Source organism: Actinocrinis sp. (assembly GCF_035605935.1).
In the GTDB taxonomy this organism is placed as follows: Bacteria; Actinomycetota; Actinomycetes; order Streptomycetales; family Catenulisporaceae; genus Actinocrinis.
This window is the reverse complement of record NZ_DATNGK010000216.1, coordinates 1-89,537: the sequence shown is the minus strand read 5'-3', so window position 1 is coordinate 89,537 and position 89,537 is coordinate 1. Positions and strand designations below refer to the sequence as shown.

At 69.6% G+C, this 89,537-nt stretch carries 78 protein-coding genes and 1 pseudogene; 39 read left to right on the top strand and 40 right to left on the bottom strand.

The features are described 5' to 3' along the window. The coding region (locus VN779_RS17565; protein WP_325724644.1) for an RICIN domain-containing protein at positions 1–1,234 on the top strand (1,234 nt) is incomplete at its 5' end. A 181-nt stretch (positions 1,235–1,415) separates the two neighbouring features. Here VN779_RS17565 and VN779_RS17560 read toward each other — a convergent pair. The 5 genes from VN779_RS17560 to VN779_RS17540 form a co-directional block, all read right to left on the bottom strand. Further along, positions 1,416–3,890 carry a glycoside hydrolase family 2 TIM barrel-domain containing protein gene (locus VN779_RS17560; RefSeq protein ID WP_325724641.1) on the bottom strand — a complete coding sequence of 825 codons (2,475 nt, stop codon included), beginning with the start codon at positions 3,888–3,890 and terminating at the stop codon, positions 1,416–1,418. 33 nt (positions 3,891–3,923) lie between these two features. After that, a complete protein-coding gene (locus tag VN779_RS17555; RefSeq protein ID WP_414639698.1) occupies positions 3,924–4,823 on the bottom strand; it encodes a carbohydrate ABC transporter permease in 900 nt (299 codons plus the stop codon). Then, positions 4,820–5,773, bottom strand: a complete 954-nt coding sequence (locus VN779_RS17550) for a sugar ABC transporter permease (RefSeq protein ID WP_325724634.1) — start codon at positions 5,771–5,773, stop codon at positions 4,820–4,822. The genes VN779_RS17555 and VN779_RS17550 overlap by 4 nt, the downstream gene beginning before the upstream one ends. 43 nt (positions 5,774–5,816) lie before the next feature. Then, entirely contained in the window at positions 5,817–7,004 is a 1,188-nt protein-coding gene (locus tag VN779_RS17545) for an ABC transporter substrate-binding protein (RefSeq protein ID WP_325724632.1), read from the bottom strand. A gap of 523 nt (positions 7,005–7,527) precedes the next feature. Further along, the gene (locus VN779_RS17540) at positions 7,528–8,115 is read right to left on the bottom strand and encodes a TetR/AcrR family transcriptional regulator (protein WP_325724630.1); all 588 of its coding nucleotides are present in this window, start codon (positions 8,113–8,115) and stop codon (positions 7,528–7,530) included. Positions 8,116–8,381: 266 nt separating this feature from the next. Here VN779_RS17540 and VN779_RS17535 point away from each other — a divergent pair, with 266 nt between their 5' ends. From VN779_RS17535 to VN779_RS17490, 10 genes are all read left to right on the top strand, one after another. Then, the gene (locus VN779_RS17535) at positions 8,382–9,032 is read left to right on the top strand and encodes a hypothetical protein (protein WP_325724628.1); all 651 of its coding nucleotides are present in this window, start codon (positions 8,382–8,384) and stop codon (positions 9,030–9,032) included. 82 nt (positions 9,033–9,114) lie between these two features. Further along, positions 9,115–10,260, top strand: coding sequence for a pyridoxal phosphate-dependent aminotransferase (locus VN779_RS17530; RefSeq protein ID WP_325724626.1), 1,146 nt, complete (start codon positions 9,115–9,117; stop codon positions 10,258–10,260). A gap of 207 nt (positions 10,261–10,467) precedes the next feature. Next, the gene (locus tag VN779_RS17525; RefSeq protein WP_325724624.1) at positions 10,468–10,935 is read left to right on the top strand and encodes an ester cyclase; all 468 of its coding nucleotides are present in this window, start codon (positions 10,468–10,470) and stop codon (positions 10,933–10,935) included. An 86-nt stretch (positions 10,936–11,021) separates the two neighbouring features. After that, complete coding sequence (locus VN779_RS17520) at positions 11,022–11,309, top strand: putative quinol monooxygenase (protein ID WP_325724622.1); 288 nt, start codon at positions 11,022–11,024, stop codon at positions 11,307–11,309. A gap of 13 nt (positions 11,310–11,322) precedes the next feature. Further along, entirely contained in the window at positions 11,323–11,775 is a 453-nt protein-coding gene (locus tag VN779_RS17515) for a nuclear transport factor 2 family protein (RefSeq protein WP_325724618.1), read from the top strand. 17 nt (positions 11,776–11,792) lie between these two features. Continuing rightward, positions 11,793–12,200, top strand: coding sequence for a VOC family protein (locus tag VN779_RS17510; RefSeq protein WP_325724616.1), 408 nt, complete (start codon positions 11,793–11,795; stop codon positions 12,198–12,200). A 185-nt stretch (positions 12,201–12,385) separates the two neighbouring features. Continuing rightward, on the top strand, positions 12,386–13,849 hold the full coding sequence (locus tag VN779_RS17505; protein ID WP_325724614.1) for an MFS transporter: 1,464 nt from the start codon (positions 12,386–12,388) through the stop codon (positions 13,847–13,849). A gap of 75 nt (positions 13,850–13,924) precedes the next feature. Then, a complete protein-coding gene (locus tag VN779_RS17500; protein WP_325724612.1) occupies positions 13,925–15,469 on the top strand; it encodes a GMC family oxidoreductase in 1,545 nt (514 codons plus the stop codon). A 41-nt stretch (positions 15,470–15,510) separates the two neighbouring features. Then, a complete protein-coding gene (locus tag VN779_RS17495; protein ID WP_325724610.1) occupies positions 15,511–16,749 on the top strand; it encodes an acyltransferase in 1,239 nt (412 codons plus the stop codon). Between the two features lies 1 nt (position 16,750). After that, positions 16,751–17,947 carry a PP2C family protein-serine/threonine phosphatase gene (locus VN779_RS17490; RefSeq protein ID WP_325724608.1) on the top strand — a complete coding sequence of 399 codons (1,197 nt, stop codon included), beginning with the start codon at positions 16,751–16,753 and terminating at the stop codon, positions 17,945–17,947. Between the two features lie 109 nt (positions 17,948–18,056). Here the strand turns inward: VN779_RS17490 and VN779_RS17485 are convergent, their stop codons facing one another. Further along, the gene (locus VN779_RS17485; RefSeq protein WP_325724606.1) at positions 18,057–19,397 is read right to left on the bottom strand and encodes an IS701 family transposase; all 1,341 of its coding nucleotides are present in this window, start codon (positions 19,395–19,397) and stop codon (positions 18,057–18,059) included. Between the two features lie 11 nt (positions 19,398–19,408). After that, on the bottom strand, positions 19,409–20,464 hold the full coding sequence (locus VN779_RS17480) for a hypothetical protein (RefSeq protein ID WP_325724604.1): 1,056 nt from the start codon (positions 20,462–20,464) through the stop codon (positions 19,409–19,411). A gap of 171 nt (positions 20,465–20,635) precedes the next feature. On the opposite strand from VN779_RS17480, the gene VN779_RS17475 reads away from it, so the two are divergent. The 3 genes from VN779_RS17475 to VN779_RS17465 all read left to right on the top strand — a co-directional run bounded on the left by VN779_RS17475 (position 20,636) and on the right by VN779_RS17465 (position 25,674). Next, positions 20,636–21,325 (top strand): SDR family NAD(P)-dependent oxidoreductase, encoded by a 690-nt coding sequence (locus tag VN779_RS17475; RefSeq protein WP_325724601.1) that lies wholly within the window; start codon positions 20,636–20,638, stop codon positions 21,323–21,325. A 113-nt stretch (positions 21,326–21,438) separates the two neighbouring features. Then, positions 21,439–22,275: a helix-turn-helix transcriptional regulator gene (locus VN779_RS17470; RefSeq protein ID WP_325724599.1), complete on the top strand. Its 837-nt coding sequence runs from the start codon at positions 21,439–21,441 to the stop codon at positions 22,273–22,275. A gap of 225 nt (positions 22,276–22,500) precedes the next feature. After that, on the top strand, positions 22,501–25,674 hold the full coding sequence (locus tag VN779_RS17465) for a type I polyketide synthase (protein ID WP_325724597.1): 3,174 nt from the start codon (positions 22,501–22,503) through the stop codon (positions 25,672–25,674). Between the two features lie 80 nt (positions 25,675–25,754). Here VN779_RS17465 and VN779_RS17460 read toward each other — a convergent pair whose 3' ends face one another. From VN779_RS17460 to VN779_RS17425, 8 genes are read right to left on the bottom strand one after another with little or no spacing between them, the layout of a single operon-like run. Then, positions 25,755–26,201 (bottom strand): ATP-binding protein, encoded by a 447-nt coding sequence (locus VN779_RS17460; RefSeq protein ID WP_325724595.1) that lies wholly within the window; start codon positions 26,199–26,201, stop codon positions 25,755–25,757. Next, positions 26,198–26,518 carry an STAS domain-containing protein gene (locus VN779_RS17455; RefSeq protein ID WP_325724593.1) on the bottom strand — a complete coding sequence of 107 codons (321 nt, stop codon included), beginning with the start codon at positions 26,516–26,518 and terminating at the stop codon, positions 26,198–26,200. Before VN779_RS17455 ends, VN779_RS17460 begins: the two co-directional genes overlap by 4 nt. A gap of 18 nt (positions 26,519–26,536) precedes the next feature. Further along, entirely contained in the window at positions 26,537–28,669 is a 2,133-nt protein-coding gene (gene glgX / locus VN779_RS17450) for a glycogen debranching protein GlgX (RefSeq protein ID WP_325724591.1), read from the bottom strand. A 7-nt stretch (positions 28,670–28,676) separates the two neighbouring features. After that, positions 28,677–29,015, bottom strand: coding sequence for an STAS domain-containing protein (locus VN779_RS17445; protein ID WP_325724589.1), 339 nt, complete (start codon positions 29,013–29,015; stop codon positions 28,677–28,679). Beyond that, positions 29,012–30,892, bottom strand: a complete 1,881-nt coding sequence (locus VN779_RS17440) for an AGE family epimerase/isomerase (RefSeq protein ID WP_325724587.1) — start codon at positions 30,890–30,892, stop codon at positions 29,012–29,014. The genes VN779_RS17445 and VN779_RS17440 overlap by 4 nt, the downstream gene beginning before the upstream one ends. Next, the gene (locus tag VN779_RS17435; RefSeq protein WP_325724585.1) at positions 30,889–31,515 is read right to left on the bottom strand and encodes a DJ-1/PfpI family protein; all 627 of its coding nucleotides are present in this window, start codon (positions 31,513–31,515) and stop codon (positions 30,889–30,891) included. Before VN779_RS17435 ends, VN779_RS17440 begins: the two co-directional genes overlap by 4 nt. 16 nt (positions 31,516–31,531) lie before the next feature. Further along, positions 31,532–33,154: a thiamine pyrophosphate-binding protein gene (locus tag VN779_RS17430; protein WP_325724583.1), complete on the bottom strand. Its 1,623-nt coding sequence runs from the start codon at positions 33,152–33,154 to the stop codon at positions 31,532–31,534. Between the two features lie 5 nt (positions 33,155–33,159). Next, positions 33,160–33,987: a type 1 glutamine amidotransferase domain-containing protein gene (locus VN779_RS17425; RefSeq protein ID WP_325724581.1), complete on the bottom strand. Its 828-nt coding sequence runs from the start codon at positions 33,985–33,987 to the stop codon at positions 33,160–33,162. 289 nt (positions 33,988–34,276) lie between these two features. Between VN779_RS17425 and VN779_RS17420 the strand changes: the two genes are divergently transcribed. The 11 genes from VN779_RS17420 to VN779_RS17370 all read left to right on the top strand — a co-directional run bounded on the left by VN779_RS17420 (position 34,277) and on the right by VN779_RS17370 (position 45,488). Then, positions 34,277–35,086 (top strand): SDR family NAD(P)-dependent oxidoreductase, encoded by an 810-nt coding sequence (locus VN779_RS17420; RefSeq protein ID WP_325724579.1) that lies wholly within the window; start codon positions 34,277–34,279, stop codon positions 35,084–35,086. A 104-nt stretch (positions 35,087–35,190) separates the two neighbouring features. Next, positions 35,191–35,859, top strand: a complete 669-nt coding sequence (locus tag VN779_RS17415) for a hypothetical protein (protein WP_325724577.1) — start codon at positions 35,191–35,193, stop codon at positions 35,857–35,859. Next, positions 35,852–37,618 carry a GH3 family domain-containing protein gene (locus VN779_RS17410; RefSeq protein WP_325724575.1) on the top strand — a complete coding sequence of 589 codons (1,767 nt, stop codon included), beginning with the start codon at positions 35,852–35,854 and terminating at the stop codon, positions 37,616–37,618. Before VN779_RS17415 ends, VN779_RS17410 begins: the two co-directional genes overlap by 8 nt. Beyond that, complete coding sequence (locus VN779_RS17405; protein ID WP_325724573.1) at positions 37,615–38,499, top strand: SAM-dependent methyltransferase; 885 nt, start codon at positions 37,615–37,617, stop codon at positions 38,497–38,499. The genes VN779_RS17410 and VN779_RS17405 overlap by 4 nt, the downstream gene beginning before the upstream one ends. 1 nt (position 38,500) lies before the next feature. Further along, positions 38,501–39,904 (top strand): hypothetical protein, encoded by a 1,404-nt coding sequence (locus tag VN779_RS17400; RefSeq protein WP_325724571.1) that lies wholly within the window; start codon positions 38,501–38,503, stop codon positions 39,902–39,904. Continuing rightward, entirely contained in the window at positions 39,901–41,064 is a 1,164-nt protein-coding gene (locus VN779_RS17395) for a hypothetical protein (protein ID WP_325724570.1), read from the top strand. Before VN779_RS17400 ends, VN779_RS17395 begins: the two co-directional genes overlap by 4 nt. Further along, entirely contained in the window at positions 41,061–41,813 is a 753-nt protein-coding gene (locus tag VN779_RS17390; RefSeq protein ID WP_325724568.1) for a DUF6182 family protein, read from the top strand. Before VN779_RS17395 ends, VN779_RS17390 begins: the two co-directional genes overlap by 4 nt. Continuing rightward, a complete protein-coding gene (locus VN779_RS17385; RefSeq protein ID WP_325724566.1) occupies positions 41,806–42,441 on the top strand; it encodes a LysR family transcriptional regulator substrate-binding protein in 636 nt (211 codons plus the stop codon). Before VN779_RS17390 ends, VN779_RS17385 begins: the two co-directional genes overlap by 8 nt. Next, positions 42,431–43,201 carry an alpha/beta hydrolase gene (locus VN779_RS17380; protein WP_325724564.1) on the top strand — a complete coding sequence of 257 codons (771 nt, stop codon included), beginning with the start codon at positions 42,431–42,433 and terminating at the stop codon, positions 43,199–43,201. The genes VN779_RS17385 and VN779_RS17380 overlap by 11 nt, the downstream gene beginning before the upstream one ends. Continuing rightward, positions 43,198–44,055: a class I SAM-dependent methyltransferase gene (locus VN779_RS17375; protein ID WP_325724562.1), complete on the top strand. Its 858-nt coding sequence runs from the start codon at positions 43,198–43,200 to the stop codon at positions 44,053–44,055. The genes VN779_RS17380 and VN779_RS17375 overlap by 4 nt, the downstream gene beginning before the upstream one ends. Positions 44,056–44,081: 26 nt before the next feature. Then, the gene (locus VN779_RS17370; protein WP_325724560.1) at positions 44,082–45,488 is read left to right on the top strand and encodes a cytochrome P450; all 1,407 of its coding nucleotides are present in this window, start codon (positions 44,082–44,084) and stop codon (positions 45,486–45,488) included. Between the two features lie 105 nt (positions 45,489–45,593). On the opposite strand, the gene VN779_RS17365 is transcribed toward VN779_RS17370, so the two are convergent. Further along, positions 45,594–46,619, bottom strand: a complete 1,026-nt coding sequence (locus VN779_RS17365; protein WP_414639700.1) for a fatty acid desaturase family protein — start codon at positions 46,617–46,619, stop codon at positions 45,594–45,596. A 1,429-nt stretch (positions 46,620–48,048) separates the two neighbouring features. On the opposite strand from VN779_RS17365, the gene VN779_RS17360 reads away from it, so the two are divergent. From VN779_RS17360 to VN779_RS17350, 3 genes are all read left to right on the top strand, one after another. Then, the gene (locus tag VN779_RS17360) at positions 48,049–49,230 is read left to right on the top strand and encodes a sugar ABC transporter substrate-binding protein (protein ID WP_325724556.1); all 1,182 of its coding nucleotides are present in this window, start codon (positions 48,049–48,051) and stop codon (positions 49,228–49,230) included. 12 nt (positions 49,231–49,242) lie between these two features. After that, positions 49,243–50,925, top strand: a complete 1,683-nt coding sequence (locus tag VN779_RS17355; RefSeq protein WP_325724554.1) for a glycoside hydrolase family 13 protein — start codon at positions 49,243–49,245, stop codon at positions 50,923–50,925. Between the two features lie 145 nt (positions 50,926–51,070). Next, entirely contained in the window at positions 51,071–51,310 is a 240-nt protein-coding gene (locus VN779_RS17350; protein ID WP_325724552.1) for a hypothetical protein, read from the top strand. A gap of 44 nt (positions 51,311–51,354) precedes the next feature. Here the strand turns inward: VN779_RS17350 and VN779_RS17345 are convergent, their stop codons facing one another. Further along, a complete protein-coding gene (locus VN779_RS17345) occupies positions 51,355–51,936 on the bottom strand; it encodes an RICIN domain-containing protein (protein ID WP_325724550.1) in 582 nt (193 codons plus the stop codon). Between the two features lie 188 nt (positions 51,937–52,124). Between VN779_RS17345 and VN779_RS17340 the strand changes: the two genes are divergently transcribed. Further along, entirely contained in the window at positions 52,125–53,117 is a 993-nt protein-coding gene (locus VN779_RS17340; RefSeq protein ID WP_325724548.1) for a LysR family transcriptional regulator, read from the top strand. Between the two features lie 91 nt (positions 53,118–53,208). On the opposite strand, the gene VN779_RS17335 is transcribed toward VN779_RS17340, so the two are convergent. From VN779_RS17335 to VN779_RS17325, 3 genes are all read right to left on the bottom strand, one after another. Further along, on the bottom strand, positions 53,209–54,051 hold the full coding sequence (locus VN779_RS17335) for a class I SAM-dependent methyltransferase (RefSeq protein ID WP_325724547.1): 843 nt from the start codon (positions 54,049–54,051) through the stop codon (positions 53,209–53,211). Positions 54,052–54,152: 101 nt separating this feature from the next. After that, a complete protein-coding gene (locus tag VN779_RS17330) occupies positions 54,153–56,558 on the bottom strand; it encodes an ATP-binding protein (RefSeq protein ID WP_325724545.1) in 2,406 nt (801 codons plus the stop codon). Between the two features lie 67 nt (positions 56,559–56,625). Then, a complete protein-coding gene (locus VN779_RS17325) occupies positions 56,626–57,636 on the bottom strand; it encodes a helix-turn-helix transcriptional regulator (protein WP_325724543.1) in 1,011 nt (336 codons plus the stop codon). 511 nt (positions 57,637–58,147) lie between these two features. Here VN779_RS17325 and VN779_RS17320 point away from each other — a divergent pair. After that, positions 58,148–58,465 carry a hypothetical protein gene (locus tag VN779_RS17320; protein WP_325724541.1) on the top strand — a complete coding sequence of 106 codons (318 nt, stop codon included), beginning with the start codon at positions 58,148–58,150 and terminating at the stop codon, positions 58,463–58,465. A gap of 76 nt (positions 58,466–58,541) precedes the next feature. Continuing rightward, on the top strand, positions 58,542–59,591 hold the full coding sequence (locus VN779_RS17315; protein WP_325724539.1) for a ParB/RepB/Spo0J family partition protein: 1,050 nt from the start codon (positions 58,542–58,544) through the stop codon (positions 59,589–59,591). Positions 59,592–59,657: 66 nt separating this feature from the next. Here VN779_RS17315 and VN779_RS17310 read toward each other — a convergent pair whose 3' ends face one another. The 13 genes from VN779_RS17310 to VN779_RS17250 form a co-directional block, all read right to left on the bottom strand. Continuing rightward, entirely contained in the window at positions 59,658–61,367 is a 1,710-nt protein-coding gene (locus VN779_RS17310; protein WP_325724537.1) for a carbamoyltransferase N-terminal domain-containing protein, read from the bottom strand. Further along, entirely contained in the window at positions 61,349–62,161 is an 813-nt protein-coding gene (locus VN779_RS17305) for a thioesterase II family protein (protein WP_325724535.1), read from the bottom strand. Before VN779_RS17305 ends, VN779_RS17310 begins: the two co-directional genes overlap by 19 nt. Next, a complete protein-coding gene (locus tag VN779_RS17300) occupies positions 62,151–62,891 on the bottom strand; it encodes a tyrosine-protein phosphatase (RefSeq protein ID WP_325724646.1) in 741 nt (246 codons plus the stop codon). Before VN779_RS17300 ends, VN779_RS17305 begins: the two co-directional genes overlap by 11 nt. A gap of 16 nt (positions 62,892–62,907) precedes the next feature. Further along, positions 62,908–64,137 carry a hypothetical protein gene (locus VN779_RS17295; RefSeq protein WP_325724533.1) on the bottom strand — a complete coding sequence of 410 codons (1,230 nt, stop codon included), beginning with the start codon at positions 64,135–64,137 and terminating at the stop codon, positions 62,908–62,910. Beyond that, entirely contained in the window at positions 64,134–65,393 is a 1,260-nt protein-coding gene (locus VN779_RS17290) for an acyl-CoA dehydrogenase family protein (protein ID WP_325724531.1), read from the bottom strand. Before VN779_RS17290 ends, VN779_RS17295 begins: the two co-directional genes overlap by 4 nt. A 166-nt stretch (positions 65,394–65,559) precedes the next feature. Then, positions 65,560–66,924: a hypothetical protein gene (locus VN779_RS17285; RefSeq protein ID WP_325724529.1), complete on the bottom strand. Its 1,365-nt coding sequence runs from the start codon at positions 66,922–66,924 to the stop codon at positions 65,560–65,562. After that, on the bottom strand, positions 66,921–68,270 hold the full coding sequence (locus tag VN779_RS17280; RefSeq protein ID WP_325724527.1) for an aminotransferase class V-fold PLP-dependent enzyme: 1,350 nt from the start codon (positions 68,268–68,270) through the stop codon (positions 66,921–66,923). Before VN779_RS17280 ends, VN779_RS17285 begins: the two co-directional genes overlap by 4 nt. Beyond that, positions 68,267–69,253, bottom strand: coding sequence for a TauD/TfdA family dioxygenase (locus VN779_RS17275; protein WP_325724525.1), 987 nt, complete (start codon positions 69,251–69,253; stop codon positions 68,267–68,269). Before VN779_RS17275 ends, VN779_RS17280 begins: the two co-directional genes overlap by 4 nt. A gap of 10 nt (positions 69,254–69,263) precedes the next feature. Beyond that, the gene (locus tag VN779_RS17270) at positions 69,264–69,998 is read right to left on the bottom strand and encodes a tyrosine-protein phosphatase (protein ID WP_325724523.1); all 735 of its coding nucleotides are present in this window, start codon (positions 69,996–69,998) and stop codon (positions 69,264–69,266) included. Continuing rightward, on the bottom strand, positions 69,995–71,398 hold the full coding sequence (locus tag VN779_RS17265; RefSeq protein WP_325724521.1) for a B12-binding domain-containing radical SAM protein: 1,404 nt from the start codon (positions 71,396–71,398) through the stop codon (positions 69,995–69,997). Before VN779_RS17265 ends, VN779_RS17270 begins: the two co-directional genes overlap by 4 nt. Next, positions 71,398–72,039: a hypothetical protein gene (locus VN779_RS17260; RefSeq protein WP_325724518.1), complete on the bottom strand. Its 642-nt coding sequence runs from the start codon at positions 72,037–72,039 to the stop codon at positions 71,398–71,400. The genes VN779_RS17265 and VN779_RS17260 overlap by 1 nt, the downstream gene beginning before the upstream one ends. After that, the gene (locus VN779_RS17255) at positions 72,039–72,665 is read right to left on the bottom strand and encodes a 2OG-Fe(II) oxygenase family protein (RefSeq protein WP_325724516.1); all 627 of its coding nucleotides are present in this window, start codon (positions 72,663–72,665) and stop codon (positions 72,039–72,041) included. Before VN779_RS17255 ends, VN779_RS17260 begins: the two co-directional genes overlap by 1 nt. Continuing rightward, positions 72,656–73,729 carry an aminotransferase class I/II-fold pyridoxal phosphate-dependent enzyme gene (locus VN779_RS17250; protein WP_325724514.1) on the bottom strand — a complete coding sequence of 358 codons (1,074 nt, stop codon included), beginning with the start codon at positions 73,727–73,729 and terminating at the stop codon, positions 72,656–72,658. The genes VN779_RS17255 and VN779_RS17250 overlap by 10 nt, the downstream gene beginning before the upstream one ends. Before the next feature lie 288 nt (positions 73,730–74,017). Between VN779_RS17250 and VN779_RS17245 the strand changes: the two genes are divergently transcribed. The 8 genes from VN779_RS17245 to VN779_RS17210 are packed head-to-tail and all read left to right on the top strand — an operon-like array spanning position 74,018 to position 85,014. Beyond that, positions 74,018–75,406, top strand: coding sequence for a hypothetical protein (locus tag VN779_RS17245; RefSeq protein ID WP_325724512.1), 1,389 nt, complete (start codon positions 74,018–74,020; stop codon positions 75,404–75,406). 10 nt (positions 75,407–75,416) lie between these two features. Next, entirely contained in the window at positions 75,417–76,478 is a 1,062-nt protein-coding gene (gene truD, locus VN779_RS17240) for a tRNA pseudouridine(13) synthase TruD (protein WP_325724510.1), read from the top strand. After that, on the top strand, positions 76,478–77,899 hold the full coding sequence (locus VN779_RS17235; RefSeq protein ID WP_325724507.1) for an aminobutyraldehyde dehydrogenase: 1,422 nt from the start codon (positions 76,478–76,480) through the stop codon (positions 77,897–77,899). The genes truD and VN779_RS17235 overlap by 1 nt, the downstream gene beginning before the upstream one ends. 57 nt (positions 77,900–77,956) lie before the next feature. Continuing rightward, entirely contained in the window at positions 77,957–78,640 is a 684-nt protein-coding gene (locus VN779_RS17230; RefSeq protein WP_325724505.1) for a 2OG-Fe(II) oxygenase, read from the top strand. A 43-nt stretch (positions 78,641–78,683) separates the two neighbouring features. Beyond that, positions 78,684–79,937: an MFS transporter gene (locus VN779_RS17225; protein ID WP_325724503.1), complete on the top strand. Its 1,254-nt coding sequence runs from the start codon at positions 78,684–78,686 to the stop codon at positions 79,935–79,937. A gap of 35 nt (positions 79,938–79,972) precedes the next feature. Beyond that, the gene (locus VN779_RS17220) at positions 79,973–83,263 is read left to right on the top strand and encodes an amino acid adenylation domain-containing protein (RefSeq protein ID WP_325724499.1); all 3,291 of its coding nucleotides are present in this window, start codon (positions 79,973–79,975) and stop codon (positions 83,261–83,263) included. Between the two features lie 48 nt (positions 83,264–83,311). Further along, complete coding sequence (locus VN779_RS17215) at positions 83,312–84,403, top strand: MupA/Atu3671 family FMN-dependent luciferase-like monooxygenase (RefSeq protein ID WP_325724497.1); 1,092 nt, start codon at positions 83,312–83,314, stop codon at positions 84,401–84,403. Beyond that, complete coding sequence (locus VN779_RS17210; RefSeq protein WP_325724495.1) at positions 84,400–85,014, top strand: flavin reductase family protein; 615 nt, start codon at positions 84,400–84,402, stop codon at positions 85,012–85,014. Before VN779_RS17215 ends, VN779_RS17210 begins: the two co-directional genes overlap by 4 nt. A gap of 147 nt (positions 85,015–85,161) precedes the next feature. Here VN779_RS17210 and VN779_RS17205 read toward each other — a convergent pair whose 3' ends face one another. The 7 genes and pseudogenes from VN779_RS17205 to VN779_RS17175 form a co-directional block, all read right to left on the bottom strand. After that, positions 85,162–85,785 (bottom strand): 2OG-Fe(II) oxygenase, encoded by a 624-nt coding sequence (locus tag VN779_RS17205; RefSeq protein WP_325724493.1) that lies wholly within the window; start codon positions 85,783–85,785, stop codon positions 85,162–85,164. Positions 85,786–86,010: 225 nt separating this feature from the next. After that, positions 86,011–86,799 (bottom strand): arylamine N-acetyltransferase family protein, encoded by a 789-nt coding sequence (locus VN779_RS17200; RefSeq protein WP_325724491.1) that lies wholly within the window; start codon positions 86,797–86,799, stop codon positions 86,011–86,013. An 80-nt stretch (positions 86,800–86,879) separates the two neighbouring features. Further along, positions 86,880–87,866, bottom strand: a pseudogene (locus VN779_RS17195) (ABC transporter ATP-binding protein); the annotation flags it as partial. Positions 87,867–87,881: 15 nt separating this feature from the next. Beyond that, positions 87,882–88,310, bottom strand: a complete 429-nt coding sequence (locus VN779_RS17190; RefSeq protein ID WP_325724487.1) for a helix-turn-helix domain-containing protein — start codon at positions 88,308–88,310, stop codon at positions 87,882–87,884. Beyond that, a complete protein-coding gene (locus tag VN779_RS17185; RefSeq protein WP_325724485.1) occupies positions 88,307–88,636 on the bottom strand; it encodes a TfoX/Sxy family protein in 330 nt (109 codons plus the stop codon). Before VN779_RS17185 ends, VN779_RS17190 begins: the two co-directional genes overlap by 4 nt. A gap of 4 nt (positions 88,637–88,640) precedes the next feature. Beyond that, positions 88,641–89,084 (bottom strand): SRPBCC family protein, encoded by a 444-nt coding sequence (locus VN779_RS17180; RefSeq protein ID WP_325724483.1) that lies wholly within the window; start codon positions 89,082–89,084, stop codon positions 88,641–88,643. 163 nt (positions 89,085–89,247) lie between these two features. After that, on the bottom strand, positions 89,248–89,472 hold the full coding sequence (locus VN779_RS17175) for a hypothetical protein (RefSeq protein WP_325724481.1): 225 nt from the start codon (positions 89,470–89,472) through the stop codon (positions 89,248–89,250). Positions 89,473–89,537 lie beyond the last annotated feature (65 nt).

Here is an 89,537-nt window from a genome sequence, read left to right as displayed (position 1 = left end):
GTACGCGCCGTTCACCCACGTCACCATCCAGGGCAACTACATCACCCAACGCGGCACCGCCTACGGCACCAACGGCATGCTGCTGGACGACGTGCGCGACGGGGTCGTGCAGAACAACCTCGTCGACCGGGTCGGCACCTGCGGCATCGAACTGGACTACTCAGATGTCGCGACGGTGCAGCACAACGAGGTCACCGGCACCACGGTGAAGGGCGGCGGCAGCGACTCCAACGCCGTCGACCCGGACATGGGCACCACCAACATCGTCATCCAATACAACTACCTACACGACAACAATGTCGGGTTCCTGATCTATCAGATCAAATTCGGCGGCAGCAGCATCTGGCGCTACAACATCGTGGCCAACAGCTCACTGACTTCCATGCAGCTCGGCTCGGTCAGCGGCTCCACCGCGCAGATCTACAACAACACCTTCTACAACACCTCGTCTGCGATGGCGGACTTTTGGACCGCCAGTAATTACATTTTCACCAACAATATCTTCTACACCACGGCGGCAAAGCCGACCATGCCCTCCGGTACCGGCGTCGCCTATAACAACAACCTCTACGGCGGCAACTCACCGACCATCCCGTCCGGCGAGAAACACGCCATAATCGGCAATCCGCAATTCGCCAACCCCACCGCCGGCGGAACCGGAACTCAAGCCGGCGGACCGGACCTCGGCGCCGGCCTCAACTGGCTGATCCCGGCCAGCTCACCGGCCGCCAACGCCGGAGTCACCATCGCCAACAACGGAGGCCTCGACTACATCGGCACCACCGTCCCGACCGTCCCGGACGTCGGCGCACTCCAGCACAGCGGGGGGTCCAGCGGCGGTGGTGGTTCGTCGGGTGAGGTGCACGCGGTAGGTGCGGGCAAGTGCCTCGACGTTCCGGGCGGCACCCAGACCAACGGCACGCAGCTGGACATCTACGACTGCAACGGCGGCAGCGGCCAGATCTTCGCCTACACCTCCTCGCGCGAGCTGACCGTGTATGGCGGCGCGAAGTGCGTGGACGCCTACGGCAAGGGCACCGCGGCAGGCACCAAGGTCGACCTCTACGACTGCAACGGCGGCACCAACCAGCAGTGGAACCTCAACGCCAACGGCACCATCACCGGCGTGCAATCAGGACTCTGCCTGGATGTGACCGGCGGCTCCACCGCCAACGGCGCCCTGGTCGAACTGTGGACCTGCAACGGCGGAACCAACCAACACTGGACCTTCTAACTCCATCCCAATCAACGCCCTACACACCACACCTGCCCGCCGCCGGCCAACCACCGGCGGTGGGCAGTGGGCAGGGGACGGTAACGAAGTTGGCTCTGTCGCACATTCGGCTCTGTCGCACATTCGGGACGCCGTTGGTGATCTTCTGAGGTCGTTGCGACTTGGGAGTGCTGAATGCGTTCTAGCACACCGAGCGACGGCCGGTGACTGAGGACGTGCTGGACTGGACAGCGCCGATCTCGACCGATGTCGGTGGGAGACCCTGAGCTTTGGCTGTGACGGTGATTCGTCCGCTCTCCCCGGTGGCTCGGACGATCGCCAGGGCCCGCCCGTCGAACGAGGTGGTGTCGGCGTCAAGGAAGCTCTCCTCGGTCGATGGGGCTGCGCTGCCGAATCCCTGGAGTACTCCGGGACCGTCGACCTCGAGGGTGACCCTTGTGTCTCGGTTCGGGTTGACCACGCCCTCCTCGTCGATGAGAGAGATCTCGATATGGACCAACCGCTGAGGATCGGCGGGGACTTCGCTGCGGTCCGCGTCCAGCTTCAAGCACATGGGCTCGCCAGCGCTGCAGAGCCCCGAGCGTCCCGTCTCGACTCCGTCGCGGTATGCCACGACCTCCAGCACACCGGGCTTGTAGGGCACATCCGCTTCGGCAACGAAGTCCCGAGCGGTACCAACCGGCACGGTTGCGACGGTGACGCCGTTGAGCCGGAACTCGACCTCGTCCGCCGCTGCGTACGCCTCGACATGGAGCAGCGAGTCGAGGGGCAGGTCGAACGTCCAACTGGGTGAGACATCGGACCAGGTCCATGCTCTGGGCTTGATGACGTAGCCATCCTGTCGGGGGCGGCGCACCGCGAGGTAGGGCGTGGTGGTGAGACCGAACACGATCTCGCGGTAGTACGAGATCGGTTGGCGCTGTCCGATGATGTCGATGTCCCCGCACTCAGCTGTAAGCCAGGGATACGGTGCACGGTGCACTTGCTGGTCCTCGGGATAGACGTGTCGGCCGGTACCGACCTCGCCGAGGAAGTCCCATGCCGTCCAGGTGAAGTCGCCGATGACATGAGCGTTCTCGGTCACAAGCTTCCATAGCTGGTCGATCTTCGTTGGAAAGGTCTCCGAGCCCACGACCACGCGGTTAGGAAAGGCATCCTTGTCCAGAACGTACCGGCTCTCACCGTAGTTGAGGCCCACCACATCCAGGACGGAGGCGGGCTCTTCGAGCCGCTCACCGACGACTGGGGAGGCCATCAGGGCGTCGATCAGATGTGTCACTTGGCCCAGGTAGTCGTTCAGGCCTCGGATGGGAGTGGCATCCGGTTGCAGCTCGGCTTTCAGCGCGGGAATCTTGTCACGGGCGATGTACATGCCCTGGAGTGCGTGAGTGACCAGGCGGTGAGGGTCCTGTGCGCGTACCCGATCAGCCAGGCGCCGGCCCCAGCGGGCACCGTTTGTTGTTCCGGCTTCAATGATCTCGTTGCCGATCGAGTACATGACAACGCTGGGATGGTTGAAATCCTTCGCCACCATCGAATCGACGTCGCGTTCCCACCACTGTGGGAAACTGCGCGAATAGTCGTCACCCGATTTCGGGACTGTCCAGACGTCGAAGAGTTCGTCCATGACAAGCATGCCATGGCGATCGCAGGCCTCGAGCATGGCGACGCTCATCGGATTGTGTGCCGAGCGAAGGGCGTTGAAGCCCGCGGCTTTGAGCAGCCGCACCCGCCGGTCGGCGGCGTCGGTGAAGTCCGCCGCGCCGAGGACCCCGTTGTCGTGATGTACCGCCCCGCCGCGAAGTTTGACCGCCTCACCGTTGATCCGCAGGCCCCGCAACGGGTCGACGGTCACGGTGCGGATGCCGAAATGGGTGCAGGCTTCATCGGTCTGGCCGTCGGTATCGAGGAGGCGAACGGTCACGTGGTAGAGATGCGGTGAGTCGACACTCCACAGGGACGGTTGTCGCAGGTATACCCGCTGACGGGCAGCGATCGTCTCGCCGGGTACGAGCGTCACCGGGGAGTGGTCCGAGGCCACGACCTTCCCCGCAGCGTCAGCGATCTCAAGGCGTACCTCGACCGCACGGGTGCGGATGTCCTCGTTGGCGATCTCGGTGGATGCGACCACCGTGGCGAGGCCGTCGTCGATGTCCGGTGTCGTCAGCCTCACGCCGGTGGGAGTGATGTGGACGAGTCCTCCGACGAGCAGGCTGACGGGGCGGTAGATGCCGCCTCCCGAATACCAGCGGGAGTCTTGGCAAGCCGTCGCGTCCACCCGGACCGCATTGGTCTGGCCGTACTCCAAGTAATCGTCTGCTCTTACGTGGAAGCGAGAGTATCCGTTCGCCCACTGCCCGGCGAGGGCGCCGTTGATGTACACCATGGCATCGCGGTAAACCCCCTCGAACTCGAAGGCGATGCGCTTCTGTCTCCACGTCTCCGGAACGGGGAAACGCTTCTCGTAGGTCCACTTTCCATGGCGGAAGTAGGCTGTCGGAGGTCCGTCGGAGTCCTTGATGGAACGCCCGCCCATCAGCATGGCGTCATGGGGCAGGGAAACCTCTGTCGCCTCGGTGGTGGCAGGTGCGATCGCTTCGTGGACAGACACGAGAGGGCCGACGTGCCAGGCGTCGTTGAATGGAACGCGGATCATTGACAGTCCTTCCCGGAAGCCTGCGTCGGCTGCTTATTTCACGCTTCCCGCGGCAAGGCCGGCGCGCCAAAATCTCTGGAGGACCAGGAAGGCGATGATCAATGGAACGACCGACAAGAAGGCCCCAGTGATCGTGAGGTTGTATGGAATTCCCTGGTTGAACTCCTCCCGCCAGCTCGCCAAGCCGACCGTGACCGGCTGTAGCTTGTCGTTGTTGAGCATGAGCAGAGGCAGCAGGTAGTTGTTCCAGATGGTGACGAACTGGAAGAGGAAGACGGTGACGAGTGCGGGCGACATGATCGGGACGGCGATCCGCCAGAAGATGCGAGCCTCGCTCGCCCCATCGACGCGGCCTGCTTGGATCACGTCACCCGGGATCGAGGCAGCAGCGTAGATCCGCGACAGATAGACCCCGAAGGGGCTCACCACGCTGGGCAGGAGCACCGACCAGTAGGTGTTGACCAGGTGCACCTCGCTGAACAGCAGGTACAGGGGGAGGGCATACATGGTCGCCGGGATCAGCACGGCGCCGAGGATGATGTTGAATGCGAGGTCGCGGCCGCGGAACGAGTATTTCGCCAAGGCGTATCCGGCCATTGCAGACAGGACGGTACTCAGCGCTGCCCCGACGGCACTGTAGATGACGCTGTTCACGATCCAGTGCGCGAAGATGCCGTTCTGCTCGTTGAAGACTTCGCGGATGTTGGCCCACACGTCGACATGGGAAAACCAGAGTGAGCTCGTCGTGAACAGATTTCCCTCACTTTTAGTGGCGCTCACCAGCAGCCACCAGACCGGGACTAGGGTGTAGATGGCGAACAGCGCCATCACTACGAACACGCCTGTCCGACTTACCAGTGGAGCCCGAAGCGGTGACCGCGCAGCCCCGGCGCTCCTGCTCTCATTTGGTGCGGAGGACGTGACGGAACTCATTCGGAGTCTCCCTTCCGCTGAGCGAATTTCAGGAACCCGAAGGAGAGCACGAAGGTCAGCAGCGCAAGAATGACGGACTCGGTAGCGGCGTAGTTGTAGTCGTTAATATCCGCGGCCTGCTGCGCAGCCATGATCGGCGTGTAGGAGGGGGAGATCGTTGGAGCGACTTGTTGGAGGACCTGGGGTTCATTGAACAACTGCGCGGTACCGATGATGGAGAACACGGTCGTGAGGATGAGTGCCGGCCGTACAGCCGGAATCTTCATGTGCCACGCGACGCGCCAGGCACCACAGCCGTCCATCACCGCAGCCTCCGTGAGCTCGCCCGGGATCGCTTGGAGCGCAGAGTAGATGATCAGCATGTTGAAGCCGGTCCAGCCCCACGTGATCATGTTGCCGATCGACCCCAGCACCAAGTTTCCTGACAGGAAGTTCACGTTCAGCCCGAGATGCCGCAAGCCCGCGGTGAACGGGCTGACACTCGGTTCGTACAGGAAGGACCACATGATCGCCGCGATCACGCCCGGGAGCGCGTACGGCATGAAGTAAGTCAGGCGGAACGTCCTCTTGAAAGCGGCGCTGCGCGAGTCCAGAAGCAGTGCGAGAGCCAGGGCCAGGCCCAACATCACCGGCACCTGTACGACGCCGAGCATGAAGACGCGCAGGAGCGAGGACATGAACGCACTGTCGCGCACCGCTGTCACGTAATTCCCGAGGCCGGCGAAGACCTTTGCGGCAGGCTGAAGTCCTAGTCCGCTTCGCTGGACCTTGAAGAAGCTCTGGTACAGCGCGTAGCCCATCGGCAAGAGCATCATCGTCGTGAACAGAAGCCCGAACGGCATGAGGAACATCACCGCGGAACGGTCGTGTCGCCGGCTCAGGGCGCGTCCTCCTCCTTCGCTCGCCCGAGGACGGGCGAAGGAGGAGCCGCCGGGGTTCGTCATCGTCATGCCTTGCCCTCTTCCGCGGTGTTGACGGCTGCCCGGTACGGGGTCAGCCACCCGAGACACTCAGCCCCTGGCTCTTCATCGCCGTGACAGTGTCCGCCTGAACGGCTGTCACCGCCTGCGGGATCGTGCCCTGACCGGTGCCCGCCAGCTTCAGTCCGTGCTTCATCTCCGACTGGACCTGAACCATGGTCGGCCCCCATCCCCAGCTCGGGCTGATGTTCGCAGCCGCCGTCTTGAACACCTGGTAGATGTTCTGCCCGCCGAAGTACGCTGACGGCTGGTTCACGGCTGGCAGGTCCTGTCCACTCGTGGCGGCTGGATAGATGCCCGTGTTCTTGATGAGGTTCGTGACGCTGTCGGAGTTCGTGCTGAGCCAGTCGGCGAACTCCGTTGCTTGCTGCGGATACTTGCATCCCGTCAGCACCACGGTCGCGGAGCCCCCGCGGCTGCCGGTTGCAGCCTGCCCCGGCGTCCATTGGGGCATCGGCGCCACAGCCCATTTGCCGGAGAGCCCCGGCAAACCCTGCGCGATCAGCGGAGCCGCCCAAACCGCGCTGACCAGCGACAGCACCTTTCCGTTCTGCACGTCCTTGAACCAGGCGGTATCCAGCGTCGACTCGCTCGTCGCCAGGTGCTTGCCCAGAAGCCCCTGCCAGTAGTCGGCGACTTGCCGGGTCGTCGGACTGTCGATGGTCACCTGCCACTGGTTGTCGCCGGTGCCGAACCACTTGCCTCCGGCCTGCCAGGTCAGCGCGCCCAGATCGTAAGCGTCCTGGGGCGTGGTCGTGAGGTACGCCGCAGGGTTGGCGGCGTGGACCTTTTCCGCGTCGGCGGCGAACTCGCTCCATGTCTTCGGTGGCGTGATTCCGTACTGTTCGAACAGGTCGGCACGGTAGAACAGAGCTTCCGGGCCCGCATCGACCGGGATGCCGAACACCTTGCCGCCGAACCCTGTCATCTGCCAGGTCCATGGCGTGAACTGGCTCTTGTCCGCGTTGGCGTACTGTGAGATGTCCTGGGCGGCTCCCGTGACGACGAAGTCGGGCAGGGTGTCGTAGCCCACCTGGCCCAGGCAGGGGGCGTTGCCGGCCTTGACGGCGTTTTGCATCTTGGCGTACCCACCGGCACTGCCGGCAGCGATCTGCGCATAATTGATCTTGATGTCGGAGTGGGTCTGGTTCCACCGCGCGACGCTCTTGTCGTAGCCGATCGCCGAGCCCCAGAAATCCAAGGTGACGGTCTTACCGGCCGAGTTCGGGGCGCCGGAACTGCTGCACGCGGTGACCGTGGCCACGGCGGCGGCAGTCAGTGTCACCAGCGCGGTCTTCACCCATCTTGAAGCCATCGGGGAGTCCTTCCGTTGGCTGCCGTCTCGCGACAGTCATCGTCGACTGGGGATTATCTGGGACTCGAGTCTCGATTTGAGTGCGCAATGTCCAGTGTCAAGCTTGCCAGCGCCGAGCAGAAGTAGCCGTACCAGTGCATTCACTCTTCTGACGGCTGGAGACTGACCGATGATCGCCGCATATAACTACGACTCGGGTCTCACTTGTGTTGAACCGACTATGCGGCTGCCGGAGCCGACTGTCAACCCACTCGGCGCCAGATAATCGCCGCGGCAGCCTGGCGGGGTCCTACGACGCGAGTCGGCGATACCGGGAGGCGCACGCCTGTTGGCCGTGAGGAGGCACGTCGGTTTCGGCCTGAGCTCAGCGGCACGGTGAGCCGTCGTCCGCTGCTCGCGGAGTGTGGGACTAACGCTTTCCCTTCTTGGCTTGCGCCCAGCCTTGGACGGCGCCGTAGTAGGCAGAGGTCAGGCCGGCGACAGCGTCTTCCTCGGTAAATCCGGTGTTGATGAGATCGAGGATCTCGCGTGGATCGAACATGATGTTGAACAGGAACAGCGCGTGGTCGAAGTGTTCGTCGGAAACATCCAGGTGTCGCAAGACCGTACGGATCGGGCGTTCCCAGGTGTCACGGACCGGGGTGATCACTTCGTCGTTGTGTCGCAGTCGGGTGAGGAACCCTGTGTGCGACCGGATCTGGATCATGCCGGGACCGTAGTGGCGCAGCAGGCGGGCCCACTCCCGGACGACGTCCTCGAACAGCGCCGGCCCTGTCTTGGGGCAGTCGTGGCTGAAATTACGCAGTTGGACGACGACCCCGAGCAGATAGGCGTTCAGCAGCTCGTCCAGCGACGGAAAGTAGCGGTACGCAGTCGCCACCGAGAGCCCGGCTCGTTCCGCGATCGCAGGCATGACCGCCGCCCCGGATCCCTCCCTGAGAAGCTCTCCGGTCGCGTCCAAGAGTTTGCGTCGATTGCGGATCGCGTCGCGGCGCATGCCGCGAGCGGATGGTTGCTCCTCGCTCTTGGCGGTCAGTGGAACCTCCCGTGGATGCCCGAGTTTAGAGAGAGTTCTCTCTCACTCGCGGACAACGATAGCCAGCGATCGCTTGTGTACTCAAGCCCTGCCCATGCCGCATCCTGGTACGAAAATCCGGGGAGCCCCTGCGTGCCGAGGGCTTGACACGAAGCCCTATCACTGCCGATTCTAGCTTGAACTAAGACTATCCTCTCAGTTAATCGGCCGCCAGCGAGGGAGCTCCCGTGTTCATCGAGGCCGCATCCGACAACTGCCACGTCCTGGTGAGCAACTGGCCGCGCCCCGCTCCCGATGTGGTCGCCGCGTTCGAGCAGTTCCCGGCCGCCACCGTCGGGGATGGGATGGACCGCTTCGGCCTGATGAACCCGGCGATCCGCGCGCAGTGGCGGGGTGCGCGGTGTGTCGGTCCCGCCTTCACGATCCTCACGCGGGAAGGCGACAACCTGGCGATCCATCGCGGTCTCGATGACGTCACGCCAGGCGACGTGCTGGTGATCAACGGCCTTGGCGCCGACACGCGAGCGGTCTTCGGCGACCTGCTCGCCGAGATCTGCGTGCAGCGGGGAGTCGTGGGCGTCGTCGTCGACGGTGCGGTGCGTGACGCCGAAGCCATCGCGGAACTCGGCCTGCCGCTTTGGGCGAAGACCATCACCCCAGCCGGCCCCACCAAGAGCGGCCCCGGGGCCATCGGCGGCACCATCGCGTGTGGTGGCCTTGTGGTCGCCCCGGGGGATCTCGTGGTCGCCGATGGCGACGGTGTGGCCGTGGTGCCACAAGCGCAAGTTTCGTCCGTACTGCAGCGTCTTGCTGAGATCCGGCACTTCGAGGAGCAGTTGCGCACCCGCATCCGCGAAGTGCCCGCCGCACGGCACTAGAGCCTGAGCGGTGGCCGACCTCGGCTAGGCACGGCCGCACCGTCAGATTGTTCCGCGAACATCTTCGGCACAAGGACTGATCATGAGCTCCTTCATCCCGTCCTCCGCAGTGGCACGGGTCGAACGCCACTCGCTGCGGCCCGCGCTGGGCCCAGCCCCGGCCGGCGTGGTGTCCCTCGCAATGGGGGAACCCGATTTCGACACTCCCGGACCGGTTGTCGCCGCGGCTGCGGCCGCGCTGCGATCCGGGGCCACCCACTATGTGGACCAGCACGGTGATCCTCAGCTGCGTTCCGCACTTGCTGACGCTGTCTCGGCGCTCGCCGGCCACCGCTATCAGAGCCAGCAGATCCTGGTCACACATGGTGCCACCGCAGCGCTCGCCTCAGCCATCATCGCTGCCGTCGACCCCGGCGACAAAGTCGTCATTCCGGAACCTTGCTACTCCTTGTACGGCGATCTCGTCCAGCTCGCGGGCGCAGTTCCCGTGTGGGTGCCACCTGCTCCTGATCTCCATTGGGATCTCGACGCGCTACGCGAGGCGGTTCCCGGTGCGAAGCTCGTCATCTTCTCCAACCCGTGCAATCCGACAGGCGTCGTCCACACCAGGACTGAGCTCCAGGCGCTAGCCGAAGCACTGCACCGCACTGACACTTTGGTTTTGTCGGACGAGGCATACAGCGCGATCGTTTTCCAAGACGATATCTTCCACTCCGCCGTTTCCCTCGACGAACTGCGACCCCGCACCATCTACTGTCAGACTTTCTCCAAGACTTACGCCATGACTGGCTGGCGCCTCGGCTGGCTCGCCGGACCGACAGACCTGATCGCTGCTGCAGGACGGGTGCACCGTACGTTCAACGGTTCCCTTAACGCCGCAGTCCAACGTGCCGCTCTCGTGGCTCTGGACCGGGGTTCGGTCCTGGCCGCACCGATGGTTGCCGCCTACCGCGAGCGGCGGGACATGCTCTTCGAGAGGCTGGCCGGGATTCCAGAGCTCACCGCCCAACTTCCCGAAGGCACGTTCTACGCCTTTGCCCGCTACAGCCTTCCCATCCAATCCACTGAACTCGCCGCGCAGTTGCGCAGCGCAGGAGTGCTGATTCGCCCCGGAGCGGAGTACGGGCCAAGCGGCGAGGGTCATCTGCGCTTCTCCTTCGCAGCGGATGTTCCCATGCTGCAGCAGGGCCTGCAGAGAGTCGCCGAATATTTCGCCGACCAGCGGTAGGCGCCCTAGCGTGCCACTCGCTCAAAACAAGCGTCCGGCGACAGTGCGAAGGTCGCGGGAATGTGAAAGCGCGGGGGATCTGACCGGCTGTGCCGGAATTTCGCCGGGATGATCCTCCGGCGTGCTACGTCAACTTTCGCTTGTCGCCGGACGGCCGGGACCAGGACCATCGTTCCTGCAGAGGTACGCAGTCAGGAGCGATGAGATATGCAAACCAACGGCGTGACGGCCAATGCGGCCGCGATTCACGGTGGCAATTCGCTGTCGAGCGACCAGGCGAATGTCGAGCTCATTCACCGACTTAACGAAGTAGTGAACGAACGACGTTATGACGACATGGACGCACTGTTCGCGCCGTCCTTCGTCGACAACAATCCGGCCTGGAGCGTGCAGAATCTGGCGGAGTTGAAGGCGATCCTCGGCGCCGCGCACTCCGCGCTCGCCTTCACCTCCCACCACGACCTGATCTACCCCGCGGCGGACGGGAAGGTCGTCATCCACATCACGTTCACCGGGCGGCACGTCGAGCCGTTCCTGGGGCAGGAGCCGACCGGGCGCACCATCACCTGGACCAGCATCGAGGTCTACCGGATCGAGGACGGGCGCATCGTCGAGCGCTGGGTTCAGGCGGACACCGCCGGGCTGATGGCGCAGCTCGGCGTGCAGCTGCCCTGACGTGATGCCGGCGTCAGGCGCCGCAGCCGCCGGCGCGCCGACTGAGATCGGCGTTTTTCAGATTCAGCAAGACAAGGAGTCCCGCGATGCTCGCGTTCGCCCTGCACATCCGGATCAAGCCGGAGTACGAGCCGGAGGCGCTGCGCACCCTGTCGGACATCGAGCGCTCCTCGCGCGCGGATGCCGGCTGCCTCGGCTTCACCTGGTTCCGCGACCAGAACGAGCCGGACCGCTTCCTGCTGATCGAGCAGTGGGAGAGCCAGCAGCACCTTGACGCGCACCTGTCCAAGGTCCTGCCGGTGTGGGAGCCGTTCACCCCCGCGCTGGCCGAGGAGCCGCGCTCGGTGCCGCTTCGCCCCGTCGTCGAGAACTGAGAAGGAGACCGAGATGACCACAACCACGAGCACGGTCGACCGCGTCACCGACGGCCGCGTCCGCGCGCTGGTCAAGGAGTGGTACGAGGCCTTGGACCGGCACGACCCGCTGGAGTCGGTGCTGGAGTATCTCGCCCCGGAAGGGCTCGAGATGACCTTCCCCGAGGGGAAGCTGCGCGGCACCGCTGAGTTCGCCGACTGGTACCGGACGGTGACCCACCGGTTCTTCGACGAGGTGCACGAACTGGTCTCCGTCGACCCCGAACCGGCCGGCCCCGGACGCCACCGGGTGCGCGTCGTGGTCAACTGGCAGGCCCGGATCTGGGAGCCGCCCACGCCGAACAGCACGTGGCTCGGATTCGTCGCGACGCAGACCTGGACAGTCGTTGACAGCGTCGGTGGCGTCCGGATCGTCGAATACATCGTCGACGAGCTCGCGCCGATGCCCGGCTCCGGCTCGCTGTGACCCGCGGGGAAATTCCGATGCTGACATGGTCGCACGCCGCGCTCAACTGCGCCGAGCCCGAGGCCACCGCCGCGTTCTACGAGCGCTGGTTCGGTTTCGAGCGCTCCCGCGAGTTCAAGCTCGGCGACACCCGCATCCTGTTCCTGCGCCTCGGCGGCGCCTACCTGGAGTTGTTCGGGCCGACCGCGGGGGAGCAGCGCGAGGCCGCCGCGGACGGCCCGGCCCAGCGCGGCGCCGTGCGGCACCTGGCTTTCCAGACCGACGACGTCGACGCCTTCCTGTCCCGTATGGACGGACAGGCGGACATCACCCTCGGGCCGCTGGACTTCTCCGAGCACATCCACGGATGGCGCAGCGTCTGGCTGCGCGATCCGGACGGGGTGGTGGTCGAGGTCAGCCAGGGCTACCGCGACCTTGCGGGCTAAGAGCCCTGAAACAAGCACCCTGAAACGCCCCTCGCGGGGAACTCGCCGGGCCGCGGCACGACCCCTCCCCCCGGCGCCGCGGCCCGGCGCCCGACGTCCCCGCGCCCACGTTCGAACTGCGAACCCTGATTCCTAAACCGTCCGTCCCGACTACAGCTCCGCTGAGCAATTACCCGGAGATCCCCGTGAGCAGCATTGTGAACTCGCCGTCGCCCGTGCATGAGCCGACGGCGCCGGACCGGCCGAACGCGCGTCGTTGGCTGGCCCTGCCCGTCGTCCTTGCGGGCACCTTCATGACGATCCTCGATTTCTTCATCGTCAACGTCGCGATCCCGTCGGCGCAGGCCGACCTGCACGCGAACGCGGCCGAGGTCCAGTTCGTGGTGGCCGGCTACGGCCTGGCCTACGCCGCGGGACTGATCACCGGCGGGCGGTTGGGCGATCTGTACGGCAGGCGCCGGTTGTTCGCCGTCGGATTGGTCGCCTTCACCCTGGCCTCGGCCGCCTGCGGTCTCGCGCCCACCGCCGTCGCGCTCGTCGTCTTCCGCGCGATCCAGGGTGCCTCGGCCGCGCTGATGTTCCCGCAGGTGCTCTCGATCCTCAACGTCGCCTACACCGGCGAGGACCGGCCGCGCGCGTTTATGGGCCTGGGCATGACCATCGGTCTCGCCTCGGTCAGCGGGCAGGTCGTCGGCGGGCTGCTGATCGGCGCGAACGTGTTCGGGCTCAGCTGGCGGTCCTGCTTCCTGATCAACGTCCCGGTCGGGATCGCCGCGCTCGCGGCGCTGCGTCCGCTGGTGCCGGAGTCCCGCTCGGACTCGGCCCGCAGGCTGGACCTCGCGGGCGTGGCGATCGTCACCCCCGGGCTGCTGCTTCTGCTCGTCCCGCTGGTCGTGGGCCGGCAGACCGGCTGGCCGGTCTGGTCCTGGGCCTGCCTGGCCGCGAGCGCTGTGGTGCTCGCGCTGTTCGCCCGGCACCAGGTGTGGCTCTCCGGGCGCGGCGGCACCCCGCTGGTGGCTCCGGTGCTGTTCACCGAGCGGGCCTTCGTGACGGGCCTCGCGACGGTGCTCGTGGTGTACGCCGGGATGGCCTCGTTCTTCCTCGTCTTCGCGCTCTACCTCCAGGAAGGGCTGCACTACGCGGCGCTGACCTCGGGACTGATCTTCATGCCCTGCGGAGTCAGCTTCTTCCTGGTGTCCATGGCCGCGCCCAAGCTGACCCGCCGGATCGGGCGGCGCACGCTCACCGCGGGCGCGATCGTGCTGGGGGCCGCGGAGATCGCAATGGCTTTGCTGGCCGACGGCACGCCGGCACGGCCGAACGTGGCGCTGCTCAGTGGCCTGATGTTCGTCGCCGGGGCCGGGATGGGCGCGATGGGCGCACCGCTGCTCTCCCAGGTGTTGCTCGGCGTCGACCCCTCGCACGCGGGCTCGGCCTCCGGGGTGCTGTCCACGACGCAGCAACTGGCGGGCGCGCTCGGCGTCGCCTTCATCGGGATCATCTTCTACGGCGTGCTCGGCGGCTCCGGCCGGTACGGCCATTCCTTTGCCGCCAGCCTCAGCTACACCATCGCGCTGGCGGCGCTCACCGCGCTGGTCACCGCGCCGAACCGGCTGTGGAAGAAGCCGGCGCTCCCGTCCGGCGCCTGACGACCGGGCTTGCGTCCCGAATGCACGAGGCCTGATCGCGCAAGGCCGAAGAACACGTCTGAGAGGTGCTTCACCATGGCTCAGTATACTGATATAGTCGTCGGTTCCGGCTCCACCGGGGCGGTCATCGCGGCGCGGCTGTCCGAAGACCCCGCCCGCCGCGTGCTGCTGATCGAAGCCGGCCCGGACTACCCGGACACCGAGACGCTGCCCGAGGATCTGCGCAACGGACTGTACCCCTCCCTCGTCGCGCATGACTGGGGTTACGAAGCCGAGGCGGTGGCCGGCCGCTCCATCCCGCTGCCGCGCGGCAAGGTGGTCGGCGGCACCTCCGCGGTCAACTCCTGCCTCGCGGTGCGGCCGGATCCCGCCGACTTCGACGAGTGGGTGGCGCTGGGCAACGAGGGCTGGTCGTGGGAGGAGGTGCTGCCCTACTTCGTGCGTCTGGAGGACGACAAGGACTTCGGCCTCCCGCTGCACGGCAAGGGCGGTCCGATCCCGGTCTGGCGGTGGCGCGACGAGCAGCTGATCCCGTTGCAGCGGGCGCTGCTGGACGCGTGCAAGGACCTCGGCTTCCCGGAGGTGGCCGACCACAACGCCCCCGGGTCCGGCGGGGTCGGACCGCTGGCCCAGAATCTGATCGGCAGCCAGCGCGTCTCCACCGCGGTCGCCTACCTCGCGCCCGCGCGCAAGAATGAGGGCCTTGAGATCCGGCCCGACACGGTGGTGGACCGGGTGCTGTTCGAGAACGGCCGCGCGGCCGGGGTGCGCGTCATCACCGGCGCAGTGGCCGAGGAGATCACCGCCGACCGGGTCACCATCAGCGCCGGGGCGATCGGCACCCCCGGCATCCTGCTGCGCTCCGGTATCGGTCCGGCCGCGCAGCTGGACCGGCTCGGCGTGCCCGTCGTCGCGGACCTGCCGGGCGTGGGCCGCAACCTGCTCGACCACCCCACCTGCCTGGTCACCCTCGCCCCGCGCCCCGGCGTGTACGACGAGTCCCTGCCCGGAACCCAGATCGTGCTCCAGTACACCGCACCGGGCTCGGCCGAGGAGAACGATATGCAGGTCTACCTCTTCAGCCATGTGGACCTGAATGCGTACGCGAAGAACCTCAAGGACCAGATCGGCACCGACAAGGTGTTCATGATTTCGGCCGGGATCGAGCGGCCGTTCTCGGTCGGCGACGTCACCGTGGAATCGCTCGATCCCGAGGCGCCGCCGCGCATCCGGTTCAACTACCTCGACCACGAGGAGGACCGGCGCCGGCTGCGTGAAGGCATGCGCCTGGCTTACCGCATCGCGCAGACTCCGCAAATGCGCCTGTTCACCACCGGCCGCGTGGTGCCCAGCCCGGAAGTCATCGCCGACGACGACGCGCTCGACGCCTTCATGCTGTCCACCGTCGGCACCCACTTCCACCCGGTCGGCACCGCGAAGATGGGGCCCGCCGACGACCCGCAGGCCGTGGTGGACTCGCGCTGCCGCGTGCACGGCGTGCCCGGGCTGCGCGTGGCCGACGGCTCGGTAATGCCGAAGATCGTGCGCGCCAACACCAACCTGACCTGCATCATGATCGGCGAGCGCGTCGCCGACTGGATGCTGACCGACGCCGCCTGAGCGGCGCCCTCTCCTCCCTCGCGCAGACAAGGACTCACCTCATGCAGGACGAATCCCCCCTGCCCGAAAGCCCGAGGCCGGCCGGCGCCGGGACCGTAGCGTCCCGGCTGCCGTCGCTGACCGGGATGCGGATCATCGCGGCAGGCATGGTGTTCTTCTTCCACGCCGGCTACGAGGCGGTCTTCGCCGACCACACCACACAGAACGTCTACACCTGGATCTTCGGCCAGGGCGGCTGGACCGGCGTCGGCTTCTTCTTCATCCTCAGCGGCTTCGTGCTGACCTGGTCGGCCCGTCCGGCCGACACCGCGCGCCGGTTCTGGCGGCGCCGGTTCTTCAAGATCTATCCCAACCACTTCGTGACCTTCCTCGCCGCGCTGCTCCTGCTGACCCTGGCGGCGCAGCCGATCGGCACCGGCCGGGCCTTCCTCAATCTGTTCCTGTTGCAGGCCTGGTCGCCGAACCTGTCGGTGGAAGTCAGCGTCAACCCGGTGGCCTGGTCACTGTCCTGCGAAGCCCTGTTCTACCTGTCGTTCCCGCTGCTGCTGAGCCTGATCGGCCGCATCCGCGTCGACCGGCTGTGGTACTGGGCCGGCGGCATCACCGCGGTCGTCTGGTGCATACCGCTGATCTCGATGCTGCTTCCGTCCAGCGGCGCCAAGGTGCCGTTCGGGCCGATCACCCAGTGGCAGTTCTGGCTGGTCTACGTGGCGCCCCCGGTACGGCTGCTGGACTTCACCCTCGGCATCGTGCTGGCCCGCCTGGTCAAGGAGGGGCGCTGGATCAGGCTCGGCCTCGCCCCGGCCTTCGTCCTGCTGGCGGGCGGCTATTTCCTGCCGCACCTGCTGCCCTGGTCCTTCCGGCTCGTGGCCGCGCCATTCATCCCACTGGGCCTGGTCATCTGCGCCGGCGCCACGGCGGACGTTCGGGGCACCCGCTCGCCGCTGCGCAGCAAGGTGATGGTCTGGCTGGGCGACGTATCGTTCGCGCTCTACCTGTGGCACCGGCTGATCCTGCGCTACGGGCACCGGCTCTTCGGCGGCGCCACGAAGCAATGGGCTATCCCAGGAGCGATCGGTATGCTGCTCTTCGCGCTCGCCGTCACGCTGCTGCTGTCCTGGCTGCTGCACTCCCGCGTGGAGATGCCGATCATGCGCCGGTGGAGCAAGCCGCGCTCCAGGACGGCCCCGCTGCCGGTGACGGTTCCGTTGCCGCACCAGACGGTCCAGGCTGAACCCGCCGCCGCTACCGCCGTGGCAGTACCGGCGCCGGAGACCTGAGATGGATGAGCTGTCCGCGGTGATCGTCACCGCCGACGCGCAGCGCTCCCGCGCGGTCGCCGACCTCGCGGGAGCGCTGCGTGCCGACGGGATCCAATTCCGGCATGTGAGCGAGCACTCCGCCCTCGACCCGCTCACCGGGCCCGAGGCGCCCGACCTCGCGCTGCTGCCGGCCTCGCTCGGCGCCCAGCGGGTGCGGCGGCTGTGCGCTCTCGCCGCCCGAGCCTCGCGCCCGCCCGCGATCATGGTCTATCTGGACGGGACGCTCGCCGCGCTGGAGGAGTGCGTCGGCGCAGGGCTGCACTATCTCGTGCCGCCGTTCCGCGGTCCGCTGATCCGCGCGCAGCTGGTGTGTACGGCGGAGCGCCGGGCTATGGCGGCCACACTGGTGCGGATGGAGCACGACGCACAGTTGCGCGAGCTCGAACGGGAGCTGAGCATCGCCCGGGAGATCCAGGCCGGATTCCTGCCCGCGTCCCTGCCTGCGGCCGCGGGCTGGGATCTGGCGGTCAGGTTCCGTCCCGCTCGGCACGTGGCCGGCGATTTCTACGACGCCTTCTCCGCCGACCAGGGCCGCCGGGTCTTCCTGGCGATCGCAGACGTCTGCGACAAGGGCGTCGGTGCGGCGCTGTTCACCGCGCTGGTAAGAACCCTGTTACGGCACGTCTCACAGCCCGGGCTGCTCTGCGCGGTACCGGAGGATTCATCGACGATGGAGACGGTAAGCGATCCGGTGACGCACGCCATCGCGAGCACGAACGCTTACATGGCGCGTCACCACCGGCACCAGGGCTATTTCGCCACGGTGTTCTTCGGCATGCTCGAACTGGAGAGCGGAGAGCTGACGTACGTCAACGGCGGGCACAACCCACCGGTGCTGCGCCGTCGCGGGGGAGCGCTTGAGCACCTCAGCCTGACCGGCCCGGCGGTCGGGCTCGACCCGGACGGCAGCTACCGGCCGGCCACGGTCCGCCTGGAGCGCGGCGACTCGCTGCTGCTTTTCACCGACGGGGTCACCGAGGCGCGCGACGCGGCCGGACGCTTCTTCGGTGAGCGACGGCTGCTGGCACAACTGCTTCCACCGGTCACGGACAGCGCGGCGCTGCTCGACCGGATCGAGGCGCGCGTGCAAAAGCACACCGGCGTGGCCGACCAGTCCGACGACATAACCCTCTTTGCGGTGCGGCGAGAGGATTAGGACTTGGCTTCGAGCCCTTCGACCACCAGGGGCACATGTGAGCGGACCGGATCATTGCTCCGGTCCGCTCACGCGTGACAAGCACACGCCAGGGAGGTTTTCTGGCCGGCTATGCCGCCGGCAGGTACGGCTCGCCCGCCGCCCTTCGCGCCTCCAAGCGTTCGAGGCAGTGGAATCCGTACGCTGCCGAGACCAGCGTCACGTGGTGATGCCAGCCGCGGAACGAGCGGCCCTCGAAATCGGTCAGCCCGAACTCCTCGCGCATCCGGTTCAGGTCGTACTGTGGCCGCCAGCGCATTTTCGCCAGGCCGATCAGTTCGGGCAGCACCCGCCCGGACAGGTTCGTCAGCCAGCAGGCGCGCGGCCGCGGCCGGCCGGCCGGCCACTGCATGATCAGGCGGCGCGGCGCCGAGCTGAGGCGCCGGGCTGGATCATGCGCCGCGGGAAGCTGCACCACCAGGAACTGCGAGGACTGCAACCGGCCCTCGATGCCTTCCCGCCAGGCCATTGTCGCCCGACCCGTTTCTGTTCCCGCGCCGCGGACGGCCTCGGCCACCGTCAACCGGTGTAGCGGCACCGCGTCGGCCGGCCCGCCGGCCGATTGCCGAATCAGTTCACGCATACCGGCCGGTGCGGTCGGCCTCGGTGGCGCGGATGTCCCCGCGAAACCCGCGCCGACCAGAACCCCGCGATGCGCGCTGTGAGGTAGCGCGGACGGCGCGGCCGGCCGGAAGCGTGCCGCCACGGGCAGCTGGCTGTCCTCGCCGACCTCCACCAGATAGCCGAGACCGCGCTCCTCGAGGCCGCGGATCAGTGCCGGAAGGTCCCGCTCGTACCGGGCGTCCAGCAGCACCGGTGCCGGGCGCAGCCTCCAGTCGGTCACGAGTCCGTCGAGCGTGTCGAGCGTGAGCTGGACTTTCGACCGGTGCCGTTGCTCCGCGGGCAAGTGTGCACCGGCCCGCAGGGACGCGTCGTCATCCCACTGCCGTGGCAGCACCAGCCGCCAGTCCACCGGCACGCTCGCCGTGCCGTCGGTCAGGCTCACCGACAGGCCGAGCTGGCAGCTCTCCACCCGTCCTGTGGACGGCACGAACTGCCGCGCGACGCCGGCCGAGTAGCGGCCGTGCTTCGGGAAGACCACCTCCTCGACGGCCCAGGCCCGCGGCGCCATCCGCGCTGAGACCAGCCGGGCCAGCGCCTGGCGCACCCCGTCGTCCTCCCACGGGCTCTGGTTGACGAACTGCTGGAGCGACTGCACCGCGCTGTGCCCAAGTACGTATTCTGAAATGCGTCGCAGACTCTTGCGCCCCGCAAGCCCGAGCAGGCCTCTCAGGTAAACCGTCGCCCAGCGGCGCTGGTCGGACCGGGCGAGCGTGGCGAAAAGCTCGTCGCAGTAAGCGTTGACCGGGTCCGACCTCGCCGAGGCCGGCTCCGGATACCACTCGTGCATGGCACTCCCCTCTAGCGGACGGCGCCCGCCCCCGCGAGCGGCGCGGCGTGCGAGTACTGGCTGGTCGGCGCGATCGGCTTCTCGGAGCGCAGCTGTACCGCGAGCGCGGTCAGGTGCGGCCCGTAGCCCAGGCGCCACTGCTGGAAATCCCGGTAGACCGCGGCCAGGTCGGAGCGCACCGGCAGCCCGGAGCCGCGGATGATGGACACGGTCTGGTCGAAGGTGCGGCCCTCGCGGCCGTGCAGGCTGGCATCGACCGGCCGCACCGGTACGCCGAGGGTGCGCACGAGCGACTGCGCCGTCTCGCATCCGGCGCGCAGGATCGCGCGGGTGCGCGGCGGAGCCGTCGCGGGCAGCGCCGCGTCCAGCAGCGCGGCGACGTCCAACGCGATCGCCAGGGCCCGTATCCAGCACGGCGTGCGGCGGGAGATCGGCATGATCAGCAGCACCGGGTGGGTGGCGTGAGAGCGCATCAGGTCGGTCATCGCGCCGCCCCAGTCATCCAGCATCGGACCCAGCGAACCCGCGCCACCGGACCTGCCGTGCAGCGCGATCACCTCTTCGGCGTCCATGTCGCCGCGTGCCAGCGTGCCGACCCGGGCCGCCAGCCGCTCGCGGGAGCGGTGCGCGTCGGCTACCTGTGCCACCAGCGCCACCCACAGCGCGGCGGTGATTCCGTCCGCCAGCCAGGTCAGCGAGATCACCGTCCGCGCTGAGCCCACGGCCCCGTTGCCGGTGGCCAGTGCACGCAGCGGACCGTCGAGATCCGAAAGCCCGGCCGCCGCCTCGGCGACCAGCAGCCCGCCGGTGGAGAACGCGATCAGCCAGCACGTTAGCAACGCAGCGAGCACCGTCGGGCCCGCACCCCTGGACAGCCACACCGTGGGACGGCGGCCGAGCCGGGTCTCCGCCGCGCTGAGCGACCACACGGCCGCCCGCACCAGGCCCAGCTCCATGCGCCCGGGCCGCTCGTCTGACGACACCAGGCTTCGCAGTACACTCATACCTGTGGCCAGAACGAGGACGAGCCCCGTGAGCAGGGCCGCGAGCGCGGCGGTGACGTGCATGGCACTCTCCACTGGGTTAGTCGGCCGACTTCGCTTCGGCGACCGGCTCTTGGCGGGTCGCGTCCCATTCTTCGGCGGCCGCGCCGGGGTATACAGAGCGGATTTATGGTGGTAGCGGCAGTAACCGGTTCCGGATAACACCAGCCGGAGCACGCGGAACGGGGGAGTGTGATGGCGGTGACGGCCCTGGTGACCGGGGCGAACCGGGGCATCGGCCTGGAGGTGTGCGCACAGCTGGCGCGCGCCGGCCTCGACGTCGTGCTGACGGCGCGCGACCCTGAGCGCGCGGCGGCGGCGGTCGAGAGGCTGCGTGACGCCGGGCTGTCAGTGCGCGGCGAACAGCTGGACGTCGCCGACCCGGACAGCGTGTCCGCGTGTGCCGCCCGGCTGGAGCGAGCGGGCGTCGCGGTCGACGTGCTGGTGAACAACGCCGGGGTCTACCCGACCACGCCGCTGCTGCGGCTGTCCGAAGCCGAGTTCACCGAGTCGATCGAGGTCAACCTGCTCGGCGCCTTCCGCACGATTCAAAGGTTCGCCCCGGCGATGGCGCGCCGCGGCTACGGCCGGATCGTGAACGTCTCCTCCGGCGGCGGCGCGATGACCGACCACGTGCCCTCGCCCGCCGGGTACGGCATCGCGAAGGCCGCGCTCAATGCCCTGACACTCGTGGCCGCCGCGGCGCTGCCGCCCGCGGTAAAGGTGAACGCGGTGTGCCCGGGGTGGGTGCGTACCGAGATGGGCGGCGAGGCCGCGCCGCGCTCCGTGGCGGAAGGCGCGGACACCGTGGTCTGGCTGGCGACCCTGCCGGAGGACGGGCCGACCGCGGGATTCTTCCGGGACCGCGCCCGGATCCCCTGGTGATGGCTCAGTTCCTTTATTCGAGGAGTCGCGGTGAGCCGTGCGAGCTGCGCTCTTCGCGGACGGTGAGCGCCTGTGGCACCATCGGACCCATACACGCGGGCTGGGGGTGAGCCATGGTCAACGACAGCAGCCGGCGGGCGCTGGCCGATTTCCTGCGCCGGCGCCGCGAGTCGATCGACCCCGAGTCGCGCGGCCTGCCGGTGGGCCGGCGGCGCACCCCGGGACTGCGCCGCGAGGAGGTCGCGGTGCTGGCCGGACTCAGCCCCTCCTGGTACGCATACCTGGAGCAGGGGCGCGACATCCAGGTCTCCGCCCAGGTCGCCGACAGCCTGGCCAGAGTGCTCGGCCTCGACGAGGAGGAGCGCCGCTACCTGCACCTGCTCGCCATCGGCCGCACCGGACACCGCGAGCAGCTGCCCGGCGAACGCACCCGCCTGGTCCTGCAGGACCTGGTGGACGCCGTCGATCCGGTACCGGCCTACGCCGCGGACAAGCGCGGCGACATGTTCGTATGGAACAGCGCCGCCTGCACCTGGTTCACCGACTTCGACGCGCTGCCGCCCGGGCGCTGCAACATGCTGCTGTGGATCCTGTCCGACCCGGTCGCCAGGGAGCGGTTCGTGGACTGGGAGGACGAGGCCAGGGACCTGATCGCGCGGTTCCGGGCGACCAGCGCGGTCGGCTCGGACGACCCGCGCATCGCCGAACTCGTCGGCCAGATCCTGGCGCTGGGACCGCCGGTGCGCCGGTGGTGGGAGTCGCACGAGGTGCGTGGTCAGACCGCGCATATCAGGCGGCTGCGGCATCCGCAGCTCGGCGTGCACGACATGCACATCGTGGTCTCCTACCTGGCCGGCGCCGAGGACCTCGGGATCGTGATGCACGTTCCGGTCAGCGACCGGTCCAAGACGGTGCTCGACCTGGCCGACGGCCGGTACCGCTCCGCCTGAGCTTGGGCCGGCGGTTGCGGTGCCGCACGTCGCAGCCCTCGATTACGTCAGCTGTCCGTTGTTACCATCCGCACCGCGATGCCACACTCCTCTCATCTCGCGCCGTACCACCAGGCGTTCTTTCAACGGGTCCGCTAGCCGGACGCGAAGGCCCCGGCCGTGCCCGGGGTCAGCCGCAGACACGCGCCTGCGGCTTCGGGGAAACAAGAGGATGTCATGACACGGATGCGCACGATCGAATTCGACCACCCGCTCACCGCACGGCGACATCGTTCCGGTCGGCGGCCGCCTGCCGCGGACCGCGTCGCAGTGGTGGGCATCGGCTGCCGCTTTCCGGGCGCGAACGGCCCGGATGCGTTCTGGAAACTGCTGGCCCGCGCCCGCGACACCGTCGGCGAGGTGCCGCCGCAGCGCTTCGACATCGGGCTGTGGCACGACCCGCGTCCGGCAGTGCCCGGCCGGATCGCCACGCGCGCGGGCGGCTTCCTCGACCGGATCGACCTGTTCGACGCCGGCTTCTTCGGCATCTCGCCCTACGAGGCCGCGCGGATGGACCCGCAGCAGCGGCTGCTGCTCGAAGTGGCCTGGGAGGCGCTCGAGGACGCCGGCGCGCCGCCGCTCGGCCTGGCCGGAAGCGACACCGGAGTGTTCGTCGGCCAGACCACGGCGCACTACTGGGATGCGCTGCGCGACGCAGGGGTCTGGGACATCTACTCGATGATCGGAGCAGAGGGCGCCGGCTGCATCTCCTCGCGTGTCGCCTACGCCCTCGACCTGCGCGGCCCCGCGGTCACGCTCGACGCATCCTGCTCCTCGTCGCTGTCTGCGGTGAATCTCGCCTGCGGCGCACTGCGTTCCGGCGAGATCGATCTGGCCCTGGTCGGCGGGACGAACCTGGTCAACCACCCCGCGGACAGCGTCATCCTCTCCCAGTCCGGGGTGCTCTCGCCGCGCGGACGCTGCCACTTCGGCGACGCCAGCGCGGACGGCTACGTCCGCAGCGAGGGCGTCGGGGTCGTCGTGCTCAAGCCGCTCGCGCGGGCCGAAGCGGACGGAGACCGGATCTACGCGGTGATCCTGGGCGGGGCGACCACGCATGACGGGGCCTCCAACGGCCTCTTCCTCACGCCGAGCGTCGCAGGCCAGGAACACTTGCTGCTGCGGGCAACCGCGGGGGCCGGCCTGACCCCGGCCGACGTGGACTACGTTGAAGCGCACGGCACCGGCACTGCGGAGGGCGACGCGGCCGAGCTGACCGCGCTCGGCCGGGTCTTCGGCGACGCACGACCAGCGGACCGGCCGCTGCTGGTCGGTTCAGTCAAGAGCAACATCGGCCATACCGAGGCCGCGGCCGGGATCGCCGGTCTGATCAAGGCGGCGCTCAGCCTCTGGCACAAGCGGATTCCCGCCACGCTGCACGCCAGCGCGCCCAACCCGCGGGTGCCGTGGACCGGGATCGAGCTGGCCGGCACCGCTCGACCGTGGCCGCAGACCGGCGGCCGTCCGGCGGTGGCCGGGGTGAGCGCCTTCGGACTTGCCGGCCAGAACGCGCACGTGGTTCTCGGCGAGGCTCCCGCGCCCGCGTCATCCGGGAACGCGAGCCGGCGACACGGGCCGTACCTGCTGCCGCTTTCCGCGCGCGATCCGCGTGCGCTGCGTGAGCTGGCGGCTCGTTACGAGCAGCTGCTGGCCAAGGGAGCACCGCCGACCGTCGCAGACATCTGCTACAGCGCGGGCAGCCGGCGCTCGCACCTGAGCCATCGGCTGGCCCTGGTCGCCGACTCGGGCGCCGCCCTACTGCGGGAGCTGCGGTCCGCGGCCACGTCGCAGGCCCCGGTGCGGCCCGCGCGGACCGAGCCGAAGGTGGTGTTCGTCTTCCCCGGGGCCGGTTCCCAGCGGGCCGGCATGGCCAGGCGGTTGCTGCACGAGTCCCCGGTTTTCCGTACCGAGTTCGAGCGCTGCGATGCGGCGATCCGGGCGGAGGTGGGCTGGTCGGCGCTGGAGCTGCTGCGTTCGGCCCGGGTCTTCGAAACGGCGGACCAGGTGCACCCGGTGCTGTGGGCCGTGGAGGTCGCTCTCGCCGCGGTCTGGAAGTCCTGGGGCGTGCGGCCCGACGCCGTCATCGGGCACAGCGTCGGCGAAATCGCCGCCGCGACCGTCGCCGGCGCGCTGAGCCTGGAGGACGCGGCGGCCGTCGTCTGTCGTCGCGGTGCCCTGATGCGGCGATACAGCGGACAGGGCGCGATGGGTTTGGTGCAGCTCGGCATGGCGCAGGTGCGCCGACGGATCGCCGAGCGAGGCGCCGACCTCGAAGTAGCCGCGACCAACGCGCCGCGCGCCACCGTGCTCTCCGGCGACGCCGACGACTTGGATCGGCTGCTGACCGATCTGTCCCTCGAAGGGGTGCACGTGCGCACCGTCAGGTCGGACGTCGCCTCGCACAGCGCCCGGATGGACCCGATCCTGGACGAGTTGCGCGCGGCGCTGGTCGACATCCGGCCCCGTGCGGGCCGGGTGCCGATCCGCTCCGCGGTCCACACCCGCCGCACCGACGGCGCCGATCTGAACGCGGATTACTGGGCGGCGAACCTGCGCTCGCGGGTGGCCTTCCACGAGGCGGTCGCCGCGGAACTCGCCGAGGAGCGGCGGCCCGTGCTCTTCGTCGAGCTGAGCCCGCATCCGATCCTGTCCGCCGCGCTCGCCGACTGCGCCGAAGAAGCCGGCGCCGACGCCCGGATCGTCGGCTCGCTGCGCCAGGGCCGCCGGGATGCGGCGAGCTTGTTCAGCGCTCTCGGCGACGCGTTCGAGTTCGGCTGCGCGGTGGATTGGGCCGCGGTCCACGGCGAAGGCGCCTTCGTGCCGTTGCCCACCTATCCGTGGCAGCGCAAGCGTTACTGGATCGACGACGCGCTCGCGACCGAGGCAGCCGCCCCGGGCGCGCCGATCGACGGCGTGGCTCCCGCGGCGGCCGGAAACGCGACCGCGGCCGGCCGGCCCGCCCGCGCCGATGCCCTGGCCGCGGCCGAGCCCGGAGCGACAGGCCAGGAACCGCTCTTCGCGCGCTCCGCGCCGGTCCGGCTCGGCGCGCGCGAATCCGAACCCGGACACGCCGCCAGCGCCGGGGATCCGGCGCTCACCGTTCCCGCCGGAGCGGACCTGCTCGATCACGTCGTCGAGCTGGTGGCAGGCATTCTGCGGCTGCCGCCCGGCGAGGTCGACACCGACCTGCCGATGATCCGGCTCGGCCTCGACTCGCTGATGGCGGTGGACCTCAGCCGCCGCGCTGAGCGCGCGCTCGGCGTGCGGCTTTCGGTCGGTGAGGCGCTCTCCGACGGCGGCACCCTGCGCGAATTGGTCGCCTCGGCGAACAACGAGCCGGAGCCCGCGGTAGCCGCTTGACGGATAAGCACGGTGAGATCGGGGGCGCCCTGCGGGGCGCCCCCGATCTCGTATCCGTCGATTTCAGTTCCGGCGCGGGGTCAGTCTCGATAGACCGTCAGCGTGCACTGATTCGCACCGTCAATGTACTTATAATCGAACTCGTCGACGCTGCGCATGGCCAGGAAGATGCCGAAGCCGCCGACCGGATCGCCGTCCCGTGTGCCCGACGCGGCAGGCGCGAGCGGGCGCCCGACGTGTGCCCTCGGGTCGAACCGCCGGCCCTCGTCCCGGATCCGCAGCCACACCCGGTCGCCGTCGATGCCGCCGCACACCTGAATCGGCCGTTGCGCTCGGCCGTGGCAGACCGCGTTGGTCACCAGCTCGTCGGCGGCGAGCCGCAATCGGTAGGCGAGCGCCTCGCCCAGACCCGCCGCGTCGGCGAGCTTCGCGACGAAGCCGGCGAGCGGGCCGAGGCCCGCGAGGCCCGGCGGCAGCCGCAGCTCGTCCACGGCGCAGCCGGGCCCGGTCGGTCGGGCACCGCTCACGGCAGCACCGGCTGGTACATCACCACGCTCTTGTCGAAGCCGGTCATGGTGATCACCTCCGCCACCTCGGGCCGCGCGCCGACCAGCACGATGTCCACCGCGGGCCCGAGCTTCTGGTGCGCGAACACCAGGCAGCGCAGGCCCGCGGAGGAAAGGTAGGTCAGGTCGTGCAGCAACAGCACCAGCCGGCCGACCCCGGCCTGAGCCGCGTCGGCGATCAGCTCCTGGAACGTGGACGCGGACTGCGCGTCGAGCTCTCCGGTGAGCCGGATGCTCGCGACGGCGCCGTCGATGTGGATGGTCGCTTGGAATCGCACGGTACTCACTCCCGTTGGTCAGATCCGCCGTGCCGTGAGCACGACGGTGGAACGCGGCCCGACTCGCAGCCGTCCCTGGTCCGGGATCTCCGGTTCGGTGCCGGGTGCGAAGGCGTCCTCGGGCGGCGCCGCCGCGGTGTCGGCGAACCGGTGCCAGCGCAGCCTGGGCGGTTTGAGCTCGGGCAGCCGCAGATCCAGCGGCTCCCAGAACGTGTTCACGGCGAGGTACACACAGTCGTGCCCTCCGTCCGGCAATCGGTCGTAGAACATCGCGGCCAGCAGCCGGTTGTGGTGCGACCAGTCGGGGCGCCACGGTTCGACGCCGTGCCAGCTCATGTCCGGGAACAGGTCGCCGCGGGTGCCGTTGGCCTGACCGATCGGGTGCCCGGCCCGGCGTAGCGCCGGGTGCGCCCGGCGGAAGGCCACCGCCCGGCGCACGAACCGCAGCAGGTCCGTCTCCTGCTCCACCAGGTCCCAGTCGAACCAGCTCAGCTCGCTGTCGTGGCAGTAGGCGTTGTTGTTGCCGTGCTGGGTGCGTGCCACCTCGTCCCCGGCGAGCAGCATCGGCACTCCGTGCGCGGTGAGTAGCACCAGCAGGGCGTTGCGCATCTGCCGGCGGCGCAGCGCGGCGATCTGCGGGTCGCCACTTGGGCCTTCGGCGCCGCAGTTCCAGCTCAGGTTGCGGCTCTCCCCGTCCCTGCCGTCCTCGCCGTTGGCGGCGTTGCGCTTGTGCTCGTAGGAGACCAGGTCGTGCAGGGTGAAGCCGCCGTGCGCGGTGATGAAGTTGACCGAGGCGGTCGCGCCGCGCCCGCCGTAAAGGTCGGGCGAGCCGACAAGCCGGGTGGCCATCTCCCTGGCCAGGCCCGGCTCGCCGCGCAGGAAACGCCGAGCCGCGTCGCGGTAGCGGCCGTTCCACTCGGCCCAACGGCAGTAGTCCGGGAAGTTGCCGACCTGATACAGCCCGGCCGCGTCCCAGGCCTCTGCGATCAGTTTGCAGTCACGCAGCACCGGGTCGTGCGCGAGCGCTTCGAGCAGCGGCGGGTTCTCCAGCGGCCGCCCGTCCGGTCCTCGGCCGAGGACCGCGGCCAGGTCGAAGCGGAAGCCGTCCACGTGGCACTCGGCGGCCCAGTAGCGCAGGCAGTCCAGCACGAAGCCGCGCACAACCGGGTGATTGCAGTTCACCGTGTTCCCGGTGCCGCTGTAGTTCTGGTAGCGGCCGTCGCCGTTGAGCATGTAGTACGTGCGGTTGTCCAGGCCGCGGAAGGAGATCGTCGGGCCCAGGTCGTTGCCCTCGGCGGTGTGGTTGAACACCACGTCGAGCAGCACCGCGATCCCGGCCTTGTGCAGCTGCTTGACCAGGTTCTTGAACTCGTCGACCTGCATGCCGAACCGGCCGGTGGCCGCGTAGGACGCCTTGGGCGCGAAGAACCCGACGGTGTTGTAGCCCCAGTAGTCGTGCAGCGGCTGCCCGGTCGCGGGATCGCTGCGCGGATTGCCGCTTTCGTCGAACTCGAAGACGGGCATCAGCTCGACGCAGTTGACGCCGAGATCGCGCAGGTACGGGATCTTCTCGGCGAACCCGGCGAAGGTGCCGGGGTGCCGCACGCCGGAGTTCGGGTGCCGGGTGAAGCCGCGCACGTGCGCCTCGTAGATCACCAGGTCGGCGTCTCTGATCCGCAGCGGCCTGTCGCCCTCCCAGTCGAAGTCGTCCGGCGGGACCAGCGCCCGGAACCGGTTCTGTGCGGGCGCCCGCACGCCCCATTCCTCCGCTCCGGTGATCGCCCGCGCGTACGGGTCGCACAGCACGACCCGCTCGTCGAAGCGGTCGTGCGGATCAGGCTGCTCGGGCGCCGTGGCGCGGTACCCGTATTCGAGGTCTTCTAAATCGAGCCCGAACACGGTCACCGCGAACACCCCGCCGATCCGGAACGCGTCCGGCAGCGGCAGTTCGGCGAACGGCGCCGGTTTGCCGCGCTGGTACAGCACGAGCGTCATCGCGGCGGCGCGGTTCGAGTACACCGAGAAGTTGACGCCGCCGTCTACCGGCGTCGCGCCGAAGGGCAGCGGCCGGCCCGGACAGACGTCCAGCCCGGCGATGCGGTGGGTGGGGTGCGCGTCGATACGCGGCCCCGAGGGGATCGTCGCGGTCACCGCGCGCTCACCTGCCGTTCAGAGCCTTGATTCCAGCGTCGATGTCGTCGAAGAGCTCGAAGAAACCCAGGAAGCCGGTCGCGGCCATCACGTCCGCGGGCCGGTCGGGCACCGCGGCCAGCGCGAGACGGCGCCCGGCCGCTTGCGCCCAGCGGTGTGCCAGCAGCAGCGTGCGCAGCCCCGCACTGGAGAGGTAGGTCAGCCCGGCCAGGTCCAGCAGCACGTTGCGGCCAGCGGCGCACAGTTCGACCAGCTGCGACTGCACGGCGGGCGCCGCGCGTCCGTCCAGTTCTCCGGCCAGCCTCACCACCAGGACTTCTCCGGCGGTGCGCTGCGTGAGGTTCACCTGGCGCCGCCGGGAACGAGATGCGCCCGGACGGTCAGCCTCGTGCGCGAGTCGGGCAGCTTGACGGTCATGGCTACCGGGTCGAAGGCCGGGTACGGGTCGCCGTCCACCTCCACCCACTCCAGCCGGGCCCGGCCCGGCGGCAGCGCGTCCGGCGCGACCCGCAGCAGCCGCTCCGCGCCGAAGCCGTCCGGCAGCGGCCGGAACCACAGGGTCAGCGGCTGGTCGTGAATCAGCAGCCTGCCGTAGACGGTGGCCAGGAAACACAGCTCGGAGGCGTGGTACATGCTCATCGCGTGGCTGCCCTTGAGCCGCTCGTCGCCGAGCAGGTAGGGGATGCCGTTGGCCAGCACGTTGAAATAGACCGCGCCCTCGTCGTGGTCGAGGAAGAAGGCGTTGTAGAAGGATTGCGCCTCGCGAGCGAGCCGCAGGAACTCAGCCCCCTGCGCGCTGCCCCGCCGCGCGCCGTCAGCCCGGGAGCCGTCCGGCTGCGCGTGGCCGGCCAGCACTAGGTACGCCAGGATCGCCTGCTCCTGCTGCCACCATGCCTTGCGGTCGTGCCAGGCGAAACGGTGCCTGCCGCCGAGCCGCGGGTCCGCCGTGCGGTCGACGACGTCGTACCAGCCGCCGCGCCGGGTGTCGCTGCCCACCTCAGGCATCCGCATCACGATACGCCGGGCCAGCTCCGGATAGCGCGGATCGGCTTCCAGCGCGTTCATCCGGGTCAGGTTCCAGGCGATCTTCAGGTTGTGGCCGATCACCGCGTGCCCGCGCTGCCAGCCCCAGTCCGGGTCCGGGGTGAAGTCGCGGTGGAAGCGCTCGCGCACGAACGGGCCGCCGTCGGGATCCGGGAAGTGCCGGGTGATCAGCTCGAAGCTCTCCCGCAGCATGGCCATGTGCCGCGGCTCGCCGGTGGCCAGGGCCAGGTTGATCAGATAGGCCGGCGCGTGGTCGCCGATAGAGTTCCAGTTCTTGCGGGCGCGGTTCGGGCCGAGCGACTCGTGGTGCGGGCTGAGCGTGATCGGGTCCACGTGCGAGTACCAGCCGCCGTGTTCCGCGTCGTGGAAGAAGCGTTCGAACAGCCGCAGCGTGCCCTCGATGTCGGCGAGGATCGCCGGATCGCCGCTGGCCCGGTACGTCATGGTCGGGCCGACCAGCGCATAGATCTGCTCGTAGCAGGGAATCGCGTCGTAGTCGTCGCCGAACTCCGAGGTGAAGAGCTTTCGTTCGTATTCGCCTTCGACGTCGATGCCGTGGTACCAGTACACGACGTCGTTCTCCCGGTCGACGAAGCGCATGTGCTCGCGCAGGTACTCGGTTCCGCGCTCGGCCACGTCGAGGTAGTCCTCGTTGCCCGTGAGCATGAACGCCGCGGCCATGCCGTAGACCAGGCGCGAGATGGTGTCGGTTTCCTGCACGTGGTGGTCGGTCTTGTGCCCGCTCAGCCGCAGGATGGTGCGGTAGTCGCGGAAGTCGACCGGGCCGGTGCCGAACTGCGCGCCTCGGTAGAACGCCGCGATCGCGTCGAGCTGCCTGGTCCACCAGCCCTGCTGTTCGAACACGTACTCCCCGGGCCTGGTCCCGGTGAACACCAGGTTCTTGCCCTCGAATACGGCGCCGCCCTGCCGCGGGTAGTAGATCCCGTACACGAACAGGGCGGCTCCGGGCACGAGCAGCTCGTCGAGCCGGCCGGACAGGTCGACGCGCGGATCACCCAGGTTGCGCACCAGTTCGGCGGTGATGTCCCCGACCAGATGCACCCGCACCGGGACGTCGTCGGCGGTGCGCAGGTCGAGCACGCCGCGCTCGGGTTCGTACCCGGTGACGTAACCCGCCACCAGGTCGGACCACGGATGGGCGGGCGGCGTGTCGATCATCGGCGTTCTCCGGAAGGTGCGGCGCCCCGGTGCGACGCGATGGCGTCCAGCAGGCGGCGGGCGAACAGGTGGCAGAGGTCTGCGCTGCGGGCGGTCACCAGATCGCCGTCGGTGACGACGTCGGCGTCCACGTAATCCGCGCCCATGTTCCGGGCATCCGAGTACAGGTTGTTGTGGCAGGTCAGCTTGCGTCCGCGCACCGTCTGCGGCACCGGTGCCGCGAGCCAGAGCGCGTGACAGTTCAGGCCCTTGACGAGACGTGGCAGGGCGAAGGCGCGGCGCAGCAGTTCGGCGGCCGGGGCCAGCCGGCCGGGCTTCTCGCTGTAGCGCAGCCGGTCGGCCACCATGCCGCCCGGAACGATCAGCGCGTCGTACTTGGACAGCGCCGTGTAATCGAGGGCCTCCAGATCCCCCTCGACCGTGATCGGCGCCTGGTACTCGTGGCCGGTGAAGGTCAGCGCGCGCTGTCCCCACAGCCGCGTGGCCAGATCGACGGCCACGCCTTCCTCGGCGAACCGGTGCTGGTAGTAGGAGATCTCCGGCTCGACGTAGTCGCTCTCCATCAGGATCACGACCCGGGCGCCGGCCAGCGGCCCGTCCTCCCGCAGCGCGATGTCCGACATCCCAGCCTCGCCTTCCTCAACGCGTGAGCAGATGGATTAGATAAGGACCCTCATGCCCGAGCAGCCGGGAGACCGCCTCCGGCACCTGCCCGGGTTCCTCGACGCGCATCCCCGGCACGCCGAGCGCGGCGGCCAGCCCGACGAAGCCGATCGGCGGCTGCGCCAGATCGAAGGCCTCAGGGGCGGGCCGCGGCAGGATGCCCCGCTCGGAGCGGTAGCGGGCCAGGTTGTCGTCCAGCAGCCGGTACCGCCGGTTGTCGCAGACCACGAACTTCGCGTCGATCCCGTAGCGGGCCGCGGTCCACAGCGCCTGGAACGTGTACATGCTGCCGCCGTCCCCGGTGAAGCCGACCACCGTCGCCTCGGGCCTGGCCAGCTTGATCCCGATCGCGCCCGGAATGCCGACGCCGAGCGATCCGCCGCGGGTCTGGTGGTAGGAGCCGACGGTGCGCGGCGGCAGCGCGGCGGTGATCGCGCCGGACGCGGTCAGCGCCTCGTCGAAGAGCACCAGCGGTTGTGCGGCCTGCACGCCGAGCTCGCGGGCGAACGTGGTGGCCAGTGGCTCGCCGTCCTGGTGAGCCGCGGGCTCGCGGTACGCGTACTGCCCGCCTTCGCTCGCGTCCGAGGGCCGCAGCCGTTCCAGCGCCTTGGCCAGCTCGCGCAGCGTCGCGCCCGGCTCGGCCACAAGGCCGAGGGTCACCGGGTGGTTCTTGCCGATCTCGTAGGAGTCCAGGTCGATGTGCACGATCGTGGCGTCCGGCCGCAACGGCGAGTCGATCAGCGGGAAGACCTCGGGGAACAGGTACGTTCCGACGACCAGCACCGCGTCGGCCGAGGCGACTGCGGGTGCACTCGACGTGCCGAACATGTGCCCGAGCTGGCCGCGGTGCAGCGGATGCGCGGTGTCCATGTTCACCGTTGACGAGTTCGCCTCCCATACCGGGGCGCCGAGCAGTTCCGCGACCCGGGTGAGCGCCTGCTGCGCGCCCGCTTCCGCCACTCCGTCGCCGATGACGATGACCGGCTCGCGGGCCGCGCTCAGCAGCGCGGCCGCGCGCGCGATCTCGGCGTCCGACGGCACGGTCGCCGTCGAGGGCACGTGCGTCGGCAGCACCGGCTCGGACGTCGACTCGTCGAGCACGTCCATCGGCAGCGCGACGAACACCGGCCCGCGCGGCGGGGTTAGCGCGAGGCGCACGGCGCGGCGCAGCACGCGCAACAGCGAGCCGGGGTGGACGACCCGCGTCGCGAATTTGGTGACCGGACGGGCCATGGCGACCAGATCGGCCGCCATTTGCCCGTCCAGCGCGTCATAGGCGATCCCCGCCTCTCCGGCCAGCACGACCAGCGGGGTGTGCCCGCGCATCGCCTGGTAGAGCATTCCGACGCCGTTGCCGAGACCGACCCCGGAATGCAACTGCACCAGCGCCGCGCCGCCCGATGCCCGCGCGTATCCGTCGGCGATGCCGACCGCGACGGTCTCCTGCAGCGTCAGCACGTATCGCAGCCCGGGGACCGATTCCAGCTCGTCGAGGAACCCCTGTTCCACGGTGCCCGGATTGCCGAACATGTAGCGCAACCCGTCGGCCGCGAGCTGTTCCAGCAGCGCGGTCTTGCCCGGCCGGGGGGTGGAGGTCACCGCGTTCACCACCCGTACCGGCGCAGACCGTGCTCAAGCATCTCGACCAGCTTCTCGCCGCCGAGGAAGGAATCCGGCGTGGAGCGCGCGGTGACGAACGGGTAGTCGACGATCACCGAGGTCTCCTTGCCCACGTTGCCGTGGAACCGGCCGTCGGGGGCGGTGGCGTCGCGCAGGATGTACTCGAGCGGATAGGGCACGGCGCCGATGTTGAAGTCGGTGCCGAGGAAGCCCGTGCCGGCCTTGTAGTCGTACTCCTTCGGGTGCCCGGTGACGTGCTTGCCACGCAGGATGCTGTCGCGCTGCTCCCACTCACGGGCGAACGCGAGCGGGGTGACCCCGTAGCAGAGCCCGAGGATGGGGCGGTCGGCGCGGTGGAAGGCGAGGACGATCTCGTGCAGCCGCCCGTTGTTGGCCATGTCCACGATCGGCCCGCTTCCGCCGACCAGCACGAGCGCGTCGTAGCGCTCGAGTAGCGAGCGTTGCGCGGTGTCCAGCTCCCGGTGGTAGGCCTCGATCCGGCGCAGGAAGTCCGGCTCGCTGAAGTAGGGCCGGTCCGGTATCAGTTCCTCGATGCTCAGCGGGTTGTCCAGCCGGTCCGACTCGTCCAGCTTGCGGGTCGCCTCCGCGACCTCCGGCGTGGTCACCGAGCGGCCGAGCGGCGGGTCGACGTACTCGGGGTCCATGCTCGGCGGCAGCGCGTGCGCCCGGCCGCCGGTCGGCGTGGCGAAGGTGACCTCGTAGCCCCGGCGGTCGAAGGCCGCCAGCGGCCCGACGAGCTCCTCGCCCCAGTATCCGTACTCGGAGAGCACGGTGAGGATGGACTTTGACATGTCGTCGTCTCTTTCCTGCAGACGGTGTGGCGGACTGCCTTTGCTCCTCCCAGTGAAGGCAGGGCCGCGCGCGGCGGACAACGACTTGACCAGAATGCGGGGACACTGCGGCGAGTGGACGTCCTGTCAGTAGACGAATGCGTCGGACGTGACGCAGTGTGCGCTCTTCCCTTCCGCTTCAGCAGTTCGCAGTGTTCTGTCGCCTACGCTGAAGGTCCGACCACACAAGCCGGCCAGCGCAGGGACGCGGACCGGCGCTCAACCAGCCGGAACGCAGGAGGGTCCACAGATGACAGTCGCGCTCGTGACCGGAGCGAATCAGGGCGTCGGTTTCGCCGTGGCTCGGCAACTGGTGCAGGCGCTCGGCCCCTCCGCGACCGTTTATCTGACCGGGCGCGACCCCGAGCGGGTCGAGCGCGCGGCCGCCGAGGCTCCGGGCACCGTTCCAGCCGTGATGGACGTGCGGCAAGACGACGCCGTGGCGAAGCTGGCAGCTGAACTGGCCGATCGGCACGGCGCAGTGGACGTGGTGGTCTCCAACGCGGCGGCGCGGCGCGCTCCCGGGCGCGCTGACGCGGAGACGGTGCGGGCGTTCGTGGACACCAACAACCTCGGCACCACCCGGATGATCAGGTCGTTCGGGCCGATCCTGCGGCCCGGGGGCCGCTTCCTCGTCGTGGCCAGCGCGTTCGGCTCGCTGCGCAACCTCGATCCGAAGCTGCGGCCGCTGTTCGACACCGAGGCGCTCACCTTGGACGAGGTCGACCGGCGCATGCTCGAGTTCGCCGACCTGGTCGAGGCCGGCCGGCATCGGCAGGAGGGCTGGCCGGAGTCGATCAACATCCCGTCGAAGATCGGACAGGTCGCCGCCGCCCGGGTGTTCGCCCGCGAGCAGGCGCGCCGCGACGGTGTGCACATCCTGGCGGTGTGCCCCGGCCTGGTGGACACGGACGCCTCACGGCCCTGGTTCGCCGACATGTCCCAGGCGCAGAGCCCGGACGAGGCGGCGCGGGATCTGGTGCGCCTGGCCCGCGGCGACGTCGAGCCCGAGTTCTACGGCCGGCTCGTCCAGCACCGCCACATCATCCCCTGGACCTGAGTCTCCCGTGAGCAGGGTTCGCGGGGCGGTCATCGCCCGCCCGGCCGCGAACCCGTGGATCAGGAGGTTTCGAAGTGTCTCAGACCTCTGATATAGCATGTTCGGTGGCGCCGGTCTTCGGAGCCCCCGCGGCCCCGCCCTTCGCGGTGCTGCTCGGACCGGACTTCGCCGGAAAGTCCACCGCGCTGGCGCGGCTGCGCGCGGGCAACCCGGCCCGGCGGATCCTGTCCACCGACGAGGACTTCCTCGCGGCCGAGCACCGCCCGATCGCCCAGCTGCGCCGAGTGGCCGGCGAGGTGATCGGCGCCCTCGGCACCGACTTCAGCCCGGACTTCCTGGTCGGGCTGCTGCAAACCGCCGTCGTGCACCTGCGCGACGAGCTGCTGCGCGAGGAGCCTGTGCACGAAGGCCCCCGCCGCGGCCCGCTGCTGGTCGACTCCTACTACTACAAGATCCTGGCGAAATGCACGCTAGCCGGCGCCGGCGACAACCCGATGCTCGCCTGGTGGCGCTCGTTTCCGCAGCCGGTCCGGGTGGTCTACCTCGACGTCTCGCCCGCCGCCGCATGGCGCAGGTGCGGCCGCGGCCACGGGCTCAACCCGCTCGAACACTACGGGCGGCGCCCGGACTTCGAGCGGTTCGCGAGATACCAGGCCGACCTGTCCGCGCTGATGTTCGAGGAGATCCGGCACCTTCCGGTCACGGTCCTCGGCGAGCGCACGGACCCGGCGCAGACGGCCCGCGAGATCGAGGAGGCGCTGGCCGATGGCTGAGACGAAGAGTTCTGCGACCGGTAGGGAAGGCTCCGCCGCCGACACGTACGACGACTCGACCCGGATCTGGCACTCGCCCGGACATCTGGCGCGCTATCGCGAACGGGTGGCGGCTGAGCAAGCCCGGCTGCGCGCGGTCGCAGCCGACTGCGACGCCGCCCAACAGCGGACACTGACAGAGCTCGTGGAGGCGAACGCGCAGACCCTGTTCGGCCGCCAGCACGGCTTCGCCTCGATCCGCTCAGTGCGCGATCTGCGCGCCGCGGTACCGATCCGGGACTACGCCGGCCACGCGCCGTGGATCGAGCAGGCGGCCGCGGGCAGGACCGCGGTGCTGACCGCGGACGCCCCGCGCGTGTTCTTCACCAGCAGCGGAAGCACCGGAGCACGCAAGAAGGTCCCGGTGACCGCACGGTTCATGCACCGTTCCTTCTTCCCCTTCTACCTGGCCGCCTGGGCGCCGCTCGCCGAGCACTACCCGCAGGTGCTCGAACGGCCCGACGCGGCGCTCAACCTCAAGCACGATCCGCTGGCCGCACCCGACACGACGGCGTCGGGCCGTCCGTACGCCGGGGCGAGCCAAATCGACCTCGGGCGCATGTTCGGAGAACCGCTGTCCGCGGAACCGGGCAGCTCGGCGCCCTGGGCGACGCTGCCGGTGCCCGCGGCCCGTGACGATCACGAGCGGAAGATGTACCTGCGGCTGCGGATGGCGGTGGAGAGCGACGTCCGTCTCGTGATCGGCATCAATCCTGCGATGATCGCCGCGCTCCCCTATCAGCTCCGGGTGTGGTGGCCGCGCATCGTCAAGGACGTGCACGATGGCACGTTCGACGGCGCGGCCGGCGGCGAGCCCAACCCGGGGCGCGCCGCCGAGCTGGAACGGCTCGAAGCCCGCCACGGCACGGTGCTGCCGGCCCATGTCTGGCCGCGCATCTCGGCGCTGTTCTGCTGGACCACGGGCGCCGCTTCGCTTTACCTGCCGCGGCTGCGGGAAGAGTACGGCATCGGCGTCGCCGTGCTGCCCGCGCCGATCGCCGCCTCCGAAGGCCCCATCGCCGTGCCACTCGACCGGCACGCCACCGCGGGCAGCCTGATCGCGGACGCCGCAGTGTACGAATTCATCGACGCCGACGAGCCGATCGAGCCGGACAGCGCGACGCTCGCTGCCTACGAGCTCGAACCCGGACGCGACTATCACGTGGTGTTCAGCCACGTCGGAGGCTTCTACCGGTACTCGGGCGGCGACGTCGTGCGAGTCGTTGACCGGGTCGGCGGGGCTCCTCGGCTGGACTACGCGGGCCGGGCGACCGTGAGCGACGCGGCAGGGGAGCGGCTGCGCGATGCCCACGCGGTACGAGCCCTGATGGCGGCGTGCAGTTCCACCGGCCTGGGCCTGCGTTCGGCCGCGTGCCGGGTAGAGAAGGACCCTGTCAGCGACCTGCCTTACTACGAGTTCGCCGCAGCCGGCCGGCAGACGTGGAGCCCAGCCGAAATCACGGCGTTCGCCACCGCCCTCGACAGCGCCCTTGGCGCGCAGTCCTCCGGCTACCGCGCGGCCCGCACCGCCGGACGGCTTGGCGCCGCCGTCGTACAGACGACCGACCACGACGCGTTCCAGCGCGACTGGCTGGCCACCGTCGCCGCGGGCACCCGCCCCACCCAGGTCAAAGACCGCATCTTCCGGCAGCGGCCGGAGGACTGGCGGCGGCTGGCGCCCGGCGCGGCCGCCCGGCCCGAAGGAGGACTCGTCCCGTGAGCGAGACGCTTGCCGCACCCTCGCATGACACGCTCGACGCGGTCGAGCGCACCGCGCTGCTGACCGCCGCGTTGCGCGCCGCCGAATCCCGTCGGCCGGACCGGCTCTACGACGATCCGTTCGCGCAGCTGCTCAGCGGCGAGATCGGGCCCGAGCTACTGGCCGAGGTCCGGGCGGTCACGTTCCCCCGCGACGGCTCCCGCACGCTGCCGAGCACGCCGGATTACAACGCCATCCGCACCCGCTTCTTCGACGACTTCCTTCTCGACTCGACTCGTCCGCCCGGTCAGCACCAGGTCGTGCTGGCGCCCGCGGGCATGGATTCGCGTGCGTACCGTCTGCCGTGGGGCGACGGCGTACGGTATTTCGAGGTCGACCGGCCCGCGGTGCTCGCCTACAAGCGCGAGCGCCTCGCTGGCCGCAGCGCCCACACCGCGTACCACCGATTCGTCGCGGCGGATCTGGCGGCGGACGACTGGGAATCCCGCCTCACCGAAGCCGGCTACGACCCGGACTCGCCGTCCACCTGGCTGGTCGAAGGCCTGCTGTACTACATCGAAGAGAACCAGGCACACCGGATCCTGGAACGCATCGCCGCCATCGTCGCGCCGGGCAGCCGGATCGCCGCGGACATCGTCAACCGCGCCGCACTAACGCTGCCGAACATGCGCGGGCTGCTCGACGTGTTCGCCGGTTGGGGATGCCCGTGGCTATTCGGCCACGACGAGCCTGAGCGACTGTTCGCGCAATACGGATTCGACGTGCGCGCAGTGCAGCCTGGCGAACCCGAAGCAGACTACGGACGCTGGCCCGATCCGGTTCCGCCACGGGAGAAGACGGCGGTGCGTCGAGTGTTCTTCGTGCACGGCAGGCGGCGTTGACATGCGGCGGGCCCTGGTCGTCGGCGGAAGTGTGGCGGGCCTTGCGGCCGCGCTCGCCCTGAGCCGCGAGAGATACGAGGTACGGGTGCTCGACGCGGAGCCACCACCACCGCCGGGACCGCCGCGGCAGGCGGCGCCGAGGTGGGCGCGCCCTTCGGTGCCGCACGCGTTCCAGTCGCACACCATCACCTCGCTGGCGGTGCGCGAGCTTCGACGGCACGTCCCTGATCTGCTCGACTCGCTGCTGTCCGCCGGCGCGGTGCTGTTCGACCTCACTACCGCCATGCCTGCCGGACCGTTCGGCGCACAACGGGCACCGGGAGACGAAGACCTCGTGGCGCTGGGCTGCCGCCGTACAGTCTTCGAACTGATCCTTCGTCAGTACGCGCTGAGCCGCCCGAACATCGAGGTCAGCCACGCAGTCACCGTGCGCGCGCTGCGTCTCGGGCCGCGGCGCGAAGTGCGGGCCGTTGTCGCAGACGGTGCGGGCGAAGTCCCCGCGTCGCTCGTGGTCGATGCCACCGGCCGGCGCGCAGCATCGCGTGCGTGGCTGCGCGCCGCCGGTGTGCCCCTGCCCGCCGATGAGATCGCACCGTCTGGCCTCGCCGGCTACGCGCGGCACTATCGGCTGCGCGGCGGCGGCCTGCCTGGGCCGCTCAATCGCGGCCACGCCGCAGGTTACGTCGGCTCGCACTGCGCCGCCGTGCTGCATCCCGGTGACGGCGACGCCTTCGCCGTCGCGCTCGGCGTGCTGCCGGGCGACTGGTCACTGCGTGCGCTGCGCGATCCCGAATCCTTCACGTCGGCGGTGCGTACGTCGGCACTGCTGGCGCCGTGGCTCGAAACAGATGTCTGCGACGCCGTTTCGCCCGTCTACGCCATGACCGCCCCGCCGAACACCTTACGCATCAGCATCCTTCAATCAGGCGTGCGCGGGCTCTACCCCGTCGGCGATGCCGCATGCGTCACCAATCCGCTGTTCGGTCGCGGCATCGCCCTGGCACTGGCGCAGGCCTTCGCGCTCGGACCGCTGCTGTCCGGAAGCGGCGAAATGGAAGCGGGGCCCGCAGCAGCCGACCTCGCGCAGCAACTGTTGCGCCCATGGTTCGAGCATGCGGCCGAAGCCGACCGGGAACGCATCGGACGCTGGCGGGAAGCCCCAGACGTCCCGCTTCCTCCCGCGCCGATAGCTGCGGCCGCCGCCGCGGACCGGGACGTCTGGCGTGCATTGACCAGAATGCTGATGACGCTTCAGACGCCCGCGGAAGCCTTCGGTGCGCCGGGCTTCGCGCAGCGGGTCCGGCACGCCGCCGCGACAGGACTTCCGCCCGGCGACGCACCGCGGCGACCCGAGCTGCTCGAAGCGATCGCCGCGGCCCGCCGTCCGCAGGAGGTGCCGGCATGACCCGCACCGTCAGCGCCGCGCCCCGGCTCGTCTCGGAAACGCGCGAAAACCGTCCCCGGATCCTGCTCGCCCCGATCACGGTCACCCCGTCCAAACCGCTGACCCCGTCACATCTCAAAGGTCTGCTGTGGACGGACGTGATGTACCGCGCCTGCCTGCTGTTCGCCGATGTGGATTACCGGGCCGGCCACACCAGTTACCACCTGACCGAGCAGACGCTCGGCTTCTGGGAGTTCTTGGACCGCGAGGTCGGCGACGCCGAATACCAGCAACTCGACGAGCAGCAGATCGGCGCGCTCTACATGCGCTTTCGCGCGGCCAAGCGGCAGCCTTCGAGCGAGGCGGTGCGTCCCTACGCCGCCGCAGTCGAACAAGGCTGGGTGCACCCCGCGGCCACCCGGGTGCTCGATCTATGGCGCGGACACTACGCGAAGCTCGGCCTGCACGATCCAGGACTCGCGCAGCACCAGCCGCCCGGATACAGCCTGGCCGAAACGATCAACCGGCTGGCCTGGGCGGGCATCCTTCTCGATCACAGCGCGATCGGCGGCCCTATCTTCCTCGACCTGACCGCCGAAGGCCGGCCGCTGCGCCAAATCATCGGCGCGGACGGCCGGCCCAACCTGATGGCCTGCGCCCTGCGCGACCTGCTACCGCTGGCCTCCCACTACGACGAAGTAGTCCTGCTGCATGATCCGGAGCTGGCCGCGGATTACCGTTTGCTGGCGCGAGCCCTCGACCGATGCGGGGCAGTGACGCGCACCGTCGCGGTGGGACGCGTCCCGATCGAGGGACGGATCGCCGCCACCCGAGAGGGCGGTTGGCAGGACGTCACCGCAGACCGGCTGCTGCCGCGGCTGGCTGAGCGCTTCGACGGTCCGGCATTGCGCCTCGGCGCCCGGCTCTATTTCATAGCCACACTCGGTCCGGGCGATCGGCAGTCGTTCCGCGAAGACGTGCTCGTACATACCGTCGCCCGCGCGGCGCGCATCCTCGACGCGGCCGCCGAGCGCGGTCCGCACAGCCCGGCTGATCTGACCGTCCGCCACCGGCATCGCGGCGCGCATCACTTCACGGATCCCTATCGGCTGACCGCAGGACTTTTCACGCGACATGGACCGCGGCCGGCGATGGACCTATTGCGGGCGGTGTTCCTATGACGCTTACGCAGCAACAGTTGCGTGAACACGCGGCCCGACGATTGCGGCGCGCGCGACCTGATCTGGCCGACCGGCACGCGACCGATGATCCGGCCGCCTTACTCGGCCGACGCTCGACGCTGGTCGCCGAGTCCGCAGCAGCGGGCGGCGACGGCATATACGCCGTCGTAGTCCTGCGCGATCTGTTCATTCCGGCCTTCGTCCAGCACTCTTGGAGCTTCGCCGCCGCGCTCGATCCGCGGGTCGTGGCGGATTGGCGCACGGCCTTCACTCGCACGATCTTCCTCGCGGGCAATCCGCTCGCCCTGCGTGAGCGCTTCGCATTCGAGCACCTGGCCGCGGACGGAACGGCCGCTTGGTTCGGGCCCTGCGACGCCGGTCGCTGCCTACCGTTGCGGCGGCTGCTGAAACCCTTCGCCACGACGACACCCGCGGCCGCACTTCTGCCCGCCCGCCCTATCACGCTCGCTCTGCCGGGCGCGCCTGCCGACACCGGCTCGCACGCGGAACTGTATGTGGCCACGGCCGGCCTGACCGCGGCCCAGATGCTGATTCACCTCAACCACCTGATCGCAGAGGCCGCACTCGATGGACTGCTCGTGCCCGGTGACAGCGTGACGCTGCGTCAGGTCCCGCGTCTGGTCGGCTTCTGCGCGCGACCGGTCGCGCTGCGCGTCGACCTCGATCCCGCCGATCCCGCCCGCCTTCAGGCCTTTGCCGCGCTGACCAGGGAGGCTTCCGATGCCTGACTTGCTGCACACCGCGCCGTTTCGGCTCGGAACACATGGCGCCGCCGACCTGCCCCGCTCGATCGTGGAAGGAACCGGTCGCACCGGACGCGACGTTCGATGGGTCCGGTACGGCCTCGAAGATCCGTTCCGCGGCCTGCGCGACGGCGACATGGACTTGATGATCGCCAAGTACGAACTTCGCGAGCCTGATCTGCGCAGCAGCGGCCCGGTCGCCTGGGACGCAAGAGCCGTGGTTCTCGGCGAAGGCCACCCGCTCGCCGGGCGCGATCAGGTCGGGCTCGAAGAGCTCGCCGAGTTCGACGCGTTCTGCTGTCCGGAGGGTTTCCCTGCTTACGTGTGGGACCGCGTCGTGCCGCCGCGCACCCCGAAAGGGACGGCGATCCGCCGAGTGCACCGGATGAAGAGTGTGTCAGACATGGTCGAACTACTGCGCACGACGAACACCGTGCACCTGTCATTCGCCTCTCTGGCTTGCGCTGTGCCGTCTGATGTGCGCGTCGTACCCATCGCAGACCTGTCACCGGCACCGGTCGTGCTGTGCTGGAGCGCGAAGCGTGCCCTTCCTGAGGCAGCCGCGGCATTCGTCGTCGACGCCGAACTGGCGGTACTCGCTCATGCACGCTGATGGCCGCACACCATTCGTGCTGCTGCACGCATTGGCTCAGGACTCGACGATGTGGAAGGCCCAGCAGCAGGCGCTGACCGCCGCGGGCCACCGGGTGCTGGCTCCCGATCAGCGCGGCTTCGGGCGGACCCCGCTCGGGGACGATCCGCCGAGCCTGGACCTCGTCGCGGATGACGTGGCCCGGCTCATGGACCAGAACGGTATCGAGCGAGCTGCGATCGCCGGGGCGTCCATGGGCGGCTACGTAGCCATGGCCTTCGTGCGCCGCCACCCCTCCCGTGTCGCCGCGCTGGGTCTGTTCGCTGCACGCGCCGCGGCCGACACCCTCGATCAGCGAGCGCAGCGCGAGGCGTTCGCCACCGCGATCATCGATCCGGGCCGGCGGGCCGCGCTGATCGACGCTACCGCGCCGCAGCTGCTCGGTGCCGTCACGCGAGCCGGCAATCCGGAGTTGGTCCGCCGAGTACGCGCCAGCGCAGAAGCCTGCGACCCGCACGCGCTGGCTTGGGCGCAACGCGCGATCGCGCAGCGGCCGGATGCCCTTGAAGTTTTGCGCGAGGTGCGGGTCCCGGCTGTAGTCGTCGCGGGGGAGCAGGACGAACTCGTCTCGTTCCACGAAGCCGCGAACACCGCCGCGGCCCTGCCCGGCGCGCTCCTCGTCGTGCTCGCGCACTGCGGTCATCTCGCCCCGATCGAGGCCCCGGAAGCAGTGACGGCGTCGCTCTGCCGCCTGGTCGATCATGCGGCGGTGGCCCGATGAGCCCGCGAACGGCAACCAGCGGGGCGTGGGGGCTGGCCGCGTCCACCGGTCAGGACTTCACGCATCACAGCATCGTCGACGCCCACTTCGAGGCGTGCGTCGAGACCTACCGGAAAGCGCTCGATCTGGTCGGGTTGCGCCCTGGCTGGCGGGTGCTCGACGCGGGCTGCGGCCCCGGCGATTTCCTCCCCTGGATTTGCGATCTGGTCGGACCCGCCGGGGCGGTCAGCGCCATCGATCTGGCGCCGGAGAACGCGGATTTAGCGGCGCGGCGAGTGAGCGAATCAGTACCCGGAGTCGCGGCCGACGTGCGCACCGGCGATATCCGGGAACTGCCTTACCCTGACGACGCGTTCGACGCGGTCTGGTGCTCGAACACCGTCCAATACCTCGACGACGACTCGCTGCTGCGAGCGCTCGCGGAATTTCGCCGGGTCACCCGACCAGGCGGCCTCGTCGCGGTCAAGGACCTGGATGCGCGGCTGATCACCGTCCAGCCCGGCGACCCCGACCTGTTCGCGGACTTCTTCCGCGCCGCGGCCGCCAACCCCGGCTACGCCCGACAACTGCGCCGAAGCGGCGCGCTCTACCGCTATCTGCGCGCCGCCGGTCTCGAGTCGGTGCGTCAACGCACGCTTCTGGCCGAGCACTTCGCCCCCCTCACCGAGGCCGCCCAGGAGTTCTACAGCCGTGCATGCGCCCAACTGGCCGCGCAAATCCCACACGGCTCGCGCACCGACGCATGGCGGGTGCTCGCAGACCCGGATCACCCGGACCATCCGCTGCGGTCGGCCGACGGCTACGTCCGCGAGGGTGTGGTGCTGTGCGTCGGGACCGTGCCAGCGGCGCAATGAGACTTGAGACTAAGGAGCCGTATGTCATGAAGACCGAAGGCGGTAACTGCCCGGACGCTCCAGGTCGCAGGCTACTGCTTGGACACCTCCCGGCCGCGATGCTGGACCCGGTGGGCTTCTTCGAGTCCACCCGCACCGCCGATCCGCTGGTGCGCGTGCGACTCGGATCGCTCAACCTCTATCTCGCCAACGAGCCGGAAACCGTGCACCGCCTCCAAATCGACGGCGAGGCGTTCGAGCGAGGCCGCTTCTTCGACCAGCTCGCCGGGCACTTCGGCCGCCCGCCGATCGCGCTGGACGGCGCACCGCATGCTGCGCAACGCCGCATGCTCAAGCCCGCGTTCAACAAGGGAAGTGTGCTTTCGCATTCTGAGATGTTGCGCCGCAATGCCGCCGGGCTGGCCGAATCCTGGCGGGCGGGCCCGATGCCCGACGTCAAGCAGCAGGTGGCGGATTACACCGCCTCGTGCGTTCTGCACGGTCTTTTCGGTGGTGACCTGTCGCAGGGGGAGATCCATGACATCCAGCGCACGATTCACTTGGTCGCACTGCGGCTGCTGCCGGGCACGCTGCTGCCCGCCGCGCTCGGCGCGCTACCCGTCCCAGGCAAGCGGGAGCTCAACAGCGCACTGCTGCGATTCCGGAGCCTGGTCGCGCGAATGATCGCCGAGCGCGAACGCCAGCAGTCCGCTGCGGGTCACGACGTACTCGACGCGCTGCTGCGTGCGGGCGTCGGCGACGACGGCGCGAGGCTCAGCCCGGCTGAGATCCAGGGCGAGTTGCTGATCCTGTTGTTCGCGGCGCTGGAGACGACCAGCACAACGCTGAGTTGGGCGCTGGTGGAACTGGCCTCTCACCCGCGCACCGCGCACCCCCTCTACGCCGAGGCCGACAGACTCGCAACGCAGCGCGCCGCGCAGCCGTCTTATGCTCGCCGTGTGCTGCAGGAGACGATGCGCCTGCACTCGCCGATCCTCTTTACCCGGCGCGCCCGGCACGCCGTCGAGCTGGACGGTGTCCGCCTCCCTGCTGGAGCCGAGGTGGGCTACAGCCCGCGCGCGATGCACCGGAATGCGGCTTTCCATCCAGATCCCCTCAGCTTCGATCCGTATCGCCCCAGCCTCGATTCAGCTCACGGACCCCGAGGCGCCTTCATCCCCTTCGGCATCGGCCCGCATCGGTGTATCGCAGAACACTTCGCCATGGCCGTCATGGCCGCCGCCCTCACGGCCATCGCCTCGCGTTGGGAGCTCGCTCTGCCCGCGAATGCCGAGATCGTGGAGTCTCCCAGTTCTCTGCCGGAACCGAAGACGGTGCCGCTGCTGCTGACGCCCAGGCGCCGCGAATCGCTCGAGAATCAGCGCGCAGCACGTGGCCTTGCAGCACAGCCGGAAGATGCCCACCAACCGATCGGCGCGGCGTGGCGCGGCTGAATGCTTGCATATCGTGTGGAAGGTCCGGCTGTCTGGGAACTGGACAGCGCCGAGCAGGCGATCGTCGGTGAGCGCGCGCCAGCCCAGCCCGTCCGCGTCCGGCTTTCAAGACGCGTGGGCTTTTCGGCGCAGCGGTGCGCCGATGGCGTGCAGGTGGCGCAGCACTTGGGCGTATGAGCCGATGGCGCTGGTCTGGGTGTAGGGGATGGCACTGAGGTCGCAGAACTGTTGGACGAGCGGTTGGGCGTGGCGCAGGTTGGCCCGTGGCATGCTCGGGAACAGGTGGTGCTCGATCTGATAGTTCAGCCCGCCGAGGAGGAAGTCGACGATCCTGCCGCCGCGCACGTTGCGCGAGGTGAGGACCTGCTTGCGCAGATAGTCCAGCTTCTGGCCGGCCGACAGGGTGGCCATGCCCTTGTGGTTGGGCGCGAACGAGCATCCCATGTAAAGGCCCCACAGACCTTGGTGCACCGCGATGAACGCGATCGCCTGCAGCGGGGAGAGCACCCAGAACACGGCGGTGAGGTAGCCGGTTATGTGGATCGTCAGCAGGGCGGCCTCCAGCCCGGTGGCTTTGACCTCGCGCCGCCGAACGGCGTTGATGCCCGACATGTGCAGGCTCAGGCCCTCCAGTGCCAGCAGCGGGAAGAAGAACACTGCCTGGTGCTTGGCCACCCAGCGCGGCACGCCGCGTTTCGCGGCAGCCTGCATGCTGGTGAAGGCCAGCAACGGGATGGCGATGTCGGGGTCTTCGTCCTCGTGGTTGGGGTTGGCGTGGTGGCGGTTGTGTTTGCTGATCCACCAGTCGTAGCTCATGCCGACCAGGCCGGCATGCAGGTAGCCGACAACGTCGTTGGCGCGTTTGCCGGCGAAGATCTGCTTGTGGCCGGCGTCATGGCCGACGAACGCGAGTTGGGTGAAGACGACCGCGAGAAACGCGGCGGTGACCAGTTGCCACCAGGACGAGCCCAGCAGCGCGAATGCCATCCACCCGCCGGCCAGTAGCGCGGCGTTGATCGCGAACTTCAGGATGTAACTGCCTTGGCGGCGCTGGAGCAGCCCGTGTTGCTTGACCGTGCGGGACAGTTGCGCAAAGTCGCTGCCGCGTTGAGCGGTGTCGATGGACGTGATGAGTCTCCTGGATGTTCGTATGGCCACAGGCCTGGGCCGTCTGCGATGCGCAGCCTGTGCCCCCGCTGGCCCGCGGGTTCAAGACGGGCTCCTGCAGCTACTGCGAAGACAAGCAACACACCCGCACCACGATGAATCCGCGAAGCGCGGCAAACACGAAAAAAAGCGCGACCATATTGGCTAACGCCTCGGGAGCCCCGAATGTTCCGGAGCCAGTTCAACAGTCTCCTGTTTCCCACTGAACTGGCCGTTCAGAAGGATCCGGCCGAGGCCTTAGCTGGCGAACGGCCGCGATGATGCGGCGGTGACGATTTCGTTCCGCGCAGGGCTGCGTGTTTCGGGCGCGGCGCGCGGGGCACTGCGACCGGGTCCGGATCTGGTGGATCTGCTACTCGGGCGGGCCGTACGACACCACCACGATCACCTGACTGACTCGGCGCAGCGGCGAATCGAAAGAGATACACGGATCAATGGACAGTTCGAACCACGGGGACCCGCGATCGCGGGTCCCCCGCCCAGCGCAATTACTGGCGCGTTTCCCGGGCCCCGTCGCGATTGCCGCCGGGCCGGTGGAAGGCGCGGCGGCGGTCCTCGGTGCGGAGGAGATCGACGGACGGCCATGGGCCATCGAGGTCGGATACACGACTGCGGGGTGCCACCTGCTGACCGTCAGGACCGTGCGCTCTGCGGCCGGCCTTGATCCTCGCGGTCTCACCGTCGAGAGCCTGGCCAGCGCAGTTGTCAACTTCGTCGCGCGGGACGAGGCCGCCCGAACGCCCGCGGTCGACCGGCGGCATCGGCCTCAGAGCCAGGGAAATCAGGACACGCATCCAGCCCCGGCACTCTTCGCGGATAAACTTCCGACCACGGATCAACCAGTGGCCTTACACCGTCAAATGCTGTCATAGCAGGTGCTTTTCCGTCAATTCAGGGATCTGTTTCGCTGAAACGGCCTGGGCTCTACGGATCGCCGCTTATGCTCCGGTCCATGGGACTGCAGTGGGGCGACGTACCCAGCGAGATATCCGCGATGGCCACCGTATTCGCGTTGGGCTTCGCCTCAGTCGCGGCTGTCGCCGCGCGGCGTACCTACCGGATCGAGTCGGAACGCGACCGCGTCAACAGCGCCGCACGGCAAGCGCAAGAGGGCTTCGTTCGCCGAACCCAGGCTGCCAGAGTCTCGGCGTGGTGGGAGAAATCCGCTGACGACGGCAGTTGGGGAGCCTTCGTCCGCAATGCCTCGGAGGCACCCATCTACCAGGTGTACTTGACCATTCTCAGCCCTGACGACCACACCGATGCTGTGAAACTTCACTTCTCGTCGATCCCGCCGAGCGAACAGGCCCGATTTCTTCCCGTCGAACTTCCCTCCGGGGAGCACGAGTCACGTCCGGCGGACCGCAGGGTGAAACTCACGTTCACCGACTCGGTGGGCGTGCGCTGGACTCGCAACCAATACGGGCGGCTTTCCGAGATGGAACCGAGCCTGCGGATTCGGGCGGATGGGCAGCGCGCCGCCGTGTTCGCCCAGTTCAGAGAGGATTTTCTGGCAACCTACGGCGTCTCGGTCGCGTTCGAGACGGACTTCGACGGATACCCGCAGCGCCAGTTTATCGCTGCGGTACAGGGCGAATCGCCCTGCGTCGACGCCCTCGTCTCTCCACACGACTGGATCGGAGACCTCGTGCGGCACGACATGATCGCGCCGACCCTGCTTTCCGCCGATCAAGCGCAGATGTTTCCCACTTGGGCGCGCAAGGCGCTCACCTTTGACGGCTTGCTCTACGGCCTTCCGGTGACAGCCGACGCCGTGGCGCTCATCCGCAACACGAACCTGGCGCCGCAGATTCCCGCGACCTTCGAAGACCTGATCTCCTCCGGACAGACGCTGCGCGACGCCGAGCGCGTGGCTGAAGTGCTCGCCCTGCGCGTCGGCGACCAAGGAGATCCGTTCCAGGTCTGGCCCTTGTTCGCCAGCGCCGGCGGGTGGTTGTTCGGCCGCGCACCGGACGGGAACTGGGACACGTCCTGCATCGGAATAGACTCGCCAGAGTCGATCGCGGCCTTCGAACGGCTGCGGAGCCTCGGCGAAGCCGGCATCGGTGTCCTGCGCAGATCTATCGACCGCACAGCCGCGTTCGACTTGTTCACCTCCGGGCGCACCGCATACCTAATCACAACCTCGGACGGGCTCTGGCATGCCAGGCGCGCTGGACTGCCCATCGCCGTGAGCGCCGTGCCGCCCTTTGCCGATGGCGGACCGGCCACCGGATTCTCTCTGGTCCATGGCCTGCTCATGGTCAAACAGGGGGCTAACAGCGCCATCGCGCAGGACTTGTTCGCCGACTATCTCACCCACGATCACGTGGTCACCGCCCTGTCCGTCAGCATCGACTCCGCGGTCGCACTACGCAGTGTGGTCGCGCAGGATCCCGCGATCCGCCTGTACCAGCAGCAATGCGAGAACGGCCAGCTGATGCCCGCGTTCCCGCAGATGGAGCAAATCTGGCGTGCCCTGAGCGCTGCTGAGGTCGCGGTCGTCTCCGGCGCCGACGCCGAGGTGACGGCTCGGCAGGCAGCTGAAAGACTCAGGGCAATCTTCGCCGGATAGGAGAATCCGACTGTGGCCTCTGATCGGAACTGGTGGCGCGACTGCGTCATCTATCAGGTCTACGTCAAGTCGTTCGCGGACAGTGACGGCGACGGCATCGGCGACCTGGACGGGTTGACAGCGCGACTCGGTCATCTGGCGGATCTCGCGGTCGACGGCCTGTGGCTCAATCCCTGCTATCCGTCCCCCGGAAGCGACGGCGGCTATGACGTGGTCGACTATCTGACCATCGACCCGGTTTACGGCGGCACCGCGGCGCTCGAGCGGCTGATCGAGGCAGCGCACGGGCACGGAATCCGAGTCCTGCTCGACGTGGTCCCCAACCACTGCTCGAGTCGCCATCCTTGGTTTCAGCAAGCCCTCGCCGAGGGCCGCGACGCGGCGTCGCGTCAAAGGTTTCTGTTTCGTGACGGCCGCGGGACCGACGGTCAGGAGCCGCCTAACAACTGGCGTTCGGTGTTCGGTGGGCCGGCCTGGACCAGGGTCAAGGACACCGACGGCGCACCCGGCCAGTGGTACCTGCACCTGTTCGACCCGAGCCAACCCGATTTCAACTGGAGGCACCCCGAGGTCCGCTCATCCTTCGTCCAGGTGTTGCGGCATTGGTTCGACCGCGGGGTGGACGGATTTCGCATTGACGTGGCTTCGCTGCTAGTCAAAGCACCAGACCTACCGGACTACGATCCCGGCGGCACACGACCCGCCCCGGACTCTAATCAGCCGGAGGTCCACGAGATCTACCGGCAATGGCGCGCCGTGGCCAATGAATACGGTGCGGACCGCGATCTCGTGCTCGTGGGCGAGGTATGGGTGCCTACCGCAGACGACGTGGCGGCTTACGTCCGCGCCGACGAATTGCACGCCGCCTTCTACTTCGACCTGCTGGTCCAGCCCTGGGACGCCCGCGCGTTCCGCAGCAGCACGCAGCGCGGCCTCACGGCGCTGAACGCCATCTCCTCGCAGGACACTGCGACACAGCGCGCCGGAGTTCTCGCGTGGACGCTCAACAACCACGACGCGCATCGGGCTGTCTCGCGCTACGGCCTGATCTCGGAGGACGGCTCCGGGACGGCCGGCGTGATGGGACCGCAACTGCGTCGGCGCGGCCAGGTTGATGTCCGGCTCGGCCAGGCCAGAGCCCGCGCGGCGCTGCTCTTCCTGCTCGGCTTACCCGGATCGATTTACCTGTACCAGGGCGAGGAACTTGGTCTGCCCGAGGTCCTCGACCTGCCCGATGACGCGCGCCGCGACCCGATCTGGAACCGCTCGGGCGGCACCGAACACGGTCGCGACGGCAGCCGCGTCCCGTTGCCATGGCAGTCTAAGCATCCTACCTTCGGCTTCAGCCCTGATACCGCGGGCGAAGCGCCCTGGCTTCCCCAACCGGCGTACTTCGGCGACCTGGCTGCCGACGTACAGGCGACGGACAGCTCCTCGGCACTGTCCCTGTACCGCGCAGCGCTCTCGGCCCGCCGACGGTTGATCGCCGATTTGACGCCTCAAGTGCGCTGGCTGCCCGCAGTCCAGGGGCGAGAGGATGTGGTGGCATATACGCGCGGCAAGGTGACGGTCGTGACCATCTTTGGCGGCACGCCGTTCGACCTGCCCGCAGCCTGGGGCGAGATTGTTCTGGCCAGCGCAACCTTGGATGGACGGAGCCTGGCTGGCCCGGGCTCAGCGTGGCTGAGCCTTTAGGCCCTGGTGGTCAGTTCGCCCGGCTGGACGTATCCGACGACACCAGCCGGTTTACCTCCTGCTGCATAGACGGCCCGGTGCACTGGACAATCGGGCGGCCCTGCATTGTCCAGAAAAGTATGCGGAGGGCTGGGTCGAGCTGTACGTGGACGGGTGCGGACACGCGAACGCACAAGTCCACGGCCCGAGCTTCGAGAGCTACTACATCGAGCTCTACGGCGCGACCAAGGTCTACGACTCCTACTACAACCCTCACGGATCGGGCGCCTACACCACAACCTTCACCGTAGGCAGCGACATAGTCGCGGCCTACGGTGCTCTGTACAACTTCCAGACCGGCAACCTGATCGATGAGGGCGTGACGGGCTACCACTCGGCGCAGTAGGCCGCCGGCGCCCAGCCGTCCCGGCAACCGCGTTCAGGGCTCGATCAGGAGCCGACATTGGTGACGTAGAACCACTGGTTGTCCCCGCCGTTCCAGTACCACAGGTCCAGGTTCGTGCCGGCCGCGTAGCTGTAGCCGGACACGTCCAGGTACAGGCCGGTGTAGCGGTTGTAGAACCAGTTGTCCGGGGACGAGCCGCCGCGGGTGAACCACTCGGTGAGCAGGCCCGGGTTGCACGCCTCCTGGAACAGCGTGTCGCCGGCCTGGCCGTCGGTCGAGAGGCACTGGCCGCTGTTCTCGTTGCGCAGCAGATAGCCCTCGAAGCCGGAGCTGGAGTCGTAGACGGCGTCGAAGTACCACTTCTGCTCCGCGCCGCCGTCGTTGTACCACTGGATGACGCGGTGGAAGGCCGCGGTGCTGTTGTCGGCGACCGAGACGTTCATCCCGGAGAACTCCGGCGTGATCCAGTGCGCCTGCGTGTCCAGGTAAACGGTGTACCCGCCTTCCGAGTAGGAACCGCCGCTCGACGCGTTGGCCGCGGTAGTGGTCGCGCCGAACACGGCGGCGGCGGTGAGTGCGGCGGCACTGGCGCGCAGTGCGGCACGGCGGGTGAGGATGTTCCTCATGGTTCTTCGGCCCCCTTGATAGCTTTGCGGATAAGTGACGCGCGCCGTGGTCCCCGCCGCGGCGCGGTCCGCATCGCGCGAACATCGAAAAGAGGCGGCGCAGCGGGCTGTCGTACAGATAAGTGCGCGCTTATGAATGCTCGCGTGCGCATCTGTCGCAGCGGTCTGTCACGCGTTAGCTTGCGAGTATGCTCGCCACCATCGACACGGCCCGGTTCCGGGCGTTCCTCGCGGTCGCGGAATGCGGCTCCTTCACCGCGGCGGCCGTAGCGTTGAACATCACCCAACCCGCGGTATCGCAGCATGTAGCGAAACTGGAGCGGGAGGTGGGCGCGACGCTCCTGGAGCGCTCCGCGCGGCGGGTGGCGCTCACCCCGGCCGGCGAGGTGCTGCTGCGGCACGCGCGTCGGCTGCTCACCGGCCTGGACGACGCACGGCGTGAACTTGCGGCGGTCGCCCGCTCGGACGCTGGCGGGTTGCGCGTCGCCGTCTTCCCGAGCGCGGCTGCCACCTTCGTGCCTGCGGTGATCGCCCGGCTGCTCGCCGCGTTCCCGAAGGTCAACGTGGCGATGTCCGAGCTGGATCCACCGGCGGCGGTGCCGCGGGTGCTGGGTGGCGACGCGGAGCTCGCGGTGGTCTACAGCTATCCGCTGGTCAGTGGTCCGCCGGATCCGCGACTGGTGTGCGAGCAGATCGGCGTGGACCGGATGGCGGTCGCTGTTCCCGCGGATAGTGTGCTCGCGGCGCGACCCGAGATCGAGCTGGCGGACCTGGCCGTGCACACGTGGATCGCTCCCGGGGCGTCGGCGTGCCGTGACGCGCTCGCGGAGGCGTGCCGTCGCGCGGGATTCGCGCCCGATGTCGCCGCGGAGACCAACGACTACCAGGCGATGCTGCGGATGGTCGGTGCCGGCGTCGGGGTCGCGGTCGTGCCGCGCCTGGTGGCCTCGATGGCCCCGGCGGGAAGTGTGGTGCTGCGTCCGCTCGCGCGTAGCCGGCTGGAACGTGTCGCGTCGGTCGCTTACCGTGCACAAGCCGCGCTGACGCCGGCGATGCAGCTCATGAACACGTTGCTGGCCGAAGCCGCCCAGGAGACGGCTGGGCCGTTGACGTCGGCCGCCCGGAGTCCGAATCTTCATGATCGGCAATGTGTCCAACGACACGCTGAGCAGACCCAATGAAGATCGACCGCTGGAGGATGCGGACCTGCTCGTCGTCGGCGACCTCAGTACGCCCTCGACGCCGGTGGCCCGGGCGTTCGGAAGCGCCCTCTTAGCGGCGGGCCTGCGCGACGATGTACCGGCTCGTGGCTCGAAACGCCTGCGGGTCCTCGTTGCCCTCACGAAGGATCTCCAGGAGACGTTCGCGCAGCGCCGCCGCGCCTCCGGTCTTCTCGAGGATCGACAATCCCATGACCGCGAGCGGGTGGTTACGCGCCTGGTTGTCGAGGAAGGCCTCCGGCGATTCCCCGGTGAACGCCAGCGAATGCTCGGTGAGGTGGACGCTGAATCCATGCGGGGCGAGCAGCCCGGTCAGCGCCTCGCGATCCTCCCACCGGAACGGAGCTGACGGCGGCGGTGCCGCGAGTACGCGCCGGACCGTCTCCTCCGCGAGCGATGTGTAGCGGAAGATCGTCCCGCTGGGGAGCCAGGCGGTCATGACGATGCGTCCGTGCGGCGTCAGCACCCGTGACAGCTCCGCCGCGGCGGCCTTGGCGTCGTTGGCGAAGATGAGGCTGAACACCGCGAGTGCGACGTCGATGTCCGCATCGCCGAGCGGCAGGTCTTCGGCGCGCCCTTCGAGGAAGCGCGTGGTGCCGTCGCCATCGGCCGTCGCGCGGGCCCGGGCGACCTCCAGTAGCCGGGTCGCCGGGTCGATCCCGATGACCTGCGACGAGTGGGCCGCGGCGAGCCGGGCCACGTTCCCGGTGCCGCAGCCGAGGTCCAACACGCGCTCGGCCGGCTGGATCGCGGCTGTGTCCACCACGACGCGGGACGCGGGGAGTAAGGCCGCCGCGACGTTCTCGTACCGGCCGACACCCCAGTTCGGTGCGTCGGCCCGGGCCGCTGCCCCGTCCGGGGATCGATTGGTGTTCGCGGACATTTGACTGGTCATGGTTCTGCCTTCCTGAATCGGTGTCGGACGTGCTCTCGTCCAGGAGGTGTAAATCCGCGGCGAACAACCCGTACGGTGACCTCCCGCGCGGATCCGGCCCGTCACACGTCCCAACCGGGCGGTCCGCCTGGGACGGGTTCGTAGCAGCAGCTCTGCCCCGTATGGACGGACGCGTCCAGGTAGGCCCCAGTCTTCGGCGCGACCCGGCTGATCCGGTCGAGCGCCAAGCGCAGCGTGCGCGTGGCGTTGACGCGGGCGCGCTCGGCCTCGGGCGAGGCGAACCGGCTCCTGCCGCCCAGCCCGGTCGCCCGGCGCAGCTCATCGAGCAGGGCGCGCCGCTCGCGCGCCAACCGCTCCGCCCCAGTGACGTCGCCGCCGCGGTCGGCTGCGTCGAGTTCCGCGGCGAGCGCGTCGAGTCGGCGCCGGTACTGGGACCGCGCTTGGGCGTCGAGGACCGGGCCGGTCGAGGTCGCTGTCACTCCGGGGCCGCCGGCCACCAGGTCGAGCGCCGGGATCTGCCGACCCGGCGCGGCCAGCAGCGCACGAAGGTAGTGCAGGCCACGGCTGTCGCGCAGACGGGCGTGCTCGCCGTCGGCATCGAGCTGCCAGTCCTCGCCCTCCTGCCGCAGCCGCCAGCAATCTGCCGCGGGCGGATGCGACGCGAGGAACACAGCCATGCCCAACCGTTGCGCCGCGTTCAGCGCCTGCCGCCGCAGGTCTTGCGCCCTGTCGCGATCACCTGGCCCGGCTCGGGAAGCGAGCGCGTCGGCGAGCGCGGCCCGCGCATGGGCCAGTGCGGGCAGCGCCCCGATGCGCTCGCACAGCGCCGCCGCGTCCGTCTGTAGTGCGACAGCCTCGTCCCACCGACCGGCCTCGGCCGCAAGCAGCCCCAGGTAGTAGGCGGCCGGTCCTACGACGACGGCGGCGCCGCCCTGGACCACCAGCAGTCCTCGGTACGGCGCCAGGACCTCGTAAAGCCGCGCTGCCGCCTCCTGCTCGTGCGCCGCCGCGGCAGCCAGGGCCAGCCCGCAGACTGATCCCAGCCAACGCGGCCCCGAGCCCGCCAGCACCTCCGGCAGCGCACGCTGCAACTCGGTCGCGGCAGCCCGAGGCTGCCCGAAGGCCGCCAGCGCCGCGGCGGCAGTGGCTTCGAACTGGTGGCCGGGCCGGGATCGGGCGATCGCGAGCAGCTCATCCGCTATCGCGACCCCCTGCTCGGGCGTTCCCCGCTCGAGCATGATCACGCCGTGGAGCGTCTTGACCAGCGCCTCGGCGTCCGGCATCGCGGCAGCGCGCGCGGCGTCGCCGACTTGTTGGGTAAGGCGCCAGCCGAGGTCGAAGCGCCCGCGCAAGACGGCGATCATCGCGTGGCGGGCCGAGGCCATGACGACCGCTCGGGCGTCGCCGGCCAGTTCTGCCGCCCGGGCGAAGACCGCGAGCACCGCCTCAGCCTCGGTCACCCGACCCAGCTCCATCAGGGCCATGAACCGCCAGAACAGACCGTGCCGCTCCCGCTCCTCGTCGCCCGCGGCCCGGGCCAGCTCGATGATCTCCGAAGCCGCAGCCAGCCGATCTTCTGCGGCGGCCGGATCCCAGAGCGCGTGCAGCCGGGCATCGAGCACCTCGGCGAGCGTTCTCGGCTCACCAGCGGTCCGGGCCAACGCAAGTGCCTCTTCGACCAACGCTCGGCGGCGCGCACCCGCACCCGGCTCGGCGAGCAGTTCCCCGGCAAGCCTGGCCAGCACTCGGGCCCGCAACGTGGCCGGCAGTTTCCGCGCGGCAGCGCACTCCAGCAGCCGCACCAGGGGTGGATCACCGACAAGGAATGCCGCTTGGGAGGGGGCGTGCAAAGCCAGCAGGGCGACGGGGTCCAGGTCGGTCGATGGAGCACCGCCGCCCTCCGCATCCGCGAGCGTCGCCGCCAGCTGGAGGGCCGGGCCGGGCATTCCCGAAGCTGCCAGCCACAGCGCCCGCCGCACCTCCGGGCGCCGCTCCCCGGTGAGCGTCCCGAGGTCCGCCTCGCTCAGCGGTCCGAGCTGCAGCGTCGATCCCGTCTCTACCGGTGTGCCGGTAGTGACCACCACCGCTGTAGCGCTCCCCGCCAGCCGGGAGGCCAGAAGCGACAGCACCTCGACCGCCTCCGGCCCTGCGCGGTCCAGGTCGTCGATGACGATCAGACGCGGGACCGATGACACCAGCCCCCGCAGCGCCTCATCCACATCAAGCGGCCCAGCCGGCTCCAATAACCGCCGCGCCTGCTCCGGCGCGCCACCCGAATCGCTCAGCAACTGCGCCCACAACAACCGCCCGGACCCGACCGGACCGGCCGCGATCCGCACCACCTCGAAGCCCAGCCTCCGGGCATCCTGCGCGACGGCGTCCGCCAACGCCGTTTTTCCCGAGCCGGCCGGGCCCCGCACGACAAGCACCCCGCCAGAAGCCTGTTTGGCTCGACCCAACAAGCCGCGCAGCGCCGCAATCTCACGGTCGCGCCCGACGAGGTTCACGACTTCAGCGTATGCCGCCGGACCGACCCGCGGACGGCTGCCACAGCATTGCATCAACCCCGCGGCGTCACAGCCAGCCGCGTTTGGCCGCCTTCAGTCCTGCCTCGAACCGGCTCGTGGCACCGAGTCGCGCCATCAGATCGGCCATCATCCGGCGCACCGTGCGCAGCGAAACCCCGAGCCGATTGGCGGAGGCCTCGTCGGTGAAGCCGGTCGCCAGCATCCGCAGCAGTTCCCGTTCCCCGGGGGACAGTGCCTCGTCGGAGTCTGCGGACCGCGTTTCCAGTGGACGCGCCTCAGCCCAGACCAGCTCGAAGAGTGTGGTGAGCTGCCCGACCATCCCCGGCGCGGTCGTGCTCAGCGCGCCTTCGCGGGGATTGTCCGGATTGAGCGGCACCAGCGCTACCCGGCGGTCGATCACCAGCAGCCGCATCGGCAGCACGGCCGCGGTGCGGATCTCGCTGCCACGCTCCGCCAGCCACCTGCCGTACGCCACCGTGGCCGGGTCGGTGCGAACAGAGTCCTGATACAGGATCTTGCACTTCACGCCGCGGTGCATCAGCAGGTCGTCGGTCACGCTCGCGGCGGCCAGCGCCCCTTGCGGTATGGCGCGCCCCGGAACCAGGGAAAGCACCTCGGACTCGGCCGAGGAGACGATCTCCTCAAGCCGGGTCTGGACGGCGTCCGCACCGAGGACGCGTTCGAGGTCGGGATCGGCGTCGGTGTCGTCCGCGGTCCCGCCGGCGGCGCGCGCGGTGCCGCGAACCGCCCTGGCCGCGGCCCGCCCGGCCTCTAGCGCCCGCCGCCGCATCGCCAGGTACTCCTCCTGGCGGCGCAGCATCGTCTCGAGGCCCACCGCGGGACTGACCGGGATCATCCGGCCGGTGGTGGTGAGCGACGGGCGCAGCAGCGCCAGGTCCGCCAGCACGTCAAGCGCTTGACGGATCTGCGGCTCCGTGCGGCCGAGCCGCTCGGCGAGGACGGCCACGGTGGCGTGCGGTTCCTCGAGCAGCTTGCGGTACACCGATTCGATCTCGACGTCGATTCCAAAGCTACTCAGCACGGCATCTTCGCCCACTGCGGTTCTCCCCGTTACAGGGCTCATGATCGCACGAATGCTCGGTCCTGTGCGGCCATCGTGACATGGCAATCACCCGGACGTAAAGAGCAGGCGCGCCATCTTGTGATCTTCGGTGGACCGGTTCACTCCTGTGACCTGTGGGATCCGTACAACCCGTGGCAGCAAGGTGTCGTGCACCTTGGTGCCGCCGCTGGGCCCTTCACTCGCGCGGCGCCCGATGGAAGTCTCGGACCGGCAGCCCGAAGGCTCCGCAGATGCTCGCCTCAGCTGAGTATTCGCCAGCTGAGTTGCCACGAGGGAAACAGCGTCTGTTCTGTTCCGAAGGACGGTCATGTCGAAAAGCGTCAAAATCCGAATCATCGCGGCTCTGCTAGCGGTCGGCGCCATGTGCGCCGGCCCGGCGGCCGCCTCGTCCGCCAGCGCCGCCGCGAAGGCCAGCCCGGTCGCCGCCAGCGATCCGGGCTGCGTCGCCTGTTGGCCTCACTCCTAACTTCTAGAGGGACGCCGAGTGGACATGGTTCTCGTGTCGCTCCTTCCGCCCGCCGGAAGCGTGCGCTATCCGAACCCTGAGGCCGTCGTCGGGGTGCTCTGGGCCTATGCCCGGCCCGACGACGGGCTCGAACACGTACGGGCGGCGCCCGGCGAGCATGACGGCCGGCTGCGGTTCGCGCTCTTCCTCGCGCCGTCGGGCGCACCGCCGGCCGCCGCCGCCTCGGCGCTGTTCCGGCGCGCGATCCAGTCCTCGCCGCTGCTGGCCGGATTCGGGTTCGACGTCGTGAACGGCGCCTTGGGCGGCTTGTCCGAGCGATTCGGACCCGGGAACTAGGCGCGCTCGGTGTCCGCGTGATCCAGCGCCGGCGAAACGGCCGGCGGACTCTTGATCCTCCGGAGGCACGGGGCCGATGACGATCTCATCAGTGCTGAACCAATACCCCGATCCCGATTCCGACTCCGATCCCTGCTCCGAATCCGCTGCCGGTTCCGAATCAGACCACGCATTCGACGGCGATCCCGATGACGCGCGGCTGGCCGTGCACGGCGAGATCGTCCTGCTGCGCATCACGGACCTGGTGGACGCCGATTCGCCGCGCAGCGCGGGCGTCGACCATGATCACATCCGCACCATCGCCGCCGTGGAGGAACAACTGCCGCCGATCCTGGTCCACGCGCAGACGATGCGCGTCATCGACGGGATGCACCGGCTCGCCGCGGCCCGCGGCAAGGGCCAGACCGAGATCCGAGCGCGGCTGTTCTACGGCGGCGTCCATGACGCCTTCCGCCTGGGCGTGCGCGCGAACGTGGTGCACGGTCTGCCACTGACCACGGCGGATCGGCACGCCGCGGCCACACGCATCCTGCGGGCTCAGCCGAGCCTTTCCGACCGCTCGATCGCCGGCGCGACGGGCCTGGCCACCCGAACCGTGGCGGGCTTGCGGCGGCAGGTGACGAACGGCGCTGACGGGCGTATCCGCGTCGGCCGCGACGGGAGAGTACGGCCGCTGAACGCCACCGAGGGGCGATTGACGGCCAGCCGGATCATCGCTGCCCAGCCCGAGGCGTCGCTGCGGGAGATCGCCCGCGCGGCGGGCATCTCGGTAGGAACCGCCAGGGACGTCCGGTTGAAGCTAATGGCGGGCGAGGACCCGGCACCCGTTCAGCGCGACGGCGTGGCCGCCGCGCCCGCCACAAGTGACGGCCCGCCGCACAGCGCGGCGGAAGTAGACATCGGCAAGGCGATGGACAGCCTGCGGCGTGATCCGTCGGTACGGTACTCGGATTCAGGGCGCGCGCTGGTGCGCTGGCTCGAGGCGCGCATCGTGACCATGGGACAGTGGCGGGGCGCGTCAGACCACATCCCGGTGCACTCCCGCGGCTCGGTGGAGCGCATCGCCCGCGAGTGCGCACGCGCGTGGACTCAGTTCGCGGACGAGATCAGGCAATCAGACACCTGAATAACTGAGCGGGTTGTGGCGAGGGGGCCCGGTGCCTGCCGGGCCGCCTCGCCACAACCCGCGTACCTACTCGGTATCGGGATCCTCGATCGACGGCTCGCCGCGCTGCCAGAGCGTCCCTTCGCTCCAGACGTACCGCGTGCGGCCCCATTCGAGCGCTGACTCGACGTCCGGGAAGAAGCCGCGGCCGTCATAGTTCGCGCTCGTGTTGCACAGGACCGGCACGCCGCTGAGCTTCTCGTAAGCAGTCAGCAGTTCGCTGATGACCGGGTTCTGCCGGGCGTTGACCGTCTGCAGTCGGGCCGAGCCGTCGAGGTGGACTACGGCCGGGATGCGATCGAGCCAGTCGGGCCGAGTCTGGTGGTCGAAGAGCATGTAGGGGTCGGGCGTGCCGGGATCGAAGATCTCCGGCGCGCGCTGTTCGAGGCAGATGGGAGAGACCGGTCGATAGTCCTCGCGGCGCTTGATCGTGTTCAGAATGCCCTTCATCGCCGCGTCGGTGGCCGGCGCCAGGATGCTGCGGTTCCCGAGGGCGCGGGGTCCGAGTTCGGCGCGGCCGTGCAGGACGACGATCGGCTCGTCGAACCGATAGAGCAGGTCGGCCAGTTCGGGGATGGTGCACCGGCGGCTGATGTAGCCCTCGCCCTCGTTGCTGCGGCGCAGCGACGGACCCGCGTAGCTGGACCACTCCAGCGCGGTGCGGCCGGTCGCCGTCACCATGGCGGCGCAGGCCGCGCCGATGGCCGAGCCCGAGTCGTTGGGAAACGGCGGGACGAAGACGTGCTCGAACACGCCGCTGCGCCGGATCGCCGAGTTCCATTTGATGTTCAGCGCGCAGCCGCCGGCGAAGCACAGGTTGCCGGCGCGGCCAGGGTGTTGCTCCCGCAGCCGCCGCAGGCTCTCGACGAGGCGTTCGCCGATCCACTGCTGGAGCGTGGCGAGCATGTCGGCCGAGGTGGGTTTGAGCGCCGCGCTCTCGTCGAGGATGCGGGTGACGAACTCCTTGACGAACGGGCGCGGCCGGTCCATGACGTCGTTTGGGCGGCCGGCGTAGATCCGGTCCATGATCCCTGCCAGGTCGGGCCGGGCCTGGCCCAGCGCCGTGTAAGCCATCACCTTGCCCGGCACTGCCAGGCGGCGCGCGTTGTACGCGCTGCGCTCGGCGGGCCCGCCCGGCGCCTCGATCATGAACGGGTCGTCCATCGTGAATGGCTCCATGTGCATGGCGAAAACCGCGTACACATTGCCGAGAAGGCCGAAGACAGGACCCAGATTCTCGATATACGGCTGCTGCGGCCGGATGTAGTAGGCGCGCGGCAGCACGCCGCCGTCCCACACTACGACGAACGACTCCTGCCCGGCTCCGGCGAACGGGCTGGCGCAGTACGCGGACATGATGTGGCCGGTCGTGTGGTGGAAGCTCTGGTAGTCGAACGCCGTGTCCCCACCGAGCCGCAGGCCGCCGAACGTGTGCGGCGTCAGGCTGTCGTCGCCGAGCCGGGCCTCGCGGTACGGAGCCACCGGCAGGCTCAGCCGCTCGCCTTTCCACGCCGTCGGCAGATCGCCGTAGCCCCAGCCGTCGACCGCCACCCGGTCGATGTCGGCCAGATCGATTTCCTCGTCGGCGAGCAGGCCGCGCACCAGGTCCAGGTCGCCGAGTTCGCTATAGCGCGACCCGTTGCCGATCTTCTCCATTTCCAGGCTGAACAGCAGCCGATCGCCGTCGATCACGGCGACGCCGCCGTCATGCGTGGCCTTCACTCCGAGCAGCAGCATGGCGTGGTCCCTTCCGCGGGGCGGGTCGTGACAGGGTGGCGGCCGGCGAGCAGGGCCGGCAGCGCGGACCAGGTCTCGCCGGTGTAGAAGTGGCCGCCGGGCAGTTCGAGGATCCGCAGGTCACCGCTCGTGGTCAGCGGGCGCCAGGCGGCCGCGGCCGCCTGGCCGAGGTCCGGGTCGTCCCGGCCGAATAGGACTGTGATCGGTGCGCTGGTCACGGTGCCCGAGACGTAGCGGTATCCGGCGGCGGCGGTCAGGTCCGCGCGCAGGAACGCCATCGCCATCTCCACGAGTTCCGGTTCCGCGGCGACTTCCTCGGGCACCTGGCCTGCGGCCAGCAGCCAGGAGAGCAGCTGTTCGTCGCAGTCGTCGGCGGTCGGCGGCCTGCGAAGCAGCTCGCGGTACCGCGCAGGCGTGCCCATCGCCGAGACCACGAGCCGCGCCGGCGGGCGCAGCCCCCGTCGTTCCAGGGCCGCGGCGACCTCGAAGGCCACCCAGGCCCCGAGGCTGTGGCCGAATAGGGTGTACGGGCGGTCGGCGAGCCCTGCGATCGCTCCGGTCGCGTCGGCCAGCAGCGCGTCCCAGTCGTGCGTCAGCGCTTCCCCGGAGCGGATGTCGCGGCCCGGGTAGCAGTACAGCGCGAGCTGGGTGTCCGCTGCGATATGCGACGCCCATGGCCGGAACACGGTGGTGCCGCCTCCGCTGAAGCCGATGCATGCCAGGGTTCTGCGAGCCGCCGGGCGGGCGGCCGGCCAGAGCGAGACCGCGGCGGACGCGGTCCGGTCAGCGAGCATGGGTTCTCCCCGGGCAATCAGAAGGCTGAAGCAGGCCGCGGCGCAGGCCTTCGACGGCGCCGGCGCTCAATCCGGCGGCGTGCGCGTACCCGGCGGCGCCGCCGTATCGGCTGTCCAGGTCGGCAAGGAACAGCCGCATGGCCTGCTCCGGAGTAGCCACCAGATGCGCCGGATCGGGTACCGCGTGCGGATCCCGGGCCCGCTGCCAGGCGGCGAACCGCAGTTCCGCCTCGGCGCTCATCGCGTAGTCCGCGGCGATTTCGTCGTGGCCGACGCCGAGCAGCGCGAGCACGAGCGCGGCCAGCACGCCGGTCCGGTCCCGGCCCACCTGGCAGTGAAAGACCGCGGGCAGCCGCTGTGCATCGGCCAGGGTTTCCAGTGCCCGCGCGAAGTGAGTCGCGCCTTCCACGGCCATGTCCAGATAGCGATCGGCGATGAAGCGCGCAAGATCCATGCCGTCGCGGTACTCCTCCCACCCATAGCGCAAGTTCCGCGGCTGCACGTTGACATACAGCTGGCCGGCGAACGCGGGGACACGGCCGTGCTTGCGCACCGTTTCGGAGTCACGCAAGTCAAGCACGGTGCGAAACCCCAAACTCACAAACGTCCGCAGGTCCGCGCCGTCGAGCCGGGCGAGCGAATCGGCGCGGTACAGAACGCCGCACCGAACGTGCCTGCCGCCGATGCCTCGATAACCGCCCAGGTCGCGAAAGTTGAAGACCTCTTGCATCGGCACGAAGCGGGTGTCAGACGAGAGCATCAGAACTCTCCCATCGCACGCCCGACTCCCACCACCGGTCGACCGCCGCCAGTTCGGCCGCCACGTCCGGGCCGTCGAGCCGGAAGACGATCTCGCCGACCACGTCCCCGATCGAGGACGGCTCCGCATAGCCGGCGCCCGGGACGGCGAGCGGCCGGTAGTGGCAAGCCGCGGGCAGCGGGCAGCTTTCCGGGATCGCCAGCAGCCGGCCCCGGCGTCGCATGAACCAGCCGTTGCCGTACCGGTCGGGCGCGGCACGCCAGCTGATCTCGCCGAACCTTCCCGCTTGGCCCTTGAGCCCCGCCTCATACAGGTTGATCCCGAAGCCGTGCTCGAAGGCGTCGACGATCAGCGCGCCACCGGCCCGGCAGGCGATCTCGCACAGCACGACCTCGTCGGCGGGTGTGTGGAAGAACTCCGCGTGAAACGGCAGCGGCACGGCCGACTGCGGCAACGCCGCCACCACCCTGCGCGCGGCGTCGCGCAGTCGCGGCGTCAGCGGATCGCCGGCAGAGAGCATGCCGGTCAGGAGGCTTAGCGACTCGGCGCGAGAGCGCCAATTCGTGTACAGATACCGCGACGGCCAGTCGAACAGCACGCGGCCGTCGTGCATGACCCCGTCGACGTGGTAGAGATCTCCGTCGATCCACGACTCGGCCAACATCGGGCGTGGCGGGTGGCCACCGTTCCACGAGGCGGTCAGATCGCGCAACTGTGCCGGGCCCGCAGCCACACCCATCCCCGCGGCGGCCGCGCCGTCGATCCGCTTCAGGACGACGGGGAAGCCGTGCCGGGCCGCGAATTCATCGAGGTCTGCGACGGATTCTACGCGCCGCATCGCAGCCACCTGCAGGCCCGCGTCCGCGGCGTGCTGCTTCATCACGTCCTTGTCGCGGTACGCCGTGGCGCTGGCCACGCTCTGCCCCGGCAGGCCGAGCTTCGCGCCGATCCGGGCCGCGCGCAGGATGTCGATCTCAGCGGTGTGCAGGATCGCGGTCACCCGATGCCTGCGGCAGAGTTCTTCGATGCGGTCTTCGGTGGCCGCGGACTCGTAGTCCCGCGCGATTTCCAGGTGCCGGAACTTCTCGCGCAGCTGTTCGCCGGCGGCGGGTACCGGACCCGGCGCCGTGACGACGACGAGTTGCTCGGCGGCGTCGGGGAACCACTTCGGGAGCCGGTCGAGAATCCGCCGGCGGTTGAGCACCAGGAAGGTCATGACTGTTCGCCTTCCGCTGCGGCGCGTTCAGCGGCAGCTGCCTCGGCCAGCTCCTCGAAGGTCACTTCGGCCAGGAAGTCCAGCGACTCCTCCGAAGGAACCCACGGACGCATGAATGCCGCTGCGCGCACGTCCCGGTACAACCGGCCGAGCGGATGGCCGTGGACGAAGCTGCGTCCGCCGCACAACTGCATCGCCAGATCGACTATCTCGAATGCGGCGCGCTCCACGATGAGTCCGCCGACGACGCACTCCTTGAGTAGGCGCCGCCCCTCATCGGCCGGCCTGGTGCGCGGCGCGGTGTCGGTGATCGCGGCGTCGAGGGTGCGCAACGCGGTGTGCAGCGCTGCGCGCGCGCCGGCGATCTTCAGCTCCATCTCAGCCACGAGCGCGCAGACACCGAGCGACTTGCGGCGCTGTCGCCCGTCACCGGAGGAAAGGCTTTCCAGCCCGTGGCGACGCGCGGCCTCGGCGATGCCCAGGTAGACCGAAACGGTGGGTATCGCCTGCGCGGCCCGTCCGTCGTACGCATTGAGCTGGACGCCCCAGGGGCCGCGCAACGCGACAGCCTCCTGTGGCAGATGTACCTCCTCGAACAGGACCGTTCCGCTCCCGGAACCGCGCAGTCCCAGACCGTTCCAGGTTTCCTGCACCGTGACACCGGGCAGGTCCGCGGGGATCATCACCGAGGCCATGCGCGGGCCGTGCGCGGTCTCCGCTTTGAACCGGCCGTAGAAATGAGTGGCCGCGGGCGAGATCGACGCCATCACCTTGCGGCCGTCCGCCCGCCAGCCGTCGCCGGATTTCCGTACGGTGCTGCCCACCTGCCACGGCTGTAGCCCGGGCTCGGCGACGGCCGAGCACACGACCATGTCCCGCCTTCCCAGGGTCCTGACCCAGTCCCGCATCGCCATGCCGTCGCGTTCGTGCGCCGCCGCCTTGCGCACAGAGCGGGCGAAGTAAGAGGTCAGCTGGAAGTGCATGGTCGCGGCGACGGCGACCGACGCGTCGGCCTCGGCCAACCGGGCGACGACGAGACCGAGGTCGTACAGCGATTCCAGGCCGAAGCCGCCGTCCGCTACCGGCGCGCAGGCGGCGAGAACACCGGTCTGCCGCAGCCGCTCCACGCTCGCGCGCGCGAACTGCCCGGCGAGGTCATTGGGGCCGGCCTGCCGCGTCATGAACTCGCTCAGCTCGTCGACGACCGCGCATACCGCACGACCGGGTTCCGTCTCGGGGACAAGACCGGCGATCATGCTGCTCGCTGTATGTCCGAATTGCGCTGTGGGTTCACACTGCGCTGTGGGTTCACACTGCGCTGCGCGTTCGAATTGCGCTACGCCGCCCGACTGCGCTGTGTTCGCTGCCTTCGCTACCTCGGCCAGGGACATCGTTCGCACCTCCGTTTCGGTTCTTCGGGCCTCATTGCCTGGCGAGGACGCCGACCTGGTCGTCGCGGAAGCTGGTCAGCCCGGTGGCACCCAGCTCGCGCGCCAGCGCCGCGGCGGCCGGTCCAACGGTGCCGTCGGGCAGCGCCGGTTCGACCGACACGAGCGCCGCTGCACCCGCACGGGCGCGATAGCGAATCGCCTGCCGCCACGTAGCAGGCTTGTCCGCGACGGCGATCTCCAGCGTGTCCTCGATCGCCACGCGACCCGGGACGCTGGGCGCGGGCACGCGCACCGACAGGGAAGGATGCGCGCGGATCACCGGGCGCAGCGCGAGCTCCAGATCATCGGGCCGCACATCGGCGACCGAGGCGTCGCCTTCCTGCACGGCGCGCTGGAACATGTACGCCGGGAAGCGTGGCCAAGCCGTCCGCAGGCCCAGGCCTGAAGCATGGCGCGGATTGAGTTCGGTGGCCGAGAAGCCGTGCCCGCCCCAGATCCCGTCCACGCTGAAGAAGCCGCGGAATCCTACGTCCTCGCCGAGGGCGAGTCCGGCCCCGTGCACATGCCGGCGCATCTCCTCGATTGCCTCGAACCCTGGACGCCAGGCGGTCGAGCTGCCGCAGAAGACCAGCGCGCCGGCCGCCGCGTCGCGCAGCGTCACGATCTCGATGGGGTCGAAGACCGCCACCCCGCGCTCCAGGACCATGCCGAGGATGCTGCACGGGACGCCCGGGACGAACGATGCGAGCCGGATCCGGTCGGTGCTGCCGCGGCAGGCGTCCACGGCGGTGGCCAGTTCGGCGACTGATCGCACCCAGCGCAGACCCTCGGCGTTTCCGACATAAGTACGCGTCGAGTCCATCGCCAGGATCGCGCCCAGCGGACCGCGCAACTCGTCGAAGTGGTCTGCGATATCCGGCGAGTCGACCGGCAGCACCGCGTGCGGTGGCGCGGGCACCGCGGCGGACTGCCAGAACGCGTCGATCGCCGTCTTGTCCTCCAGCGCCGCCCACTGCGGCCGGCGCCAGCCGTAGACGCGGCGGCCGAGCACCTCGGGCACATGGGTGAAAGGGTTGCCGAGCACGGTGAGATCGCCCGCGGGATCCACGGTGCGCAGCCAGTCGGCGAACTCCTGCGGCGGATCAGCAAGGTAGGCGTCGAACTCCATGTTGTTCAGCCGCCGCGGCGCGCACGTCCACAAGCGCTCGACCACCGGGGCGCCCGGCTCCGGCGGACCGGCGTTGACCACGGCGGCGACCCGCGCGCCGAGCGCCTCGAGCTCGTCGATCAGGCCTTGATCACCGCGTCCGAACTTCTGTGTGAGCGCCAGAACCGCGCGCCCTGCCCAGCGCGCCCGCAGTTCGTCCAGCACCGGGACCAGCCTCGCGATCTTCACGGCGACTCCCATCGTCCGGCGGCCAGGGCCGCGACCGCGTCCACGAGGATCTGTACGTCGGCCTGCGTCGTGTAAGCGGCGATGCCCGCGCGCACGGCCTCGGGGTTGTCTCGCGAGACCGCGCGCATCGCGCTGCCTGCGTAGAACGTCCCGTGCCACACCGAGATCCCGCGCTGACCCAACAGCGCCGCGGCCCGTTCGGCAGGCAGGCCGCGGATTTGGAACGTGACGACGGGGGAGCGGACCGGCGACGGACCGGGACCGAGCACGCGCACTTCGGGGATCGTGTCCAGTCCCGCCAGTAGTTGCGCGGTCAGCTGCTGCTCGGCGACGGCGATACCGTCCCGGTCCCAGCGGGTGAGCAGTTCCGCCGCGACCCCCGTGCCCAAGACCGCCTCGAAGTTCGTCGTGCCGAGGCTGAGCTGGCCGGGCGGCAGCGTGCCGGCCGAGGGCACCTGCTCCGGAAGGTGCGCACCGTCTGCGATCTCGTCACTGATCCAGAGCACTCCGCAATGTGGGCCATACCACTTGTACGCCGCGGTGACGAACGCGTCACAGCCGAGCGCCGCAATGTCAATGCACTGATGCGCCACCGCCTGTACGGCGTCGACGAACACGCGGGCGCCGGCCCGATGCGCGCCCTTGATGATCGCGGCGAGGTCTGGAACGGTACCGAGCGCATTGGACGCGGCGGTGACCGCCACCCACTTAGTACGTGCGCTGATCCGATCAAGGACGGCTTCGGCCGGCAGCAGTCCGGACGGCGACATCGGCGCTTCGCGGACGGTCAGTCCGCGCGCCGCGGCCAGCGCCTGCCACGGCGCGCGGTCGGCCTCGTGATCGAGCTCGGTGATGACCAGCTCGTCACGGGCGCCGAGCGTCGATGTCAGGGAACGCACGAACGTTGTCGTTAGCGTGGTCATGCCCTGGCCGAACACGAAGCAGCCGTCCCGGGCGCCGAACAGGGCCCGCAACCGACGGCAGGTCCCTGCGACGATCGCGTCGGACTCGTGGCTGGCCGGGAAGGCACCGTGGTCGTTGGCGACGTCCGGCCCACCCAGGTAGGACGCCATCACGTCGCGCACGGCGGCATGGACGAGCGTGCCGCCCGGTCCGTCGAACCGGTGTGAGCCGGCGCGCCAGCCGGGGAACTGCTGCGGCAGCGGCTTGGCCAGTTCACGGTCGAGCGAGCGGGAGCCGAGCGCCGGCCAGAGGCCGCCCGCGCCGCCCGCGCCAGACTCGCCGCCCGAGCTGTCCGCGCGAGCCGAGTCAACCTCCCCGGCGGGGGCCTGGTCGCCGGTGACGACAGCGTCCTTGCCCGGCTCCTCGTCAGTCAGGGTGCTCATCGAGCCCCCTCGGCGGGCTGCGGCTCGATCAGCCGCTGGCCGAACCCGCCCTTGCCGCTCTCCGGACGCTGCCGCGGCAGCCGGACCATGGTCCGCTTGAGCCAGCGGTCGGTGCCGTCGTAACGCGGCTTGAACGGCAGCCGCCCATGCACGGCCACGTCGTTGTCGATCAGCAGCACGTCGCCCTGGCCGAGCGCGACGGTCTCGGCGCAGCGGTCCAGCTCCTCGCCGAGGCGGCGGTAGGCGGCGGCGAGTTCGGCGCTCGGCTCGGGGAAGCGGGTGTAGGCCGGGTCGTACCGGATGCACAGCCCGTCAGGCGAGGCCCAGACGGTCGCGGTGCGCACGTCGTCGCCCGCCCAATCGGCGGGATACGAGTCGTCGGGCACGATCACCGCGCTCGGAGCGGACAGCAGCGCGATCTCCGGCTCGCTCAGCTCGGCGCGGCGCACGCTGGAGACGCGGCTGCCCAGCTCGTCGTCATCGCGTACGCAGACCAGCAGCAGCAATTCGGCGCGGCGCGGGTGGAACGAGTCCTCGCAGTGCCAGGCCAGCTCGGTGAGGCTGCTCGAACCGACCTGCAGGTTCTCGTCGCCGGGACTCGGCACGATGTTGTGCACCAGCCGGCCGTCCTGCTGGCCGGCCCAGCCGAACACCCGGCCGAGGCTCGCGGCGATCAGCGCGATCGCGATGTCGAGCTGCGCGGTGTCGTGCGCCCCGGCCTTACGCCAGCTCTCCGGCGTGGGGCCGGGATCGGGGAACCCGGCCAGCAGGCCGCAGGACACCGACCAGCCGGCCGTCGGGTCCGGCCGGGCGATCGCCGCGCGCACCGCCGCGGCGAGGTCGGCCGGCACGGCGGTCAGGTGGCGCGGGAAGAGGTCGTCCGCGCTCGCCCCGCGGTCCGCGAGATCGCGGGCCGCCGCCGAAAGCAATGCGGCGGCGCGGCGTCGTGTGAAGTCACTGCCGGCATCCTCAGTAGTTGGCATCGCAGGCTCCTCAGCGTCGCCGCGCCGCCGCCGCCACGGTCGCGTCCGGGGACGCGGCCGAGTCTCCGGGCAGCGGTGCAGGAAAGGTCAGGGGACTGATGTCGGCGCGCCGCCGGGGAGCGCGGGTCGCCGGCAACCGGTCCAGGACGGCCGCGCACACGGTCGCGTCCACAGGATGGATGTCGTGGTCAGGGTTCTGCCATCGGGCGGGCAGCAACGCCCGCCCCTCGCGCAGGCAGCTGTTGCTCAGGGTGAAGTCCTCGAGGATCTGCGCGCGCCGGATCCCGAGCCGGTGCAGCGTGATCGCGGTGACCATCCCGGTGCGGTCCTTGCCGGCCGCGCAGGCGACCACGACGGGGCGCGGCCCCAGCGAGGCGGCGACGCGTTCGGCCGCCGCCAGGTACTTCGGAATCGCCGCGATTGACCGACGCGCGATGTCCGCCGCCGATCCACCACCGCTGTTCCCGTCGTCGATGGAGACCCGCTCCCATCGCCACCCTGCGTCGATGAGCGCGCCCGGGCTCCCGTCGCGCTCGATCTCCGCGTCAGTGCGCAGGTCGAAGTAGGTCCCGGTGCCGACGGTGTCGAGGAAAGCGGTCAGCGTCGCCGTCGGCAGCCCGACCAGCGCGGCCGACCGCAGGAGGCAGCGGCTGCGCAGTACCCGGCCGTCCTCGGTGCCCAGTCCGCCGCAGTCGCGGAGGTTGGGCAGCAGGCCCGCCAGCAGCTGCCGCGGCGACGCGCTCATCGCGCGCTTGCCAGGATCGGCGCGGCGGCCTCGTCGCGCGTCGTGCGGCCGGATTCCGCGTCGTCCTCGCCCGGCGCGGTCACGATCGAGCCGACCCGCTGCGGCGACGGCGTGACGTATCCGCTGCCCCCGAACACGTGCTGCAAGAAGTCTCCCGGCGCGAATCCGGCGGCGCGGATCTCGTCCGGATCGACGAAGGTCTGCCGGTTGAAGCCGCTGATCTCGCGCTCGGTCATCTCAGGGCGCATCAGGTGGTACGGCGTGTACACGGTCGGCCGAACTCGCGCGCCCGCGGCGTCGATGGCCTCGATGGTGCGCGCGGTCCCGGCCGGCGTCGTGCCGGGCAGGCCGACGATGACGAAGCAGTTCAGCTCGATTCCCGCGGACCGGCACCAGCCGAGCACCTGCTCGAAGCGGGTCTGGCCCTGGCGTTTCACGCGTGGCAGCTGCCCGGCGGCGTCCACGTCGAAGGTCTCCACGCCGACGCTGATCCGCACGCAGCCGCCGGCCGCCATCGTGCGCACCAGGTCCTCGTCCAGGTGATGCAGCGTGGTGGCGCACTTCCACGGATAGCGACGCGGTTCGGCACTCAGCAGTCGGCACAGCTCGCGCACCCAGCGCCGGTCCAAGGTGAAGGTCGGGGCGTAGAAGGCCACGTATTCGAAGGGGTGATCCGCGAAGCTGTCCCGGATGTAGTCCACGGCCCGCTGTGCGGTCATGCGCCGCTCACGCAGCCCCTGCATCGGCGGCACGTCGCAGAAGTCGCAGCCCACCGGGCATCCGCGGGCGACCGGCACCACCAGCTCGCGGCGCTGTGGAATCCCGCAGAACCGGTTGTCGTCGTTCTTGTAAAGGCTCTCATATGCCGCATAGGGGATCTCGCCGACGTCCGGAAGCACCCACGATTCGGCAGGCAGCCAGATCCCCGGGCCGCCGGGCTCGGACCAGCCGTCGGCACCGCGCAGCCATACGCCGGGAGCGCGCGCCCCATCCGGCCGGCCGCGTTCGGCCCACTCCAGCGCGGCCTGAACGCCGGCCTCGTAGTCGCCGCCGGCGACGACGGCGTCAAGCTCCAGCGTCCGAAAGAATCCAGGGTTCTGATAGCTGAGCCGCCCGACCGTCACGGTCAGCGCGTCGGGCGCCAGTTGCCGGCAGTAGTCCGCGGCCCGCCGCACCCCTTCGACCGCGTCGTACTCGTTGACCAGCACGACGGCCTGGTAGCCGCCCTGGAACACCTGGTCCGCGAACTCCTTCCAGCTGCAATTGAGCGCGCCGGCGTCCAGGGCGTCCACGGTATGGCCCTTGGCGCGCAGGTAGGCGGCGATGCTGAAGACAGGCAGGTGGTGCCCCGCGTTGAAGTAGCTGGGCACCTGGGGAGGCCAGGTCACCAGTATGCGCATCATCGAGTCCTTTCGAGAGCACCGCCGAACAGCGGCGCAACGGCGGCGAGCGGAAGCACCGAGGCCGCGATGCCGCGCGCTCGCAGGCCCCTGCGAAGAGCGGCGCGGTGGCCTGGCAGGAATCCGCGGCCCACGGCGACGAACAGAGCGCAGGACGGGTTGGTCCGCGCCGCGGCCATTACCGACCACCAGTCCCGCCGCCGGAATCGCAGGATCTTGCGCACGAGGGCGCCGAAGTCCTTGGTCGCGCGGACCTTGATCCCGGCGGCGGCCTGCGCCCGCACTCGCTCGGGAAGTGCCGCGTAGCCGCCACGGCGGATGCGTGCTACGCGTGCGACGGCGCGATACAGACAGCGGTGTGTAGGGGCGTCGACGAGCACCACGGCGTCGGCGCGGTCGGCTCGCACTGGAATCGAGTCGAGGTAGTTGCCTTCGATGATCCAGGCCGGGCCCGCGGCCAATTCGCGCTGGCGAAGCAGCCACTGCGCGGAGCCGAGCCGGGCCCAGTCCTCGCCCCAATACGCGTCGTCGAGATGGTGCAGTGGCAGCCCTGTGCAGGCGGCGAGCGTGCGGGCGAGTGTGGTCTTCCCTGAGCCAGGGCAGCCCAGCACCAGCAGTCGGCTCGGCGTGACAGGCGTCATCAGACACGCCCGTGGATGAGCAGCGAGATCCGGTCACTCGGTGCGGCGGCGGCGACCGCGCTCACCTGGTGCCAGGAGTAGTCGGTGCGTTCAAAGAGGGCTGAGACGCCAAGCCGGGGCACAACCTGCGCCACGACGTCGGCGGGGTCGGCGCTGGCGAGGATCTGCAGACAGCCGCCCCACTCTTCGTGCCACTGCGGATTCAGGTATATGAGATGGCTGAAGGCCTTGTCGGGGCGGTCGGTGTGCGGGCTGAGCCAGTCGGTGCGACCGTGCCGCGCCAGGCGGATCTCCAGCTGCGCGGCGGGCGGCTGCCCGAGAATCTTCGCCACCGCGTCGCGATAGCCGTCGTCGAGCAGCTCCGCGACAAGACGCTGCCAGATCTCCGGCAGCGGCGGTGCGCCGGCCGGCACGTCGGGTCCGACCAGGGTGCGGGAGTAGTTCCGGTACGTCTTGGCCGAACCCGGAGTGTCGACCTCGCGGCGCACGAAGGACCGGGTGGGGAACTCGCGGGACAGCCGGGCGGCGTTCGCCTCGTCGAACAGCACGCCGGGCTCGATTCGCAGCCAGCGAAACGGCCGGTCGCTCGCGGCGGCCCGGGTCCAGGCCGGGTTGATCAGCGGCATGTCGGTGCCTCCTTGATCCGGGTCACGGCACGCTCGAGCGCGTCGAGGAAGGCGTCGGCGGTCTCGGGGTCGGCGACGGTGAAGCGCACGCAGCCGCCGAGACCGGGCAATGGCGACAGATCCCTGATTCGGTATCCGGCTTCCGAGACCAGCTGCACCACCGCGGCCGCCTGTGCCTCGGTGCCGACCGGAACGGACACGAAGTTGGCCGAGGACGGCAGCGGGGACAGCCCCGCGCGGCGCAGGCGCTCTGCGCAGTGCTCGCGGGTGCGGCAGGTCTCGGCCCAGATAGCGGCCAACGCGTCGTGGTGGTCCAGCGCGGTGTGCGCGGCCAGGAAAGCCGCCCCGGATACCGCGTTCTCCAGCGGGCCCGCCTCGAGGCGGGCGATCAGCGCGGCGTCGCCGCCGAGCACCGCGATGCGCGCTCCGGCCAGACCGTGCGACTTCGACAGCGATTGGACGACGAGCACCGGCCCGCCGCGCCGGGCGAACTGAGCGGTCAGCGGGCCGTTGAACGCCTGATAGCAGGCATCGATGACCAGGAGGTGACCCCGCTCGGCGGCGATGGCGGCCAGCTCGTCCAGGTCCGCATCCTCGACGCAGCCGCCGGAGAACCCGTTGGGCACACTCACCGCGATCAGCGCGCCCGACGTTGATTCGGCCAGCCGCTTGAGGTCCTTGCCCTGCACCGCCGGATCGGCCCGGTCGGCTCGGGCCGGCCGCAGCGTCAGGCCCAGCGAACCGGCCGCCTGGTCCCAGGCCGCGTAGTTCGGGTCCTGCGACAGGATGGTCGTGCCGCCGCCCCGGGCGTGGAAGGCGCAGATGTGCCGCAGCGCGGCGTCCGACCCTGGGGTCATCAGCAGTTCATCCGGGCCGGCGCCGAAGTACTCGGCTAGCCGTGAAGCCGTCTCGGTGCTGACCGGGTACCGGCTCAGCAGCGCCGAGGTGAGCCCGGCCGCCGCGGCGGCGTGAACCGCGGGCAGCGACCGGCTCAGCAGCTCGTTGCTGCTGAGATTGACGCGATGGTCGACGGCGCGGCGGGTGGCGTGAATGAGCGTGGGCATTGCGAATCCGCTCCCCGAGAAGTCGGAATGAAGCACGGCGACGTGCTCACATCCGGCAGGTTAGGGAAATGGCGGCGGGGAGAACAACCGTTGCCCGTCATCGGTTGAACACGCCAGGTGAGAACCGGGGTTCCGGATTCTCTGAAGTGTTCAAACCGGGTATTTGACCGCCCCACGAGGCGTTGCCAACCTTGCTGGGAATCCCGCTTAAAGCAGCGCCCATAGCGCGGACAAGCATCACAGCGGTGATTTCTCCGATGCCTTTCTCGACCTTTCTGAGGATATTCAGTGGTCAATCTGGAAATGACGGCGCAGCGGCCCGCCGCGCCGCGGGAGCGGGCGGACGACGCCGAACTCGTGGTCCGCGGCGGCCGCAGGCTGCGCGGCACGACCGCCGTTTCCGGTTTCAAGCACTGCCTGGTCACCCTCGTGGCCGCGGCGGCGGCCGGCACCGGAACGGTCCGGATCGCCGGCTGCCCGGACATCGTCGAGACCCGGGTCCTGACCGAGCTGCTGCGCGGCTTCGGCGCGCGCGCCGAGCGGGACGGCGACGTGCTGACCATCGACGCCGGCGGCTTGGCCTGCTCGTCGATCGCCACGCTCGACGCGGGCCGGATCCACGGTTCCGTGTATCTGGCTCCCGCGCTGCTGGCCAAGACCGGCCGGGCCGTGATCCCGGCCGGCGGCGGCTGCCGGATCGGCGACGGACCCGCGCAGCACCGGCCGGTGGCGCAATATGTCAGTGTCCTGGAACGCTTCGGCGCCGACGCCCGCGCGCTGCCGGGCGGTGACCTGGAGGTAGCCGCCGGCACGCTGCGCGGCACCGAGATCGACCTGCTCGACTACGCCGCCGACCGCGCCGCGATGACCGGGCCGCTGTACTCCGGCGCCGCCAAGATGGCGCTGCTGGCCGCGGCGGTCGCCGAGGGCGTCAGCGTCCTGCGGCACCCGTACCCGAAGCCTGACTTCACCGACCTGGCCGACATGCTGCGCGACTTCGGCGCGGACGTCGAGAGGTCGCGGGGCGGGAGCGTGATCGTGCGCGGGCGCGGCAGCGCGGCGCTGGACCGGGACACGACGCAGACCCTGATCCCCGACCTCATCGAGGTAGTCACCTGGCTGTGCGCGGGCGCGCTCTACGGCGACGGTCCGCTGACCGCGACCGGCGCCGGGATGCACCGGGCCGTCAGGGCACTGGCTCCCGAACTGGACGTGCTTACCACGATGGGGCTGCACATCGACACCACCGACCGGTCGGTCACGGTACACCCGGCCGATCACCTCGAGCCGGTCGATTGCGTCATCGCCTCGCACGGCGTCTACAGCGACAGCCAGCCGTTCATCGCGTTGCTGGCCGCGCACGCCCAGGGCCAGTCGCGTATCACCGAGACCGTCTGGGGCCAGCGGTTCGGGTACGCCGGGGGCCTCGCGGAACTCGGCATGACAGCGCAGGTGAGCGGCAACACGCTGACCGTCCACGGTGTGCGGCCGCCATATCGTGTCGGCCGCAGTCTCGTGGCCGGCGACCTGCGCGCGGCGGCGGTCCTGCTGCTGGCCGCCCTCGGCGTGCCGGGCACCACCTCGCTGCGCGGCACCGGGCACTTGGCCCGCGGCTACGCCGACCTGCCGGGCGCGCTGCGCCGCCTGGGCGCCGATCTCACCGTCCGCCCCGTCTGAGGGAGTAACCGTGGCCGAGAACACCCTGCTCAGCATGGACCGGACGACCGTGGCAGAACCCGTACTCAAGCACGTGCCCGGGGACTTCCTGGTACGCGAGAACGTCGTGGTCGACCTCGTCGACGAGAAGGCGGCGACCCATCAGTACTCGTTGTTGCGCAAGTCCGGCTACACCACCATGGAGGCCGTGCGGCTGCTGGCCGACCGCCTGGCGTTGGCCGCGCGGGACATCACGTACGCCGGTTTGAAGGACGAGGACGGCATCACCGAACAACTCGTCGCCCTTCCCGCCGGCCACCTCCCGGCACGGCGCTTCTGGCGGGACGCGGAACGCTGGCTCGAACTCCTGCCGTACGGACTTGGGGACGGGCCGCTGGAGATCGGCCGACTTGAGGGAAACGGCTTCCGGGTCACTTTGCGCGACCTCTCGCCGGCCGAGGCCGCGACCCTGTCCGCCGCCCGCAAGATCAACCTGCTCTTCCTCAACTTTTACGACACGCAGCGCTTCGGCGTCCCCGGCGGCCCGAAACTCACGCACGTCCTGGGCGGCGCACTGCTCGACGAGGACTGGCACACCGCACTGAGCGTCCTGATCGGCCTCGACGCGCCCGAGAGCGGGCTCGCCGCCGACTGGCGCGGCACCGCGCGCGACTTCTTCGCGGCGCTCGATCCCAGGACCACCTCGTTCTACCTCGCCGCGCACGCGTCCGCGCAGTGGAACGCCGACTTGGCGGACGTGGTCGCGCATGCCTGCCCGCAGCAGCACATTGACATCGAGCTGGACGGCATGGACTACCGCTATGTCGATTCCGACGACGCGGCCGCGGCGGTGCTGGGCGCCGCGCGGGAATTGCCGTTCACCAAGTACGCCTTCCGCGACGGCGCCGTCACCAGCCGCCTCTCCCCGCGCCCGACCGTCGTGCAGACCACGGTCGAGGTAGGGGCCGACACGCCGGATCCGTACTTCCCCGGCCGATGCGCCGTCCCGCTGAGCTTCTTCCTGCCGTCCGGCAGCTACGCGACGGGCGCGATCCGCCAACTCGCCCTCCGGTTCCGCGCGGGTGAGCGGTGATGCGGCGGCTGGAGAACTTCATCGGCGCAGCCGCGGCCGCACCCGAGGGATCGCAATACTCGACGATCCTCGATCCGGCGACCGAGGAGCCCATCGCGCTGGCGCCGCGGTCCAGGGAAACCGAGGTCGACCGGGCGGTGCGCGCCGCGAAGGACGCCGCGCCGATCTGGCGGCAGAGCACTCCCGCCGACCGCGCCCAGGCGCTGCTGCGGATCGCCGACGACGTGGAGCGCGCGGCGCAGGAGTTCGCTGACCTCGAAGTCGCGAACACCGGCAAGCCACGCGAGCTCACCCTGAACGAGGAGATCGCGCCGGCGGTGGATCAGCTGCGGTTCTTCGCCGGCGCGGCCCGCACCATGGCCGGCCGTCCGGAAGGGGAGTACCTCGCCGGGTACACCTCCTCGGTCAGCCGCGAGCCCGTCGGCGTGTGCGCGCAGATCACGCCGTGGAACTACCCGCTGCAGATGGCGGTCTGGAAGCTGGGGCCGGCGATCGCGACCGGCAACACCGTCGTGCTCAAACCCGCCGAGACGACGCCGCTGACCACGCTGCGGCTGGCCGCCGTCGCCGCACGCCACCTGCCGCCGGGAACGCTGAACGTCATCTGCGGCGACCGGGACACCGGCGCGCTGCTCGCCGCGCACCCCGAGGTGGAGATGGTCTCGCTGACCGGCAGCGTCCGGGCCGGCCGTGAGGTGGCCGCCGCGGCGGGGCCGGCCCTCAAGCGGCTGCACCTGGAATTGGGTGGCAACGCGCCCGCGATCGTCTTCCCCGACGCGCGACTCGACGCCGCGGCCGAAGGCATCACGCAGGCGGGGTTCTTCAACGCCGGACAGGACTGCGTCGCCGCGAGCAGGGTGCTGATACACGAGGACATCCTCGACGACTTGCTCGGCCGGCTGGTCGAGCGCGCCAAGGCGACGCGAACCGGACCGCCGTCCGACCCGGCGGCCGACTACGGGCCGCTCAACAACGCCGCGCAACTGGCCCGGATGGCCGGCCTGATCGCCCGCGCCCCGGCATACGCCAAGGTGCTGACAGGCGGGGAGCGCGTCAAGCGCAGCGGCTACTTCTTCGCGCCGACCGTGATCACCGGCCTGCGCCAGGACGACGAACTCGTGCAGGAAGAGATCTTCGGGCCGGTATTGACCGTGCAGAGCTTCGCCTCGGCTGATGAGGCCCTCGCTCTTGCCAACGGCGTGCCGCAAGGGCTGGCCGCGAGCGTCTGGACCACGCACCGGCCGACGGCCAAACGGTTCGCCCGCGACCTGGCCGCCGGCTGCGTGTGGATCAACACCCATCTGCGCTTCGCGGCGGAGATGCCGCACGGCGGCTGCAAGGAATCCGGCTACGGCAAGGACCTGTCCGGCTACGCGCTGGAGGACCACACCCGGATCAAGCACGTCATGGAAGCCGACTGACTCTCCCGGCCGAGACAACCAGGCTCGGCCGCACCGACGAGGGAAGGGACCAGAAAGTTGCTGACCACGACCGCGATCGACCACGTCGAGGAACCGTTCACCATCCACCTCGCCCACGGGCTGCTGACACCGCAACAGGCGGACGCTCTGTACGCGACCGCTCCGCTGCTCAACGCCGAGCAGATCGCCCAGGTCGACCCGAACCACGAGAAGCAGTACCGGATGAACCTGGTCTACCTCGTGCGCGACGGCGAGAGCTCGGACGCCGCGACCGCGCTGTCCCCAGAGTGGGCCGAATTGCTGCGTGACCTGCGCAGCGAGCAGTTCATGGACTGGCTCGAAGCCGGCACCGGGCTCCAGTTGCGCGGGCTGCCGCTGGACATCGGCGTGTACACGCACGTCGACGGTGACTTCATCTCCTGCCACAAGGACAAACCGAACAAGGCGATCACCGCGATCCTGTACCTCAACAGCGACTGGCCGGCCGGCAGCGGCGGAGAGTACGAGGTCCGCGTCAGCGGCGACCCCTCCGTCGAACCGGTGCGCCGCATCGCCCCGCGCGCCGGCCAGTTTCTGGCCTTCCCGCCTGGGGACCAGTCCTGGCACTCGGTCTCCCGGGTCGACACCGGCGGCGCGGTCATCCGGCTGACCGTTCAACTGGAGTTCTGGTTCGAGGACTGGCAGACACGCTACCGCCGGCGGCCTGCGGAGACGGAGATCACCAGTAAAGTCGTGAACTGACAAACCGGCTGTCTACGCACCCCACCCGAACGGACCAAGAGCCATGCAGACGCAAACCGAAGGGCGGCCGGAAGCCGTCGACGAACCGGCCCGGCCGCGCGGCTCCCGGCCGTATCTCATCGGCGTCGCGATCGACGCGCTGGGCAGCGGCCTGTGGATGCCGTTCGGCCTGATCTTCTTCACCAGGGGCCAGCACCTGGCCGTGGCGCAGGTCGGTCTGGCGCTCACCCTCGGCGGCGTCATCGGCCTGGCGTTCGGGCCGTTCACCGGGACGCTCGTGGACCGCAGCGGCTGCGCGCCGGCGCTCGGCGCGAGCAATGTGCTGCGCACCGCCACCTTCGTGCTATACCCGCTCGTGAACGCGGCATGGCAGGTGGCGTTGCTGGCCATGGTCACGGCGGCGGCCGACCGGATGTTCTGGACCGCTAACTCGCCACTGCTCGGCCGGATCGCCTCCGGCCGGCAACTGGACCGCCTGCTCGGGACGCAGAGCGTCATCCGCATCGTGGGACTCGGCGTCGGCGCCGCGCTGGCCACGCCGCTCGCCGGAAGCGTACGCGGGCTGCACGCGGTGTCCTATCTCAATGCCCTAACCTTCGCGGTCACCGCGCTCATCGTCTTCCCGGTGGCCCGCAGGCTTGAGGCCAGGCCGGCCGGCGGCGGCGAGGACGACGCGACCCCCGCGCAGCCGGCCACCTGGGGACGAGTCCTGCGCGACCGCGGCTACGTATTGCTGTGCGTCGCGCAACTCCTGCTCGCGCTCGCGGCTTCCAGCTTCGTCGTCATCCTTCCCCTGGTGGCGCTGTCGGTGCTGCACGGTCCGCTGTGGCTGCCCGGCGGCTCGATCGTGGTCGGCAACGTGGTGCTCGCGGCGGTGCAGAATCCGGCGGTCCGGCTCGGCGAGCGCACGGCGCGCTGGCGGGTGATCGCCGTGTCCGCGGTGGTGTTCACGGCGGCTTTCGTCCTGATGCTCCCGGGGCAAGGCCTGTCCAAGCCCTGGGTGATCGTGATCGTGCTGGCCTCGTCGATCGTCGGAGTGATCGCCGAAGCGCTGTTCGCGCCGCTGATGACGGCCGCCGCCAACCAGGCCGCGCCAAAAGGGCTGGCCGGCCGCTACAGCGCCCTGTTCCAGACCTCGTGGGGCGCCGCGAACGTGCTGGCGCCGGCCGTGTGCACCGGCCTGCTCGCGGCCGGCTACGGCTTCCTGTGGCTGGGGCTGTCCGCCCTGGTCCTGCTTACCATCCCGATCCTGATCTACGTGACACCGCGGCTGCCGGCGGGAGCATTGCGCGCCTGACGGCCGGCCGCCCCGGATGCCCGGAGGCACGAGAGATGAGCCACATCCAAGTAACGCAGGCAGCGGCCGCGTCGACGCTCAAACGATTCCCGGCCTCCTGGACCCAGGAGCAGTGGTGGTTCCTGGACCAGTGGCGCGACCGCGCCGCGGCCGGCTCCGCGACGACAGGCCGCGCCGCGACTAACTCGGCGGCGACGCAATGTCCGGCTGCTGACCGCGCCGCGCTGGCCGCCGCCCATCTCGTCGCGCTGCGGATCAAAGGCGTCATCGACCTCGCGGCGCTGCGCGCGGCGGTCGCCGACCTGGTGGCGCGGCACGAGGCGCTGCGCACGGTGTTCGTCCTCGCCGAAGGGCGGCTCGAACAGGAGATCGCCGCGCCGCCTGCGGATCCGCTCCTGGTCGTGAACGCCTCCGAAGACGCCGCGCAGGATCCGGAAAGCCGGGTGGCGCGCATCGTCGCCGAGCAAACCCGGCACGCCTTCGACGAGTCGGCCCCCTTGTTCCATGCTCGTCTGGACCTCCTCGGCCCCGACGATCACCTGCTGAGTCTGACGGCGCATCCGTCGATCGCGGATCAGCGGTCGATGACCATCCTGGTCCGTGATCTGAACGCGTTGTACGCGTCGCGGCGTGCGGGGGAGAGCCCTCGGCTCGCGGCTCTCGACTCCTCCTATGCCGAATACGCCGCCCAACAGCGCGCCCTGCTCGACGGACCGTACGGCAACCGGCTCGACAGTTACTGGCGTGAATGCGTCGCCGCCGCAGCGAGCGCGGAACTTCCGGTCGACCACACCCGGCCGGCGACGATGTCCTTCCGCAGCGACCGGGTCGAGGCCGTGATTGAGCAGCGCGCCGTGCAGCGGCTTGAACGCGCCGCCGACGACGCCGGCACCGACCTCGAAACCGCGTTGCTGGCCGCGACCGCAGTAGTGGTCGCGCGGCATGCCGCGAGCGACCAGGTGACCCTCGGCCTGGCGCACGACGGACGGCCCGCGCCGGAACTCGAGCACGTCGTGGGGCCCTTCTGCGACCTTGTTCCGGTGACCCTCGAGATATCCGGCGCCGCCGAGGTCCCGGCGCTGCTCGCGGCGGTCCGCGCCGAGCGGGACAACGCCCTGGCGCACGCCGCCACGCCGTTCCCGCGGATCGCGCAGCAGGCGACCGGACCGCGCGACAGCAGCCGGCATCCGGTCTTCCAGATCGGGGTCGAAGTCACGGCGCAGGATGGCGCCGGGATCGACGGCGCGCTCGGTTGCCACGCGGCGGCAGCCATCGAGGCGGCCGGCGTTGACCAGCGGCTCGACCTGTGGGTGCGGTGTGCGCGGTCGGCCGTCGGCGACCTGTGGATCCGCCTCGACTACGCGACCGACCTTTATGACAGTGCTCGCATGCACTACCTGGCCGGGCATGTGGCCGAAGTGCTCCGCGCGATCGCGGACGGGGCGTCAGGTCCGGTGGCGCAGTTGCCGATGATGACCGAGCACGAGCGCGGCCTGCTGGAGCGCGACTGGCAGGGCGAGTCGCGGCCCGCGCCGACGGCGATGGTGCACGACTTGTTCGCCCGCCAGGCCGTCCGGACCCCGCATGCCGTCGCGGTCGAGGAGCCCGGCAGACGGGTCACCTACGCGCAGTTGGATCTCGCGTCGACCCGCCTCGCGAATCATCTGCGCGACCTTGGCGTCGGGCCCGACGTCCCGGTCGGCATGTCCCTGGAGCGCGGCATCGAGGCCGTGACGGCGATCCTGGCCATCCTCAAGGCCGGGGGCGCGTACCTGCCGCTGGATCCGACCTACCCGGCCGAACGCCTCACGTACGTGCTCGAAGACTCCGGGGCGCCCGTTCTCATCACGCGCGAGGGGCTGCTGCCGCTGTTCGGCGCGACGCATGCGGCGCGCGCGGTGCTCGTCGATCGTGACGCCGACGAGCTCGCGCGGGTCTCCGAAGCGCCCGTACCGCCCGCCGCCGGGCCGGACAACCTCGTCTACGTCATGTACACGTCTGGATCGACCGGACGTCCCAAGGGTGTGCGGACCCTGCACCGGAACCTGAGCTGGTACCTCGACTGGTTCATCGAGGCGATCGGCGCGGACGCGTTCCGCCGCGTGTTCGGGACCATCGCCTTCTCCTTCGACGTCTCGGCCATGGACATCTGGCCGCCGCTGCTGTCCGGCGGCCGGCTGCGCCTGACCGAGGGCCTGCTGGCCGTGCCCGAGGACTGCGCCGAGTTCGACGGCGTCACGTTGATGAACCTCGTGCCGTCGGTCCTCGCCGAGTTCCTGCGGCACAACCGGCTGCCGAAGGGGCTGCGCACCATCACGGTCGGCGGCGAGCACCTGAGCGACCAGCTCCTGGCCGACATCTTCCGGCGCTCAGACGTGACAGACGTCTGGCACCTCTACGGCCCGACCGAGACGACCGTCTTCGTCACCGCGCAGCACCTGCGCCGGGACCACCCCGAGCCGATCACCATCGGCCGCCCCGTCTTCAGCACCCGCGTCGATATCCTCGACCGGCACGGCCGGATCGCCCCGATCGGCGTGCCAGGCGAGCTGCACGTCTCAGGGCCCTGCGTCGCGGATGGCTATCTGGACCGCCCGGAACTGACCGCGCAGCGCTTCCTGCCGAACCCGCACGCGCCCGGCGCGGTGATGTACCGCACCGGCGACATGGCGCGCTGGGGCTTTGACGGCCAGATCGAATTCCTCGGCCGGGTCGACAACCAGGTGAAGATCCGCGGAGTGCGCATCGAGCTCGGCGAGATCGAAGCAGCTCTGGAGCGCCACCCCGACGTGGCCTCGGCCGTCGTCGCGGTGAAGGAGAACGTCGCCGGGGCACCGGAACTGGTCGGATACCTCGTCGCCGGGCCCGCGGGCGCCGACCTCGATGCGGTGCGCTCGTTCGTGCAGGAGCGGCTGCCCAGCTTCCTCGTCCCGACCGCGCTGCTCGCCATCGCCGAGATCCCGCGCTCGCCGGTTGGCAAGGTGGATCGCAAAGCCCTGCCGACGCCTGCGCAGCTGCGTTCGGGCGGCCCGCACGCGGCCCCGTCGACCCCGGCAGAGCGGCTGCTGGCCGACGTCTGGAAGCAGCTGCTCGACCGCCCGCAGGTCGGCATCGACGACAACTTCTTCCAAATCGGCGGACACTCGCTGCTCGCCATCCGGGCGATGCGGGAGGTAGAGCGGCACACCGGAGTCAAGCTGCCGGTCCGCACTCTGTTCCGTGCGCCGGTACTCGGGGCGTTCGCGGTGGCCGTCACCCAAGGGCTCACCGAGGCCGGCCGGCCGTTGGCGGCGCTGGAAAGCAGCGCCGGCCCGAGCCGCAGCTGATCGGGCGGCCGACCCGGCGCCCTGCAACGCGGAAAGTGGGAGACAACCGTGGACTTCAGCCTGTTCTACTTCGCGGACCACAGCGGGTCCGGGCTCGATCGCTACCGTCTGCTGCTGCAGGGCGCCCGATTCGCCGACGACGCGGGGTTCGCCGCGGTGTGGACCCCCGAGCGGCACTTCCACGAGTTCGGCGGCCTATATCCGAACCCTGCGGTAACCGGAGCGGCGGTCGCGGCGGTCACCCGGCGGATCGGCGTGCGAGCGGGCAGCGTGGTGGCGCCACTGCATCACCCGGCCCGTATCGCCGAGGAATGGTCGGTGATTGACAACCTCTCCGGCGGCCGCGCGGGCATTTCCTTCGCATCCGGGTGGCACGCGACCGACTTCGCCCTGCGGCCGGAGAACTTCGCCGACCGCCGCGATGTCGTGGCGCGCACGATCGAGCAGGTGCGGCGGCTGTGGCGGGGTGAACCCGCGCAGGTCGCGGACGGCAGGGGCGAACCGGCGACGGTCCGCACGTTTCCGACGCCGGTCCAGCCAAACCTGCCCGCTTGGCTCACCAGCTCGGGGAATATCGAGACCTTCCGCGCCGCCGGCCGGCTGGGCACCGGCGTGCTCACGCACCTGCTGGGACAGGACCTCGACGACCTGCCGGCCAAGATCGGCGAATACCGCCGACTGCACGCCGAGGCGCACGGCGGTCCGGGTCATGTGGTGCTCATGCTGCACACCTTCCTCGGTACGGATCGCGCGTCGGTGCGCGAGACGGTGTACGAACCCTTCAGCGCCTACCTTCGCAGTTCCCTGGGTCTGTGGGTGGCCGCCGCGGGCGACCTGCTGGGAACGGTCGACCCGGCCGAGCTGGGCGACGAGGACGTCGACTTCCTCATCGAGCACTCATTCGACCGCTTCTTCGACGCCGGAGGACTGTTCGGCACCGTGGACGGCGTCACACCGCTGGTCCGCAAGCTCGCCGGGCTGGGCGTGGACGAACTGGCCTGTCTCATCGACTTCGTGCCGGACCCTGACGCCGTGCTCGGCAGCCTGAAGCACCTGGCGGCTCTCAAGGACGCCTGCCGGGACTTTCGTACCGAACAACACGTCACGCCGCTTGCCTCGGCATCCGGAGCCGCGCGATGAGCACGAGCACCAGCACCAGCACCAGCACCAGTATGAGCGACGCTCTGTGCCCGCCGCTGAACACCACTGCGCAGCTAGATCCCACTGCGAAGCTGGATCCCACTGCGAAGCTGGACACCAAGGCCCTGCGTGCCGCGTTCGCCCAGTTCGCCACCGGCGTCACTGTGATGACCTCGCAGACCCACGCGCCCTGCGGTATGACGGCGAACGCCTTCACCTCGCTGTCGATGGACCCGCCGCTCGCGCTCGTCTGCGTCGCGCAGAGTGCTGCCATGCACGCGGCCGTGCTGCGAGCGCGGGTCTTCGGCGTCAGCGTGCTGGCCGCCGACCAGGAAGGGCACGCGTGCTACTTCGCTGACCGCACCCGCCCGCGCGGCGCCGCCGAGTTCGACGGCATAGCCTGGCACCCGGGCCCGCAGACCGGCGTCCCCCTGCTCGCCGGGGCCCTCGCCCGGCTCGAATGCCGGCTGACCGATGTGCACCGCGGCGGCGACCACTCGATCTTCGTGGGCGAGGTCGTCGGCTTTACGCACGGCGCGCCGACCGCGGCGGAGGCGCTGATCTTCCACCGCGGCGGGTTCCACCGGCTGCCCACACGCCGTCCTGCCTAAATACCCTCTCCCGTTGCGCAATCGCGCAACGATTTCCTCCTCGAATAACGCATCGGTCGCCATCGGCAAGATCAAGCGCGTCGCTACGTTGAGGATCACGAGGTCAGGGCGTGGTGATCGCCGGTGCGAGGGCTACGGAGCCGCTGCCTAGTTCTTCCAGTACTCGACCATGATGTTGATCCGGTCCTTCGCGGTACCGGTCGTGATCTTCCCGATGTTGTGCCATGTCACCTCGCTGGGCGACATCACCGCCGCGGTTCCGCCGACGGGAACGATGGACACGGCTGGCTCCATGGCGTCCTTGGCCGCCCACAGGTGCATGTGGCCGCCCTCTGCATCGATCCACGAATCGTTCAAGTAGAACGCGAAGTGCACGACCTTCGTCGACTTGCCCACGGACACGGTGGTGTAGTCGCCGTCTATGTATCGGTAGATGCCCAGCGTCAGCCCGAGGCCGGCCAGATCCACGCCAAGGCCCCGCTCGAGGGCGGCGGCGAACTGCGGCGACAGCAGGTCGTCGAGCAACTCGGCCCAGGCGGCCGGCAGCTTCTCGGTCCCGGCGGCGCGCCCTTGCTCGTCGTAGAGGTCCATCAGCCACATGCGGTAGTGCTTGTCGTACTCGGGCCCTTCTTTCACCAGGCGCCGGAACAGATCCCAGGGCGGCAACTCGGCGTTGAGCCTCGACAGGTCCTCGGCCGAGAGCAGTCCGCTGACCAGGGAATATGAGTACGGGTGTTCGAAGCGCTCGAAGACGGCCTCGGTGTTGATCATGGCGTTCCCCTCCGTCCAGGCGGTGTACCGGAGCCGTGGCCCCGCTATCGCACCAGCATGGACAGCGCCGCGAGCGTTCGAACAGAGCGGCCGGACAGCAGTTGAACGCCGGCCCGGAGGGTCACGAGTGCGCCGACGACCGCCACAGGACCGGGGACCAACGCTCGCATCGCACAAGAGCTGCCGGACGATTCGCCGGATCGGGAGCGTGTCAGCCGCCTGATGTCAGGTGTCGTCGGTTGTCGCCTGTCTGTGGTCGGGTACGTGGTCGAGCGTGATGCCGAAGTGTGAGCGGTACGCGGCGAGCACCTGCGCGTCGGTTTCCAGGGTTTCTTCTCTGCGCTCGGCGCCTCGCGTGGTAGTGATCAGCCTGCGGCCCGCCAAGGTGATCATGCCGGTGTCTGTGAGGATGGTGCAGAACGGCGAGTGCGTGAAATGGGACGCGGGGGCGTACCGCTGGAACCCGTGCGCGATGGTGAAATCCGCGAGCTCGCGCGGACGCTGCTCGATGCGGTACTGCGCCGTGCCGTCTCGGTAGACGTCGAGGTCGCCGTCGGCTGTCGTCTGGATGCGGAAGACGCCGCCGGGATCTTTCTGCTCCTCGCGGTCATCCAGGCGCAGCGGGAACTCGGTGTGCCGGCCGAAGCCGACGTCCACCAGCCACGGCTCGGCGAGGTCGACGCACAGCGCGAGGTGGTCGAACGGCGGGCCGAAGCCGTGCTCGCCGTGTACGCGCACGGCCAGCAGGCTCACCCGATAGCCCAGCGCGCGCAGCAGCGCCGCAAGCAGCCCGTTCAGCTCATAGCAGTAGCCGCCGCGCCGCCGCGTGACGATCTTGTCGAAGAGCGCGTCCTCCTCTAAGGGCACGTCCTCACCAAGGTGGATGCTCAGATTTTCGAACGGCACCGTGTGCAGGTGCTGACCATGTAGGCGGCGCAGGTACTCCGCGTCGGGACGGTCGGGACGCGGCAGGCCGATGCGCTCGAGGTATGCGGTGACGGACGCTTCGTTCATGTGATCGGTTATCCCAGGTTAGAGGCGACTTACCGCGCCGCATGCGCGCCCGGCGGTGCCGTCCGTGACTCTCCGCGAGATCAGGCGGTGGCGCCTACTTGCGCGGGTGTGTCGGTGTCGGTGAGGAAACCGCCTGACTGGTGTTGCCAGAGTTTCGCATAGGCGCCCTCGGCGGCGAGCAGTTCGTGGTGGGTGCCCTGCTCGATGATCCGGCCGCGGTCGAGCACGATGAGCCGGTCCATGTCGGCGACGGTGCTGAGGCGGTGTGCCACCACCAGCGCGGTGCGCCCTTGCATCAGCCGCCACAGCGCCTCTTGGACGAGGCTCTCGCTCTCGGAATCCAGGGCGCTGGTTGCCTCGTCCAGCAGCAGGATCGGGGCATCGCGCAGGATGGCTCGGGCCAGGGCGACGCGCTGGCGTTGCCCACCGGAGAGTTTCACCCCGCGTTCGCCCACCATCGTGTCGTAACCGTCCGGGAGGCTGTTGACGAACTCGGCGACGTGCGCGGCCTCGGCTGCGCGGTGGATCTCGGCCTCGGTGGCATCCGGCCGGGCGAACGCGATGTTCTCGCGCAGCGAGCGGTGGAACATCGCAGGATCCTGGGGCACATAGGCGATCTGGCTGCGCAGGTCGGCTTGGCGCAGGTCGCGGATGTCTTGGCCGCCGATTAGGATGCTGCCGCCGTCGATGTCGGTCATCCGCAGCAGCAGTCTGGTCAGCGTGCTCTTGCCGCCGCCGGAGCGGCCTACCAGCCCGATTCTGGTGCCGGCGGGCACGGTCAGGTCGAGCTCGTCGAAGAGCGGCTCGCCGCTGCCGTAGCCGAAAGTCACCCGCTCGAATCGGATCTCGGCGGGCCGGGAGCGCAGCGGCACGGGCACCGGTGGGTCGAGCACGGTCGCCGGTGTGCGCAGCAGGGCGGTGAACTGCGCGGCCTCGGTCATCGCGCTTTCCAGATTGCGATAGATCCGGGTGAAGTCGAACATGACCCGCGTCGCGCCCGAGTAGTAGGCGAAGACGACCACGATCGCCGCCACCCCCTGGCCTCGCGCGGCAAGCGTGACCGCCAGCTGGCAGGCCGCGCGTCACAGGGATTCGAGGAACGCCTGGACGCCCCCTTCGCGCCGAATGGCACGCGCCGCCGCGTCCAGGTCGGCCTCCAGGTGTGCGATCAGCGCGTCGGGTGCCGTGGTGCGCGGATCGTGTCGCACGCTCCAGAGCATCATCTGCAGCAGCAGCGGGATCAGGTCCTGGCCCTTCGCGGTGGCGAGGTAGGCCTGTTTGCCGCTGCGCGGGTCCTCGCCGGTCCTCTCGATCAGACCCGCCGCCTCAAGCCGGGCGAGGCGGTCGGCCAGGATGTTGGTCGCGATGCCCTCCTCGGAGGCCAGGAACTCGCGGTAGTGCGCCTTGTTGCGAAACAGCAGATCGCGCATGACCAGCAGCGACCACTTGTCACCGAAGATGTCCAGCGCCGAACTGATCGGGCAGTGCGAGCGCGGCTCGGGCCGCTTCATCCCGCGACGAACGAGCGCGCCTGCTCGGCCAGGTGCGGCCACTGCTCGCCCGCGTCGGCGAAGACGGCCGCCCAGGTCGCGCTGGTACGTCCGTGGCCGGGGTCGAAGCGCTCGGCGTGCCCGGCGGCGATCAGCTCCTCGACCCGCGCCGCCGGGATCTTGACCACCAGCGTGCCGCGCCAGGGGAACATGAAGACCTTGCCGCCGACGCACAGCGCCGTGGTGCCGAACATCTTCTTCTGCGTGATCGACGCGTCGCCGAGCCGCGCTGTGCGCTGGGACTGGTAGAAGCGCTCGGCGGCGCTGTCGGGGACCTCGGCGGGCATCAACTCAGCGCTCCGCGTACTGCTTGAGCCCGCCCAGGATCGCGCGCTGGGTCTGGTGGAACTTGCGCCGGATTATCGGCATCATCAGCCGCGTGGGCAACCGTGGGGTGAACAGGCTGCGCGCGGTCACCAGCGTCGCGCCGGAGCCCTGCGGTTCGAGACTGAAGCCGGTGCGCCAGTCCGACACCATGCGCGAGAACCCGCTGCTGTCCTGCTCGACGCTCCATGTGATCGCGCGCGCCTCCTCGTAGGTGGAGCAGCGCTCCCGGGTTGTACCCGGCTTTCCCCCGACCAGAACGCTGCATTCGCGCGTATCGCCCAGCGTGTGTGCGCCCTCGATGCGTGTGGCGAACGGATGCCACGTCACGTGCTTGCCGGGGTCCTGGATAGCCGCCCAGACCTGCTCGACCGGGGCCTGCACGGTCACCTGGTCCGTGATCTCCACCATGAACGACGCACCTTGCCTTAGAGGTATACGGTTCCCGCGCAGTATGACCTGTCTACTTGCAAATCACAAGCACGCGGCGCGAGACGGGCATCGGGCCGACGCCCTCGCAGCTGCGCTCCCCGGGCCCGATAGCCACGCCCACCGGACTTGGTGAGTGTGAAGGTCACGGCGGCGGCGGCGGCCCGGGAGCCGCGACCGCGGCGACGGCGGGCCGCAGCCACGCCCCTAACTCGGCATCGTCGGGCACGCCGGCAGGGTCGAGGTAGATGAAGTTGCGCATCACCCGACCGGTGAAGTCCATCGGCTCGGCGGCGCGATCGCTCATCGGCACAAGTCGAAGGGCCGTGAAGACGTTGCTCACCGCGAGATAGGCCGGAGGCAGCGGCACGAGCGGTCATCCTGCCGCGACTTCGACCTCGACCCGCGGGAATCGCGGCAAAGCCGTCGGCCAGC

Excerpts from the sequence above, each read along its gene's own strand:
- VN779_RS17310 (WP_325724537.1), bottom strand. The coding sequence starts at position 61,367 with ATGCTGCTGCTCGGAGTGAAGGCCACGCATGACGGCGGCGTCGCCGTG.
- VN779_RS17435 (WP_325724585.1), bottom strand. The coding sequence starts at position 31,515 with ATGTCGGACATCGCGCTGCGGGAGGACGGGCCGCTGGCCGGCGCCCGG.
- VN779_RS17250 (WP_325724514.1), bottom strand. The coding sequence starts at position 73,729 with ATGCCCACGCTCATTCACGCCACCCGCCGCGCCGTCGACCATCGCGTC.
- VN779_RS17385 (WP_325724566.1), top strand. The coding sequence starts at position 41,806 with ATGCCTGACTTGCTGCACACCGCGCCGTTTCGGCTCGGAACACATGGC.
- VN779_RS17540 (WP_325724630.1), bottom strand. The coding sequence starts at position 8,115 with ATGCGCCGCGACGCGATCCGCAATCGACGCAAACTCTTGGACGCGACC.
- VN779_RS17190 (WP_325724487.1), bottom strand. The coding sequence starts at position 88,310 with ATGAAGCGGCCCGAGCCGCGCTCGCACTGCCCGATCAGTTCGGCGCTG.
- VN779_RS17400 (WP_325724571.1), top strand. The coding sequence starts at position 38,501 with ATGCGGCGGGCCCTGGTCGTCGGCGGAAGTGTGGCGGGCCTTGCGGCC.
- VN779_RS17220 (WP_325724499.1), top strand. The coding sequence starts at position 79,973 with ATGAGCCACATCCAAGTAACGCAGGCAGCGGCCGCGTCGACGCTCAAA.
- VN779_RS17515 (WP_325724618.1), top strand. The coding sequence starts at position 11,323 with ATGACCACAACCACGAGCACGGTCGACCGCGTCACCGACGGCCGCGTC.
- VN779_RS17255 (WP_325724516.1), bottom strand. The coding sequence starts at position 72,665 with ATGCCGCTGATCAACCCGGCCTGGACCCGGGCCGCCGCGAGCGACCGG.
- VN779_RS17500 (WP_325724612.1), top strand. The coding sequence starts at position 13,925 with ATGGCTCAGTATACTGATATAGTCGTCGGTTCCGGCTCCACCGGGGCG.
- VN779_RS17260 (WP_325724518.1), bottom strand. The coding sequence starts at position 72,039 with ATGACGCCTGTCACGCCGAGCCGACTGCTGGTGCTGGGCTGCCCTGGC.
- VN779_RS17340 (WP_325724548.1), top strand. The coding sequence starts at position 52,125 with ATGCTCGCCACCATCGACACGGCCCGGTTCCGGGCGTTCCTCGCGGTC.
- VN779_RS17235 (WP_325724507.1), top strand. The coding sequence starts at position 76,478 with ATGCGGCGGCTGGAGAACTTCATCGGCGCAGCCGCGGCCGCACCCGAG.
- VN779_RS17555 (WP_414639698.1), bottom strand. The coding sequence starts at position 4,823 with ATGAGTTCCGTCACGTCCTCCGCACCAAATGAGAGCAGGAGCGCCGGG.
- VN779_RS17390 (WP_325724568.1), top strand. The coding sequence starts at position 41,061 with ATGACGCTTACGCAGCAACAGTTGCGTGAACACGCGGCCCGACGATTG.
- VN779_RS17470 (WP_325724599.1), top strand. The coding sequence starts at position 21,439 with ATGGTCAACGACAGCAGCCGGCGGGCGCTGGCCGATTTCCTGCGCCGG.
- VN779_RS17440 (WP_325724587.1), bottom strand. The coding sequence starts at position 30,892 with ATGATCGACACGCCGCCCGCCCATCCGTGGTCCGACCTGGTGGCGGGT.
- VN779_RS17530 (WP_325724626.1), top strand. The coding sequence starts at position 9,115 with ATGAGCTCCTTCATCCCGTCCTCCGCAGTGGCACGGGTCGAACGCCAC.
- VN779_RS17520 (WP_325724622.1), top strand. The coding sequence starts at position 11,022 with ATGCTCGCGTTCGCCCTGCACATCCGGATCAAGCCGGAGTACGAGCCG.
- VN779_RS17185 (WP_325724485.1), bottom strand. The coding sequence starts at position 88,636 with ATGCCCGCCGAGGTCCCCGACAGCGCCGCCGAGCGCTTCTACCAGTCC.
- VN779_RS17510 (WP_325724616.1), top strand. The coding sequence starts at position 11,793 with ATGCTGACATGGTCGCACGCCGCGCTCAACTGCGCCGAGCCCGAGGCC.
- VN779_RS17290 (WP_325724531.1), bottom strand. The coding sequence starts at position 65,393 with ATGATCGCCGGTCTTGTCCCCGAGACGGAACCCGGTCGTGCGGTATGC.
- VN779_RS17425 (WP_325724581.1), bottom strand. The coding sequence starts at position 33,987 with ATGTCAAAGTCCATCCTCACCGTGCTCTCCGAGTACGGATACTGGGGC.
- VN779_RS17525 (WP_325724624.1), top strand. The coding sequence starts at position 10,468 with ATGCAAACCAACGGCGTGACGGCCAATGCGGCCGCGATTCACGGTGGC.
- VN779_RS17200 (WP_325724491.1), bottom strand. The coding sequence starts at position 86,799 with ATGAACGAAGCGTCCGTCACCGCATACCTCGAGCGCATCGGCCTGCCG.
- VN779_RS17300 (WP_325724646.1), bottom strand. The coding sequence starts at position 62,891 with ATGCAAGAGGTCTTCAACTTTCGCGACCTGGGCGGTTATCGAGGCATC.
- VN779_RS17375 (WP_325724562.1), top strand. The coding sequence starts at position 43,198 with ATGAGCCCGCGAACGGCAACCAGCGGGGCGTGGGGGCTGGCCGCGTCC.
- VN779_RS17480 (WP_325724604.1), bottom strand. The coding sequence starts at position 20,464 with ATGCACGTCACCGCCGCGCTCGCGGCCCTGCTCACGGGGCTCGTCCTC.
- VN779_RS17395 (WP_325724570.1), top strand. The coding sequence starts at position 39,901 with ATGACCCGCACCGTCAGCGCCGCGCCCCGGCTCGTCTCGGAAACGCGC.
- VN779_RS17265 (WP_325724521.1), bottom strand. The coding sequence starts at position 71,398 with ATGCGCATACTGGTGACCTGGCCTCCCCAGGTGCCCAGCTACTTCAAC.
- VN779_RS17560 (WP_325724641.1), bottom strand. The coding sequence starts at position 3,890 with ATGATCCGCGTTCCATTCAACGACGCCTGGCACGTCGGCCCTCTCGTG.
- VN779_RS17205 (WP_325724493.1), bottom strand. The coding sequence starts at position 85,785 with ATGATCAACACCGAGGCCGTCTTCGAGCGCTTCGAACACCCGTACTCA.
- VN779_RS17345 (WP_325724550.1), bottom strand. The coding sequence starts at position 51,936 with ATGAGGAACATCCTCACCCGCCGTGCCGCACTGCGCGCCAGTGCCGCC.
- VN779_RS17495 (WP_325724610.1), top strand. The coding sequence starts at position 15,511 with ATGCAGGACGAATCCCCCCTGCCCGAAAGCCCGAGGCCGGCCGGCGCC.
- VN779_RS17280 (WP_325724527.1), bottom strand. The coding sequence starts at position 68,270 with ATGAGCACCCTGACTGACGAGGAGCCGGGCAAGGACGCTGTCGTCACC.
- VN779_RS17275 (WP_325724525.1), bottom strand. The coding sequence starts at position 69,253 with ATGCCAACTACTGAGGATGCCGGCAGTGACTTCACACGACGCCGCGCC.
- VN779_RS17465 (WP_325724597.1), top strand. The coding sequence starts at position 22,501 with ATGCGCACGATCGAATTCGACCACCCGCTCACCGCACGGCGACATCGT.
- VN779_RS17420 (WP_325724579.1), top strand. The coding sequence starts at position 34,277 with ATGACAGTCGCGCTCGTGACCGGAGCGAATCAGGGCGTCGGTTTCGCC.
- VN779_RS17305 (WP_325724535.1), bottom strand. The coding sequence starts at position 62,161 with ATGCTCGCTGACCGGACCGCGTCCGCCGCGGTCTCGCTCTGGCCGGCC.
- VN779_RS17210 (WP_325724495.1), top strand. The coding sequence starts at position 84,400 with ATGAGCACGAGCACCAGCACCAGCACCAGCACCAGTATGAGCGACGCT.
- VN779_RS17370 (WP_325724560.1), top strand. The coding sequence starts at position 44,082 with ATGAAGACCGAAGGCGGTAACTGCCCGGACGCTCCAGGTCGCAGGCTA.
- VN779_RS17475 (WP_325724601.1), top strand. The coding sequence starts at position 20,636 with ATGGCGGTGACGGCCCTGGTGACCGGGGCGAACCGGGGCATCGGCCTG.
- VN779_RS17295 (WP_325724533.1), bottom strand. The coding sequence starts at position 64,137 with ATGACCTTCCTGGTGCTCAACCGCCGGCGGATTCTCGACCGGCTCCCG.
- VN779_RS17225 (WP_325724503.1), top strand. The coding sequence starts at position 78,684 with ATGCAGACGCAAACCGAAGGGCGGCCGGAAGCCGTCGACGAACCGGCC.
- VN779_RS17315 (WP_325724539.1), top strand. The coding sequence starts at position 58,542 with ATGACGATCTCATCAGTGCTGAACCAATACCCCGATCCCGATTCCGAC.
- VN779_RS17490 (WP_325724608.1), top strand. The coding sequence starts at position 16,751 with ATGGATGAGCTGTCCGCGGTGATCGTCACCGCCGACGCGCAGCGCTCC.
- VN779_RS17180 (WP_325724483.1), bottom strand. The coding sequence starts at position 89,084 with ATGGTGGAGATCACGGACCAGGTGACCGTGCAGGCCCCGGTCGAGCAG.
- VN779_RS17270 (WP_325724523.1), bottom strand. The coding sequence starts at position 69,998 with ATGAGCGCGTCGCCGCGGCAGCTGCTGGCGGGCCTGCTGCCCAACCTC.
- VN779_RS17550 (WP_325724634.1), bottom strand. The coding sequence starts at position 5,773 with ATGACGATGACGAACCCCGGCGGCTCCTCCTTCGCCCGTCCTCGGGCG.
- VN779_RS17485 (WP_325724606.1), bottom strand. The coding sequence starts at position 19,397 with ATGCACGAGTGGTATCCGGAGCCGGCCTCGGCGAGGTCGGACCCGGTC.
- VN779_RS17335 (WP_325724547.1), bottom strand. The coding sequence starts at position 54,051 with ATGACCAGTCAAATGTCCGCGAACACCAATCGATCCCCGGACGGGGCA.
- VN779_RS17410 (WP_325724575.1), top strand. The coding sequence starts at position 35,852 with ATGGCTGAGACGAAGAGTTCTGCGACCGGTAGGGAAGGCTCCGCCGCC.
- VN779_RS17380 (WP_325724564.1), top strand. The coding sequence starts at position 42,431 with ATGCACGCTGATGGCCGCACACCATTCGTGCTGCTGCACGCATTGGCT.